Below are 115,343 nucleotides of genomic sequence, written 5' to 3'. Positions count from 1 at the left end.
GCAAATGCCCCCACCAGCGAGCGCAACCGGTTAGGGTTGTTCAGGCTGAATGAACGGTGTTGCAGCAACTCACGCACACGGGTCAGCACATCGGCTGCCGGGCTAGTAGCTTGTAACACAAACCATTTATCCATGACCAAACCATCCTGATGCCAGCGGTTATCAAACTGCGTCAGCAACTCATCACGCACCGGCAACTGCGCCTCAACCGCCGCCGACAGTGCCGCCAGAGAATCCGTCATGTTATCTGCCTGACGGAACTGCGCCTGCACCAGTTTATCCGCCTGCGCTGCATCGCTAAATGCCAGATAATGCAGGCAGACGTTGCGCAGCGCGCGTTTGCCCATATCCGCGTGCTCAATGCGATACTGGGGTGCCTGATTCGCGTGGTATACCGCCAGCCACTCATCCGCCATTTCTGTCGCCATCGTGCGCGTCATACTCTCGCGTACGGCAGCGATCGCCGTAGGATCGATGACGTCAAACAGCTCGGCAATCTCATTTTCACTTGGTAATGTCAGAATCTGAGAAGCCAGCATAGGATCCAGTATTTCATCCAACAGCACTCCACGGAAAGCATCGACCACATGCATCGGTACGGAAAGCGGTTGCTTCTGCTGATAGCGAGAAACGTTTAGACGGATGTAGTTAGCCAACAGGCTCTGTGCCGCATCCCAACGCGAGAACGCATTGCTCGCATGACGCATCAGGAACGTCAGCTGTTCATCGCTCCAGGCATAGTTCAGTTTTACCGGCGCGGAAAATTCACGTAATAAAGAAGGAATCGGGCGGCAAGGCACCTGATCGAAAATGAACGTCTGCTCGGATTCACTCACATTAAGCACCGACGCCAGCAGTTGACCGTCTTTCTGTAACGGAATGACCTGCCCTTGCGGATTGTAAAGTTCGATATCCAACGGGATGTGCAGCGGCAGTTTTGGTTGTTTGTCGGCACCGGGCGGCGTCATCTGGCTCACGCTCAGCAGATATTGTTGCGTCTGCGGATCGTAATCATCACGCACGGTCAACACCGGCGTGCCTGACTGGCTATACCAGCGGCGGAACTGCGTGAGATCGACACCGGAGGCGTCTTCCATTGCCTGCACAAAGTCATCACAGGTTGCCGCGCTGCCGTCATGACGCTCAAAGTAGAGTCGAATTCCCGCCTGGAACTTTTCCTCGCCTAATAAGGTATGCATCATGCGGATCACTTCCGATCCCTTTTCATAGACCGTCAGCGTGTAGAAATTATTCATCTCGATCACCTGATCGGGACGAATCGGATGAGACATCGGACTGGCATCTTCGGCAAACTGCGCACCGCGCATCACACGCACATTATCAATACGATTCACCGGACGCGATCCCAGATCGGAACTGAACTCCTGATCGCGGAACACCGTCAGCCCTTCTTTCAGGCTAAGCTGGAACCAGTCGCGGCAGGTGACGCGATTACCCGTCCAGTTGTGGAAATATTCGTGACCGATCACCGCTTCAATGTTCAGATAATCTTTATCTGTCGCGGTTTCTGCCTTAGCCAGTACATATTTAGAGTTGAATACGTTTAGCCCTTTATTTTCCATCGCCCCCATGTTGAAGAAATCAACGGCGACGATCATATAAATGTCGAGATCGTATTCCAGACCAAAGCGCTCTTCGTCCCACTTCATCGCATTCTTCAGCGACGTCATCGCCCAACCAGCACGATCGAGGTTGCCACGGTCAACATACAACTCCAGCGCAACATCACGGCCAGGACGCGTCGTAAAGCGATCCTGAAGAATATCAAAATCGCCGGCAACCAGCGCGAACAGATAAGCCGGTTTCGGAAAGGGATCCTGCCACTCGATCCAGTGGCGTCCACCTTCCAGTTCCCCTTGAGCCACACGGTTGCCGTTAGAGAGTAAATAAGGATAGCGTGCTTTATCCGCCGTGATGCGTGTGGTGAATTTTGCCAGCACATCCGGTCGATCAAGATAGTAGGTAATGTGGCGGAAACCTTCGGCCTCACACTGTGTACACAGGGCTTCACCGGATTGATATAACCCTTCCAGCGCGCTATTGGCGGCGGGATTGATTTCCGTTTCGATGCTGAGCGTGAAACGCGCAGGGAGTTGCGTCAGGATCAGGCCATCGTCCTGTTGCTGATAATGTGTCCACGGCTGCCCATCAACGCTCAGCCCGATCAGAACCAGCCCTTCGCCATCCAGCTTCAACGGCGCGCCAGCATCCCCTTGCAACACCACCTGACTCACGGCTTTTACGCGCGTTTTCTCGGCATGGAGATCGAAATCCAGTGCAATATCGGTAATGGTATAATCCGGCGCACGGTAGTCATGGCGATATTTTATTTGCGGCTGTTGATTCATATAAAGTTTCCACCTCGTCATAAGCATCGAAGATCAAGTCTAAGCCTGTTATCTTAATGTTACCACGACAAAATAATGAGGATAATCATCGTACCGTGGTTCGCGCCCGCACGTCTCGCTATGTTGTCGTAATGTAATAAACGGATAATCAAGGTATACTGGCCGGACATTGCTGATTGTCCCGATGGTGGATATGCATCTTACGAGGATGCTGTAACGCATTATGACTTTGCACACTTCCCCGATTCTACACGCATTGCTGGATACCGACGCCTACAAGCTGCACATGCAACAGGCAGTGTATCATCACTATTATGATGTTGACGTTGCCGCTGAATTTCGCTGCCGCGGTGATGAGTTACTAGGCGTTTACGCCAACGAAATAGCCCATCAGGTCGATCTGATGCGCTTCTTGTCATTAAGTGACGACGAGTTCACCTATCTTTCTTCTCTGCCATTCTTTAAGCCAGATTATCTGCACTGGCTGCGGAGCTTTCGTTTCAATCCGCAGCAGGTTTCGATCAAGAATAATGCTGGCAAGTTGGATATCCGTATCACCGGACCGTGGCGTGAAGTGATTTTGTGGGAAGTTCCCCTACTGGCGGTGATCAGTGAAGTCGTGCATCGGCATCGCTCGCCCGACGTCACAACCGAGCAGGCTCTCGCCCAACTGTCGGCCTCACTGGAGAGTTTTCGCCAAAACAGTACGGATGTGGATCTCAGCCGCTTCAAGCTGATGGATTTCGGCACACGTCGGCGCTTCTCTCATGATGTACAGCAGACGATTGTGACGGCACTGCAAGCTGATTTCCCTTACCTCATCGGCACCAGCAATTACGATCTGGCACGCCGTTTGGGCATCACACCGGTCGGTACGCAAGCGCACGAGTGGTTTCAGGCCCATCAGCAAATCAGTCCAACGCTGGCCAACAGCCAGCGCGCCGCGCTGCAAATGTGGCTGCATGAATATCCCTCGCATTTAGGCATCGCATTGACAGACTGCATCACCATGGATGCCTTCCTGCGCGATTTTGATTTACCGTTCGCCGAAGCCTATCAGGGGCTGCGTCACGATTCCGGCGATCCGGTCGATTGGGGAGAGAAAGCCATTGCACATTATCAGCGCCTGAATATCGATCCGATGAGCAAAACGCTGATCTTCTCCGATAACCTGAATTTGGATAAAGCGCTGACGCTGTACCGTCATTTCGGGCAACGCGTGAATTTGGTGTTTGGTATCGGCACGCGCTTGACGTGTGATATTCCCGGCGTGAAACCGCTGAATATCGTCATAAAACTGGTGGAATGCAACGGCAAGCCGGTGGCAAAGCTTTCCGATAGCCCGGGTAAAACCATCTGCCAGGATCAGAACTTCGTGTGTGAGTTACGTAAAGCGTTTGACTTACCCCGTGTTAAAAAGGCCAGTTGAAACGTTCCCCTATCCCCCAAATAATTCGAGTTTTAGGACAAAACATTAACGTTTTGAATAATGCGAAGTGTTAGCCCTTTAGAGCGATGCTCAGCGATGAGCATCATAACGCGGCAAGAGAAGGACATATTCGTCGGGAACGAATTTGACCAGCCAACGGCTGGCCTTCAGTGAGAGACAGGATGTCTCTCATTTCATCCCGATGAGCTTACTCAAGTAAGTGATTCGGGTGAGTGACAAATCTGCCAGAGGCAGGTTTGAACGCTGCTTGCAGCGGCCCCAACGGGGCGAGGTCCACGTAAGTGGACCGAGTATTGCAGTCAACACACATGCAACTTGAAGTATGACGGGTATTGACCAACTTTGCAGCACACTCACCAGCATGAGCGAAAACTTCGCGCCATTCCGATGATTTCTGCTTGTGTCCTGTTGCATCGCAAGTAACATAGAAAAGGGCTCGGATTGGGCCATTTGGCGTTTTAACCACGATATATTTCTTAAACACGATTAATTAAAGAGAGAATTTTATGAGCGTAGTGCCTGTAGTCGATGTACTGCAAGGCCGTGTTGCCGTTGACAGCGAAGTCATCGTGCGCGGCTGGGTACGTACCCGGAGAGATTCTAAAGCCGGTATCTCCTTTATCGCCGTTTATGACGGCTCCTGCTTTAATCCATTACAGGCTGTCGTTAATAATAATCTCTCCAATTATCAGGATGACGTACTGCACCTGACCACTGGCTGCTCCGTAGAAATCACCGGTAACGTCGTCGCCTCTCCAGGAGAAGGCCAGAGCTTCGAACTGCAAGCAACCAACGTCAACGTCGTCGGCTGGGTTGACGATCCCGATACCTATCCAATGGCGGCGAAACGTCATAGTATCGAATATCTGCGTGAAGTAGCGCACTTGCGTCCACGCACGAACTTGATCGGTGCCGTTGCGCGCGTTCGCCATACACTGGCGCAGGCCATTCACCGTTTCTTCCACGAGAATGGTTACTTCTGGGTGTCTACCCCGCTAATTACCGCATCCGATACCGAAGGCGCGGGTGAAATGTTCCGCGTTTCCACCCTCGATCTGGAAAATCTGCCGCGTACCGAACAGGGTAAAGTGGATTTCAGCGAGGATTTTTTCGGCAAAGAAGCCTTCCTGACCGTATCTGGCCAGTTGAATGGCGAAACTTACGCCTGTGCGCTGTCCAATGTCTATACCTTTGGACCAACGTTCCGCGCGGAAAACTCCAACACCAGTCGCCATCTGGCCGAGTTTTGGATGATCGAACCGGAAGTCGCTTTCGCCACGCTGGATGACGTCGCGGGTCTGGCTGAAAACCTGCTGAAATATGTTTTTCAGGCCGTGCTAAACGAGCGTGCCGATGACATGGCGTTTTTTGCCGAGCGCGTCGATAAAGAAGCCATCACCCGACTGGAAAAATTCGTCAGCTCCGATTTTGCACAGGTGGATTACACCGATGCCGTCGAGATCTTGCAGAACTGCGGGAAGCAGTTCGAGAACCCGGTTTACTGGGGTGTTGACCTCTCCTCCGAACATGAACGTTATCTGGCGGAGCAACACTTCAAAGCACCCGTTGTCGTTAAAAACTACCCGAAAGACATCAAAGCCTTCTATATGCGTATGAATGACGACGGTAAAACCGTTGCCGCCATGGATGTTCTGGCGCCGGGAATCGGTGAAATCATCGGTGGCTCTCAGCGTGAGGAGCGTCTGGTGCAGTTGGATAGCCGTCTGGAAGAGATGGGACTGAATAAAGAAGACTACTGGTGGTATCGTGATTTACGTCGTTACGGCACTATTCCTCATTCCGGTTTCGGTTTAGGATTTGAACGACTGATTGCCTATGTTACCGGTGTACAGAATGTGCGCGACGTGATTCCTTTCCCACGTACACCGAGAAATGCGAGTTTCTAAATAAAAATTTAATATAAGTAAAACAAATATGTAGAAAAGAAGAGTCGGGTTTTCCGGCTCTTTTTTTTAATTTTTGTCATGTCTCACAAAGTTCCCTGAATTTTACATTTGGAAATGAATTTTTTCTGTTTGTTACTCGATTGCGAAGTCTGTAGCATCTTTAGAGTGGATTAACTAGCGAGCGAATGGAAAACTGCGTTCAGACACAGGAAGACACCAAACTTTCAGGAATAGTTCCGTAAAGAATTATTTATGGCAGTGGCAGGTATCTAAATAACACCAATGAGGGTAATAATGATGAAACGCAACATTCTTGCAGTAGTAATCCCAGCTCTGTTAGTCGCTGGCGCAGCCAACGCTGCTGAAGTTTATAACAAAGACGGCAACAAGCTGGATCTGACTGGACGCGTACATGCTGGTTATACTTTTAATAATCAAGAAGTAGACAACTCAGATAATACTTATGCACGTTTTGGCTTCAAAGGTGAGACACAAATCACTAGCGATCTTACCGGTTATGGTCGTTTTGAGTATCAGTTCGATGGTAGCAGCGCCGAAGACTCTTTAAGCACTTCCGATAACAAAACCCGCTACGCGTTTGCTGGTCTGAAATTTGGTGATTTTGGTTCTTTTGACTACGGTCGTAACCTGGGTGTAGCTTATGACGGTCTGTCATACACTGACGTACTGCCAGAAAATGGTGGCGACAGCAGCATTACTGATACCCTGACTGGACGTATCGGTAACGCAGCGACCTACCGTACTACTAACCTGTTTGGCTTAGTTGATAATCTGGGCTTCGGTTTGCAATACGTTGCTAAAGATGATGGTTCTTCTTCGCGTATTGATCGCAACCACGGCGATGCATGGGCAACCTCTCTGTCTTATGACACTGATATCGGCGTTGGTGTTATTGCTTCTTATGGTTCTTATGAGCGTACTGGCCCGCAGCAAACTGCAACCGTTGGTGCTGGTGGTGACCGTGCAGACGTATGGTCAACTGGTGTGAAATATGACGCGAACAATGTTTATCTGGCAGCAATTTATGGCGAAGCCAGCAATTTCTATAGAATCAATGGTAGCAATGGTATCGCTGATAAGAGCACAATTTTTGAAGTCGTTGCTCAATATAACTTCGACTTTGGTTTGACTCCTACTCTGGCTTACGTTTCCCGTAAAGACAAAGTAGACACCGCTGGTGCTACCAACACTGGCCGTAATGATTACGCAGTGAAATACGCAAGTGTTGGTGCGACTTACGCCTTCAACAAAAACTTCTCTGCTTACACTGAATACGATATCAACCTGATCGATAAAGACAATGCGTACGGCATCGCTAACAACGATACCGTAAACGTCGGTGTCATTTACCAGTTCTAAGTTGGCATCACATAACGTAACGAGTTAATCGTTCGTATGCCTGAAAAGACAGGGCTTCTGCCCTGTCTTTTTTTATCTCAGCCGGTTAATACTCCCCTTACAAGCCGCAGTAAGTAGCTTTCGAACATGCTTCTCACGTTTTCGTTTCTGCTCTCCCCCCCGCAGCACCAATTATGCTTACCTGACCAGTCTTTTATTTTGTCTCTCTCCTCCTCGCTGTTATTTCCCTTTCTTTTTAACATCAACGGTTGGCAAAGCCTTTGACTGACGGTACTCTGAGAATTCTTATTTCATCTCATGTATGGAACATTCTGGCAATGTTTGAAAATATCTCTGCCGCACCAGCCGATCCTATTCTCGGGCTGACCGATCTTTTCCGCGCCGATGATCGCGCGAATAAAATCAATCTAGGTATTGGTGTCTATAAAGATGAAACCGGCAAGACTCCGGTTCTAATCAGCGTAAAAAAAGCAGAACAGTATCTGCTGGAAAATGAAACCACCAAAAACTATCTGGGCATTGACGGTCTGCCAGCATTCGGTCAGTGCACGCAGGAGCTATTGTTTGGCAAGCAGAACGCTATCATTGCCGACAAACGTGCCCGTACGGCGCAAACCCCAGGCGGAACCGGTGCGCTGCGTGTAGCGGCTGATTTCATTGCCAATCAGACGTCTGCAAAGCGCATTTGGATCAGCAATCCGACCTGGCCAAATCACAACAACGTGTTCTCAGCCGTCGGTTTGGAAGTCTGCCAATATGATTACTACGATGCCGCTAACCATGCACTGGATTTCGATGGCCTGCTGAACAGCCTGAAGGCTGCACAGGCGGGTGATGTGGTACTGTTCCACGGCTGCTGTCATAACCCAACTGGCATCGATCCTACTGCTGAACAGTGGGCTACATTGGCAGAACTGTCAGTAGCAAAAGGCTGGTTGCCCTTGTTTGACTTCGCCTATCAGGGCTTTGCTCGTGGACTCGAAGAAGATGCAGAAGGTCTGCGACTCTTCGCCGCGAAGCACAATGAACTGATCGTATGCAGTTCGTACTCTAAAAACTTCGGTTTGTACAATGAGCGCGTTGGTGCCTGTACGCTGGTAGCCGCGGATGCTGCAACAGCAGACAAAGCATTCAGCCAGGTGAAAGCCGCTATTCGCGCAAACTACTCTAACCCACCGTCACACGGCGCGACCGTTGTTGCGACCATTCTGGGCAACGACGCATTGAAAGCCATTTGGGAACAGGAACTGACGGCGATGCGTGAACGTATTCAACGTATGCGTCAGTTGTTCGTGAATACCTTGCAGGAAAAAGGCGCACAGCAGGATTTCTCTTTCATCATCAACCAGAATGGGATGTTCTCATTCAGCGGCTTGACCAAAGAGCAGGTTCTGCGTCTGCGTGACGAATTCGGCGTTTACGCGGTGAATTCTGGCCGTATCAACGTTGCGGGAATGACCCCGGAAAATATGGCTCCGCTCTGCGAAGCGATTGTTGCCGTACTCTGATCGTTCTGCGATCAAAAAAGCCGACACACCGTGTCGGCTTTTTTGTTTCATCCGTTTACCGATAAAACAGGCGGTTGATTACCAAATCGCGGCATCTTCACGCAGGAAAGGATTCGTTTTACGCTCATGTCCTAATGTCGACATCGGGCCGTGTCCTGGAATAAACGTCACATCGTCACCCAGCGGCAGCAGCTTATTCTTGATGGACGCAATCAGCGCCTGATGGTTACCCTGTGGGAAATCGCTACGCCCCACGCCGCCGTTGAAAATAACATCGCCCACCTGTGCCAGCCGTGATTCCGCATCAAAGAAAACAATATGGCCGGGAGTATGACCAGGGCAATGAAAAACCGCCAGCGTTGTCTCCCCCACTGTCACTTCATCGCCTTCCTGTAGCCAGCGCGATGGCGTAAGCGGCGCACACTCTTCCAAGCCAAACATCCGGCTTTGTGCCGGTAATCCTTCCAGCCAGAATGCATCTTCAATCTGTGGGCCAACAATCGCTACCTGATAATGCTCAGCCAATTCCGCCGCCGCGCCAACATGATCCAAGTGGCCGTGCGTTAACAGAATCTGCTTAACCGAAAACCCTGCATCCGCAACGGCGCGTTTGATTTTTTCAGCCTCTCCACCGGGATCGACAATGGCAGCCTCATTGGTTTTTTCACACCATAGCAACGTGCAGTTCTGGCTAAATGCCGTCACTGGAACAATTTGATATTTCATATCACTCCATGTTGAATACACTGAGCGGCTCGTCTGGATTAACGAACCGTATCAGAAAAAGTGTAGCGCTGCTGTAGCAGGTTACCAGGTGCGGACCGGACCGGTGTCGATGTGAACAAAACCACTGCGTGGGTAGTAGCCAACTCCACCCGCACGCATCTTTATCGCCGCTTTACGAATGTTGGCCAGTTGAACGCCTTCAATGTGGAAATCCATCGCCTGGCCTTTCGTGTGATAGCTCTGCTTTGCCACACCTCTGCTATGCGCACGTAATTCATTATTCGTATCTATCGCACGATAACCAGAAATCAGCTGTACAGGCTTGTTGGTGCCCAACATAACCTGTAAACGATAAAGTTGGTCGAAAAGTTGGGGGTCAATCGTTTTGACTTTATTCGCACGGTAGTCGCGGAAAAAGTGATTCAGGCGGGAGAGTTCTGATTTGTTATACCGTTTACCATCAAAGAATTCCGTTTTCAGCCGTTCTCCGGTATTCAGATTATCCAACGTCAAAATTCGTGGTCGGGGGGTAGATAACGTTGCAAATGCCTGACCGGGAAGCAGTGCGATACCCAACGCGGCACCACCTAGTGCAAGCCACTTACGGCGATGATTGTCAATGTGATCCATAGAGAGCAAGTACCCTGGCTAAAAAACGGTATTAAAGGGAGGCATAAAACGTACCGCCTTGAACCTTAACTGCCAGAGAAAAGTGAGTCAACCCGCTATGCTCACAGGTTTGCGGGAGATCGCATCGCTCCCCCGCAAAACGATAAAATACTGGTACGACTAATGTCCGTATTTTCAATGCTTACTGAAGCAATAACCCCGCTCTGGAGAGCACTTTCGTCCCAGCTCGGGCGGTATCATCATAATTGTAAATATCTGTGCGGAACTGCGGTCTGCCATCTTCACCCACCCACGCCGTCAGATAATAGAGATTGACCGGAATCCGGTGTTTCATTGAAACAAAGGTAGTATTTCCCTGATCAAGCGTAGAAGAAATTCGACTGTTATTCCATCCCGCGTCCTGTAGCAGCATGCTAGCCAGTTCCGATGCCTTATTAACTCGCACACATCCGGAGCTCAGCGCCCGGATATCGCGCTGGAACAGATTATGATTAGGCGTGTCGTGCAAATAAATCGCCTCTGAGTTCGGCATATTGAATTTATAACGCCCCAGCGAGTTATTCGCACCAGATGCCTGACGCAAGCGATAAGGGAAGCGCTCTGCCGACACCATCTGCCAATCGATCATCGAAGGGTCGATCACTTCAGCATCCTGACTCCAGTCGGATAACACCGTGTAGCCATGGCGCTGTAGATAACCGGGATCGCGAACCACTTTAGGGATGATATCCTGTCGCGTCAGCGTCGTCGGGACATTCCACGGCGGATTGACTACCACATTATACAGCAAGCTGCTCATCAACGGCGTCTTACGCTTAGGCTGCCCCACAATAACGCGCGACGATAAACGCTCAGCACCATCCTGATAATAGATCAGCGAATAATTTGGGATGTTCACCATAATGCCGGTGTGCACATTATCCGGCAGCAGGCGCAGACGCTGAATATTCAGCGCTAGCAGCGTTGCGCGCATTTGCGGGGAAACATTGAGCCAATCGCGCGTACGCTTACCAATGACGCCGTCGTCTTCCAGACCTTGCCAATGCTGGAAGCGTTTCACCGCTTCAACCAGCTCTCCGGTATAGAGATCATCGCTATAGGCCAGAGCCTGCCCAGTCGCTACCGTCGTCGCTGCGGCATTTTCGTTAAACAGCGTAATACTCTCCGTTGACGATAGCATACCGGTACGTTGCAGAATTTCACGCAGTATAGCCAGCTCTCGGCTCTGTTGCTCTGGACGAAGAGATTCTGTCATATTCAGACTCGGCCACGGACGATTGTCCGTCAGCATCGTCTTCAGCGCCTCATGCATTTTGGCGTACTGCGAATGCTGCGGTGCCAGCGAAACGACATAGGCGGCGCTGGTGCCGGATTTCACGGCCTGTTGCCATTGAGAAACGATATTGATTGCTGGCGATTGCAAACGATAAGGCACACTGCTGTACAACCAATCATTGCCGTTGCGCTCTACTCCAGAGACGAACTGCAAATAACCCAGCATCGCATCGGATAAAACAACATCTCGCGCAAACCCGGTCAATTGCGGATCGGTCAGCCAGGTCACCCACGAGGTGAACTGCGGTTGTACACCTGCGATCGCCACTTCGGCAAGCTGCTGCTGAAACTGTTGCACCGCGCGGTTATCCGCCCACATCGGTTGCATCTGATGTTGGGTATAAAGCAATGATAGGTCAGAGAGATAATGTAACGTCATACCGTGCGGCAGCGTTGACAGAAGCCCTGCACGGCTATTTTCTACAGACACCACGCCTGAGCTTCGCGCTAAGCCGGATACCACCGTCGGAGATGTCGCCAGCACCGAAAACGAAAGAGATAGGCTTCCGACCCAAATACAACCCACGTGCAACAGCAGCCTGACTATTTTTCGTTTATGTAACAACAACATCCATTTATCCCCTGTACTTATTAATCACTATGCTTTTACGACAATCCACGACGTTAAACATGGAAATAACAAACCAAATTCGCTCGCATACGGTCACACTGGCGTAAGCTCATTTCTTCGTTTTCCATTGTAGAAAACGATAAATAATGAGATATGATCGTTGTTTATATAGCGCCCGCTATTCACGGTCAAAACGGTACAATATACAACCGCAAATCCTTCTATACTCTAAATAATTCGAGTTTCAGGCAGGCGGCAAGTGAGGGAATCCCGATGAGCTTACTCAGGTAAGCGATTCGGGTGACTGAACGTAGCCAACGCACATGCAACTTGAAGTATGACGAGTATACGGCCTGCACTCGTTTTACCGTCAGTATATAAAGAGAAAAATATTTTTGCTTCTTCTTCCGGCTATTATCTCGCGAGTTTGATGAACCTATTCTATTCACCGTCAGCATTCTCTTTACGTAACTTTTTACGAAAAAAATAAAACCGCTTAAAAGCGGCTTTATCATTATAGAGGAAAAGTGCTGCAACGTTGGCAACGATAATATTTATCGCGCCCCCCTACGAAGCTTGCTCTTGTGTCTCAGGCGCTTCCGCTCCGAAACCACGTAGCCCGACCACATGGACGTGCTCGTTGTTTTGGTAGACCTTACGCACTAGCTTATACGTCGTCCCTTTTTCGGGGCTGATGTTTTCCGGTGCCGCGATGACTAACTGCATCTCCAGACGATCGCACAGCTCGAATAGCGTGGCGATCGATTTGGCATCGAGACGTGCCGCCTCATCGAGGAAGAGCAAACGGCATGGAATAATATCTTTGCCACGCAGGCGCTTTGACTCTTCTTCCCAGCTCTGTACCACCATGACCAGAATTGACATCCCGGTACCAATCGCTTCCCCGGTAGACAGTGCCCCACTTTCCGCTCTCAGCCACCCATCAGCGCCCCGGTTCACCTCAACTTCCATTTCAAGGTAGTTTCGGTAGTCCAGCAGCTCTTCACCGATCGTTTGCCGCGTACGCTGTCCCATATCAATTTCAGGATTCAGGCGCTGATACAGTTTTGCCAACGCTTCCGAGAAGGTCAGGCGGTTGCTGTTAAACAGATCCTGATGCATGTCCTGCTGCTCGGATAATACATTAAGCAGCGTAGTATGCGTTTCGCGCACGTTGACGTTCAGACGAACGCTCTTCACCTGACCAAACGCTACCGCTTGCAGTCCCTGGTTCAGCATTCGAATGCGGTTCTGCTCACGCTGGATCGTTTTACGAATGATGTTGGCCACGCTGCGTGAGCTGATTGCCAGCATTTGTTCACGCGCCGTCAACTCTTCAGTCAGACGATTAAGCTCAATTTCCATCTGCTCAATCGCTTCTACCGGGTCATCGGTGCGGATAATATCCTGACGGATACGCTCGCGCAGATGCTGGTAAACAGCAATGTAGAACTGAATCTTGCGCTCTGGCCGTTTAGGATCTTCTGAAAGCCGCAGCACATCGCGCAGATGTTCGTTATCCGCCACCGCCAGACGCAGCGCCCCCAGCGCCTTATCCGACATGGAACGCAGTTCATCGCCTTCTATATAGGCCAGCTCGCGACGGTGCAGACGACGTTCAACGCCGTTATCTTTCACCAAACGCATAACCGCACACCAACCCGCTTTCGCCGTGACAACCTGCTCGCGCATCTGGTGATAATCACGCTCCAGCTTGCGCAATTTCTTCTGCAAACTGTCCATTTCGGCTTCACAGAACGTAATCTGTTTTTCCAACTGGTTACGCCGTGAACGGTTGGTGCTTAATGCCACATGCAACTCATCACGGCGCTGGCGGGCACGCTCTTCGGCATCGGAATCCGCACGTACGCCGATATCCAGAAGCTCTTGCGTCAACTCCTTCAGCATATCCTGTTTGGCATCGTAAGAACTTTTCAGCGACGCCTGAACCTGACTGTACTGCGTCAACTGTGCCTGATGCTGGCGAAGTTGTTCGCGCGCTTTTGCCCGTTCCGCCTCAGCCATTTCCAGACGATGACGCAGTTTGTCATTCAAGCCGGTATTTTCACCCAGCATGCCGGCAGAATCGGCATAGCTGAAGTGCGCACGGCGCTGCACCACTTCGGTCAACGCAAACGCCTGCTGTTTTGCCTGCCGCTGTGCGTTCTGAGCCTGAGCATAATCTTCCTGCAACTGCTCATGCTGCTGCGGGTCGCTTTGCAAGACTGAAACCAGCGGTTCCAGCTTAACCAGCGTCGCACCATGCTGTTGAATGAAACGGGCAGACTCTTCGGTTTCATCCAGCTCGGCACGAATCTCTTCCACGCGATCCTGCAATGTCTCGTCGCAAAGCAGGCCCATACGCGGAATCAGCTTATTCAGCTGTACGCTGGCCTCTTTCGCTTGTTCATATTGTTGGCGCTGCTGCTGGTTCTCGCCGTCAAAGTTGGCAATCGCACGATCCAGCTCGCCGCGGCGGGAACTGAGCGTGCGAATTTCCGCTTCGGGATCTTCATCAAAAACGACAGCCAGATGCGTACCGATAAAGCGGCTGAAAGACTGGTGCAAGCGCTGCGTTTTCTGCACGTCAAACGACAGCGTCGCATACTGTTCGGCCAACGCTTCTCGCTCATCACGCAGGCTTTCCAGACGCATTTCCCGCGCGGCGCGGCCAAACAGCGGCACGTCAGGGAAGCGAGAATAACGCCACTGGCGCTCCGCGACTTTCACCACTACCGCACGTTCCAGTTCTTCAACGGCAAACACGCTGTCATCAAACGACTGCGGATCACCCTCGATCAGATACAGATCTTCCGGGCAATCTTCCAGGCCGGCAAGCTGTTCACGCACCAGCGAAAGATCGGCGACGACAATCGCATGGCGGGATGGGCCATAAAGCGCCGAGAAGTACGGCGCGTCGTCTAGTGTGACATCATCATAAATTTCAGACAGCAGCACGCCGCCAAAGCGTTCCGCCAGCGCGTTCAAGCGCGGATCTTCTGAACCACCTGGCTGGCTTAGTCGCTCAATTTGTGCTTCGATCTGCCGCTTGCGGGCAGCAATGTCGTCACGCTCAACCGTGGTTTCACGCTCGCGCTCAAGCAACTGCTGCATGAACTCCGTCACCTGACGGCTATCTTCAAACGTTTCGCCGCTTTGTTCGCTCAGTTGCGTCAGCATTTCCTGTGCCGCCAGCCAGACTGGCGCACGCACTGTCAGTTTCTGAATACGCTGCTGGATTTGCTCCAGTTCCTGACGCAACGCCATGCGACGCTCACCCGCTTCCGCCACGAGTGATGACAGGGTTTCGATGCGGGCATCAAGCTCTTGCTGGAGCGACTCCAACTCTTCCGGTTGATACTCCTGACCGTTACGTTTGCTGAAATCTTGCAATAGCCGCTCAGCATCCTGCTGCTCACGCAGCCGTTGTTCCAGCTCAGACAGGCGCATCCGCAGCGGTTGTACCCGCTCCGCCTGATAGCGTTGCGAAGAGCTGTCGCGCAGCAAGTCGCGCGCGACTTGCCAAGCTTCGTTGCGATTAACGGCACCGGCAATCTTACTCACCAACTGATAGGCTTGCTCAAACTGGCCGTGCGCCGCATCGGCCACGCTCAGTTTTTGCTCCAGCATCAACAAAATTTCTGTCGTTTCCTGCTCTTTCGCCTGATAGCTATCCAGCCATTTGTCCGCGTTATCTGCCGTTAAATCCGGCAGTTGACACAGCGTGCGGGCGCGTTCCAACGCCTGCTGTGCCTGCTGATACTGAATGGCACGAGTTTGCTGTACGTCCAGCGCCTGCTGATAATCGGCAAGCTGGCTTTTCAGTTCATCCACTTCCAGTTCGGCAGCATCAGCACGCTCTTCGTTTTCCGCCTGCTGCTCCCGCGCTTCTTCCACCACCTCGTTCTGTTCTTCGAGGCGATAGCTCAATTCTTCCAGATCGGCGTTATAACGCTCGATTTTCTCCTGTTGGCGCATCGCGGTCTGCACCAGATTCAGATGGTCGCTGGCCGCCTGATAATCCGTTTCCAGATCGCCTTCAGCGCCGCTCTGTTCCGCTAACTCCCGCGCCATTTCCACATGACGATACTGCTCGCTCGACAGTTGCTTACGGCTGGAGAACAGATCGCGACGCAATTCCAGCGCCCCATCCAGATGAATGCGACGCTCATTGGCGTGCCGCATGTAGTCAGCGGCAACATAGGACGTCGCTTCAGAGATCAGGTGTTTAAACAGATTGCGATCGGACTGGGTCACGCGAATCGCTTCCAGCGTCATGCGGTTTTCACGCAACGCCGCTTCCATATCCTGAAACGCTTTGCGCACACCGCTGTTTTCCGGCAGCAAATAGTCACGCAGCGAGCGAGTAATGGCGCTGGAGATACCGCCATACAGCGAGGCTTCGATCAGGCGATAGAACTTGCTGCGATCGGAAGCAGAACGCAAGCGACGCGGCACGACGCCTAAATCAAACATCAGCGAGTGGTAGTCGGTAATGGAGTTAAATTGCTTGAACTGAACGCCTTCCATCTCTTCGACGCGTTCTTTCAGTTCCTGCAAATTAAGCACTCGCGCCTGACGATCGCCGACCCCTTGCGTCAAAATTTGCGTCGGCTGTACGGCTGTCGGTAATCCCTGAATGGTAAAAGGCTTAATATCGACTTTACGGTCGCGCCCTGCAACCTGCTGAAGACGCACGCCAACCAGCACGCGCTGATGGCGCGAGTTAACAACATCCAGCGTGGAATAGCAGACACCAGCACGTAATTTACCGTGCAGACCTTTATCGCGAGAACCACTGGTGGCACCAGCTTCCGTCGTGTTTCTAAAATGCAGCAACGTCAGGTCAGGGATCAGCGCCGTAATAAAGGCCGCCATCGTGGTGGATTTTCCTGCGCCATTACCGCCAGATAACGTCGTCACCAGTTCATCCAGATCGAAGGTGCGAGCGAAAAAGCCGTTCCAGTTGACCAGCGTTAGTGAGCGAAATTTACCGCGTTCAATCATTCCTGTTCATCCTCAACACTTATTCATCCTCGCCCGTTTCCGGCGTGGTCTCATCGGTGCGATCATTGTCATCACTGTCATCTTTCAGCGACAAACTACCCTCAACAGGCATCGCTTCACCATCGCGAATCATGCGTAGCTGTGCTTCACGTGCATCATCGCCGCTACGCACATCGGCCCCGAAGCGGAACACCGATTCGGTAATTCTGAATTTGCTACCGTCATTGCCCATAAAGTAGATCATACCTAGCCGGCGCAAGCGATTCAGCGACGTTCTGACTTTTTCCTGTAGCTTCTGGCGATCCAAATCGGAACCGGTAGAGCGCTGGTTAACCAGCTTCAACAACTTGCTTTCATCTGCCAGACTCAGCAGTTCTTCATACAGCTCCTGCTGGCTGAAAATGCCTTCATGAGCCAAACGCTCCGGGCTTAGATAGAGATAACAGAGAATTTTCCCTACCATCATATCCAGCTCAGACAGCACCGAGCGAGAGATTAGCGTGGTGGAGCGCGGACGCAGATAGAAAAAGCCTTCCGGCGCGCGAATCAACTCCACGTTGTAGCGGCTGTAGAATTCCTCCAGCACTTCCTGGAAATCCATCAGAAATACGTGGTTCTCCAGTTCTTCAATGCCAATATGACGCCCGGCGCGCAATTGGCTGTCCAACGCAGGAAAGAGGTTATTCGACAGCGCGGTTGCCAGCTTCACTGGCATAAATTGTTCAATATTTGTCGATGACATGGGCCTGCACCTTAGCTCCGTAATCATTGATTGCCCGCCACAATGCGGGTAATCCGGTGAAATCTGCTTCGGCTACGCCCAGGCGTACTGCCTGGTCGACCACGATTCGGGCAACATCAAAATGCCGCGAGCGAGGATGCTGCGCGAGGTATTCCCGCATCACTTCCCCCAAGTCCAGCGGAATCTGTTGCGCTTTATATTTATGCAGCGCCTGCTCGACCAGCGCGATCAGTTGTTCGCGCATTTCACTAAACTCTTCGTATTCCAGCTCCGGCGGCAGTTCACCGGTCACTTCTTCACTACGCAGCGTCAGTTCTTCGTCACGCATATCCAGCAGACGATCCGCGTTGGCGAACGTCAGCGCCCAGGGGCTATCGAAATAGCGCTGCACAGACTGACGCAGGCGCTGAGCAAAGACACGGTTTTTATCCATATCTATCGCGGTACGGATAAACTTATGTACGTGGCGGTCGTAACCAATCCACAGATCTATCGTCTGCTGTCCCCAACTCACAATACGATCGAGTTTGTTTTGCAGGTCAAACACCAGTTTGTCGACAAATTCCAGATTATGCGCATTATTCATAATCGCATCCTGAATGCTCAACAGACTCGCCTGCAACTTGTCGCCTGCGGCTTCCAGCGTATCCTGCAATTCACGCAGCGTAGACGACGTTTCCGTCAGCAGTTGTTCACAACTGCTTATCGCTGCCCGCCAGTCCTGGTTTAATAGCGCCGCGATATCGTCTTTCACGCCCTGCTGTTGCTCATCCATCACGCGCTGTGACAGATCGATGCTGTCAAAAATTTCAGCTACGGAATATTTCAGCGGCGCAAACACATTGCGATGCCAGTGAAACTCATCGCCGCCTTCTTCCGCTGCATCGGCTGCACGACTCAACTCCTGCGCCACAATAGAGAGTTGCATGGAAAGCCGCAGCGTCGAAAACTCACGCTGCCGGATATAATAATCGGTAATGCCGATCCCAAGGGGCGTCAGACGATAAATCGCATTACCTTCCACCTGTTCGCTGGTAAAGCGGTTAAGCAACCGCTGGCGCACCAGATCGTTAATCGCGTTATTGGCGCGGAGGGTAATGGTTTCGTTTGTCTGATCAAATCCCTGACTCACATGACGGAAGGCATCAATCAGCTCACCTTCACTCATTTCACCATCCATGCGTTCGCCGTTAAGCGTGGCGATCGCCATCAAAAACGCCAGACGTTCGGTGGGGAGAGAAATGGAGAAATCGTTTTTTCGTGCCCAGGCGACCAGTTCGGGTACAGTCTGGGAAAAATCACTCATAATGCATCCTTCAAATGGGGTTTATGCGCCATGACATGGATATAACGGCCCAAACTCACAAAAGGCTCTTGCCGACAATACCGCTGTTCGAGCTCAAGAATGTCGTCAAATTTATCAATTTGCTGCTGCTTATTCTGTAGATAGTCATGAAACACACGCACGCCAGTTTTTCCGCTAATGGTCAGCCCCATTTCATCAAGCCAGCCGTACACGGCTTGCGGATCCAGTGGGTGATCTGGCGATAGCGATCGCCGTTTGTTCTTCGGCATTCCGGCCTGAACATAATCAAAGTTGCCCAGCACCATGTTACGCATCAACAGCCCGTGATGGTTATAAAACATCAAAGACAGCGCGCCGCCCGGTGACAGGCAATCATACAATATTTTCAGCATTTGCTGCGGTTGCGCAACCCACTCCAGCACCGCGTGGAACAATATCAGATCGACGGGGCTTTCCATATATTGCGCGATATCCTGTGCGGCACACTGCACAAAACGCATATTATGGACGACGCCCTGCGCCGCTGCTGCGTTTTTGGCGCGCTGAATCATCTCATCGGAAACATCGCACAACAATACCTGATGTCCTAAAGCCGCCAGACGACACGCCATCTGCCCTTCACCGCCTCCCGCATCAAGGATGCGCAACGGCCGTGCCGGAAGTCGGGTCAAAAGATCGCGAAGATCCTGCCACAATACCGCCAGCCGAAGTCTCCCCTTCGTTGTGCCATAGATATTCTGAGCAAATTTTTCGGCGATATCGTTAAAATTGCGATCCTGCATCAGTCATTGTTCCGCATCATATAAACGGGGATCTCGTGCAGCACGTGTCTGCGCGATGCGATTTTTCCAGCCTGCCATTTTGGCACAGGCTGGCTTAGAATAAATGGCCTTACCGCATGATATCTTCCCGGATGCGGGTTTTTCACTCAAAAGGAATGCAATTTTATGCTTTTCACACTCAAAAAGTTCGTCGGTGGCCTGCTGCAGCCTCTGCCATTGCTCTTGCTTCTGATGGGTGTTGGCCTGCTGCTGCTCTGGTTTACCCAACAACAGCGTATGGGAAAAACGATAATAGTAACCAGTTGGCTGGCGCTTATCCTGCTCAGTCTGCAACCTATCGCTGACAGGTTGCTGCTACCACTGGAATCACACTACCCAACCTGGCGGCAAACGCCGCAGGCGAGCAAAACCAATTATATCGTCGTGCTAGGTGGGGGGTATACCTATAACGCGGAATGGGCACCCAGTTCCAATCTCATCAGCAACAGCCTCCCGCGCGTTACGGAAGGCATTCGCCTTTATCACGCCAACCCCGGCGCAAAATTGATTTTTACCGGCGCAGCAGCGCAGGGTAACCCTGTCAGCAGTGCGAAAACTGCGGCGCTGGTAGCAGAAAGCCTGGGTATTCCGCCACAGGATATCGTCATTCTGGATACGCCAAGGGATACAGAAGAAGAAGCGGAGGCAACCGCGAAGATTGTTGGCAATCGCCCTTTCTTGCTGGTGACCTCGGCCAACCACTTGCCGCGCGCTATACGATTCTTTCAGGCTCAGGGGCTTGCGCCAATTCCTGCTCCGGCAAATCAGATGGCGATCACGTCCGCACTCAACCCGTGGGAGAAAGTCTTTCCTTCCGCGTACTATTTATCGCACAGCGAACGCGCCTGGTATGAAACGCTCGGCCGCCTCTGGCAATGGCTGAAGGGAACCTCAGCGACACCGCACAACGCCGAGCGGCCGCAGACTCATTCCAGCCAAGGGGACAGCTCCCGCGAAGCCACGTCAAATAGCTGACGGTCTAATTGACCCGTATGGATATAGCGGGCCACCGCTTCCCAGATAGCATACAGCCAGCGCCGGTAGACAAAGGACTCCGCTACCGGTGCCTGTTTCAGGTAGTGATAAAGCAACTGCTCCGGCATGCCGGATTCACAAAGCCGGAAGAGTTCATACTCTCTGGGCGCCCATAGCATCATGCCCGGATTAATCATCGCCAATAGCTGATCGCTACGCGCATCCTTCAACATGCTGCGCAGCGAAAGATTACCGTGTACCAGCACACAGCCATCCTCAAAATCTTCAAACAGCATCGATAAACATTGGCGAGAACGATAAAGCACGCCTCGATTCTGCTGCGTCAGCTGCGGCGCATTGACATTGAGTAGCGTCGACCACAACACTTCCACACGTTGTTGATACCAACTCGCCCAGTCGTTGTCCTGCGTGCTATCGACAGAACCGACGCAACCATGGCTATCAATACGATGCCAGGCTAATACGCTTTCAATAATCTGATCCATCAGCAGCGTCCAGCGATGACCACTTCTTGGTGGTGCCTCCACCGACACGCCACGCAAGCGCTCAATCAGCAACAGTTCCCGATACGGTTGCTGCTGTGTCAACATCAGCCCGTAAACCGTTGGCAAACGAACATCACCTTCACGCGCCAGCATTGAGAGCTTGTAGGCCTCCTGCTGCGCCACCCCCTGGCACACATAGCTTTTAGCCAACAAAGGAATGGCGTTGCCTTCTTTATCATACAAGGCATACAGATCCGCATAGGGCTGTTCGCTTATGCACTCAAGCCGACTGAGGCTTTCCCCCAACACCGTGCTGAGCTCCGACTTCAACTGTTCCATAAACGGCTATACCTCCGTTGAGCCAAATGACTCCACTCACCATGATGCGGCGAGCAGAGGACAAATTCTTCAACGCAGATCAAATATAAGGAGGATCAATGACGGCAGGGAACACGCCCTGCCGACGTTATTACTGCACTATCCCCTGCGCGTCAGCAGAAGGTAGCGTGAGTGACAAGCGAATGTATTCACACTCCACCATCATTCGCGTTCAAAAGCACCCAGATCTGGCGCTGAACCTTTGTAAGGCAATTTGACATTCCCACCCTTATTGATCAGCGCACTACCTGACGCAAGGTGCAGGCTCTTCAGCACTGGCAAGCTGCCGTCAGCCTGACGCGGTGCATCCCAGCCGGTCATGGAAACGCTCTCGAAGTCAGAATCTGATACTGTAATTTTCAGATCCCATGAGTTATAGCGCATGTTCGCGCCATCGGAGAACGACAGGTCTTTACCACCATGAGATACGTTATTACGTAGGGTACCCAGTCCAATCGCTTTTCCGTTTGCATCAATACCGCGGATATTAAAGTTAGGGTTATTTTTATAGCCCGTGTTGTTAAAGAAATCGTTCGCTACCGGATGGTGGTTGGCATAAAAACCGGCTGCTTTATTTAAAAACGCAACTGAATTACGCACGGTATGCTTCACCGCATTTGCCACATAAACGCCACCATAACCACCGATTTTAAAACCATTACCATTACCTGCTGACAGCGACTGCGTCGTTCCCGGTAAATAGCCGTGTGACCAGGCCCAGGAGTTTTCAATCAGCACCGGAGAATAGGCATTAATTAAATCGAAGCCATCATCCGAATTTGACCACGCCCGGCAACCCCGGAAAATATTACCTGGCTGATTAGCCGGGATATGCGCACCAAATCCATCTCCACTTTGGCCTGCACCATTCGATGTCAACGGGTCGTAATTATGGTGAGAGTCGCTATTCAATACCAGATTATATCCCCCTCGCTGGATAAACAAACCCGTACCCATAATATGGTGGATATTTAACTGCTCGAATATATTATTACTGCCCCTGATCCACACCCCCCAGGATTCATGGTTAAGGTTATTACGCTGCGGAACACCGGTGATTTCCAACCCTTTCAGAGAGATCCAATCTGCAACAACATTGAAACCCTTGACGCGGCAATCATCCTGCATCTGGCTGAAATCAAAAACGGGCACTTCTCCACTGTACGCCCAATATTCAATGCGCTTACCTTCCGTGCCGCTTTTATTCAGCGTAATTGCGTTCACCACATCAGTACGCGTGGAACAGACGTTCAGTCCCTTGGTGAACACGTATTTACCGCCACGGATCCACAGGCGGTCGCCGGGAGTTAAGGTTTTCTGCGCACGATCGATTGTTTTCCAAGGCGAGTTTTTACTGCCGTTACTCGCGTCATTGCCGTTGGGTGCCATGTAATAAACTGCTGCGCTGCTACCCGCCGCAATCCCCATCAACATACCGCCGAGAAAAAATTTTGTGATATAACGTTTAGCATTCATATCATTACCGTCCTTAGTTGAAATAACAAAAACGCCATGCAAAAACATGGCGAATTGATAGTAGCATTTAAACATGAAAATAAAAGTTCAACTCGCTGTCCATCAATTCAGAATGGTAATAAATCATCTGCGGAATAAGCGGCGTAGCGCAATTTGAGAATTTTTAAGAATACTTATCTAAATAAGTGCCAAATAATTTAAAAAACAATATGCCGTATAAAGAAAAAACGTCATGGAGAAAATCTATTCCAGAAAAATAGATTCCCCCATGAAGTATTCATAGCAGCGGAGTGAAATAGATCCTACTGATGCGCCATGACGTGCCGCACACGGGCCAGATCTTCTGGCGTATCAACGCCCACGCTCGGCACCGCTTTCGCAACCGCAACGTGAATCTTCTCGCCGTACCACAGCACGCGCAACTGCTCCAGTAACTCGATTTGCTCCAGTTGGCTCGGAGCCCAACTAACATAACGGCGCACAAAACCCGCACGGTAGGCATAAATGCCGATATGACGCAGGAAATGATCGCCGATGGTTTCCTTAGACTGAGCAAAGCGCTCTCGGTCCCACGGGATCGTCGCACGGGAAAAATACAGCGCGTATCCCTCCGCGTCAGTCACCACTTTTACCGCGTTCGGATTGAATGCTTCTTCGCTGGTTTCAATCGGCACCGCCAGCGTTGCCATTCCCGCTTTGCTGGCTGCGAGGTTTTCTGCGACCTGACGAATGATAACGGAAGGGATGAGCGGTTCATCGCCCTGGACGTTAACAATGATGTCATCGTCGGTAAAACCATAGCGCTCGATGACCTCAGCCAGTCGCTCTGTACCGGAATGATGATCGGCACGGGTCAGGCAGACTTCACCACCCGCTCGCTGCACAGCCGTTTCAACATCGGGATGGTCGGTGGCGACAATAACGCGCTGCGCCCCCGATCTCAACGCGCGCTCCATCACATGAACGACCATCGGTTTGCCGTTGATGTCCGCCAGCGGCTTACCCGGCAATCGGCTTGACGCAAAACGCGCAGGAATGATCACGGTAAAGGTCATTGTGTTATCTCGTCAGCGCCGAGTTTACGCGCCTCGTTTTCCAGCAACACCGGGATACCATCACGAACCGGATAGGCCAAACCATCGACCTTGCATATCAGCTCCAGTTTCTCTTTATTAAAATACAGCCGACCATTACAAACAGGACAGGCAACAATCTCAAGTAAACGGTGATCCATGCTTCCTCCATCTTTGGCCGATCGATAACCGGCATGTTCTTTCTCTCTATGGCAGCGCTCTACTTTGGCGATACCTTCAAGAGATATCTAAAACCGTGGTACAGGCCGATTTACGTTCTGCTACCAGTATGCTGCTTAAGCACGTTTTCCAGTTTATCGAGCAACTGTATACCGTGAGGCTCGGCGAGCACGGCATCGACCGGCAGATACCACCAGTTACTCTGAGCGAACGTCTTACATTTCACCGCATCTTTTTCCGTCATCAGCAGCGGCTGTGTCGTACCCTGAGTCAGCGAGTCGAGCTGTTCTGGTTGGTACAATTGGTGGTCTGCAAAGGCAATTTCACGTGCAATGCTGACGCCAGCCTCACGCAGCGTAGCAAAAAAACGTGGGGGATGTCCGATGCCCGCCATCGCAACCACATCATGCAACTGACTCAGCGGTCGGGACTCACCAGACAGTAAGTTAACCGCCATACCTGCGGTTAATATCATACCTATCTCGTTTGTTCGCGGCGTACCGCCGTTAACAATGACAGCATCCACCGACGCCAGGCGGCTTTCTCTTTCCCGCATTGGCCCCGCAGGCAACCACCATCCGTTGCCAAAACGCCGCACGCCGTCAATCACAACCAGCTCAATATCTCTTTCCAGCGCATAGTGCTGTAATCCATCGTCGGTGATCACCACGTCTAGCGGGTACTGCGCCAATAACGCACTTACGGCGTCCCGGCGACGGGGAGCGACCGCAACGGGCGCACGGGTACGTTGAAAAATCAGCACCGGTTCATCACCTGCCAGCGTCGTCGTCATCGTTTCATCCAGCAGCAAAGGATAACGTTCAGCTTTCCCACCGTAACCGCGTGACACCACGCCAACGCGATAGCCTCTACGCTGTAGGTGCTCAACAAGCCAAATGACTACCGGAGTCTTCCCATTGCCACCTGCCGTCAGGTTTCCCACTACCACGACAGGAACGGGAGATCGCCAGCTTTTGCGCCATCCCAACCGATAGCTCTGGCGGATCAGAAACGTAATGAATCCGTATAACCACGAAAGCGGCAACAGCAGCCAATAAAGCCGCGATCGACCAGACCAGATACGCTCAATCATTCGCCAAACTGCATTCTGTGTAGCTGGGCATAGGCGCCGTTTGCCGCCAGTAGCACAGCATGATTACCACGCTCAATGATTCTGCCATCCTCAACCACCAGAATCTCATCCGCTTTTTCAATCGTGGAGAGACGGTGTGCAATCACCAAGGCAGTACGATCTTTTTGCAGTTCGTCTAATGCCGCCTGAATCGCACGTTCCGATTCCGTGTCCAGCGCCGAGGTGGCCTCATCCAATATCAGGATCGGGCTATCCCGCAGTAGCGCACGGGCAATTGCGATACGCTGCCGTTGTCCGCCGGAAAGCATCACGCCATTTTCACCAATGATCGTATCCAGACCATGTTCCATCTTATTGATGAAATCCATCGCGTACGCCATTTTCGCTGCACGCTCAATTTCCTCACGGCTATAGTGCTCATTGCGAGCATAGGCGATGTTGTTAGCTATCGTATCGTTGAATAAGTGAACATTTTGAGAAACCAGCGCAACCTGATTACGCAAGGAGGACAGGCGATACTCACGTAGGTCGTGACCATCGAGCAAAATCTCACCGGATTGAATGTCGTAAAAACGCGTGATTAAACTGGCAATCGTTGATTTACCTGAACCAGAACGGCCAACCAATGCTACCGTTTTACCCACAGGAATATGCAGATTGATATTCTTCAACGCCAGATTTTCTCTTCCTGGATAAGCGAAGTTTACCTGACGGAATTCGAGTTCACCTTTCGCACGTTCAAGCTCGAGTTTGCCCGTGTCACGTTCCTGCTCCATGTCCAGAATCGCAAACAGCGTCTGGCACGCAGCCATGCCGCGCTGGAACTGCGCGTTCACGTTGGTCAGTGATTTTAACGGACGCATCAGCGCAATCATGGATGAGAACACCACCGTGATCGTCCCCGCCGTTAGCGTATCCATCACGCTGGGGAAGCTGGCAGCATACAGCACAAATGCCAATGCCAGCGAAGCAATCAACTGGATAATAGGGTCGGAAATCGATGAAGCAGACACCATTTTCATGCCCTGCTGACGCATCCGATTGCTGACCTGATCAAAACGTTTAGTTTCTACTTCCTGACCGCCAAACATCAGCACTTCTTTGTGGCCTTTAAGCATTTGCTCCGTGCTGGTAGTCACATGCCCCATCGTATCCTGCATGTTTTTACTGATATTGCGAAAGCGTTTGGACACCATGCGCATGGCGATTGACACGATCGGTGCAATCACAATCAGAATGATGGACAGCTGCCAACTGTAATAGAACATCAGAATGAACAGACCGATAATTGAGGCCCCTTCTCTGACGACCGTAATCAACGCGCCGGATGACGAAGCAGCAACCTGTTCCGAATCATAGGTGATGCGAGAAAGCAGCGTGCCAGTTGACTGCTGATCGAAGAACGCTACCGGCATGCCCATAATGTGGGAGAACAGGCGGCGACGCATATTCATCACCACTTTGCCTGAAACCCAAGCGACGCAGTAGCTAGATACGAAACCTGACGCACCTCTTACAAGCATCAACCCAATGACAACCAAAGGCATCCACACCAAGACGGAACGTTCAGCTTTGCCGAATCCGTCATCCAGCAAAGGTTTAAGCAGTGAGAGCATCAATGTATCGCCGGCTGCGTTAATGATGAGTGCAATTGCAGCAACAGCCAGTCCAGCTTTAAACGGAGAGATCATCGGCCATAGGCGGCGAAAGGTCTGCCAGGTGGAGAGATCTTTATCATTCAGCATGTAGTCAACCTGAATCGGTAAGAAATAGCCGACTATTTTACTCATTATACCGTCCTACGCCAAACCACTGATGATACCAACGAGGCGATATGTGATCCCTGAATCGTAGAATATGCCATGAATCGCTGAAAAAACGTGCACTTAGCTGCCCAAGTGACGCGGTATCAACCCATGAATAACCATACTGTCGGTATCGTTCGACAATCTTTACTGAAGGCAGCCGCCATGGGTTATAGCGTGCCGCAGAGGCGATAACGAACTCGGCATTCACCGAACGAATGAAGGGAGGCGAGGAGGATGTCTTACTGCCATGATGAGGGATTTGTAACAAATTCGCACGCAGTGCACTACGCTCTAACCTAATCAACGCCCTTTCCGCATCCGACTCCAGATCGCCCGTTAATAAAACACGGTGTTTACCGTCATCAACACGGATAACACAGGAATCGTTATTTTCCGCTCGCTTAACAAGCGCTAACGGCCACAGCACGGTAAACGTGAGATCCTGCCAGCGCCAACGCTCACCGCGTAGGCAAGGGCGATGATTCATTGCGTTGGTCGTGCTATATACCGTGGCTTCAGGATAGGCCGCCTGTAGCGTCTCCAATCCCCCGATATGATCCATATGGCTGTGGCTCAGGATAATGCTTTCCACATCAACGCCTCGCCAGCGCAGATAAGGCAGAATTTCTCGCGTTGCCATATCGCCCCCTTCCCAGCGATTTCCCGTATCGTACAGCACCGCTTTTCCACGTTGCTCAATCACGATGGCCAGGCCATGGCCGACATCTAACATGTCCACACGCCAATCTGGCTCATCGCTCTTTATTCGGAAAGCCAATAAAACCAGAATCAGCACGCCGACGCTTGTCGGGTGGATCCGCCACCAGCGAAAACGCCATATGACAATCGCCCCCCATCCCGCGACGCTCCCTAGCAGCAGCGATGCATCAAGATATACCCAACCCGTTTGTAGATACATCAGCGGCGCGAACACCGCACGCAACGAAACATCCGCCAGCCACCAGAGCATTTCACTCAGCGGCGCGAATACCATTGTGCTCAATGCCAGCAAAATGAGCGGTGTGGTAACGAAGGACACCAAAGGCACTGCCCAAAGGTTCGCGGGCAGTGAGGTGATACTGAAACCGTGGAAAATATGAAGCTGTAAGGGCATCAATAGCAGCGTGATTCCCGTTTGCAGGTGGATCCAGCGTAGCCAGAACCATCGTCGGCGGATCTGTATCCGGTGAGGAAGGGGTGCCCACTGAAACCAGAAAATTAGCGACGCGACGGCAAGACACGATAGCCAAAAACTGTCTGACAGTACGCTCAATGGATCGCTGACCAAAATCAACGCGACACACCATAGCCAGACCTGCCAGGCGGAGCAGTTAACGCCCCACATTTTCAGGCAGAGCCATACGCTAAGCGCCAGAGCCGATCGCACCGCAGGAGGGTTTCCCCCTGCCAGCCAGACATATCCCCAGGCAACCACGACACTCGTGATCAATGGGAAACGATAACCAATCCACTGCACAGGAAAGCCATACTGCAACACCCGCGCCATTCCCCACCCAACCAGCCCCGCTAGCACGATATGGAGGCCGGAGATCGCCATCAGGTGCATCGTACCGGTATTCTGAAGAAGTGTCTTGAGCTCTGAGCTAACCGTTTTCATCTCGCCAAACGTCAGCGCCAGTAAAATAGAACGCCACGGCAACCCCTGTACCTGCTGTTCCGCCTGTGTGATCGTTCGCTGGCGGAAATCACAGCGGCTATCAGCGACCGTTGCCGCGAGCACTCGACCAGATAGCGGTTGCCGTTTGGCTATCGCCCAGCGCTGGCTATCAAAGCCACCTTCATTCAGTCGACTATGGATAGGTCGAAAACTGGCGGTTATCATCCAACGTTGGCCACCACACCAGTTTTCCATCGCCGGTGATAGGGTCAGTTGGGCATACAGCGGCGGGAAAATTCGCCGCTGATTTATCTCTTCCAGCCGAACCGTAATCCCGTCATCATCGTGTTCAGCGAACCGTATACTGCTTATTGTCACGACAGCATGAACCGAATTCTGCGTGAAACGCTCAACTTGTAGCAGCAGGGTTTGAGCATTCAAGGCTGCCCAACAGAAACTCACTGCAACAAGCGCGACCAACCGAACTTTTGTATGACAATAGGCACCCACTACCACACACGTAGATAGCCCGCCTCCCCACCACAGCAGTGTTTGTGCTGGGAGCTGCGGCAAAAAAAGCAGTGGCAGAATACCCAACACACTGGCCCACGCCAGACTATTTACCGACATCGTCCCTTGCCATGACACGGCCTTCCCTCTTTTCTTGTTGTTCGCTCGGGAATGTTGCAATCACTCAAGCTCATACGACAGAACGAAAAGCTCAGGAGGGAAAACGTCTCGCAAGAAAGTGACTACATTTCAAAGAATGACATTCGACGTGCGAGTTGGGTTCCAGTTTTCTGGGCGTTCGGCATTATCGTCAACGACGAAATCATTAACAGCCGCCACCGACGCTCAAACACGTGGATAAGTAAAAAGAAGCAGGGTTGTGGCATAAAAACCAAAAGAAAAAGGATCGCCGAAGCGATCCTTTTACAGTAGAACATCACACGTTAGGTTACTTAACTTCGCCCATCTCTTTCAGCTTTTTAGACAGCTCACGGCGTTCTTTCGACAGATCAGCATTCTTGATGATGTAGTCATCAACGCGATCTTCATAATCACTGCGCATATTGGCGATGATATTTTGCACGTCCTCAATAGACATACCAGGTTTCAGATATTCGCTCAGGTTGTCCAGCAGCAGAACACGCTTCTGGTTATCACGAATTTTCTTTTCGTTGTCGACGATTTCACGCTGAAGTTTATTTTTACGACGAAACATGCGCACGAATTCCAGCACATCCTGGAAACATGGCTTAGTGTCCTTATCCATCTTTTACCCTTACCTTGAGTCATACATAAATTCTTTATGCATTCACCATACAGGTTATACCCAGCGTCTTTCAAGCAGTGCTTACGCCCTTTGCGCAAACGCCCCGCCGATCGGATAATCTGTCATCAAACATACCCTAAATAATTCGAGTTGCGTGCAGGCGGCAACCGCGCGAATCCCCGGGAGCTTACGTAAGTAAGTGACTGGGGTGAGTAAGGGAAGCCAACGCACAGGCGGCTTGAAGTATGACAGGTATTTAGCGGTAATATACTGCGATACGCTGATCATGAATCTCTTCAATGGCCACTTCAGTATCGAAAATATCTTCCAGAACGTCGGACATCATGATGTCCTCCGGTTTTCCCGTGTAGATAATCTGCCCTTTGCGCATCGCAATAATGTAGTCTGAATAGGCAGAAGCAAAGTTGATATCGTGGATAACCAGCACGATGGTTTTGCCTAGCTCATCGGCCGCACGGCGAATCTGTTTCATCATCGCCACCGCATGTTTCATATCCAGATTATTCAGCGGTTCATCAAGCAGCACATATTCTGTGTCCTGACACAGCACCATCGCGACATAAGCACGCTGACGCTGGCCGCCGGAAAGCTCATCTAAAAACCGATCCTTCAATTCGGTCAGATTAAGGAACGCCAATGCGACGTTGATACGCTCACGATCGTCAGCGTTCAGCCGTCCTTTGGTATAAGGATAGCGGCCAAAACCCACCAATTCCGCCACCGTTAAACGGCTGGTGAACTGATTTTCCTGCCGCAGTACGGACAAACAGGTGGCAAGCTTATCGCTTGGCGTGGTCATCACATCCATGCCATTAACCTTTACCTGTCCGCGATCCGCCTCCAGTAAGCGACTGATGATGGACAGCAAGGTCGACTTCCCTGCGCCATTTGGGCCGATAATCGAGGTGACGCCACCACGAGGCACTGCCGCGGTGACATTATCTAATACCGTCACGTTATTATACGTTTTAGTTACATTGCCGATCTCAATCACACGGAAACCTTTTTCAGTAGCAATACAATAAACAGCGACCCACCGACAAATTCGATAACAACCGACAGCGCCCCAGACATATCCAGCAGATGCTCAAGCACCAATTGGCCGCCCACCAGTGAAATGACACCCAGCAGGAAAGCCGCAGGCAGCAATAAACGATGCTGGCTGGAACCAATCACTAAATAAGCAAGGTTCGCGACCATAAAGCCTAAAAAGGTGAGCGGGCCGACCAGCGCCGTCGAAATGGCAACCAGTACGGAAACCAGCAGCAGAATGATCGTGACGCTGCGCTTGTAGTCAATACCAAGACTAATCGCGTTATTACGTCCCAATGCCAGCACATCAAACCGAAAGCGCATGCGCCAGATCACCACAGCAACCACCAGCGTAATGCCAACCGACAACGCCAACAGTTCAGGTACAGTGCGAGTGAAAGTGGCGAACATCCGCCCTTGTAAAATGGCGAACTCACCGGGCGTCAGCAGACGCTGCATTAAACCTGCCATGCTGCGAAATAACGTGCCGCAGATAATCCCGACCAGCAAGACCAAATGCAGGTTATTGCGGCTACCGGTAAACAACCAGCGGTACAGCAGCGCAGAGAACAGAATAAGCAACAGCGTCTCAAGCACAAATTTGCCTTCAACGCCCAGCCCCGGAATACCGCTAATGCCGAAAACAAATACCAGAGAGGTCTGTATCAGGATAAACAGGGCTTCAAACCCCATAATCGACGGCGTCAATACCCGGTTATTCGTCACCGTTTGAAACAGTACCGTTGACGCACTGGCGGCAAACGCCACCAGCAGCATCGTTGTCAACATCAGTCCGCGGTGCGTTAAAATGTAGCGTAGATTGCTACCCAGATTAATGGTCATAAACAGCACGATCACTACGGAAGCCGCGCCAGCCAGCCACAGTAACCGTTGGACAGGCGATAACCCTGATCGTGTTTCACTGACCGCCCCGGTCAGCATCGTATTACGTTCATTGACTGACATGGCGTTTCTGGCTTAGCAATAAGAGAAGGAAAACGGCAGCGCCAATGACGCCAAGAATCACGCTAACCGGAATTTCGAAGGGGTATCGAATCACGCGGCTGATAATATCGCAGCACAAGACCAAGCCGCCGCCGAGCAGGCACACCCACGGAATCGTTTTACGCACATTGTCGCCCATCATCATACTGATCAGGTTCGGCACGATCAGTCCGATAAACGGCAGGCTACCGACCACCACAACCACCACGCCGCTGACGACAGCGATGATACACAACCCCATCAGCATTACCTGTCGATAGTTAAGGCCGACATTGACGGAAAATTCGCGCCCCATCCCTGCGACCGTGAAACGATCAGCGATCCAACAGGCCACCAGCGTTAATATGCCAACCAGCCAAAGCAGCTCATAGCGGCCTTGCAGGACACCGGAGAAATCACCCGATTCCCAGTTACCAAGCGCCTGTAACAGATCAAAATACATCGCGCCAAACGTGGTGATTGAGCTGATAACCGCGCCCAACATAATACCGACCAGCGGCACCACCAACGCAGATTTCAGCACAATCCGCTGTAGCAGCATCATGAAAAGGAAAGTGCCCGCCAACGCAAACAGGCTCGCCACCACCATCTTGGTAAAAATCGTCGCACCGGGCACGGCGATCATCACCACCAGTAAACCAAAACTGGCCGATTGCGTGGTCCCCGCCAGAGACGGCTCAACAAAACGGTTTTGCGTCAGCAACTGCATGATCAGACCAGCAACACTCATGGCACTGCCAGCCAGCAGCAGCGCCAGCGTACGGGGAACACGACTGATAAAGAAAATGTCGCGCATTTCTGGATCGTTCCAGACGGCCAGCATAGTCAATTGCCCTGCGCCAACAAACAGGCTGACAACGATCATGAAGGCCAGAAACAACAGACCCAGCGAATAGTAAAAAGACTTCATTTATCCTGCCGTAGTCTGCCGTTATTTCTTATCCAGTGCATCGCTGACGGTACTCACCAGATTTTTATAGCTTTGCAGCCCCCCGGCGATATAAAGCGATGCAGAATCCAGGTAGATCACGCGATTATTTTTCCACGCATTGGTTTTGTGAATCAGCGGGTTATCCAGGACCTGTTGGGCGGATTCCCCGCCAGCACGACCAATCGCACTGTCACGATCGAGGATAAACAGCCATTCGGGGTTCACGCTCAGCAAGAATTCTGAGGTAACCACGTTACCGTGGCGCCCGGATTCAGGAAACTCCGTTGCCGGTTTAAAACCCAGTTCATCAAACACAAAGCCAAAACGCGATTTGGGACCATAGGCAGACATTTTTCCACCACTGACCATCAGAACCAGAGCATTGCCTGCATTTTCCGTTTTAGCACGCGTTTGCGCGATCTGTTGTTTAAACTCATCAATCTGTTTTTTTGCTTCGTCTTCTTTGCCGAAGATGGTACCCAGTTGCTCGATACGCTGAATAAAGCTCGTCATAAACTGGTGTTCATCCACGTCCATCGAAATCGTCGGTGCAATACCGCTCAGTTTGTCGTAAGCATCACGTGTCCGGCCACCGGCAATAATCAGATCAGGCTTAGCGCTGCTCAGCGCTTCATAGGCAGGTTCAAACAGCGTACCGGCGTTCAGGTAAGCATCGCTGTTGTATTTTGATAAAAACGCAGGCAGCGGCGTACTGCTTTTCGGTACACCGGCAATACCTTCGGCTTGCAATGCGTCCAACGTATCCAGCGTAGCGGGATCAAACACAATCACTTTCTTCGGCGGTTGTGGAACCTGAGTCGTCCCCTGCGCGTGCTCAATGCTCACCGTGTGAGTTCCTTCTGAAGACGAGGCCTGCTGATCGCAGCCAGCCAGAACAAACATAGATGCCAATAGCGTCGCCTTCACTGCAAATGCTGCATTCAATCGCACCGCATTTAAACGCATAAGTGTGTTCTCCATTTCGCTGTTTGTTGCCGTATGCCCCCGCAAAGCGATCGACGAGGCAAGAAAGAATTTAATTATCATTCGCATTAGAACGAAAATTGTAACCGAATGGACACACTCATGCCTAGCGATTATGTCTCCCCCTCTCTTGATGTAAATCAGGGAAGTGATGCAAATCAGGAAAGCACCACAGAAAAGCCGATTCAATGGTATCCTTGCCACTTTCCAGTCTGTTTGCCTGACTTCAAGCTCAGCGCATACACGTAGCTAAAGCTAACTGCATATATGGCCGAGAAAACACAACCCACTTTTTTCATACACGACTACGAGACATTCGGTAAACATCCGGCACGCGATCGCCCCGCGCAATTTGCGGGTGTGCGTACCGATATGGATTTCAATATCATCGGTGAACCACGGGTCATTTATTGTCGTCCGGCCGATGACTACCTGCCAGAGCCGGAAGCGGTGATGATCACTGGCATTACGCCACAGATCGCGCTAGCAAAAGGCGTCAATGAGGCGGCGTTTGCTCGTCAAATCCACGACGCGTTCAGTGTGCCCGGCACCTGTATTATGGGTTATAACAACATACGCTTTGATGATGAAGTCAGCCGGAATATTTTCTACCGTAACTTCTACGATCCTTACGCTTACAGTTGGCAAAACGGCAATTCTCGCTGGGATTTACTGGATGCATTACGCGCCTGCTATGCCCTGAGGCCGGAAGGCATCGTCTGGCCCGAAAATGATGACGGCCTCCCCAGCTTCCGCCTTGAGCACCTGACGAAAGCAAACGGCATCTCCCATGAACAGGCGCATGATGCGATGTCTGACGTTTATGCCACCATTGCGATGACAAAACTGTTCAAGCAGGCGCAGCCCAAGCTGTTTGAGTATCTGTTCACGCTACGCAACAAAAATAAAATTTCCGCACTGATTGATATCCCGCAGATGAAGCCGCTCGTACACGTGTCTGGCATGTTTGGCGCAGCAAGGAGCAACACCAGTTGGGTGGTGCCGCTCGCCTGGCACCCGGACAACCGTAACGCGGTCATCATGTGCGATCTGGCTGGCGATATGACACCGCTGCTGGAGTTGGACAGCGAAGCATTGCGCACACGGTTATACACCCGTCGGGATGCGCTGGAGGCCGATCAAAGTGCGGTTCCACTCAAGCTGGTGCACATCAATAAGTGTCCGGTCTTAGCGCCTGCCAATACCTTACGACCAGAAGATGCGGAAAGATTGGGCATCGATCGTCAACGCTGTCTGGACAATCTGGCGCTGCTGCGCAACAACGCGAGCGTCAGGGAAAAAGTGGTGGAACTGTTTGCGGACGCGCCCGCTTTTGTCGCGTCTGATGATGTCGATTTACGCCTTTATGATGGCTTCTTTGGCGATGCCGATCGCATGGCGATGAAGATTATTCAGGAGACCGCCCCGCAGAATCTTCCCGCGTTGGATCTCACGTTTGCCGATAATCGTCTGGAACCGCTGTTTTTCCGCTATCGCGCCCGCAATTTCCCCGGCACGCTGGACGACCGCGAGCAGCAACGGTGGTTGCAACATCGGCGTGTGGTATTTACGCCAGAACGCTTGCAGGACTATCTGTCAGAACTCAGCAATTTGTATCAGTTGCATGAAAACGATAAAGAGAAGATGGCACAGCTAAAAGCGCTGTACGCCTATGCGCAGGAACTGGTGGGATAAAGCATCAATGGGATAAGACATAAAAAAGCGGAGCACACCGGCTCCGCTTTTCTCTTTTATATGAGTGCTCAGTTTACTTACACGGGCTCTTCACTGCATTGCGGTACTGGCTGGCGGAAGCTGCGCGTCACAAACGCCAGATAGAGCAGCCCGATCGTTGCCCACACCAGACCCAGCGTCATTGAGCTGGCTTCCAGGTTCACCCACAGCGCCCCTACCGTCAACGCCCCCAACACGGGCAGCACGAGGAAGTTAATGGTATCTTTCACGGTACGGTTTCGGCGTTCACGAATATAGAACTGTGAAATAACCGACAGGTTCACAAACGTAAACGCCACCAGCGCACCGAAGTTAATCAGCGCCGTTGCCGTCACCAGATCGAACGACACCGCAGACAGCGCAATCACGCCAACCAGCAGGACGTTCAGCGCTGGCGTGCGCCATTTCGGGTGGATATAACCGAAGAAGCGCTCAGGGAACACGCCATCGCGCCCCATCACATACATCAGACGAGAAACACCCGCGTGAGCAGCCATACCGGATGCCAGCACGGTAACGCAGGAGAAGACCAGAATAATGGACTGGAAGAATTTACCCGCGACGTACAGCATGATTTCTGGCTGAGAGGCATCCGGCTCTTTAAAGCGAGAAATATCCGGGAAGTACAGTTGCAGGAAGTACGACACGGCAACAAAAATCACGCCGCCGATCAGCGCCGTCAGGAAGATGGCTTTTGGAATCACCCGACCGGCGTCTTGTGTTTCTTCCGACAGAGAACTGATGCCGTCAAAACCCAGAAACGAGAAACAGAGAATGGTGGCTCCAGTAATCATCGGCACCACGTGCGCGTTCTCAGACCAGAACGGACGCGTGCTGGTCAGCGTACCTGCCCCTTCGCCCAGATAGACACCGTGAATCACCAGCCCCAGGAACACCGCCATGATAGCGACCTGTACCACTACGATAATGGAGTTCAGGTTAGCAACCAGATTGATGCCACGCAGGTTAAACAGCGTCATCAGCCCAACCAGAACCGCGACAAAAATCCATGACGGCACGCCGGGGAAGATCGCTTCCAGATAGATTTTCGCCAACAGGATGTTAATCATCGGCATGAACAGATAGTCCAGCAACGATGACCAGCCGACCATAAACCCAACGTGCGGGCTAATCGCTTTCTGCGCATAGGTATAAGCCGATCCCGCAGACGGGAAACGTTTTACCAATTTGCCATAGCTCAGCGCCGTGAACAAAATCGCGACCAGTGCAAACGCATAGGCGGTCGCCACATGGCCATCTGTCAGGCCAGATACGATACCGAAGGTATCAAAAATGGTCATCGGCTGCATATACGCCAGCCCCATCATCACGACAGGCCAGAGTGTGAGCGTTCTTTTTAACTGAGCACGTTTTGCGCCAGCATTAGGCAGTTGAACATCAAGCGACATGGCGCGCACCTCCGTTCATCACGGCAGAAGCATACGCACTGGAAACAAATGAAGGGATACAGGGTTCGCCTGAATCACGATGAGAAGAGGTGGCTGTAACAGCACCAGAGATAACTTGCGACTGCGTCGCGCCATAACCAATACCTTTGCAGCCCAAACCGGCGGGCACCGGTGCGAAACTTACTGATTGCCCCATCTTTCCTTTCCTCACTGTGCTCACAGGCACACACAAAATTATCTATCCGGATCGTTGTCCGGCCTCTTTGGTTGAAGACCCTATACCCAGCAAACCTGAGCGACAGAGAAGGCAATAAACCACACCAATACCTCTGTAACCTGAAGGTTGACGAGCATAAATGTAAAAAAATAACCGACGCTATTAGACGTCGGTTATTTGCAAGGCGCGTATTCTGCACCAGACGATCTCTTCTGACAAGGCTCTGAGAACGTTGGAAACAATTTATTTATCGCCGTTATACATCAAGCAGCCTGTGCGTTGGTTTTCTGCATGTAAAACAGTCATGTTTTGCTCTGCAGCTTGAAATATTTCGGGTAAGTACGTTAATGCTTATTATTAAAAACGTTGCTGCTATGTGTGAAGACAAAAAATGTGTGAAGCCCAAACAAAAAATTGTGCTTAAAAATTACAACTCCTGGAACCGCTTTTTCTTTTCGTTTTGTAATCTTTCCAGCTCAAAAATCACCTGCTGAAGATCCCGCTCTTGTGCCGCACTCAGTGACGGGAACTTGAAACTCAGACGCTGCGTGAGTTTCACTTCACCTTTATTATCGACAATCTTCACCATTGCCTGACCGACGAACTGCAAATCGACACAGAAGAAACCGTGGTCATCAAGATCCATCTCCACGCTCTTGATAATGTCGCCTTCGGTCAACAGCCCCGTGGTGTCACGGTCGGTATACAGACTCAAGCCCCCCAAGGAGAGATCTTTAATCGTAAACAGGAAAACACTGTCATCCGGCAATTCACCACGGCACGTCAACGGCGGCCACAGCGGCGTATTAATGCGGAAATAGGTTCTGCGTTGGATAAGGTAAAGCAACTCAGGAATCTGCGCGCTGAAGGCTGGCAGCCCGTCGTAACTCACTGTTTTCGCGATTTCGGCATTAAATTCGACTTTTGCGCCAGCAGGTTCGGCGACGAAAGACAGCGATCCCGCATATAGCGCCCGGTTATTTTCACGCTCAACACCGCCTAAATCGAAAACAAACAGGTTGTTGTCGGGGACAACGTCAAGAATTTTACTGATGAACTGACCATGAGAATGATGAACCATCAAAGACGTATCATTCTTCTTTAATTCGCGTAGCGTTGCACAGATAGCCAGTTTGTTGCGCTTAACAAACTGCTCTTTCAAATTTTCATTCACCGCTTTCATCCCCACCATTTTTACATGGATTATGTGCCAATGGCTTATATTGATGCCAGCCTCTCCGTTATCTTTCAAGTCCCATGTGTGCCACCACGATGCCATCGTACTGGCTGCATATTGAAAACGATCGGAGTGCCTGAAATCATACGATATAAGTTGATGCAAACGATATCGATAGTTTGCTCAACTACTTTAGCGGAATAAATAATAGAAAAAAAGTGAGCAGAAGTGACCAAATAATGGCGTTTTTCTATACCACACCGCCAGGAAACTATTCTTCTGCTCTGATGTATGAATACCGTTGCGCTATTCGGCAGGATAGTGATACAGCAACCAGGTTAACGCCAGTAAATCAGCACTGCCACCAGGGCTAAGGTTTCTGGCAATCAGCGCGTTATCCATCGCTATCAGCGCCTGACGATCTAACGGGCCAGCCAGTAACCTCTGCGCATAATCTTGCACAAACGCTAATCCTTCCATTCCGCCACGCGAAACGACATTGGTATCGGGATTATGAGCCATCAATACCAGCAGCGTGCGTAACAACGCGGTGTCGTCATCAGCTCCAGCGGCAATAGCCTGCTGTAAAGCAGGCAAGGCGTACTGACATACGGTATTGAAACCGCTGGCGGCTTCTCCTCTCGCTCCCGTCAGTCCATGACGTAGATAGAGGTGTTCACCTGCCGTTGACGCGCCAGAACACGCGGCCAACTCAGTCCGCACCAGATCGTGACACATGGCGGCAACACTTTCGCACAGACTGCGCTGCGTCACACGCTCTCCCCGCCCTGTCAACCAGCCCGCCGCGGTGCACAACAAGCCAAACGCGAAAATCCCCCCCTTATGGGTATTCACACCTTTTGTCGCTGATAGCATCGTCTGTTCGCAGGCGATGCCAATAGGTCGAACCTCAGACAATAGTTGTGCTAGCGGTATGCCCGCGTGCTGATAACCTGCCTCAGTGAAACGGCGAAACCAGGGCGAAATCGCCTGAATGCTGGTCTGAAACAGCGCCACATCCATATCACGATGAGACCCATTATTCGCGCGATCCACCAGTCCAGGCTTCGGCGTCAACATCACTTCCATCGTCAATGCCTGCGCGACCCGCCGAGCGATATCCGGTAACGGAGCTCGCTCCCGATACTGGCGGGTTACCGAACGGGAGACCGCAGCCGACAGGATACCGTCAGGCGGGTGTAAAGTAGGCATTGACCATTTCCTCAATGTGCTCAAGCAGTTCAGGCAACGAATGACGACGCGAACGACTACAGGCATGTGCCATTTGATCGCATAATAAGCAGGTGCGCCCGCGGTGCGCCAACATCGACCGGCCAATCGATCCCTCTACCGGGCTGAAAATGTCGAAATCCCACAGCCGTCCCAGCTCATGGCTATCTTCCAGTGCAATGGTCGCCGCTTTCACCGACAGCGCATCTTTGGCGATCGCCCACAGCCCTTCTGCCCCGGTTGTCAGCCAGAATGTCTGCTGCTCCAGCACCGTCCAGCCCCGTGTCTGGCACAGCGAGGTAAACGCCTTGATGGCTTCAGCCATCACCTGCCGATAGCTTTCACTCTCTTTTATCGGCCCCGGCGTGACCAGCGTCAGGGATACCAGCGTCGCACCGTGCCGGGCAAGCCACTCTTGCTGGCGAACTGCGCGGCGCTCCTTCGCCGCGAGTAAGGTTTCCAGCGAAATGGAAACAGCATTTGTCATCATCGATTCCCTCATGCGTTCACGCTTATTCGTCGGCTTCTTTCACCTGACGAACAACGTCAATCACGCTGCCATCGCGATAGCGAATCACGCCAACGATGCGATCGTGAAATTCGATAGCGCGTTGTTCGCCAACCAACTCAATCGCACGCTGGTAAAGCGCCTCAATCGTCGTCACCGTTAGCCCCGCTTGTTTCAGGCGTTCAGCAACCTCAGGACGCGCCGGGTTTACGGCAATGCCGTGATCGGTCACCAATACGTCAATGCTTTCTCCCGGCGTAACGCGTGTCGTCACCTGGCGCACCACAGTCGGGATACGGCTACGAATCAGCGGCGCCACGACGATGGTCAAGTTTGCGGCCGTCGCGACATCACAGTGTCCGCCGGACGCGCCGCGCATCACCCCATCGGAGCCAGTGATCACGTTGACATTGAAATCGGTGTCAATTTCCAGCGCGCTGAGGATCACCATGTCCAGTTGATCGCAGCAGGCCGCTTTAGAGCTTGGGTTGGCGTATACGTTAGTGGAAATCTCGACGTGATTCGGATTCTTCGCCAATGACGCGGCGGCATTCGCATCGAAACACTGGGTATCGATCAGTTTTTCGATCAGCCCTTTTTCGTGCAAATCGACAATACCGCCAGTGATACCACCGAGGGCAAAGCGCGCCACAATATTCTGCTGACGCATTCTGTCTTCAAGGAAACGCGTACAGGCCGTCGAGGCCGCACCAGAACCGGTCTGAATAGAGAAGCCGTTTTTGAAATAGCCGGCATGTTCAATGACGTCTGCCGCTGAACGGGCAATCAGTAGCTCACGCGGATTGCTGGTGACGCGCGCCGCACCGACGCTGATTTTGGCCGGATCGCCGACTTCATCAACCTGAACGATATAGTCCACCTGATCCTGCACGATGCTAGCTGGCATATTGGGGAACGGCACCAGACTTTCAGTCAGCAGTACCACTTTACGGGCAAATTGTGCGTCTACCATCGCATAGCCCAGCGAACCACAGCTGGATTTCCCAACGGTGCCGTTGGCGTTACCAAATTCATCACTGCACGGTACCCCCAGAAAAGCGACATCGATATTCAGTTCGCCGCTTTGCAGCAAATGAACGCGACCGCCGTGAGAATGGATCTGTACCGGCTCTTTCATGAGCCCGTGAGAAATGGCATCAGCCAGCTTGCCGCGCATCCCGGAGGTATAAATCCGGCTAACCACGCCAGCTTTAATGTGGTCGATGAGCGCGGCGTTACAGCTCATCAGCGAGCTGGAAGCTAGCGTCAGATCGCGAAAACCCATACGAGCCAGCGTATCAACCACCCGATTAATAACTTTATCGCCTTCGCGGAAATGGTGGTGGAAAGAGATCGTCATCCCGTTTTTCAGGCCGCTGTGACGAACTGCCTCTTCCAGATCGGTACACAGTTTGCGCTCATGCTTTTGAGCGACATCATTCAGCCACGGCGTATTTTGATTGGCGTTGACGAAGGGTTGCAGATGACGTTTTTCCGGGTACTGCTTTTGCAGTGCTTCAATAAAATGACTCATTGTCTAATCCTGTGATTCCTGAGAGCGGCAATTGCGGTGTAAACACGCAACGGCTATTTGCGAACGCCGGAGGCCTGAGCACGTTCCAGCACCCTTCTGGCGTGGTCGATAATCGGCCCGTCGATCATTTTTCCGTTCAGGGAAATAACGCCCAGACCGGCACGCTCACCCTCTTCGGCGGCTTTGATCACCAGATGGGAATAGTCCACTTCATCCTGTGTCGGGGCATAAGCGTTGTGTAACAGCTCAATCTGACGCGGGTTAATCAGAGATTTCCCGTTAAAGCCCAGTTTGCGGATCAGTTCGACCTCTTTCAGGAAGCCCGTATCGTCATTGACGTTGGGATAAACCACGTCGAAAGCGTCGATTCCGGCAGCGCGAGCCGCGTGCAACACCGCACAACGGGCATAAAACAGCTCTGTGCCATCACCGCGTTCCGTTTGCATATCCATCACATAGTCAAACGCTGCCAGCGCAATCCCAATCATACGCTCGGAAGAGCGGGCAATCGCGACGGCGTTAATCACGCCCACCGCAGACTCAATCGCCGCCATGATGCGCGTGGAGCCAACTTCACGACCGCAGGCTTTTTCGATACGAACCAGATGGCGTTCCAGTTCATCCACATCGTCGGTGGAATCAGTCTTTGGCAGGCGAATCACATCGGCTCCGCCGCGCACGGCCGCTTCAAGATCCAGCAGGCCAAACGGCGTACTTAATTGGTTGATGCGCACGACGGTTTCAATGTCTCGGTACATAGGATGTTGGAGCGCATGGAAAACCAGCAGACGCGCAGTGTCTTTTTCCCGCAGAGAAACCGCGTCTTCCAGGTCGAACATAATGGAGTCAGGCTTATAGATAAACGCATTGGACAGCATGGCGGCATTGGCACCGGGGAGGAATAACATACTGCGGCGAAGTTTATTCATTATAATTTCTCCCATTCAATCTGCTGTCCGTCTGTCGCGCGCAGTACCGCGCTTTGCACGCGCGCACGGATGACACAATCCAGTGCGCCTTTGTCATCCACAATAATCGTCCCTTCTTCTACGCCCAGATCCTTCAGTGTGTCATTCACCACCTGTTTGATTTGGTGACCGAACTGTTTCATTACTTCGCTGTTGATGACCACGGTGAGTTTCCCGTCTGCCGGAGCCACTTTGACCAGCAAATCGCTGGATTCAAAGGTGCCCGCCAGAGACTCCTTAACAATCTTCATAGACTTATCCTGATTAATTTTAGTTACGCGTATTCGGGTTCGTAGTAGTGCTGTAAATGCTCAAAGGTTGAGGTCGGCACGATGTCCTGAATACGGCTGTACTGCCGAAGTTTGAGTAATTTCCTGACTTCCGAGGCGGAAATGGCCAATCCTGAGGATTGCCGTTTACGTTCAATTTCAATCACGTTTAGCGCAGGGGCAGACACCGTTTGGTCTTTCTCCAGCCAGTAGTGCATGTCCTGGTTGTACTGATTCGTCACCGGACAAAAAGGTTCGGTGCCAACGAAACGTTGGGTAATCCCGAGGGCTGGCGCGATATATTTCCTGAAAATGATTAAGTCCAGCGCAGCATGGGCACGCGTTATCAGCGTCTCTTCCTTCAGGAAATAGCCGGGAAACGTCGCTTTAGAGATCATGTAGTGCGAACCCGCATGCACCGTCAGATTGCGGATGTGCTCCACGCCGCGCTGCACCATCTCCAGACGTTCGCTAAACGGGAAAAAGGACACGTCTTCCCGCACCACAAATACGTGCAGCCAATCGCACGACTGCGCCGCATGTTCTGCCAGATAGCGGTGCCCCAGCGTGAAGGGATTCGCGTTCATGACAATCGCACCGATTTTTCTATCCGTCCGCGTAGCGAGCGATTCAGTATGCGCAAAAGCGGCCAGAGACTGGCAATACTGCTGAATACCAATCGGCGTGTTTTCCATCAGCACCGCGCTGTTCTGATAGCAGGCTAGCGGGTAGAAACCACATCCACGGAAAATGTCGACATTTTCCGGCCGGGTATAGAGAAACAGGTGAAAATGCCCGCGCTGCGCCGCCTGCTGCATTACTTCATTCACCACTTGCACGCCCAGATTGAGGTGTCTGAATTCAGGGTCAACCGCCACGCACTTAATCGTGTTGGAGGCCAGTCCTGCGCAGGCAATCAGCTGCCCGCCTAGTTTGCCAACCACCACGATGTCAATATCGTCATCCATGCCGAGCTGGCAATGTGCAAGGAATTGGCGTACCGCGTTCCTCTCCTGCTCCCGAAGGCGCACATCCAGCGTGTCAAAAAAGACAGAATCATTGGCATACATCACGGTTCTTCCTGCAACTCGAATTATTTAGGGCGATCATTGCAGGCTGCCGGTTTTAATGCCGACAGCCAGGTACTTACACTCGCACTCAGTGCGCGACGGCTTCCGCCGTGGTCGGAACCGATTTCAACGGCACCACCGCATCCACTATCGTGTTGCGCAAATGGCCAATGTTCTCGATTTCCACTTCAATGCAGTCACCCGCGTTCATAAACAGCGGTGGATTGCGTTTTTTCCCCACGCCGCCCGGTGAACCAGTAATGATCACATCACCCGCGCTCAGTTCAGTAAAGGTGCTAATGTATTCAATCAATTCCGCCACTTTGTGGATCATGCTGCTGGTGTTGTCGTCCTGCACCATGCGACCATTCAGATACGTGCGGATCGCCAGCACATGCGGATCGGGAATTTCATCCGTGGTGGTCAGATAAGGACCAAACGCGCCGGTTTTCTGCCAGTTTTTACCCGCAGTAAACCAACTGTGCTGCCAGTCACGCGCCGAGCCGTCCATGTAGCAGCTGTAGCCCGCGACATGGGAAAGCGCGACATCCTGAGCAATATTCTGTCCGCCTTTACCGATAATGACCGCCAGTTCGCCTTCATAATCGAACTCGCTGGAATAATGCGGTTTGATAACAGGCGTCGCGTGTCCGGTTTGTGAATCAGCAAAGCGCACAAATAACGTTGGCGCGGGATTCAGTTCATTAAACTCCTGACGCTTAGCGGCATAATTCATTCCCACGCACAGGATTTTCCCTGGCGCAGTAATAACCGGTAAGAACGTCACATCTGCGACCGAAATATCCGGTGTACTCATACTGAATTCATGCGCAACCTGTAATGCATTCTGCGCCAGTAATGCTTTCAGATCGGGGTAACGGTGGCCAATTTTACTACCGAGATCGATCAACCCCGTTGGCGTATAAATGCCGTAACTGTCCTTACCGTTATAACGATAGCTTGCAAGTTTCATAATATTTCCTGTGCAAAATAAACCCACGCGTAATGCCGGTTTTTATTTCGTTAACTCAACATATTTTTTCAACGTAATACTTATGTAGCTCAGCTTCTTTTTATTTTCTGAATGACATCAGACTAAAAAGTTGGCGAGCACCAGCAGTGAAACCGAAACGTTAATGGCACCGCCGATACGTGTAGCAATCTGGGCGAATGGCATCAGCACCATACGGTTACCTGCCGTCAAAATCGCGACGTCACCAGTACCGCCCTGTCCGCTCTGGCAGCAGGAGATAATCGCCACATCAATCGGGTGCATACCGATCTTTTTCCCTACGAAAAAGCCTGTCGCGACCAGCGTCACCACGGTGGAAATAATCACCAGCAGGTTTTGAATCGTAAAAGCGTTCACCAGTTCCTGCCACGGCGTAATCGCCACGCCAACGGCAAACAGAATCGGGTACGTTACAGAGGTCTGGAAGAACTTATAAACCACCTGAGAACCTTCCAGCATTTTCGGTGAAACGCCGTGAACCAGTTTCACCAGCACCGCCGCAAATAGCATGCCAACCGGTGCAGGCAGGCCAATCACTTTGTGACCGAGCATACCGACCATATACAGCAGGATGGCCAACAGCGCGCCAGAGGCAATGGTCGTGACGTCCGCTTTACCGCTAAAGGCAGAAGCCGGTGTACCGCTTTCGCCGCCCAGATTATTGCCTTTATTCGGCATCAGCTCACCTTCACCGGTCAGATGAGGATAGCGTTTACCTACCTGATTCAACACACCAGCAAGGATGATAGCAGTCAGGCTACCCAGCATCACGATAGGCAAGACGCGTCCCAGAGCAACACCTTGATCCATATGTAGAATCGTGGCATAGCCGATAGACAGCGGGATCGCCCCTTCCCCCACACCGCCCGCCATAATCGGCAGAATCAGGAAGAAGAAGATTTGGAACGGATCCAGACCGAGCGCAATGCCCACGCCCATCCCCACCAGCATTCCGGCGATTTCCCCGCACAGCATAGGGAAAAAAATGCGCAGGAAGCCCTGAATCAGCGTCTGCCGATTCATACTCATGATGCTGCCGACAATGATGCAGCAGATGTAGAGATACAGAATGTTGGTGCTTTTGTAGAACTTGGTCGTGGATTCAACGACAACATCCGGCAGCAGGCCATAATGCACCATCGCCGAAGGAATGAAGGTCGCACAGATTGCCGCGGCCCCCATCTTGCCGATAATGGGCAGACGCTTGCCAAATTCACCACAGGCAAACCCGAAGAATGCCAGCGTCGCCACCATCACGACGATGTCGCTCGGCAACTTGCCGTTCAGACAGTCGATGCCGATTAATACCCCCGCCAGCAAAAAGAGTGGCACAGGAATAATACCTACTTTATAGGTATCCAGAATGTGCCACCATTTTTCCTTTAATGAGACCTTCCCAGCCGCCTCATTATTTACAACAATATATGAATCATCAGTCGTACTCATAACTCACTCCCCGTTTTATTTTGTCCGCGCATCATAGGGGCCATGAACATATTATTATGTGATTCTCTTCAAATTAAAAAATGAGTTTTAAAGATGTTTATGGTTTTTATGGTTTATATTCGGAAATTGTTTATTACGCAGTCGGTTAGATGATTTTGCGCTCACAATGAATTTTAAGGTTTTTATGGTGTTTATGGTTTTTATTTCCTAAAAATGATTATGTTGATAAAAAGTGATTAAGTTGTTTATTAAAGAAAACAGAGTCGTTTAATTTTTTTATTTATTTTTACCGCCATAGTGGTAGCAATCTATTTAAACGTGTTATTGCTCACAAGTTTTTTCCTCTCCGTCCATTCTTATTCGCATTCGTGATAAATTCATCGGCTATTTTCGTTCATCAGCAGGCTGCCACACATCATGAGATTGAGACTTTCCTTTCATATCAAATTATTTATCTATTTGATCGTCTTCTTCTCTTTGTTACTTCTGATGACGGGTCTTTATTATTACCACGATATCGATAAACAGCTGTATTCCGAGTTGGGGACACGGGCCCAGGTGCAAGCCAGAGAGATCGCCATCATTCCGTCCCTGATTGAGTCCGTGAAGAATAAAGATATCAGACAGATAGACATGCTCGTTCAGCAACTGAAGCTGCGCAGCGACGCCAGCTATATCGTGATCGGAGACAATCAGGCACGTCACCTGTTTCATTCTGAAGATGGCGATCTCGTCGGCACACAGATGGTGGGCGGCGATAACGTCGAGGTGTTAGCAGGCAAAAGCATTATCACGGTGCGCCGGGGCGGTATTGGCATTTCGCTACGCAGCAAAGCGCCAATCATGGCGGACGGTCAGGTTATTGGTATTGTCTCCGTTGGCTATCTGAAAACCCATATCGATAACCTGACATTCAGTAAACTGGCGCATATCCTGCTGGTGATTTTGGCGATGTTTGTTGCGCTATTTATCTTTTCCTGGTGGTTCTCGCGTAATCTGAAGAAACAGATGTTTGGCCTCGAACCTCTTGAGATTCGTATGCTGGTCAGGCAGCAGAAGGCGCTGCTCGAATCCATCTACGAAGGCGTGATCGCCATCGATAAGCAGCACCGCATTGCAGCGATTAACCATGCCGCTAAAGAGATCCTCGGACTAGACGAACCGTCCTATCTATTGCGCGGCAAGCCGATTGATACCGTGATTAAACCCGTGCCTTTTTTCTCCGGCGAGGCCATGTGGAATAGCGACACCCACGATGAGATCTGTCGCTTTAATCACGCCACCGTGATTGCCAGCCGGGTGCGAATTATGTTGGAAGACGAGCTTCAGGGCTGGGTCATTAGCTTCCGCAGCAAAAACGATATCCATACGCTTAGCATGCAGCTCAGTCAGGTAAAGCGTTACGCGAACAGCCTGCGTATTCTACGCCATGAGCAATTGAACTGGACGGCGACACTGGCCGGGCTACTACACCTAAAACGCTATGACGAAGCGATAAAATATATTGAAGCACAGTCGGAAAGCGCGCAGGTAGTGCTGGATTTTGTGTCCCGCCGCTTTTGTTCACCCGCGCTATGTGGGCTGCTGCTGGGTAAGTACGCGACGGCACGGGAAAAAGGCATTGAGATTGTTTTCGATCCACGCTGCCAGCTCACTCATATTCCGTCCGCGTTAAGCGAGACGGAACTCATGTCCATCATTGGTAATTTGCTGGATAACGCGATGGAAGCCACATTAGCCACTACTGCACCACATTATCCTGTCGAGGTGTATATCTATGACAGCGAACAAGAACTGGTTATTGAAGTCGCCGATCAGGGAACGGGTATCGACCCGGCGATTGCCGATAGCCTGTTTGAAATGGGGGTGACTAGCAAAACACAGGGCGATCACGGGCTGGGGCTGCATCTGGTGGCGAGCTACGTTAACCAGGCGCAGGGAATTATCGAAGTCTCGGCCAATCAGCCGAATGGCAGCGTATTTTCCCTATTTATACCGATATCCTCCAAATAATTTAAGCGGCCACAGGGTGCACAACGCACGCGCCGCTTGAGGTATAACGGGTACCAGACCTTCTTTTATGCTTCAGATACTAACAGGGATTCATACCATGCAGCACACTGACCATTTCGATGTCTTAATCGTTGAAGATGAAAGTAAGCTGGCAACTATTCATGCTGAATTTATTGAAAAACATTTCAATCTGCGTGTCGTCGGGATTGCCGCGACGCTTTTTGAAGCCAAAAAGCTCATTCAGCAACACCGGCCGCGCCTGATCCTGCTTGATAACTATTTGCCCGACGGCGAAGGGGTTTCGCTGATTGAAAGCCAACTGCTCAAAGGAATGGACTGCTCCGTCATTTTTATCACCGCCGCCAGCGATATGAATACCTGCGCTCAGGCGATTCGCTGCGGTGCCTTTGACTACATTATCAAGCCGCTCTCCTACCCACGGCTGCGTTCTTCACTGGAGCGATTTATTCAATTCGTGAAAACCCAGCACACGTACAAGATAGTCGATCAACAGAACGTCGATATTCTCTATCAGTTGCAATCGTCCGGCGCCCCCTCATCATCCACAAAAGGTATTGAGGAAAACACGCTGGGGCTGATCAAGCAGATTTTTGCCAGCGATGGCGGTGAGACACTGTATTCTGTCGATGATATCGTCGAAAAAACCGGACTGAGTAAAACGACGGCGCGTCGCTATCTGGAGTTTTGCGTTGAAAACCAGTTCCTCGATATCGAAATGCGTTACGGAAAGATTGGCCATCCACGTCGGTTATATCGTACAAAGCACTCCCACTAGGCCGCCGTAGGGGATCGCGTAGTCAAAAACGACTGCCCGTCTGTAATAACAATAAAGTTTAAGGGTATGCACTCTCATTCATTCAGCGGCATTGTTAGGGGATTAGGATACTGATAATCAAACCCAAGTTCATGGCAGATACGCAGCCCATCAACAATTCGGCCCTGATCGCTCTCAGTTACGGGGGCAAACTGCGGTGGAGACACGTGCAACCTGCGCGCCTGTTCGGGATAAAAATCCTGTCTGGCCGGGTGTTCTGGCGCACACAGGTTATAGATATGTCCACCGTTTGGTAGCTTAAGCAGCAACAGAATAGCCGCCAGCACATCTTCCTGGTGCACCAGATTCACACCGTGGTTGCCACGCGGCAGATTGGTTTTACCGGCAAGAAACCGTCCGGGATGACGATCGCCGCCGACCAGCCCAGCCAAACGCAGGATATCCACGGAACTATCGGGCAAGTGCTGTAACCACCGTTCAAGGGATGCCAGCGTCTTCCCAGCCACTGTGGTCGGCTGTAGCGGCGAGCTTTCTCTTACTGTACCGCTACCATCACCATAGACTGAAGTTGAACTGGTGAAGATAATGCGTGGAACATGAAACACGCGCGCCATATTCACCAACTGCTGTACCGCTTGTGCATACCCTTCTCCCCCCTCTGCCGTTCGGCTGGCGGGCAGCGTCATGACCAATACGTCAGCCTGTTGTAGTATAGCGTCAAGCTCGTCAGCATCGCATTCCAGTTCCGGCGTCAGCGCTAACTGATAGCATTCAATCCCACTCATACGCGCCGCTTCGACGCCATCCTGCGTGGTTTTCGTTCCCGTTACGTGGTAACCGTGTCCATTCAACGCTAGAGCCAGAGGCATACCCAGCCAGCCCAATCCAACAATCGCTACTTTTTTCATCAGCCGTTCTCCCCAGCAAGGAGCCTGTAATTAACCCTACGCTATCCTTACAGAGTAAACGGCTTTAACGCGCATCGCTACGGAGTCTGCCCGATTTCAGTTAGTCTTTCTGTCTATAAATCGCAAATATCCCATGCAATTATGCTGGCGCATTCCCCAACCCAAACGAACTTCCCACATCTGCTAAAAAAATGTTGCACAACAACCCGAACATGGTTTAGGTTATTCGACAGATAAACGTTATTGACTTCATAAAAGACAAAGACAACAAAGAGACAACTTATGACACGCGTTCTGTTTAACCACCATCATCACCATCATCCTGATTAGTCTTTCGGGCAGTTGGTGCTGGAAGACATTCGGATCTTCCAGTGGCACAGAACACAAAGAGAGCCCTCGGAAGATCACCTTCCGAGGGTTTTTTTATGCTCGCTATATTTCTAGAAATTTAAATTTGACAGGTTAATGAGGTTTCCATGCTGGATAAAACACGTTTACGGATAGCAATGCAGAAGTCAGGCCGCCTGAGCGACGATTCACGCGAACTGCTGGCACGCTGCGGGATCAAAATCAACTTACAGCAACAGCGTCTGATTGCGTTCGCAGAAAATATGCCGATTGATATTCTGCGCGTGCGCGATGACGATATCCCCGGCCTGGTGATGGATGGCGTAGTCGATCTGGGCATCATCGGCGAAAACGTACTGGAAGAAGAGTTGTTAAACCGTCGCGCACAGGGCGAAGATCCGCGTTACTTCACGCTGCGCCGTCTGGACTTTGGCGGCTGCCGCCTGTCGCTGGCAATGCCGCTGGACGAAATCTATACCGGTCCTGAATGTCTGCAAAACAAACGTATCGCCACCTCTTATCCTCACCTGCTCAAACAGTATCTCGACAGACAATCTGTCAGCTTCAAATCCTGTCTGCTTAACGGTTCCGTCGAAGTTGCGCCACGAGCCGGTCTGGCCGATGCCATCTGCGATCTGGTATCGACCGGCGCTACGCTCGAAGCCAATGGCCTGCGCGAAGTGGAAGTGATTTATCGCTCAAAAGCCTGCCTGATTCAGCGCGACGGCGAGATGCCCGCAGAGAAACAACAGTTGATCGACAAACTGTTGACCCGTATGCAAGGCGTGATTCAGGCGCGTGAATCAAAATACATCATGCTGCACGCGCCGAGTGAACGTCTGGAAGAAGTCATTTCCCTGCTGCCCGGCGCTGAGCGTCCGACCATTCTGCCACTGGCTGGCGATCAGAGCCGCGTTGCCATGCACATGGTCAGTAGCGAAACGCTGTTCTGGGAAACCATGGAAAAACTGAAATCGTTGGGTGCCAGCTCCATTCTGGTTCTGCCTATTGAAAAAATGATGGAGTAATGACGATGGCTGATAACACCAACAGCACTGGCAGTTTCAGCACGCTCGTCGACTGGCAGCGCTGTTCAGCAGAAGAGCAGCGTCAGTTACTGACTCGACCGGCCATATCCGCGTCAGACCGCATTACCGCCATCGTGAGCGACATTCTGACAAACGTAAAAAGTCGCGGTGATAACGCCTTACGCGACTACAGCGCCCAGTTTGATAAGGTTCAGGTGAATGCGATTCGCATCACCGATGCCGAAATCGCCGCTGCCGCGGCGCGTCTGGGTGATGACGTCAAACAGGCGATGGCGATCGCCGTGCGTAATATCGAAACATTCCACAACGCGCAAAAACTGCCAACTGTCGATATCGAAACGCAGCCGGGCGTGCGTTGCCAGCAACTCACCCGCCCTATCGCGACGGTCGGTCTGTATATTCCCGGCGGCTCCGCCCCGCTGCCGTCAACCGTACTGATGCTGGGAACGCCTTCACGTATCGCTGGCTGCGGTCGCGTCGTGCTGTGCTCGCCGCCGCCGATTGCCGATGAAATTCTGTATGCCGCCCAACTGTGCGGCATTAACGAAGTCTTTCAACTCGGTGGCGCGCAAGCGATTGCTGCGATGGCGTTTGGCACCGAGAGCGTGCCGAAAGTGGACAAAATTTTTGGCCCCGGCAACGCGTATGTCACGGAAGCCAAACGTCAGGTAAGTCAGCTGCTTGATGGCGCAGCCATTGATATGCCTGCTGGCCCCTCCGAGGTTCTGGTGATCGCCGACAGTGGTGCAACACCCGCGTTTGTCGCGTCCGATCTGTTGTCTCAGGCAGAGCATGGCCCCGATTCGCAGGTCATCCTGCTCACGCCCGACGCAAAAATGGCCAAAGCTGTGGCGGATGCCGTTGAAGAACAGCTAACACAACTGTCTCGCGCAGACATCGCGCGTCAGGCGCTTGCCAGCAGCCGCGTCATCGTCGCACGTGATTTAGCGCAGTGCGTTGAAATCAGCAATCAATACGGCCCGGAGCACCTAATCATCCAGACGCGCGACGCCGAATCACTGGTTGATAGCATCACCAGCGCGGGTTCCGTGTTTCTGGGCGACTGGTCACCGGAATCCGCCGGCGACTACGCTTCCGGCACCAACCATGTTCTGCCGACTTATGGCTATACCTCAACCTATTCGAGTCTGGGGTTGGCCGATTTTCAGAAGCGCATGACCGTACAGCAGCTTACGCCGCAAGGGTTGCTGCAACTGGCACCGACGATAGAAACATTGGCACAGGCCGAACAACTGACTGCCCACAAAAACGCCGTTACCCTGCGTGTTGCAGCACTGAAGGAGCAAGCATGAGCAGCATTGAAAAACTGGCACGCGCTAACGTCCGCGCGTTAATCCCTTACCAGTCAGCCCGTCGTCTGGGCGGCAACGGAGATGTCTGGCTGAACGCCAATGAATATCCTGAGGCACCAGAGTATCAGTTAACGCGACAAACGCTGAACCGCTACCCGGAATGTCAGCCAGTGCTCGTCATCAACCGTTACGCCGAGTATGCTGGTGTACAACCTGAGCAGGTTCTGGTTAGCCGCGGTGCCGACGAAGGGATTGAATTACTGATCCGCGCATTCTGCGAGCCGGGGAAAGACGCCATCCTGTTCTGCCCACCGACTTACGGTATGTACGCCGTTAGCGCCGAAACATTTGGCGTAGAACGCCGTACGGTAGAGAGCAAATCAGACTGGCAGTTAGATCTTGATGCGATTGAAGCACAATTAGACGGCACCAAGGTTATTTACGTTTGCAGCCCGAATAACCCGACCGGCAACTTAATTGCACGGGAAGATTTACGCCAGTTGCTCATGCTGGCACAAGGGAAAGCGCTGGTTGTTATCGATGAGGCGTACATTGAATTCTGTCCGCAAGCGACCACCTCGGTCTGGCTGGACGAATTCCCCCATTTGGTGATTCTGCGTACCTTGTCCAAAGCCTTTTCACTCGCCGGATTGCGCTGTGGTTTTACGCTGGCAAACCCTGAAGTGATTCAGCTTCTGTTGAAAGTCATTGCACCTTACCCGTTGTCTACTCCCGTAGCGGATATTGCGGCACAAGCGCTAAGCCGTGAAGGCGTAGCCAAAATGAAAGCGAATGTTGAGGAGATTACGTCCGCTCGCCGCTGGCTGAGCGATGCCTTAAAAGACATTCCCTGTATTGAAAAAGTCTTCCCCAGCGAGAGTAACTATTTGCTGGTACGCTTTACCGCCTCCCCTTCTGTATTTAAAACGCTGTGGGATCAGGGCATTATTCTGCGCGATCAAAATAAGCAACCAAGTCTTGCAGGCTGTTTGCGTATTACGATCGGCAACCGCTACGAATGTGAACGCGTTGTTGCTGCATTACAATCATTGCCGAGCATCAACGCTTAATTTTAAGGAGCTCACGTGGGCCAGAAATACCTCTTTATCGACCGTGACGGAACATTGATTGCTGAACCGCCTGAGGATTTTCAGGTTGACCGTCTGGATAAACTGGCGCTGGAACCAGATGTCATTCCCTCACTGCTGGCGCTGCAAAAGGCCGGTTATACGCTGGTAATGATCACGAATCAGGATGGGCTGGGAACCGATAGTTTTCCGCAGGAGACCTTCGATCCACCGCACAACCTGATGATGCAGATTCTGACATCGCAGGGCATCCAGTTTGAGCAAGTGCTGATCTGTCCACATTTACCGGCGGATAACTGCACCTGCCGCAAACCCAGAACGGAGCTGGTAACCAGTTATTTGAATAATGGCCTAATGGACGTGGCGCATAGCTACGTCATTGGCGACCGCCAGACCGATATCCAACTGGCACAAAATATGGGCATTACCGGCCTGCTCTACCAGCGCGGCGGCCTGAACTGGCAAGCGATTACCAATCAGTTAACCAAGCGTAACCGCCATGCCCACGTTAACCGCGTCACGCGCGAAACCGCGATCGATGTGAACGTCTGGCTGGATCAAGAAGGTGGCAGCAAAATCAATACTGGTGTCGGCTTCTTCGATCACATGTTGGATCAAATCGCCACCCACGGCGGCTTCCGCATGAATATTGAAGTGAAAGGCGATCTGTACATTGACGATCATCACACGGTGGAAGATACCGGTCTAGCGCTGGGCGAGGCGCTGAATAAAGCACTGGGCGACAAACGCGGTATCGGTCGTTTTGGCTTTGTTCTGCCAATGGATGAGTGCCTGGCGCGCTGCGCGCTGGATATTTCCGGTCGTCCGCACCTGGAATATAAAGCCGAATTCAGCTACCAACGCGTAGGCGATCTGAGCACAGAAATGGTCGAGCACTTCTTCCGTTCGCTGTCTTATTCCATGGCCTGCACGCTGCACCTGAAAACCAAAGGACGTAACGATCACCACCGAGTGGAAAGCCTGTTTAAAGTCTTCGGTCGCACGCTGCGTCAGGCAATCCGTGTAGAGGGTGATACGCTGCCAAGCTCAAAAGGAGTGCTCTGATGAAGGTCGTCATTCTTGATACCGGCTGCGCCAACCTCTCTTCGGTGACCTATGCCGTGCAGCGCCTGGGATATACGCCCGTTGTCAGCCGCGAGGCCGAGATTGTCCTGCAAGCGGACAAGCTGTTTCTGCCGGGCGTTGGCACCGCGCAGGCCGCGATGAATCAACTGGAAGAACGCGACCTGATTGCGTTGATCAAGGCCTGTACTCAGCCCGTTCTCGGTATTTGTCTCGGTATGCAGTTACTGGGTATACACAGCGACGAAAATGGTGGCATCCCTACGTTGGGGATTGTCGACGCCCCCGTGAAGAAGATGATTGACCACGGCTTACCTCTGCCGCATATGGGCTGGAATCAGCTGATTCCGAAGGCCGGACATCGTTTGTTCCGTGATATCGATGACTGTGCCTATTTCTATTTCGTCCACAGCTACGCCATGCCAGTCTGCGAAAATACGATTGCACAAGCCAACTACGGTGAAGCGTTCACTGCCGCGCTGGAAAAAGATAACTTCTTTGGCGTGCAGTTCCACCCTGAGCGTTCAGGTGCTGCGGGCGCACAGTTGCTGAAAAACTTTCTGGAGATGTAGAGCGTCATGATTATTCCCGCATTAGATCTGATTGATGGACAGGTTGTCCGTCTGCATCAGGGTGATTATGGCCAACAGCGCCAGTACGGCAGCAACCCGCTTCCCCGCTTGCAGGATTACCAACAGCAAGGGGCTGGCGTGCTGCATTTGGTCGATTTGACCGGTGCCAAAGATCCCTCTGCCCGCCAGATTCCGTTATTAACCACGCTATTAGCTGGCGTTAGCGTGCCGGTTCAGATCGGTGGTGGCATCCGCACCGAGCAGGACGTGGAAGCGTTATTAAAAGCCGGTGCCAGCCGTGTCGTTATTGGCTCCACGGCGGTTAAACAACCAGAACTCGTTCAGCAATGGTTCACCCGCTACGGAGCAGAAGCGCTGGTGCTGGCGCTGGATGTACGTATCGATGCCAACGGTACGAAGTTTGTCGCCATCAGTGGCTGGCAGGAAAACTCTGATGCCACGCTTGAGCAGGTCGTCGAACAATATCTGCCGTTCGGTCTGAAGCATGTTCTGTGCACCGATATTTCCCGTGATGGTACGCTGAGCGGCTCCAACGTCGAACTCTATCGTGAAATCAGCCAGTGCTACCCGCAGATCGCCTTTCAAGCATCCGGTGGCATTGGTAACCTGACAGATATCGCCAATCTGCGCGGCAGCGGTGTTCAGGGCGTTATCGTTGGACGTGCGCTGTTGGAAGGTAAATTTAACGTCGCGGAGGCTATTTCATGCTGGCAAAACGGATAATCCCCTGTCTGGACGTGCGTAACGGCCAGGTCGTCAAAGGTGTGCAGTTCCGCAATCACGAAATCATCGGTGACATCGTGCCGCTGGCGCAGCGCTACGCGCAGGAAGGCGCCGATGAGCTGGTTTTTTATGATATCACCGCCTCTTCCGACGGTCGTGTAGTCGATAAAAGTTGGGTGTCCCGCGTTGCTGAAGTCATTGATATTCCCTTTTGCGTGGCGGGCGGCATTAAAAGCGTCGAAGAAGCAGGCCAAATCCTCTCTTTCGGTGCGGATAAAATTTCCATCAATTCACCGGCGCTGGCCGACCCAGACTTGATTACTCGGCTGGCCGATCGCTATGGCGTACAGTGTATCGTCGTCGGAATTGATACCTGGCACGATGCCGCGACGGGGCGCTACCATGTTAATCAGTACACGGGCGATGAAGCGCGCACCAAGGTCACCACTTGGGAAACGCTGGACTGGGTAGAAGAAGTACAAAAGCGCGGCGCGGGTGAAATTGTGCTGAACATGATGAATCAGGACGGCGTGCGCAACGGCTATGATTTACACCAGCTAAATCTGGTGCGTGATGTCTGCACGGTTCCGCTTATCGCTTCCGGCGGCGCAGGCACCATGGAACATTTTCTGGATGCATTCCAAACCGCCCACGTTGATGGCGCGCTGGCAGCATCAGTGTTTCACAAGCAAATTATTAACATTGGCGAACTGAAACAATATCTTAAGCAACAGGGTGTGGAGATTCGAGTGTGTTAAGCGAAGAGTTCTTTCTAAACGACGAACAACGGAACCAACTCGATTGGGAAAAAACAGACGGCATGCTGCCGGTTGTCGTGCAACACGCGGTATCCGGTGAAGTGTTGATGCTGGGCTACATGAATCAGGATGCCTTACAAGCCACAGAAAAGAGCCGCAAAGTCACGTTTTTCTCGCGTACCAAGCAGCGATTGTGGACCAAAGGTGAATCTTCCGGTCATTTCCTGAATGTCGTCTCTATAACACCAGACTGCGATAACGATACGCTGCTGATCCTGGTTAATCCTGTTGGGCCAACCTGTCATCTAGGCACCAGCAGTTGCTTCTCGCCTGCTGCCAGCGACTGGACGTTCCTTTATCAGTTGGAGCAACTGCTGGCTGAACGTAAGCATGCTGACCCAGATAGTTCTTATACCGCACGCCTGTATGCCAGCGGCACCAAGCGTATCGCGCAGAAAGTGGGTGAGGAAGGACTGGAAACCGCACTCGCGGCAACGGTGCACGATCGCGAAGAGCTGACCAATGAAGCCGCAGATTTAATGTACCACCTGCTGGTGCTGTTGCAGGATCAGGATTTAGATCTGGCGACCATCATCAATCGCCTGAAAGCGCGTCACAATAAGTAAGCCTTTCCCCGCGTTATCCGCTGTCAATAACGCGGGGCTTTACCCTAGCTGCATCGCAGCGTTATACACCTGAATCCCCCCCTTTCCAACTTCTCAGAACCGGGATGCCCGCATATCTTTCACCGTATTACTCTTATTTGCTGAGTCATAGGTCAGCGGAATCTGCCAGAATAACAAAATCAGCACGTTTATCTACGACGAGCGAACCTACCCATTCGGAATGACACAGCCCGAGCAACGGTTTTAAGCGTGGAATCCGTTCCTGTACATTCAGTAGTGTCGAAGTGTCGAAGTGTCGAAGTGTCGAAGTGTCGAAGTGTCGAAGTGTCGAAGTGTCGAAGAGGAAAATAAAGCGATGGACATAAAAAAGCACCCGATAAAGGGTGCTTTTATAAGGCTGATATTTATGACTAACGATTAACCATAAATGTTAGCGCGGTCGCGGAGTTCCTTGCCCGGTTTAAAGTGAGGGACATACTTGCCTTCCAGCTCAACTTTGTCACCCGTCTTCGGATTACGACCTACACGCGGTGCACGGTAGTGAAGTGAGAAGCTGCCAAACCCACGGATTTCAATACGGTCGCCTTCGGCTAACGTAGAAGCCATTTGTTCAAGCATTTCTTTCACTGCATCCTCAACCACTTTGGCCGGGATATGAGATTGCTGTCCAGCAAGCCTTTCAATAAGTTCAGACTTGGTCATAGCTCCTCCAAATGCGTGGCTATCAATAACCAGGATAACTGACTACCGTTACAAGAATGAGCAACTTGCGTTGCTCATTCTACCGTTGTGATTACTCGCCTTTAGCTGCTTTGAACGCTTCTGCCATTGCGTTGGAGAAATTACTTTCTTCAGGCTTGTTGTTGACAGTTGCGATTGCATCTTTCTCGTCAGCTTCATCTTTCGCACGAACAGACAGGCTAACAACGCGGTTTTTACGATCAACACCGGTGTATTTCGCTTCAACGCTGTCGCCAACGTTCAGTACCAGTGTTGCGTCCTCAACGCGGTCACGAGACGCTTCTGAAGCACGCAGGTAACCTTCTACGCCGTCTGCTAATTCAACTGTAGCACCTTTGGCGTCAACTGCTGTAACTTTACCAGTAACAATAGCACCTTTCTTGTTAACAGACAGGTAGTTATTGAACGGATCTTCAGCCAGTTGTTTCACGCCCAGGGAGATACGCTCGCGCTCTGCGTCAACTTGCAGAACAACAGCGGCGATTTCATCACCTTTCTTGTATTCGCGAACGGCTTCTTCGCCAGCCACGTTCCAGGAGATGTCAGACAGGTGCACCAGACCATCGATGCCGCCGTCCAGACCGATGAAGATACCGAAGTCAGTGATAGACTTGATTTTACCTTCAACGCGGTCGCCCTTGTTGTGGGTTTCTGCGAACAGCTGCCATGGGTTAGATTTGCACTGTTTCAGGCCCAGAGAGATACGACGACGTTCTTCGTCGATATCCAGAACCATCACTTCCACTACGTCACCAACGTTAACAACTTTGGATGGGTGGATGTTTTTGTTGGTCCAATCCATTTCGGAAACGTGTACCAGACCTTCAACGCCTTCTTCGATTTCAACGAAGCAACCGTAGTCAGTCAGGTTAGTCACGCGGCCAGTCAGACGCGTGCTTTCTGGGTAACGTTTAGCGATAGCAACCCATGGATCTTCGCCCAGTTGTTTCAGGCCCAGAGATACACGAGTACGCTCGCGGTCAAACTTCAGCACCTTAACAGTGATTTCGTCGCCCACATTAACGATTTCGCTCGGATGTTTAACACGTTTCCAAGCCATGTCAGTGATATGCAGCAGGCCATCAACGCCGCCCAGATCAACGAATGCACCGTAGTCAGTAAGGTTCTTAACGATACCTTTAACTTCCATGCCTTCTTGCAGGTTTTCCAGCAGTTGATCGCGCTCAGCGCTGTTTTCAGATTCAATAACGGCACGGCGGGAAACAACAACGTTGTTGCGTTTCTGATCCAGCTTGATAACTTTGAACTCAAGCTCTTTGCCTTCCAGATGCAGCGTATCGCGAACCGGACGAACGTCTACCAGAGAACCTGGCAGGAACGCACGAATGCCGTTCAGCTCAACAGTGAAACCGCCTTTAACTTTACCGTTGATAATACCAGTAACCGTTGCAGCTTCTTCGTAGGCTTTTTCCAGCGTCAGCCATGCTTCATGACGTTTAGCTTTTTCGCGAGAAAGTAGCGTTTCACCGAAGCCATCTTCGATAGCGTCCAGAGCCACGTCAACTTCATCACCAACCTGAATTTCCAGTTCGCCTGATGCGTTCTTGAATTGCTCTACCGGAATGGCAGATTCAGATTTCAGACCGGCGTCAACCAGTACGACATCTTTGTCAATAGCAACAACAACACCACGTACGATGGAACCTGGACGGGTTTCGATTTCTTTCAGAGATTCTTCAAAGAGTTGAGCAAAAGATTCAGTCATGTTGATAATCTTAAGGGTTTCAATTTAACGTCCATCTGGCATCCTGCTCGATGGGGTTGTTTAACATGCCCCGCTGTGCATCCTTACAGCGAGGTAAAAATTCGGTTTTCTGTGATTACGCTAAAATTTCACGGGCATAAGCCAAGGCGCGCGCTATCACTTCATCGATTGTCATTTCCGTTGAATCCAGCACCAACGCATCGGCAGCGGGTACTAACGGCGCAACGGGACGGTTACGATCGCGTTCATCCCGTTCTTTTATCTCAGACAAAAGACGTTCAAAGTTAACACTAAAGCCTTTCCCCTGCAACTGTAGCATGCGACGTTGTGCGCGTTCTTCCGCGCTGGCATCCAGGAAAATCTTCACGGGCGCATCAGGAAAAACGACGGTCCCCATATCACGGCCATCAGCGATCAGCCCTGGAGCCTCACGGAAAGCGCGCTGCCGACGTAATAATGCTTCACGAACACGAGGAAACGCCGCGGCCTGAGAAGCCGTATTGCCCACCGCTTCGGTCCTAATTTCGTGGCTAACGTCTTCACCTTCCAGAATGACTTTTAACTGCCCGTCTTCTGCCACAAAGCGCACATCAAGATGAGAGGCCAGCGGAACCAGTGCGTCTTCCGAACTGATATCAACATGGTGGTGTAACGCCGCCAGAGCCAAAACACGATAGATAGCTCCCGAGTCCAGCAGATTCCATTGTAAAGCTTCAGCCAATGCCTTACACAAGGTACCTTTGCCTGCGCCGCTCGGTCCGTCAACCGTAATTACCGGTGCCATCACCGTCATTTCTCTCTCCTTAATACTGGGAAGTTCCGCTTATGCCGTTTTATGGCATTACGGAGCCTTATTATACGCATCAATACAAAGAAAGGTTACCCAAATGCCGGAATGGTGGGAAAAATAAGGCATTATCTGAACGCAGTGCGCAATTTCGGAAGAAAAACCGAGAGCCGTTTGAGAGAAACCGAGAGAGAAAAAAGGCACGGAGACCGTGCCTTAGAGAGGAATCAAGCCAGTTCGCTGAGGCGAGCCAACTGTTCGAAGTAGTCGGGGAAAGTTTTAGCGGTACATTTCGGGTCAAGAATGGTGACCGACGTATCCGACAGCGCGACCAGAGAGAAACACATCGCCATCCGGTGATCGTTGTACGTTCCGATTTCTGCCGCATTCAGCGTGGCTGGCGGTGTGATGCGAATATAGTCGTTACCCTCTTCCACTTCCGCGCCCACTTTACGCAATTCGGTCGCCATGGCTGCCAGACGATCGGTCTCTTTCACACGCCAGTTATAGATGTTACGCAGCGTGGTCGTCCCCCCCTGAGCGAAAAGCGCCGCGGTGGCAATAGTCATCGCGGCATCAGGAATGTGATTCATATCCATATCGATCGCATGCAGCTCTCCCCGCTCGCATTCGATATAGTCGTCCCCCCAACGTATGATCGCGCCCATCTTCTCCAGAACATCGGCGAAGCGAATATCTCCCTGCACGCTATGACGGCCTACACCGGCCACACGCACAACGCCGCCTTTAATCGCCGCCGCGGCCAGAAAATAAGAGGCTGATGACGCATCGCCTTCCACCAGATAATCACCCGGTGAGCGATATTGCTGATGCCCTGTGACAAAAAAGCGCTGATAATTCTCATTACGTACATCAATACCAAACGCTTTCATCATATTCAGTGTGATATCAATATACGGTTTAGAAACCAGTTCGCCCTGAATGCTGATTTGCGTATCCTGCGCGGCCATCGGCGCAGTCATCAGCAGCGCCGTCAGAAACTGGCTTGATACGCTGCCATCAACACTGATTTCGCCGCCCTGAAAACCACCGTACAGACGAAGCGGTGGGTAGTTTTCTTGCTCCAGATAATCAATTTTCGCCCCGCCCTGACGCAGTGCGTCGACCAGATGCCCGATGGGACGCTCTTTCATCCGCGGTTCGCCTGTCAGGACAATATCGCCATCCGTCAGGCACAGCGCAGCGGCCAGTGGGCGCATCGCCGTACCGGCGTTCCCTAAAAACAGCTCCAGCGGTTGCGTCGCCGTAAACGCCCCACCAAGCCCCGTAATCTCACAGACTGTCCGGTCAGATGACAGATGATATTCCACGCCTAGCGCGGTTAACGCGGTAAGCATATGGCGAACATCGTCACTGTCTAACAGGTTAGTCAGTCGCGTCTTTCCTTCAGACAAGGCGGCCAGCAACAGCGCACGGTTAGAGACGCTTTTTGATCCTGGAAGGTTAAGGGTACCGTTAATGAGCTTGATGGGTTGTAGGGTCAGGGATTCCTGCATGTGAAGCCTATTCTTTCAACGTGGACACAAAACCCCGGCAAGACCGGGGTTTATCAAAATGGATAGCGAGGTTGGTATTAATCAACCGTGGCGACGTGCAAAGTCAGCCATAAATTCAGTCAGTGTTTTCACACCTTCCAACGGCATAGCGTTGTAGATAGACGCACGCATGCCGCCCACTGCGCGATGGCCTTTCAGCGCATGCAAACCCGCAGCAACGGATTCTTCCAGGAAGACTTTATCCAACGCGGGATCCGCCAGCAAGAACGGTACGTTCATACGAGAACGGTTCGCTACCGCAACGTCATTACGATAGAAATCATTACCGTCGATCGTGCTATACAGCAGGTTGGCTTTCTCCTGATTGCGTTTTTCCATTTCAGCCAGACCGCCGTGCTCTTTCAGCCATTTGAAGACCATGCCGGACAGATACCAGGCAAAGGTCGGCGGCGTGTTGAACATGGAGTCATTGTCCGCCAGAACCTGATAGTTCAGAATCGATGGCAGCTCACGGCGTGCTTTACCCAGCAAATCGTCACGCACGATAACCAGCGTCAAACCCGCAGGTCCGATATTTTTCTGCGCACCAGCGTAGATCACGCCATAACGGCTGACATCAATACGACGAGATAAGATGCTGGAAGAATAGTCAGCGACCACAATTTTGTCGCCAAAATCCGGATCTTCTTCAATCGCAATACCGTCAATGGTTTCATTCGGGCAGTAATGTACAAATACCGCGTCATCAGACAATTGCCATTCACGCATCGGTTTAATGGCACGCAGGCCGTCTATACGCGTTTTCACGTCAATCACGTTAGGCGTGCAATACTTTTCTGCTTCATTGATTGCGCTTTGCGCCCAATATCCACCGTCAATATAGTCCGCGCTTGAATGCTCACCCAGAAGGTTTAGCGGCACTGCCGCAAATTGCGCGCGAGCACCACCGTGGCAGAAAAGCACTTTGTAGTTGGAGGGGATTTTCAGCAAATCACGCAGATCTTGTTCTGATTCAGCAGCAACCTGCATAAACTCTTTACTACGGTGGCTGATTTCCATGACCGAGGTACCCAGGCCATTCCAATTACACAATTCTTGTTCAGCACGACGCAGTACTTCAACCGGCAGCATTGCTGGACCAGCGCTAAAATTAAAAATTTGAGTCATTTCCCCTCACCACACTTAAAAAATAGCGGCAGTTTTATCACCGTTGTACAAATACCGCTGTTACAAGATAGTAGTTATAACGGAACTGCCGCCATAACCACACTACTTTTGCCCTTCTATCGGTTTTATCACTCGTCAATCGCGGCTGCAACGCTTATCGCACTTTCGTTATACAAAGCGAGAGGTTACGCCGTCTGTTCTTTTCCACGGCTGCCGATCTGTTATGAATAAATAGTGTCAGGACAGAAAAATCCGTATCATGCCGCTTCCGTTAATCTCGATAAGAGTGAACTCCATGACTCAAACGTTTATCCCAGGCAAAGACGCCGCACTGGAAGACTCCATCGCCCGTTTTCAACATCAGCTCCAGGACCTGGGGTTTAACATCGAAGAAGCGTCATGGCTGAACCCGGTGCCAAACGTCTGGTCTGTCCATATTCGAGACCGCGATTGCCCGCTCTGCTTTACTAACGGCAAAGGCGCCAGTAAGAAGGCGGCACTGGCTTCTGCGTTAGGCGAGTATTTCGAACGTCTGTCCACCAACTATTTCTTCGCTGATTTCTATCTCGGTAAAACCATCGCCAACGGTGATTTCGTTCATTACCCGAATGAAAAATGGTTCCCGATCCCGGCAGATGACACGCTGCCGGAAGGTATTCTGGATGCCCGCCTGCACAAATTTTACGATCCCGAACAGGAACTGAGCGCCAGCGATCTCATCGATCTGCAATCTGGCAATGCTGACAGAGGTATTTGCGCGCTGCCGTTTACTCGCCAGTCCGATCAGCAAACCGTTTATATTCCGATGAATATCATCGGTAACTTGTATGTTTCTAACGGGATGTCCGCTGGGAACACCGCCAACGAAGCCCGCGTTCAGGGACTGTCTGAAGTGTTCGAACGCAGCATCAAAAACCGCATCATTGCCGAGTCCATCAGCCTGCCGGAAATCCCGCAAGCGGTGCTAAACCGCTACCCTGGCGTGGTCGAAGCAATTGCGACGCTGGAAAAAGAAGGCTTCCCGATTTTCTCTTACGATGCCTCACTGGGCGGAAAATACCCGGTTATCTGCGTAGTCTTGTTTAACCCTGCTAACGGCACCTGCTTTGCCTCCTTCGGCGCACACCCTGATTTCGGTGTAGCACTGGAGCGTACCGTCACCGAACTGCTGCAAGGTCGCGGTCTGAAAGATCTGGATGTCTTCACCCCACCAACGTTTGATGATGAAGAAGTGGCCGAGCACGCCAACCTGGAAACCCATTTTATCGATTCCAGCGGTCTGATCTCCTGGGATATGTTCAAGAAAGACGCGGATTATGAATTTGCCGACTGGAGCTTTAAAGGGTCGACGGAAGAAGAATTCGCTACGCTAATGGCGATCTTCAAACAGGAAGATAAAGAAGTTTACATTGCCGACTATGAGCATCTGTCTGTTTATGCCTGCCGCATCATCGTGCCGGGAATGTCAGACATCTACCCTGCTGACGATCTGTTATTGGCCAATAACAGCATGGGTGCTCACCTGCGTGACACGCTACTGACGCTGCCTGACAGCAAATGGGAGAAAGAAGACTATCTGGCTCTGTTACAACAGTTGGATGACGAAGGGTTGGATGACTTCACCCGCGTACGCGAACTGCTCGGCATTGCTACCGGTAAAGATAATGGCTGGTTTACTCTGCGCGTTGGCGAATTGAAAGCGATGTTGGCACTGGCCGGCGGCGATCTGGATCAAGCGCTAAGCTGGACAGAGTGGACGCAGGACTTCAACGACTCCGTCTTTACGGCGCAGCGCAGCAATTATTACCGTTGCCTTCAGACCCTGCTGTTACTGGCGCAGGAGCCTGAGCGCGACCCAGCAGAATATTACGACGCCTTTACCAAAATGTACGGCAGTGAAACGGTTGATGCCGCCAGTGCCGCCGTGGCTGGCGAAGCTTGCTTCTACGGCTTGTTTGCCGTGGATGATACCTTTACCACGTTACCTGCTCACCAGTCACTGCTGGCGGCCTATGAAAAACTGCAGCAGGCCAAACGTCGTTACTGGCAAGCAAAATAATGTCTGACGGAGGCAGTCCGCGCGGCTTATCTTGATGAATACGCGCTATGGCAAATAGCAATCTGCCTCTGGTTATCCCGAATAGCCCTTTATCTTAAAGGGCTATTTTATTATCTACAGAGCAATATTTATTATTCGTAATGCATAATCAGAATATTGTTATTGAATGGTGAATTTTTAATTAAATTACGTAGACAAGGTGGTACTGAAATTCTACAAAACATGATTTTTATTAACGCAAAATTGCTAGGTTTAACGCATCTCATTCAACTCTTTTTGCAAAATTTAAAATATTTTTTTATTATAAATTTCAATAAATTAAGTGTTAAATCATCGCTTTTAACCCCCTGCATCACTCTGTTAATTTCTTGCAATATGATCCACATCAAATTTTACCGTATACTGCTTTGTTAGTATCTCAATGCTAATAATTTTTAAGAGAGAGTTAGTGTGAAAGCTGACAACCCCTTTACTCTATTACTCCCGGCCGCAATGGCAAAAGTTGCTGAAGACGCAGGAGTTTATAAAGCTACCAAACAACCTTGTACGACGTTTTATTTGGCGATAACCGCGGGTGTATTTATTTCGATCGCCTTCGTCTTTTATATTACCGCCACCACAGGAACCTCAACGATTCCTTTCGGTATCGCGAAACTGATCGGTGGTATCTGTTTCTCCCTTGGTCTCATGTTGGTTGTCGTCTGCGGTGCGGACTTATTCACCTCAACCGTTCTCATCGTGATTGCCAAGGCCAGTGGACGTATTACCTGGAAGCAACTAGCCTATAATTGGGCAAATGTCTATGTCGGCAACCTGATTGGTGCCCTCTTCTTCGTTGGGCTTATCTGGTTCTCGGGAGAGCACATGGTCGCAAACGGTGCGTGGGGTCTCAACGTCCTGCAAACGGCTGAACACAAACTTGAACACACATTTGTTGAAGCGCTGTGTCTGGGGATTCTGGCTAATCTAATGGTTTGTCTCGCCGTGTGGATGAGCTACTCAGGCCGTACACTTACCGACAAAATGTTTGCCATGATCCTGCCTGTCGCCATGTTTGTTGCCAGTGGCTTTGAGCACAGTATCGCTAACATGTTCATGATTCCTATGGGCATCGTTATCAAAAATTTTGCGGCCCCAGAATTCTGGAACACTATCGGAATGGTGCCCTCTCAATTTGAACATTTAACCGTTAGCCACTTCATTACCGATAACCTGATTCCCGTCACGCTGGGGAACATCATCGGCGGTGGTGTTCTGGTCGGTTTAACATATTGGGTAATTTATTTGCGCGGTGGAGACAAGCACCACTGAGGTGCAATCGGCCGCAACGTCGGGTTTTAAGAAATCCATATCAAAGGTAGGTGTAAAATGACCGAGCTGAATGAAAAATTGGCCGATGCATGGCAAGGCTTTAGCAAAGGTGAATGGCAGGATAACGTCAACGTTCGTGACTTTATCCAGAAAAACTACACACCGTATGAAGGTGATGAGTCTTTCCTGGCTGGCGCAACCAAAGCGACTTCTGCGCTGTGGGACAGCGTCATGGAAGGCATCAAACAGGAAAACCGCACTCACGCTCCTGTTGATTTTGATACCAATGTTGCTGCAACTATCACGTCTCACGACGCGGGATACATCAACAAAGCTCTGGAAAAAATCGTTGGTCTTCAGACTGACGCACCATTGAAACGTGCTCTGATTCCTTTCGGCGGCATTAAAATGGTTGAAGGTTCATGCAAAGTTTACGGTCGTGAACTGGATCCTCAACTGAAAAAAATCTTCACTGAATACCGCAAAACGCACAATCAGGGCGTGTTCGATGTTTACACCCCAGATATCCTGCGTTGCCGTAAATCTGGCGTTCTGACAGGCCTGCCAGATGCCTATGGTCGTGGCCGTATCATCGGTGACTACCGTCGCGTTGCGCTGTACGGTATCGACTTCCTGATGAAAGATAAGTTTGCTCAGTTCACTTCTCTGCAAACCAAACTGGAAAACGGCGAAGATCTGGAAGCAACAATCCGTCTACGTGAAGAAATTGCCGATCAACACCACGCGCTGAGCCAAATTAAAGAAATGGCTGCTAAATATGGCTGCGATATTTCTGGCCCGGCAACAACCGCTCAGGAAGCGGTTCAGTGGACTTACTTCGGCTACCTGGCTGCGGTGAAATCACAGAATGGTGCGGCCATGTCCTTTGGACGTGTTTCAACCTTCCTGGATATCTACATTGAGCGCGATCTAAAAGCAGGCAAAATCACCGAAGAAGAAGCCCAGGAAATGATTGACCATCTGGTCATGAAACTGCGTATGGTGCGTTTCCTGCGTACCCCTGAGTACGATGAACTGTTCTCTGGTGACCCGATCTGGGCGACCGAGTCTCTGGCTGGTATGGGTCTGGATGGTCGTACGCTGGTAAGTAAAACCAGCTTCCGTTTCCTGAACACCCTGTACACCATGGGGCCGTCTCCAGAGCCAAACATGACCATCCTGTGGTCTGAAAAACTGCCACAGAATTTCAAAAACTATGCGGCTAAAGTCTCCATCGATACCTCTTCTCTGCAATACGAGAATGACGATCTGATGCGTCCTGACTTCAACAACGATGACTACGCGATTGCTTGTTGCGTCAGCCCAATGATCGTTGGTAAGCAAATGCAGTTCTTCGGCGCCCGTGCAAACCTGGCAAAAACCATGTTATACGCTATCAACGGCGGCGTGGATGAAAAACTGAAAATGCAGGTTGGCCCGAAATCAGAACCGATCAAAGGCGACGTACTGAACTTCGACGAAGTGATGGATCGTATGGATCACTTCATGGACTGGTTGGCTAAGCAGTATGTCACCGCGTTGAACATCATTCACTACATGCATGACAAATACAGCTACGAAGCATCGCTGATGGCACTGCATGACCGTGACGTGTTCCGTACTATGGCGTGTGGTATCGCGGGTCTGTCTGTTGCTGCTGACTCCCTGTCTGCCATCAAATATGCCAAAGTGAAACCGGTTCGTGATGAAGACGGCCTGGCTATCGACTTTGATATCGAAGGCGAATATCCGCAATTCGGTAACAACGACGCTCGTGTAGATGAACTGGCTTGTGATCTGGTAGAACGTTTCATGAAGAAAATTCAGAAACTGAATACCTATCGTGGCGCAACCCCGACTCAGTCTGTTCTGACCATCACCTCTAACGTGGTATATGGTAAGAAAACGGGTAACACACCAGACGGTCGCCGCGCAGGTGCTCCATTTGGACCAGGTGCAAACCCAATGCACGGTCGTGACCAGAAAGGTGCTGTTGCCTCTCTGACTTCTGTTGCCAAACTGCCGTTTGCTTACGCGAAAGATGGTATTTCTTATACCTTCTCCATCGTCCCTAACGCGTTAGGTAAAGATGACAATGTGCGTAAAGCTAACCTTGCCGGCCTGATGGATGGTTATTTCCATCACGAAGCTAGCATCGAAGGCGGCCAGCACTTGAACGTCAACGTCATGAACCGTGAAATGCTGCTTGATGCGATGGAAAACCCGGAGAAATATCCACAGTTGACTATCCGTGTATCTGGCTACGCAGTGCGTTTCAACTCACTGACGAAAGAACAACAACAAGACGTCATCACCCGTACGTTCACTCAGTCAATGTAATTTCCATGACTGTCTGAAAAGGCGTAAAATAAAGGCTCCACGTCAGTGGGGCCTTTTTCTCACCCTCGCTTGTCGTCCAGACTGTTAGCCTGTTTTGCCAGCCCGCTATATTGCCCTCACCCTGTGGATGGCTAGCAAAACAGATTCGACGCAGCATCTGTCACACGGTGTTCTTCTGTCAGCCGCCCTGTCAGTGATACCTGCTTTCTCATGACTGCGCTCATAAAGACCGCTATTGTTCGGTCAACTTTGGAGAAAACCTCGCAATGTCAGTAATCGGTCGCATCCACTCCTTTGAATCCTGTGGCACCGTCGATGGCCCAGGTATCCGTTTCATCATCTTTTTCCAGGGCTGTCTGATGCGCTGCCTGTATTGCCATAACCGAGATACCTGGGACACACACGGCGGCAAGGAAGTGACGGTGGAAGAACTTATGAAAGAAGTTGTGACCTACCGCCACTTTATGAATGCGTCCGGCGGCGGCGTAACCGCATCCGGCGGCGAGGCCATTCTTCAAGCCGAGTTTGTACGCGACTGGTTCCGCGCCTGCAAGGCGGAGGGCATTAGCACCTGTCTGGATACCAATGGATTTGTGCGCCGTTATGACCCCGTTATTGACGAACTATTGGACGTCAGCGATTTAGTGATGCTCGATCTAAAACAAATGAATGACGACATACACCAGAATTTAGTTGGCGTATCGAACCATCGTACTCTGGATTTCGCTCGCTATCTGGCAAAGCGTAACCAGCGTACCTGGATACGTTATGTGGTCGTCCCCGGCTGGTCTGATGACGATGCATCTGCACACAAGCTGGGCGAATTTACCAAAGATATGACGAACATCGAGAAGATTGAGCTTCTTCCCTATCATGAACTTGGCAAACACAAGTGGATCGCCATGGGTGAAGAGTACAAATTGGACGGTGTTAAACCGCCGAAGGCCGATACCATGGATCGTATTAAATCAATCCTTGAAAGCTACGGTCACAAGGTCATGTACTAACCTCTGACATTTTTTGAAAAAATAGCGCGCTTATGGTGCGCTATTTTCATGGTAGCGAAGAGATATCCTTACGTCGTCAAGTGCTGTGCTAAGCCAGATTCCCTGCTGCCTTGATTTTCACCTGTACCGCATTCCCTGGCAAATAAGCCAAAGGAATTTCCTGATAGTCGATGATTTCAACGCTGCCCGGCATCGCTCCCGTCTCTTCAGCCAGACAAACGGTTTGCTGTTGCAGTTCGCTTTTTATCTTTTCACGATCGTTATCCGGCATTTTAACCACGCGCTCAATCTGTGCGCCAACCTTCCCTAACGCCACACCAACCGCATTTGCCGCATCAAAATTCTGCGGACGCATGACCTGACTGATACCAGATAAAACATCAGGCAGCAAAATACTGCCGCCACCAACCAGCACGGCGGGAATAGCCGCACTCGACGATTTGATCCGATCGATAGCACTTTCCACTTTATCAATCATCTGACGATAAGCCTGCTGGCAAAATACGTTATCCAGCTCAGGTAACGGGCGAGAAAGATCGGATGTCCATCGCTCGCGATGGAGTTGCAGCATGATATCACTGAGCGTTAGCGTCTCCCCACCAAAGCTGACGCCCTGTTCAAGAAGGCGATAGCCGACGCTGTCAGGTCCAAGGGTGAGTTTTCCATCCTGAGACTGTCGCACGCAGGTTCCACCACCAATGCCGATAGAGATAATATCCGGCATTCTGAAATTCGTCCGTACATCGCCCACCTCAACGGCGATGGCCGATTCTCGTGGGAAACCATTCACCAACACACCAATATCTGTCGTTGTGCCGCCGACATCAATAATCAGCGCATTATCCAATCCCGACAGGTGACACGCCCCACGAATCGAGTTTGTTGGTCCGCAGGCCATCGTCAGAATGGGATATTGCTTCACCATACTTTCGGACATCAATGTGCCATCGTTTTGCCCAAAGAACGGTATAGCCTTAATACCATGTCGGATTAGCGCTTGCGTAAAGCCGTTAACAAAGCGGTTAGCGGTGCTTTGTAACGACGCATTCAGGATGGTTGCGTTCTCCCTTTCCAGTAGTCCCGTGCTACCAACCCGGTGGGATAACGACAGAGAAACTCCAGGTAATGCTGCATTTACCCATTGGGCAACCTGCAACTCCTGCTCGTTATTGACGGGAGAAAATACGCCACAAATCGCCATACTATCCACATGACCGCGCATCTTGTCACAAACCGCCAGGACTTCATCCCGCAGTACGGGATAAATCTCGCGGCCATCAAATTCATAGCCACCATGAATTTGGTAGAAATGCTCACCTAATGTCCTTTGCCACTCGTCATCCCAACCAAATAGCGGCGGAACGCTATCGCTACTTGGCAGACTCAGACGCAATAATCCAACACGATCCAGCCCCTTCCGTTCAACAATCGCATTGGTACATTGCGTGGTGCCCAACATCGCATAGCGAATATGTTGCGGCTCGATACCTGACTGTGCCAGGACGTCTGCAATAACCCGTTCGATGCCGCTATAAATATCCAGGCTGGTAGGAAATTTGGCCGTCGCAATACAGCGCAGATTTGCATCTAAAATTGCTGCATCCGTGTTGGTGCCGCCGACATCAATCCCGAGTCGGTAATCATTTTTATGTAACATCGGGAAAGCCTCAGCGATTTGCAAGCTGTTCTATCGGCACATACTGCACCGGATAACCGAAATATTCCGGCCCCGCAACGTCAATCCCTTTTGGCGTTCGCCACTTGTCATTACACGGATAGGCGATAACATCGACTCGCTGCCCATAACGTAAATGTTCCGTAATAATCGGACGTCCGGTTTCACTGTCTACGATGGAGATTAAATCAGGCACAACAGCCAGCAGATTATCCTGCGTAGGATCTGCCACCTGTGACGAGCGATAAGCGAGCAATAGCTCATTCTGGAAAAGCACTGTAAACGACTCACCCTTATCGTTCCCCATACCATCCAACACCACCTTGCCCCGGGCAAGCCCTCCTATGGTACGGCGGTCGACATCAACAACCTTGCCAGATGCAATGATGTGACCATCAAGTATGGCAAGTAAGGATTGCACCGGATGACTTCCTGACTGGTGAGCCAGACGCAGTGTCTTTCCAATATCCTGCGCCAGCGTGAGCGTACCTTTGATTGCGCTACGCTTAAGTTGACTACCGCGCAATGGGTAATCACACATGGCACATGCAGCGCCCATTTGTTCCGCAATGACCCTTGCCAAACGCTCAGACCACATACCATCAATAGGATTTAAGGTAACCGTATTTCCCTTTTCATCAGCTAACGTATTGGGCGCCGAAGGTAAACCATCAAGAAAAAAAGTCACCATCTGTGCTTCGGGAAAAGCCCTCCCCATCGCGTCACAATCGACGATAGGTACACCTTTTGCAGCCGCAACGACAAACGGTATAAGCGAATTCATACCACCGACTTCGATTGGAAACGTTGCTGTGATAGATCGCTCAAGCGCCTTTTCCATCGCGTCAAATGCCCGAACGAACTGGCCCGCTGACATAATTTTTTCAACAACTACCGTCGTTGCGCCAATCATGCTGCAAGGCACAAACATATCATCATCTTTAATTTCATCTAAATCGAATATAGTCACTTCAGACGCATTTTTTAATGCGTGTTTTGCCATCAAAGAGCCTACATACGGATCACCGCCGCCTCCTGTACCAAGAACAGCGGCCCCTAGTGCTATATCATCGATTATTTGTGCATTGATAGAACGAGACATACTTCTACCCAAGATCTCATGTTATCTGCGTAACACGTTTAATCTGCCAATTTAGGGAGAAATTTATGTATGCCGATATAAACCGCCATACTCACCATGACGCCATCCAAGGCAGAGATCGAGCTTATCGTAAATAAATCAAAAAAATCTGGGGAGGTTAATAGGCTCACAATACTACCGAGAGACCAAGATATAGCCGCCACCACATTCAAGAATGAAGCTTCTGATACACTTTCCTGCAAACGTGAAGATTTAATAAAATAATATTCGACGAGATAAACACCCGCAATAGGGGAAATCAGGACACCAAGCAGTGACAAGAATTGAGTAAAATTATTAATCATACCGTTGTAAGCTAACAGCAACCCGGCAATCGCCATTAGTACAGCCAATACCGGTCGAGATAACGCTCGAATAACAACGGATAGGCTCAGCGATGCAGAAACAAGGTTGGTACTATTTGTTGTCCATTGGGCAAAAATAAGTACCACAATAGCAGACATACCCAAACCAATACTGAAAAATACCTCAACTAAATCTTCTGTACCGACCAGATGAGTTAGAATAAGTGCCACAACTATCGTTGAGCTATTACCCAAAAAGAACCCTAATCCTGCACCGAGAAGCGCATCTTTACGCGTTTTTGCATAGCGGGCAATATCCGGTGACATCACAGCAGAGACTATCCAGATAGAAACGACATAAGAGATAGCGCTTCCCATACTAATTGGAGCTTTAATTATTGGAAGAGGTAATTCAGGGTGGGTATTTGCTGCTAAAACCAGACCCGTAATTATCAATATCAACATGAGTGGAACACTGAATACACTCAGTTTACCTAATGCCCTGACACCCCAGATAGCTGTAGATGCCATCAGCACCATACCGAAAACTAAAATAAGAAAACGACCTGGTTCAAATTGATAATGGAGGAGTGCCTTTTGGAGCATCACACCAAAAAAATCGAGTTGAAAAGCAAACCAACCAATCAATGATACGGCAGAGAAAATACCGATGATCTTTCCACCAAGACGCCCAAAGACAGAAATACTTAGTAGCGTTGTTGATAGCCCACAGCCATAACCGACGTTAGCACATAATGCTGCCAACACACCTAAAAAGGCAGAACCAATAAGTGTAGCGCTAACTGCCTGGGAAAAAGGCAATCCACCGCTTAAGAAAGCACCAAGAAATAGACCTGAGATGTCAATTCCCATTGCCAACCAAATTAAAGTAATAACATACCAGCTTTTTCTGGCTTCAGCCGGTACAGGTTCGTATTCGTAATCATAGATTTGCCGTTCCTGTTGTTGTTTTTCAGGTACAGCTTTCCCTTGAGACATATTCCCTCCATTAAATAAGCAGCAAATAATTATTGTATCGTTGTGATATTTTATAGAGGTTGCCTGATGGCGTATAGAGCAATGGTGTCGTCAGCAAGCTAACAACACCATTGTGCTTATGAGAGACCCTGATGTGACGCATAAAACCACACATTTTGTGGCAACCACATCAACGATGTGGCGTAAAGACAAGATAAATGGGTTTCATATCGATTAATACAGATATATTTTGATGTTAACATTCAGATATGTAATGTATGCGAAGGAAATGCTATGCGCTTAGATAAACTGGAGATCCGCTGGTTAAAGCTTTTTTGCAAAATTGTTGAAAAACAAGGAATTACCAATGCTCAAACTGCAACAGGCTTAAGCCAACCCGTCCTAAGCCACTACCTCTCTCGTCTTGAAGATACACTAGGGCTAGTCCTGTGCGAACGTGGACGTGGGGGATTTGCCCTAACAACCGAAGGGGAAGTGGTCTATCAGGAGGCTAAATCTGTCATCGCTACGTTGGACGATTTTGCTAATCGATTAGCAAATATAAAACATCAGCTTATTGGAAAAGCTCGGATTGGTTGTCTGGATAATACCGTTACTCACCCAGAAAAAGTTATTTCTAATGCTATTCGCAAACTGTACGAACAAAGCCCTGATGTCGCAGTCGAACTGGAGATTGGTGACTATACACCATTAATGGAACGTTTGAAAAATGGTCACCTTGATATTATTCTGAGCGTTTTACCAGATGATGTTCCAGTAGATATCCATTTCCAGCCTGTTTTCGTTGAAAACAGCCATTTCTATTGCGCTTCTGAACACGGAGAACGAATAGCAAGAGAGTGGCGCGATGGCACACTTAACCCTAACAGACTGCTAATCGGTGGGCATGCACTGCATGAAATTAGTAAACAGTTAGGGCCTGTTGCAAAAAAAGGTTTGCAAAACACAGCATGGAACGTAGAGGCAAGTTTACTGCTATTGCTGGCAGGAACACATATTGGTTTTCTCCCAGATCACTACGCCGCGCCTTGGGTTGAAAAAGGAAAACTCACCGCAATTGCACCAGATCGTTTAAAGCTAACCAGCATATTTTATCTGGTGCGAAACGCAAAACAGCGCCTTAGCCCAGTAGCCGAAGCGCTGTGGAATAACATGGTAGAAGCGGGACAAAGCTCACTGGCCAGCCTAGATGTCGCTAGCTCATGCTGTAGCTAATGGTGTTGGATGGTGATCGGCTTTTCTGAGCAACATCGTCAGGTAAATCATTGCAATAACAGCGATCAATACAAACAGCAAGCGATCGGAGTAGCTCTGCATCAATACCGCAGCAACGCTTGGCCCGCAAAGACTGCCAAGCGTGTAGCTGAGGAGCAAGGCCTGATTCATCGCCACCAATTCATCAGGGCGCACTTTTTCACATGCCCACGACATGGCAACGGGATATAGCGTAAACCCTGCACATCCCAGAAGCAACAGCGACGGCGCCATGGCATAGTGACTAATGCTTAACATGGCAATACAGCCAATAATAACAACAAAGACTAATACGCGTAGAACCAACAAACGACCATATCGATCGGCCATACGTCCAATAGGCCATTGACCGATAATCCCTGAGCTGATCAGCAGTGCCATCCAATATCCAACCTGCGCGTCATTCATTCCCTGATGAGAGAGATACAGTGGCATCAGACCATACAGCGACCCTAAAATTGCGCCGGAAATAATACAGCCGTGTACGCCTAAACGGGCACTGCGATACGTCAGCATTTTCAACATACTGACCGACTTTTCTTGCTGTTCTGGTGGCGTGGGAAGACGAGTAAACAGCAAAGGTAATATTGCTAAAATAACCAGTGTGACCATCCACGGCAGGAGGCTCAACAACGCTGTCAGCAATATGCCAAGTAGAAGTTGTCCAATCACGCTACCGAGGTAATAGGCAATCATATAAGCAGCCAGCAGTTGCCCTCGTTGTGTCGGCGTTCCGCTACATAACAAGGCGCTTTCAACCACAACCCAGATTAACGCACAGCCGATCCCGGCAATAAAACGCCAGAACAACCAACTGCCAATATCCGCAGAAATACCGAGACAAGCAATCGCGACGCCAAATACTAAAGCGGCAAAATAATAGCTGCGATTAAATCCATAAAGTTTGATTAATTTACCGGCTAATAGCGTTCCAACCAGATTGCCGCCGAAATAGGATGAGCCAACGAGGCCAACCTGCCAGACGGGAAGAGATTGATAACTCAGCCAAAGTGGTACCAGAGTATTTAATACCGCGATACAAACTGTCAGCAGCAAGAGTCCGCAGAGCAATAGCAGCACTGGGCGGGAATAAGCAGACATAGCGAAGTGGATAACCAAACAACTGGAGAAAAGTGAGCGCATCATGCCACTGCGTTTGTAAAAGTCAATCCGGGCAAAAAGTGCTAAAAGTCCTTTCTCAAGTTATGGATTGAAAGAATTCATCAACGCACACAGAGAAACCTTTACACATGAAAACAGAAGCAATTCATTTCACTGATTTTAAATCATTTTTATCTTTAAAATTCAGTCACGCAGATTGTTTAAGGTAGAGAAACTATTTTTACGATGAAAAAATATTACCGAACGCCAGGCATAAAAAAGCGCCCTTAAACGGACGCTTTATCCAGATAGCTGGCAATTAGCCAATAAATTCCAGCCCGCCCATATACGGACGCAGCACTTCAGGAATTTCAATACGGCCATCGGCCTGCTGGTAGTTTTCCAGAACAGCCACCAGTGTACGACCAACTGCCAGACCAGAACCGTTCAACGTGTGAACCAGACGGGCCTTCTTGTCGGACTTGCTGCGGCAGCGAGCCTGCATACGACGCGCCTGGAAATCCCACATGTTTGAGCAAGAAGAGATTTCACGGTACGTATCCTGCGCTGGCAGCCAGACTTCCAGATCGTAAGTTTTGGTGGAGCCAAAGCCCATATCACCTGTGCACAACAAGACCTTACGATACGGTAATTTGAGCAGTTGCAGCACCGTTTCGGCGTGAGTCGTCAATTCTTCCAGCGCCTGCATAGAATCTTCAGGACGGACGATTTGTACCAGCTCTACTTTGTCAAACTGATGCATACGAATCAACCCACGCGTATCGCGACCATAGGAACCTGCTTCAGAACGGAAACACGGCGTGTGAGCGGTCATCTTCAACGGCAAGGATTCTTCATCAAGAATCTCGTCACGCACCAGATTGGTCAACGGAACTTCAGCCGTCGGAATCAGTGCATAGTTGCTGCTTTCTGCTTCTTCGCTCAACGGTCTGGTATGGAACAGATCTTCGCCAAATTTTGGCAACTGACCGGTACCGTATAATGTGGCGTGGTTGACCAGATAAGGCACATAGGCTTCCTGATAGCCATGCTGTTGCGTATGCAAATCTAGCATGAACTGGGTAAGCGCACGATGCAGACGGGCAATTTGTCCTTTCATCACGACAAAACGCGCACCGGTTAATTTCACCGCAGCGGCAAAATCCAGTCCGGCAGCCATCTCTCCGAGTTCAACATGATCGCGCACCGGGAAATCATACTTACGCGGCTCACCCCAGCGAACCACTTCCTGGTTCTCTGAGTCATCCTTGCCAAGCGGCACGGCATCGTCAGGCAGGTTTGGGATCGTTAGCGCCATATCGCGAATTTCATTCTGCAGCTGATCCAACTCGGCTTTCGCGACATCCAGTTTTTCGCCTAATATGTTGACTTCACGACGCAAAGGCTCGATATCTTCACCGCGTGCTTTCGCTGCACCAATCTCTTTCGAACGGGAGTTACGCTCTGCCTGCAGGTTCTCGGTTTCTACCTGCAATACTTTACGACGTTCTTCCTGCTTACGCAGGGTCTCAACATCCAGCTTAAAGCCTCTGCGAGCCAGTAACTTTTCGGCGACTGCGTCTAGCTCATTACGCAGTAAATTGGGATCGAGCATGCTAATCCTGTGCTTATGATTATCAAATGAAATAGTGGCGTACACGGCGCGCTACGCGGCCGGTTTCAGAAAATACCTCAATAACCTTACCGCAACGCTTAGTTCAACGGTAGCGTTTTGTCGGGCTATTTTGATCCTGAGCGGCAAGCCAGGCGAGCTTTTCACCAATTTTGCCTTCAAGACCGCGCGAAGTCGGCGTGTAATAGTGCGTATCCGCCATTTCCGGCGGAAAATAGATCTCGCCGGCCGCATAGGCATTAGGTTCATTGTGTGCGTACCGATACTCTGCCCCGAGCCCCATTTCTTTCATCAACCGGGTCGGCGCGTTGCGCAAATGTTCGGGAACATCATAGTCTGGCTTCTCGCGCGCATCCTGCATCGCCGCTTTGAACGCACTATATACAGCGTTACTTTTGGGGGCGCAGGCTAGATAAACTATCGCCTGAGCGATGGCGCGCTCCCCTTCTGCCGGGCCAACGCGAGTGAAGCAATCCCAGGCGGAGATAGCCACCTGCATCGCACGCGGATCGGCGTTGCCGACATCTTCCGACGCGATCGCTAACAATCGTCGAGCCACATACAGCGGATCGCCACCGGCAGTGATAATTCTGGCGTACCAATAAAGCGCCGCATCCGGCGCAGAACCTCTTACCGATTTATGCAGCGCCGAAATCAGGTCGTAATAGCGGTCACCTTTGTTATCAAAGCGGGCGCTACGTTCGCCAGCGATTTCGTTGAGGAGCGCCGGCGTCAGGACACGCATGCCCTGCGCGTCAATTTCCACCATATCCGCCATCATTTCCAGGCTATTCAGCGCACGTCTGGCATCACCGTTGACCAATTCGGCCAGCATTCGCGCGGTTTCAGCTGGCAGGACAATATTCTGTCCGCCGTATCCTCGCTCGCTGTCGCTCATTGCCTGCTGCAAGACCTGCTCAATATCTTCCGCCGTCAGCGCTTTTAGCAAATAGACGCGGGCGCGCGACAACAATGCGGAATTGAGTTCGAAAGAAGGATTTTCCGTTGTCGCACCAATAAAGGTGATCGTTCCATCTTCAATATGTGGCAGAAATGCATCCTGCTGACTTTTGTTGAAACGATGGACCTCATCGACAAACAAAATAGTGCGACGCCCCGCATTGCGATTTTGTCGGGCACGCTCAATCGCTTCACGAATTTCTTTAATACCGGACGTCACGGCAGAAATGCGTTCTACATCAGCCTGCCCGTAATGCCCAATCAATTCTGCCAGCGTGGTTTTTCCCGTGCCTGGCGGCCCCCAAAGAATCATCGAATGCAGTTGCCCTGCTTCAATGGCTCGTGGCAAAGGCTTACCAGCGCCTAATAAGTGCTGTTGGCCAATATACTGCGCCAACGTCGCAGGCCGCATACGTGCGGCCAGAGGTTGGCATTCATTGTGGGAAAAATCAAGGGACAGGTTGCTCACACTGGCCTCACTGACGCTGGTCATCCAACGTGACGCCTTTCGGCGGTATGAACGTGAATTGCGCAGCATCAACAGCGGTATTTTGCTGGTTCTTCAGCACATAAGTGCTCCGCTGCCCATCCTGTTCCGTCGCGGTAAACTGCTTGATAATGCCGTTTGTCGTCACATTAATCGCGAACTGTTTCAGATTACCGTTCGCGGATTTCGGCGTAAGCTCAAAATCATCGCCTTTCTGACGCACATCGTATTTATTCCAGTCACTCGCATCGTTACGCGTAATCAGAATGAACGGCGTATTTCCTGTTGCATCTTTCAGCCAGGTTGCCGTCACTTGCTCAACAAACGGATTGTAGAACCACAATGTTTTTCCGTCAGAAACAAGAGTACTTTCATCCGGTGATGTGGTTTTCCAGTTAAATAAGTTAGGGCGCTTCAACCACAGTTCGCCTTCCCCTTCCTGCACGGCTGCGCCGTCGGCGCTGGTGACTTTCTGGCTAAAATTTGCATGGAAACTGTTTACTTTATTGAGACGACCCTGCAAATCTTTTGCTGCGTTCGCATAGACAGCGGTTGAGGTCATACTTGCAATCAGGCAACTGATAACTAACCACTTTTTCATACGCATAATCCTTTGAATTTCTTGATATAACAACCTTCACATAGTGAGGCCAGATGCTTTGCAAGGCATCAATGTGACTTGTGGCTCGGTGTTACTTGTCGAACTACGTTATTGTAGGTCTATGTTATCTGAACCCACTCGGGCGGCGATAGGTGAATTATCTGCTTATCACGGCTTTTACGCTTCTTTGCATAAAGGCTGCACGCGCAGCCTTTAGAGTGGAGTGAAGTCAATCAATACAACGCGATTATTCCATGGATGGCGGCGCCAATACCTCGCGGTTGCCATTGTGCCCAGGGGAGCTGACGATGCCCTGCGCTTCCATTTGTTCAACGATTCGCGCGGCGCGGTTATAGCCAATTCGGAACTGGCGCTGTACACCGGAAATGGATGCACGGCGCTTATCGACGACAAACTCTACCGCCTGATCGAACAGAGGATCGAGCTCTTCATCACCATCAAGACCGAGGCTTGCACCTTCAGCATCATCGCCACCGCTGACAATATTGTCGATATATTGAGGACGGCCACGCGCTTTCCAGTCCTGAACGACGGCGTGAACCTCCTCGTCGCGGACAAAAGCGCCATGCACACGGACAGGTATCGAGGAGTTCGGAGCCATATACAGCATATCCCCCATCCCCAAGAGCGACTCTGCACCGCCTTGATCGAGGATAGTCCGTGAGTCGATCTTGCTGGACACAGTAAACGCGATACGCGTCGGAATATTCGCTTTGATCAATCCGGTGATGACATCAACGGAAGGACGCTGCGTCGCCAGAACGAGATGAATCCCCGCTGCACGCGCTTTTTGCGCCAGTCTGGCAATCAATTCTTCAACTTTCTTACCCACCGCCATCATCAGGTCCGCAAATTCATCGACCATCACCACAATATACGGCAGTTTTTCCAGTACTGGCGGCGTCATATCCATACTGTCACCCGGCTTCCAGAACGGATCGGGGATCGGGCGTCCCATTGCATTTGCTGTCATCACCCGTTCGTTGTATCCCGCCAGATTACGCACGCCAAGCGCAGACATCAGCTTATAGCGACGTTCCATTTCACCGACGCACCAGCGCAACGCATTTGCCGCATCCTTCATATCGGTCACGACTTCCGTCAGCAAATGCGGAATACCTTCGTACACCGAGAGTTCCAGCATTTTCGGGTCGATCATGATGAAGCGCACGTCTTCCGGCGTGGCTTTATACAACATACTGATGATCATGGCATTGACGCCGACCGATTTACCCGATCCCGTCGTACCCGCAACCAGCAGGTGCGGCATTTTCGCCAGATCGGCAACGACCGGTTCGCCTGCAATATCTTTGCCCAACACAATCGACAGCGGCGACGGGTTATCGCGGAATTTGTCGCAGTCCAATACTTCACGCAGATAAACCGTCTGACGATGCGCATTCGGCAGTTCCAGACCGACATACGGTTTACCCGGAATGACCTCAACAATACGCACCGCGACAACGGACAGAGAACGTGCCAAATCGCGCGACAGATTCGAGATCCGCGCCGCTTTAACACCCGGCGCCAGATCCAATTCAAACCGTGTGATCACCGGGCCTGGCGAATGATCGACCACATCGGCTTTTACCCGGAAATCAGCCAGACGCGCTTCGATCAGTCGCGCCGTCTGTTCCAACGCGAAATTATCAACAGGCGCTTCGCTGGCCGTCGGCGGAGTCAACAAATCCAACGTTGGCAGCGGCGTAGTCGGCTTCTGTAGCGGTTGTTCATTGCGCATCAGGAATGGATGAATCAGGCCATCCATTGCCGGATGACGCGCAGGTGCCGCCGGACTGTCCTGCTGCGTAACCTCTGCAGGAACTGACGTCGCTTGCACTGGCTGATCAAACGTCAACGGGCTGCACTCATCATCATCCTCACCGGCATGCATAGGAAGATCGGATTCGGCACGATAAGACGGCTGCGTATATGTAGGTTTACTGAACGTAGGCGGCTCAGGCTCACGATTATTCTCCGCGCTAAACGGCGAGAATGAAAAATCGTTATGCGCTACCACAGGAGCTGGTTGGACGGGCTCACTGACCGCAGGCGGTACTGTCGGAGCGGGGATTTCTTCATCGCGCTGCAATGCATCAGCATCATAACGGGATTGCTGCTGTGCAGCGAAATCTCTGGCTAACTGCGCTTGCAAAAGCGCGTCTTCATTCTCTTCCTGTAACGGATATTCATCACCGTAACGCTGGCGCTGCTGATTCAGGTACTCCTGCTGTAGCGCGGCTTCCTGACGAGCGATATCATCAGGTGTTTCTTCCTGATAGATGTCGCTCGTCAATTCCGTTTTCGCACTCTCATTCTGCGCCTGTAGCCTTGCTTGCTCTTCAGCCAGCCGCTGCGACGGCAATTTGATTCCGTATGACGCCAATTCGCGTCGAGTAGGAATGCGTACCGGATTAGGGCGCGGTAGTTCCGGCCCCACGCCGCGTTTAATCTGCGGATTATCATCACCATCGGCGCTAAACGCAGGCATAAAGGTGTTATTCTCGTTGAAATGCGTATCACGTGAAGGCTGTGTCGGTTCCGCAAAAGGCTGAACTACCGGTGCCGTTACGGTACTATTTCCGTAAGGCGTATACGCGCTGCTATGAAGTTCAGGCGACGTCGCGATCTCAGTCATCGCTGCAGGCGTTTCAGGAATTTCAAACGAATAGAGCGGTGGATTCAGCGACGATGCCTTATCAATCGTTGATGGAGCAACAGATGGCACAATACCAGACGATGCGTCAGGTAACGCCGAATCTGACGCGGTCAGTTCAGGGAATGTTGATCCTGCCGCTGGCGTTTCTGCTGAGAAGGTCGGTGTTATTGCAGCCATAGTGTTTTCGGCTGAAGATGATGACGTATCTATCTTATTATCTTCCGCCGTATCGTTTACGACATCAGCCATAGAAGGGGCAGAAAACAGTACATCATCGTCATCGCGCGGCTGCATTATTGCCTCCCCCGACGCTTCATCGTGGCGTAGGTTAAGCACATCGCGTTCATCTTCTTCACGATCGTTTTCTTCACTGCACTCTTCATCGCGACGTGAACGGTTTGACATAAATGTCAGACAGCCCAACACGCCTGCACCAATTTTTTCAGCAATCGTTAGCCATGACCAACCGGTAAACAACGTTAACCCTGCGCCCCACACGCACAGCAGAATCAGCGTCGCGCCCATGCTGTTGAAACGCGGAATCATTGAGCTGCTCAATAGGCTTCCCAAGACACCACCAGAAGCAAAATAGTAGAGATCGTCAATATTCAACGCAGCCAGACCACAAGAGGTCAGAATCAGCGCCAATGTCCCAATCAGACGAAGTGAAAAGGTAAAGTAGTCAATAGACTGGTGGTTATCACGCTGACGGAAAGCAGCCCAACACAGGGATAACATAATCGGCGGAATGGCATAGGCCAACACACCAAAAATAAAGAACAGCGTATCCGCCAGCCATGCACCTGCTACCCCACCCAAGTTGTGAATAGGCTCATGCCATGCAGTCTGTGACCAACTGGGATCGGAGGGGCTGAAACTGAGTAGTGCGACACTGAGATAAACCGCAAAAAGTGCCACAACGATTAAAATCGCTTCAAGCAAACGACGTGTTCCACTGAGCTTTTTCAGGGTAACGTCTTTATCTTCTGTATATTCCTGGCTCAAGAGTCTCTCCAGGGGCCTGTAAGGTTTATGACAAAGCGCCGAGAAAACCCGGCGCTGGGACTGTATAAATTCACAGGAGTGTAGCTGAATTTATCGGGTTTTGCACCCACACGTTTATCGCGTCTTAATGACCAGACGGTTACTTTGTTTCACTTCTTCCATCACCACGTAAGTACGGGTGTCGTTTACGCCCGGCAAACGTAGCAGCGTTTCGCCCAGGAGCTTACGGTAAGCGGACATATCCGGCACGCGCGTTTTCAACAGGTAGTCAAAATCACCAGAAACCAGGTGGCACTCCTGAATCTCTTCCAGCTTCTGCACAGCAGCATTGAACTGCTCAAACACATCAGGCGCGCCACGATTTAGTGTAATTTCAACAAAAACCAGCAGTGACGCATCCAGATAATGCGGGTTTAGCAACGCTGTATAGCCATTAATGAAACCCTGTCTTTCCAGACGACGCACACGCTCCAGACAAGGTGTTGGCGACAACCCAACACGTTTGGATAGCTCGACATTGGAAATACGTCCATCTTTTTGCAATTCGTTCAGGATGTTACGATCAATACGATCGAGATCTTTTCCTGGCCGTTTTTTAGTGTCTACCATTATTATGGTCTCTCTTCACTTTTCCCTGCACCCGCTTTACCCCGATAGACCTCATGTATCAGAGCTACCCTTAAAGAAGACACGCTGCCTATTTTGTATATCAACAGTCATTAACTTCTCGTTCTCGTCCCACGTAATGTTCACCTGCGAAGAAGACCCTCACGTCATATCCGTGGCCCAAAGGCCTACCAGGCAAAAACGAATAAAAGCCGAGCTTTTAACTGTTCACATACAAAAAATTTCCTCTTACCCAGATGTTTTCGCAAATGCACAGCCGATTGTCAAAGCAAAACAACGAAAATCAGAAGAAACTGCCAGATTGGATAGGCAAGGACCATTCGCCGAGGTGACTTCAATCATTTTACTTATGAATGTGGCTGATTTTTCAGCTGTTTGTCATAATCATCGTCATTAACGATTAAACAAATAGCTAGCAACTTTTCTGCATACTTTTTTTACTCATGTAATTTCCTTACAATCATTCTTATTGTCCGTGGCAGAGACTGTTCATAATAAGTCAGCGTGTTTGTCGTAGAGACCGTTCATATGAACATTATCCGCCATCATGAAATGAGGAAAGCATGGGTACCGTTAAACACCACAAGTTGTTGATTCTGGGCTCAGGCCCGGCTGGCTATACTGCCGCAGTTTATGCTGCGCGGGCGAATTTACAGCCAGTATTGATCACTGGTATGGAAAAAGGCGGTCAGTTGACGACCACGACCGAAGTAGAAAACTGGCCGGGCGACGCCGATGAGTTAACTGGCCCGCTGTTAATGGAACGCATGCACGCACATGCGACCAAATTCAATACCGAAGTGATCTTCGATCATATTGGACATGTTGATTTGCAGAACCGTCCCTTCCGTTTATTTGGTGATAGCGACGAATACACCTGTGACGCACTGATCATCGCCACGGGTGCATCGGCTCGCTACCTTGGTCTGCCATCTGAAGAGGCATTTAAAGGCAAGGGCGTTTCCGCCTGCGCAACCTGTGACGGATTCTTCTATCGTAAGCAAAAAGTCGCCGTAGTTGGCGGCGGAAATACCGCCGTTGAAGAAGCACTGTATCTGTCTAACATCGCTTCGGAAGTGCACTTAATCCACCGCCGCGAGGCATTCCGCTCAGAGAAGATTCTGATCGACCGTCTGATGGATAAAGTCAAAAACGGCAACATTATCCTGCATACCAACCGTACGTTGGATGAAGTGCTTGGCGATGACATGGGTGTGACCGGTGTTCGTATCCGCGATACGCAAAGCGATGCAGCGGAAGAGCTGGAACTGTCTGGCGTGTTTATCGCTATCGGTCACAGTCCGAACACCGCCGTGTTCGGTGGTCAGTTGGAACTGGAAAATGGTTATATTAAGGTGCAATCCGGAATTCACGGCAACGCGACACAGACCAGCATCCCTGGTGTTTTTGCCGCAGGTGACGTCATGGACCACATTTACCGTCAGGCCATTACCTCCGCAGGTACCGGCTGTATGGCGGCACTCGATGCAGAGCGTTACCTGGACGGATTGACCGTTAACAAGTAATCCACTGTTGATTACGGAGCGGAGACAGCCGTTCCGTTTTCTTCCCTCTAACTTACCTCACGCAACACAAAAATTGATCGTCCCCCCATTTCCCCTCTCCTTTTCGTTTGCAGCACGCCCCCGTCGCGGTAACATGGCTCATTCTGCCTGATAGAAGATAATTTTGTTAACTAACAGTTGCATGAGAGTTGTTTTCTGTTAAATCCATTTCTGCAATATAACGAACTGGTGCCTGATGAAAAAAACCAGACAGCAAGAACTGACCGCCTGGCTGAAACAGCAGAGTAAGCTGGCGCAACGTTGGCTACGGATTTCACTGCTGCTTGGATTCCTGAGCGGCACGTTAATCGTGGCACAAGCCTGGCTATTAGCTACGCTGCTTCATGCCTTGATCATCGAGCATGCCCCTCGAGAATCCCTGCTCCCCCCTTTTTTTCTGCTTATCGCCACTTTTATTCTGCGTGCGTTCAACAGTGTGTTACGCGAACGTGTCGGTTTTCTGTGCGGACAAGCAGTACGACAGCAAATTCGTAAGCTGGTACTGGACCGATTGCAACAGCTTGGCCCTGCCTGGGTAAAAGGTAAACCGGCCGGCAGTTGGACAACGATGATCCTTGAGCAGATAGATGATATGCAAGATTATTACGCCCGCTACCTGCCGCAAATGTATCTTGCCGCACTGATTCCTATGCTTATCTTAATCACGATTTTTCCGCTGAACTGGGCCGCAGGTTTGATCCTGTTTCTGACCGCTCCGCTTATCCCGCTTTTTATGGCGCTGGTCGGCATGGGCGCAGCGGATGCTAACCGACGCAACTTTCTGGCGCTGGCACGCCTGAGCGGACATTTCCTCGATCGCCTTCGTGGGATGGAGACGCTACGTCTGTTTCATCGTGGCAAAGCTGAAACCGAACAAATCCGCCATGCTTCCGAGGATTTTCGCAGTCGCACGATGGAAGTACTGCGCATGGCGTTTCTCTCCTCAGGCGTACTAGAATTTTTCGCTTCCATTTCAATCGCCGTTGTCGCCGTCTATTTCGGTTTCTCTTATCTCGGAGAACTGGATTTCGGTCACTACGGAATGGGGGTGACACTCTTCGCCGGTTTTCTTGTGCTGATTCTGGCACCGGAATTTTTTCAACCTTTACGCGATCTGGGTACGTTCTATCATGCCAAAGCTCAGGCTATCGGCGCAGCAGAATCGCTGGTGACTTTTTTATCCGAGGAAGGTGAAACGGTAGGCTTTGGCACCCACACCTTCAGCAGCGATACTGCCATTGCTATTCGGGCCGAAGATCTGGTTGTCCTCGCGCCGAATGGCACGCCACTGACCCAACCGTTGACGTTCGATATTCGCGCAGGCGAACGTATCGCGTTGGTCGGTCTCAGCGGCGCAGGAAAAAGCTCACTGCTTAATATGCTGCTAGGGTTCCTGCCCTATCGCGGGTCATTGACCGTCAACGGTCAGGCACTAAACACGCTGACGCCTGAATCATGGCGCAAGCAATTAAGCTGGGTTGGGCAAAACCCTCATTTACCTGAACAGACGCTGCGCAGCAATATTCTGCTGAGTAACCCACAGGCCAGTATTGTGGAATTACAGCAGGCGATTGAGCGTGCCTATGTACAAGAGTTTTTACCTCAGCTACCGCAGGGGCTGGAAACCACAATCGGTGACAGCGCGGCGCGCTTATCTGTTGGGCAGGCACAGCGCGTCGCCGTTGCCCGCGCGCTTATTCATCCTTGCAACTTATTGCTGCTGGATGAACCATCAGCCAGTCTGGATGCCCATAGCGAAGAGCTGGTTATGACGGCGTTGAATAAAGCCGCACGCCACCAGACCACGTTGCTAGTCACGCACCAGCTCAACGATATCACCGAATATGATGCGATTTGGGTAATGGACGGTGGTCGGTTAGTCCAACAAGGGGATTATCAAACACTCCGCGCCGAAGCAGGCCCCTTTGCGACGTTGCTGGCACAACGACAGGAGGCGCTGTAATGGCTCAGAGAAAAACGATGCAGGTATTAAAACCGTTTCTGGGACTCTATCGCCAACACATCTGGCGCTTAAGTCTGGGCATTGCGCTGGCTATTGCTACACTACTTGCCAGTATTAGCCTACTCGCCCTATCCGGCTGGTTTCTTGCGGGAGCCGCACTGGCAGGACTTGTCGGGCTGCTCACCTTTAACTATATGCTGCCCGCTGCCGGCGTGCGGGGTGCGGCTATCGCACGTACGGCGGGGCGTTATGGAGAAAGAGTCGTCAGTCATGATGCCACTTTCCGCGTTCTGCTGCGCTTACGTGTTTTCACCTTTTCACGTATTTTGCCGCTCTCTCCGGGTGGGCTGGCGCAATTTCGTCAGGCTGAGCTGCTCAACCGACTTGTGGCGGACGTGGATACGCTCGACCACCTCTATCTTCGCGTGATTTCCCCCATCGTCAGCGCATTCGCGGTCATTCTTATCGTCTGTTACGGTCTGAGCTTCATTGACGCCTCATTGGCGTTAACGCTTGGTGCCATCATGCTGGTGCTGCTGCTGTGTCTGCCAGTTTTGTTTTATCGGGCAGGAAACGGCATCGGGCAGGAGTTGACCGCATTGCGGGCACAATACCGCCTTCAACTAACCACTTGGCTGCAAGGTCAGGCGGAGCTAACCGTCTTCGGCGCACTCGATCGCGTCCGTCAACAGTTGGCACTGGTGGAAATTAACTGGCTGCGTCGTCAACGCCAGCAAGCCAATCTTACCGGCCTGTCTCAGGCGCTGATGATTCTGTGCAGCGGGCTGACCGTTACCCTGATTCTGTGGCTGGCGGCGGATGGCGTTGGCGGTAATCCACAGCCCGGCGCATTGATTGCCCTGTTCGTGTTTGCCTCGCTTGCCGCTTTCGAGGCATTGGCCCCCGTAACGGCGGCTTTCCAGCATATGGGACAAGTGATTGCCTCCGCCGCGCGGGTCGATCAAATCATTCGCCAGCCCGTTGACATCACATTTCCTGATCATGGACCAGACATTTCACGCGAAGCCTCAGTTGAACTCTCACATGTCAGGTTCACGTACCCCGGTCAGCCACAGCCCGTGTTACAGAATATCGCCCTTTCCATTAAGCCGGGCGAGCATTTGGCGCTGCTGGGCCGTACCGGGTGCGGGAAATCGACGCTATTACAGCTGCTAACCCGGGCATGGAATTGTGAATGCGGGGATATTACGCTGAATGGCCACTCTCTTGCCGATTGGCGGGAAGCCGATCTCCGCGCAATGATGTGTGTGGTACCACAGCGCGTGCATATTTTTAGCGCAACGCTGCGTGACAACCTCCTACTGGCCGCACCCACTACGCAGGACGAAAAACTGGCCGAGGTATTGCGGCAGGTCGGTTTGGAAAAGCTGCTGGAAAATGAAGGGCTGAATGCCTGGCTGGGAGAAGGCGGTCGCCAGCTCTCCGGTGGTGAACAACGCCGTATCGCTTTAGCACGTGCCTTATTACACGACGCGCCGCTGGTTCTGCTGGATGAACCCACCGAAGGGTTGGATGCGGAGACGGAAAAACGTATTCTGCAATTGCTCCGCCAGCACTGTGCCGATAAGACGCTGATCGTCATCACTCACCGGCTATACGGTCTAGAATCAATGGATCGCATCTGTATTCTGGACGACGGCAAGGTGATCGAACAGGGTAGCCATCAGGCACTAATGGCGCAAAAAGGTCGTTATTGGCAATTCCGCCAACACGTTTAAGGCAAACTCAGTTGAAATACAACGTTTGAAAAACATGCGTCTATATCAGCTATCATCCCAATCGCTTCAGTTTCCTGACCCGAATCATGCACTGGATGACCCCAACGGCCTGCTGGCCGTTGGCGGCGATCTCTCCGTTGCCCGGTTAAAAGCGGCTTACCGACAGGGTATTTTCCCCTGGTTTTCCCCCGGTGAGCCTATCTTATGGTGGTCTCCGAATCCGCGCGCAGTGCTGTTTCCTGATGAGTTCCATGTCAGTCGCAGTATGAAAAAATTTCTGAAGCGCCATACGTTTCACGCGACGCTAAATCAGGCATTTGATGATGTCATTCACGCCTGTGCGCAGGAGCACCAGGATGGCACCTGGATTACGCCGGACATTATCTCAGCCTATCGTCAGTTTCATCAGGTTGGGAAAGCACATTCCGTCGAAGTGTGGCAGAAGGACAAACTGGTTGGTGGGTTATATGGGATTGAGCAAGGAAGATTATTTTGCGGTGAATCGATGTTCAGCCGCACGGATAATGCGTCAAAATACGCACTGCTGGCGTTTCAACAACATTTTATCCGCCACGGTGGCCATTTGATTGATTGTCAGGTATTAAACGCCCATACCGCGTCGCTGGGCGTGAGTGAAATCCCCCGAGATCGCTTCCTGCAACAGCTTTATCAGTGGCAGGATCTCGCCGTCGATGACGGCTGCTGGTTACCACAACCGCTCGCCGAACCAATACTGTGACTGAGAAAACCGAGTAAATAACCTCCCAAACGTGAACGCTTCTTTACATAATGCCGGTTTTTCGGCATTATCTTGCGGTTAAAAAATAAAGGTAGTTAGACCTAGAGGATTCGATGGCCAAAGAAGACAATATTGAAATGCAAGGCACCGTGCTTGATACGCTGCCCAACACCATGTTCCGCGTTGAATTGGAAAACGGGCACGTGGTTACCGCTCATATCTCCGGTAAAATGCGTAAAAACTATATCCGCATCCTGACGGGTGACAAAGTCACTGTAGAATTAACCCCGTACGACCTGAGTAAAGGCCGCATTGTCTTCCGCAGCCGTTAACCGGTTGACTCATCGCTGAAAACAGCGACATATGAGGATATGACTCCCTCCCCAGCCCTTCCCTCCATGGCAAGGGCTTTTGTTTTTGGAGAACGACTCGTAAAGGGATGTAAAAAAGGATGCCCCAGCATCCTTTTTAGATAACAACATACGGTATTGATTAATTAACGCTTTCCGCCTTACGCTTCTGCGCGCTCTTAAAGCCGTACGTCAGCTGTTGCATTTCTTTATCCAATTTCACCGTGACAGAACCTCCATCCACCAGCGAACCAAACAACAGCTCGTTGGCTAGCGGTTTCTTGAGGCTTTCCTGCATCACACGAGCCATCGGTCGGGCCCCCATGGCTTTATCGTAGCCTTTTTCTGCTAGCCAGTTACGTGCTTCATCACTGACTTCCAACGATACGCCTTTCGCATCCAGTTGTGCCTGGAGTTCCACGATAAATTTATCGACAACCTGCTGAATGACGTCGGCAGACAGATGGTTGAACCAGATAATGCCATCCAGACGGTTACGGAACTCCGGCGTAAACACCTTCTTGATCTCTTCCATCGCATCGCTACTGTTGTCCTGATGGATGATACCGATGGATTTACGCTGTGTTTCCCGCACACCTGCGTTGGTCGTCATGACGACAATGACATTACGGAAGTCCGCTTTGCGGCCATTGTTGTCCGTCAGCGTACCGTTATCCATCACCTGCAACAGCAAGTTGAAGACGTCTGGATGCGCTTTTTCGATTTCATCCAGCAGTAGTACCGCATGAGGATGCTTAATCACGGCATCCGTCAACAAACCGCCTTGATCGTAGCCTACGTATCCCGGAGGCGCGCCAATCAAGCGACTAACCGTATGGCGTTCCATATACTCGGACATATCAAAGCGCAGCAGTTCAATATCTAGTGCTTTTGCCAGTTGTAACGTTACTTCCGTCTTACCGACACCGGTAGGGCCCGCGAACAGGAAAGAACCAACTGGTTTACGCTCCTGACCCAGCCCTGCGCGACTCATCTTGATAGACTCAGACAGCGCTTCGATAGCTTTGTCCTGCCCGAATACCAGCATTTTCAGGCGGTCGCTGAGGTTCTTCAGCACATCGCGATCGCTGGCGGAAACCGTTTTTTCGGGAATACGCGCAATACGGGCGACAACCGATTCGATGTCACTCACATTGACCGTTTTCTTGCGCTTGCTGACCGGAACCAGACGACTGCGAGCACCCACTTCATCGATCACATCAATTGCTTTATCCGGCAGATGACGGTCATTGATATATTTCACCGCCAACTCTACCGCTGCGCGAATCGCTTTCGACGTATAGCGGACATCATGGTGAGCCTCATACTTCGGCTTCAGGCCATTAATGATCTGTATGGTTTCTTCCACGCTGGGTTCAGTGATATCGATTTTTTGGAAACGACGCGCCAGCGCCCGATCCTTTTCAAAAATATTGCTGAACTCTTGATAAGTGGTTGAACCGATAACACGAATCTTGCCGCTGGAAAGCAGCGGTTTAATCAGATTAGCGGCATCAACCTGACCACCGGACGCGGCGCCAGCGCCGATAATCGTGTGAATTTCATCAATGAACAGAATGCTGTTTTTATCCTGCTCGAGTTGCTTCAGCAGCGCCTTGAAGCGTTTTTCAAAGTCACCGCGATATTTCGTGCCTGCTAACAGCGCACCGATGTCCAGCGAGTACAGCGTGCACTCTGCCATAACGTCCGGTACATCACCCTGCACAATACGCCAGGCCAACCCTTCAGCAATCGCGGTTTTACCGACGCCAGATTCGCCGACCAGCAGCGGGTTATTTTTACGACGGCGGCACAAGACCTGAATGGTACGCTCCAGTTCTTTGTCCCGGCCAATGAGCGGATCGATACCGCCAACGCGGGCCAGTTGATTCAGATTGGTGGTGAAGTTTTCCATACGATCTTCCCCTCCTGCCTGTTCTTCATTGACGGGATTTTCAGGGTTCGGCACCTGATCGGTTTCTTCTTTACGCGTGCCGTGAGAAATAAAGTTCACCACATCCAGACGGCTGACGTCATGCTTGCGCAGCAGGTAGGCGGCCTGAGATTCCTGTTCGCTAAAAATCGCGACTAGAACGTTGGCGCCGGACACTTCGCTGCGGCCGGAGGACTGCACATGGAAGACGGCGCGTTGGAGGACGCGTTGGAAGCTGAGCGTTGGCTGAGTTTCTCGCTCGTCGTCACTCTGCGGTAATGTTGGTGTGGTCTGCTCAATGAACGCTTCAAGTTCCTGGCGCAGCGCGGCTAAATCTACCGTGCAAGCTTCCAGTGCTTCACGGGCGGCTGGATTACTGAGCAGTGCTAACAGCAGGTGCTCCACGGTCATAAACTCGTGTCGGTGCTCACGCGCTCTGGCGAAAGCCATGTTGAGACTGAGTTCCAGTTCTTGATTGAGCATAGGCACCTCTCCCAATAAATCGCCTGACTTCAGGCTTTTTCCAGCGTACAGAGCAGCGGGTGCTCGTTTTCTCTGGCATAACGATTGACTTGTACGACCTTGGTCTCAGCCACTTCAGCACTGAATACGCCACAAATCGCTTTCCCCTGATAATGCACGGTTAACATAAGCTGCGTGGCACGTTCAATATCATAAGAAAAGAACTTTTGCAGAACGTCAATAACAAATTCCATCGGGGTGTAATCATCATTATTCAACACCACGTTATACATGGACGGCGGCTGCAATTTTTCTTTCTGTTTATCGGCGGTCAGGTTCTCAGACTGTGACCACGTACTGTTGTTTCCCATTCTCTATCCACATCATGTAACGAATATCGCGCCCCGCGACATTGGTCTGTTATTCCCAATAGATTCGAGAAGCAGGAAATGAGGCCTGCGACTTGAAAGATGACGGGTATCTCTTAATGCGGCTCACTTAAGTATAGGATTAGGGGAAACACGGTGTGAGGCTCCCGCAGGGATGCCTCACACCGTGGTAGTCCCGGTATCTCGATTCTTAAACGATCGACATTACGGGTATCTCTGTATTTACAGTATCACGTCTACTTTTTATTTTACCACCTGAGGGATTAAATGGTTCCTGGAAAGTAAAATTCAAGGCCTGTCACCGATATCTTGAGTACGCAACGGGATAGTAGGTTCATCAATAGCGTTATCTGCATCAAATTTTGACAAACTCCCTCAACACCACGCGGTGGATCGCTTGACGCCGGGATCGATTTCACTAAAGTGTACGGATGAATTGATGAGGTTTTAATCAATTCGTATTCGTAGTAACCAAATAACCACACCTTACTAAAAAGAATACTCTTGCGAAGGATGTCAATGCATGGAGACAGGTACTGTTAAATGGTTCAATAATGCCAAAGGGTTTGGTTTTATCTGTCCAGAAGGGGGGGGTGACGATATTTTCGCGCACTACTCAACCATTCAAATGGATGGCTACCGGACTCTGAAAGCCGGACAGGTTGTCAGGTTTGATGTTCATCAAGGGCCGAAAGGCAATCATGCCAGCCTGATCGTCCCGCAAATCATCGAGGCCGCATCTTGACCCCTTCTACACCCTACACGTTTACTCAGAACACCTACGCTAAACCGTAAAATGACTATAATGCGACAAATGCCGTTCACGACACTGAGCGGCATTTTTTATCGTGAAACTAATCTGCACGCCCGCGAGCCAGCCACAGTACGCGGGAAAACATGCTGCGAATCAGCGGTGGAATGGCATCGTTTCCCATCGCCGCGGCTTCCATCGCTACTTCAATCGCCAGATCGGGTTTGGATGAACGATGGATTGCTTTGATGATGATTTTATGCATCGATAGCGGCACCTTCTCCGGCAACTGTGCGGTGCGGTGGTAAACGTGGCTGAACCCTTCACGATACATATAGTGCTCCATGTCCGATGCGGGCAAGACGGTCAGATGATCTCGTTCATTCTCGTCCTGAACGGTTAACATACTTTTCGCCGTTGCGGCATACTTTTTCCCTGCGTCGTCGCCATCGACCAGCACATGCCATTCAATCCCCATACGCCGTGCGAACCTCAGTAATGGCCGAATTCCGGACTGGGCAAACTCAATCACCTTCACCCCTTCCGCTTCAAAATGATGCCCGCATTGGCGTGCCAGTTCATTTAGCATCCAGACTTCCGTTTCCCCTTCCACCAGCAACCAGCAGCGCGCGAAGAGCGAAGCAGGCCGATTCATGCGAATATGAAACGCAATGCGCCGGCTGTCTTCCGCACTCATGCCTTGACGCCCAATGCGGTATGTCGCAACCCGTGAAGATTCCCGCACCAGGCGGCACACCTGCTCCATCGGTACCAGCGACAGCAGCTCTCCCGAATTCGTTGTCGTGACTTTCTGGAGCGGCAACTGCACAAGAAGCCCCCAGGCAACGGATAGCATAATCGGGTGCAGGCGGGTTTCGGGGTCTTCAATCAGCAAAAGCGGACGGGCATGCGGATCCAGCGTCACCGCTCCTTTCGCCTGCAACAGCGTAGAAAACAACTCCAGCAGAATAATGCGGCGACTGCGGCTATTCGGGTCAGCAATCAGGCGGTTGATGTTGTCCAGCGATCGCCACGATTTACCGTTGTGCGCTCGCGCATGCCGATAGTGACGCCGATCGTTACCCGTGGCGTTTTGCTCGGAAAAATAGTGCTCCAGCAGTTGCCGCATCGCCACTAAGCCATGACGCAACTCTTTATCCGTCAGCTTCTGCGGATTTTGCGCCAGCTCGCGCATCAGTTGTTCAAACTGCTGCGCCAGCTTTTCATTGCTGTTATCTAACGTCGCCGCCAGCGTCCCGGAACGCAGGCGCCGCATAAAACGCGCATCGCGCAGCCGCAGCACCGGATGCAGACGGATAATCTCTCTGGCCAGTTCGTCAATATTTTCCAGCGATATCGGGTGCCCGTCTGCATCCAGAAAGCCACGCCAGGTGAAGACCGACTGGCTTTCGTCCACTTCACCTTCCAGACGATAAAAAATGCGGTATAGCGACGCCTCGCCTTCCACCCAAACAGGGCTTAGCGAGCGGTAACGCGGGGATAAATGGTGGCCAGGTGCGGTTTCACAAAAAGTGAAAATAATCTGAAGATGCTTTTCCCGGCTATTTTCATCCCCCGGCGTGAAGTGAAAATCCTGCATATCAAAATGATAAAGCGGCAACGTCGGTGCCAACAGCAGGGAGAGCGCATCTAGCAGGCTTGATTTCCCCCAGGCGTTCTCACCAATCAACACATTACTTTCGTCCAGCATCAGCGACAGACGATTGATTCCCCGAAACCCCAGGATTTCAATACTTTCCAGATGCATCCTTCTCTCCTGTAGCGGCTGCCTGCGGTTTTCTGCTGTTATCGCGTGTAGTGTAGATCATCTGGCTACCTCGCACGTTATTCATTCCGTCAGGAGGTTCTATTTTACTCATTAGGCGCATTTTATCCTGTGCCGCTCCTCAGTGATTGAGAATGATTTTCATTGCCTATCATCAAAATTGCGCTAAATCAAACTTACCTAAAGTTGCATTAAAAAAGCCTTTTTACCTGCCTTGGCTGACACTATGCTCAAAACAAGCATTTTAAATGCAACTTAAAAAGGAAATCATTATGTTTTGTGTGCAATGTGAACAAACAATTCGTACCCCTGTTGGAAACGGCTGCTCTTACGCGCAGGGCATGTGCGGCAAAACCGCAGAAACCTCCGATCTGCAAGACCTGCTGGTTGCTGTGCTGCAAGGGCTTTCTGCCTGGGCGCTGAAAGCGCGCGAGCTGGGTATCATCGATCATGATATCGACAACTTTGCGCCACGCGCCTTCTTCTCGACGTTGACCAACGTTAACTTCGATTCCCAACGCATTATTGGCTACGCACAGGAGGCCATTACACTGCGTGAGTCTCTGGCTGTTCGCTGCCGTCTGCACGATGCCACCGCGACCGTGGATCACCCAATGGCAGCCCTGCAACTGGCCGGTAACGATATTACGACGTTACTGCAACAGGCGGTGGATTTTGCGCTGGACAGCGATAAAGCTCTCGTCGGCGATGATGTTCACGGCTTGCGTATGCTCAACCTTTATGGTCTGAAAGGCGCAGCGGCTTATATGGAGCACGCCCACGTTCTTGGTCAGTATGACGAGGCGATCTATGCCGAATATCATGCGTTCATGGCATGGCTGGGCACACAACCATCCGATGTTGATACCCTGCTGAACAACGCGATGGGCATCGGTAAAATGAACTTCAACGTCATGGCGATCCTCGACCGTGGCGAAACCGACGCTTACGGTAACCCACAGCCAACCGCCGTTAACGTCCGTCCGATTGCGGGTAAAGCCATTCTGATTTCCGGCCATGACCTGAAAGACCTGCGCATGCTGTTGGAGCAAACCAAAGGTACGGGCGTCAATATTTATACCCATGGTGAGATGCTGCCTGCACATGGTTACCCTGAGTTGAAAAAATTCAAACATCTGGCGGGCAACTACGGCAGCGGCTGGCAGAATCAGCAGACCGAATTCGCCAAGTTCCCAGGCGCGATCGTCATGACCTCTAACTGCATTATCGATCCAAATGTCGGTAACTATGGTGACCGTATCTGGACGCGCAGTATCGTTGGCTGGCCGGGCGTGAACCATCTGGAAGGCGACGATTTCAGCCCGGTCATCGAACAGGCACAGCGTCTGGCAGGTTTCCCATACAGTGAGATCGAGCACATAATCACCGTTGGCTTTGGTCGTGAAACCCTGCTGAGCGCGGCTGATACCGTGATCGATTTGGTTGCACAGAAAAAATTGCGCCATGTCTTTCTGGTTGGTGGCTGTGACGGCAGCCGTGAGGAACGTAGCTACTTCACTGATTTCACGCTAAACGTTCCACAAGACTGCCTGATCATGACGCTGGCCTGCGGGAAGTACCGTTTCAACAAACTGGACTTCGGTACATTGGAAGGTCTGCCACGTCTGCTGGATGTCGGTCAGTGTAACGACGCCTACTCCGCCATTATTCTGGCAGTGAAGTTGGCAGAAAAACTGGGCTGTGGCGTGAACGACCTGCCGCTGAGTCTGGTGCTGTCCTGGTTTGAACAGAAAGCGATCGTCATCCTGCTCACCCTGCTGTCCCTTGGCGTGAAGAACATCTACACCGGGCCAACCTCACCGGGATTCCTGACGGACAACCTGCTTGCCATTCTGAATGAGAAATTTGGTATGCGGGCAATCACTACCGTTGAACAGGATATGAACACCATTCTGGCTGCGTGATGTATTAAGACGGACGACGTATCGACGGTCATAACATGACGTCCCGGCGGCGCACTTCCGGATGCGCCGCAAATCCGTTTCTTTTGGAGAGTAACAATGACAATGCCGACACCGCTTTGTTCTAACCGCATGCAAGTGCATTCGATTACCCAGGAAACGCCTGATGTCTGGACAATCTCACTGGTTAATCATGATTTTTATCCGTATCAGCCGGGTCAGTATGCGTTAGTCAGCATTGCTAACAGCGCGGAGACGCTACGTGCTTATACGATCTCGTCTTCACCGGGACTTAGCCGCTTTATTACCCTCACAGTAAGAAGGCTGGACGGCGGTATCGGTTCCCGCTGGCTGACCCAAACGCTGAAAGTCGGTGATTATCTGTGGTTGTCCGATGCGCAAGGCGAATTTACCTGTGCCAATGCAGTCAGCGATCGCTACCTGATGGTGGCGGCAGGCTGCGGTGTCACGCCAATTATGTCGATGTGTCGTTGGCTGCTGGCAAACAAGCCACAAACCGATATTTACGTCATTTTCAACATGCGTAATCCCCAGCAGGTGATCTTCGCCAACGAATGGCGCGATCTGGTACAGCGTTATCCACAGCAACTGCATCTGACGCTGATGGCAGAGTTTGACGCCACGCCCGGTTTTCTCGCCGGACGTATCAGCCAAGATTTGCTCGTCGAACGCGTGCCGGACATCACGAATCGTACCGTGATGACCTGTGGCCCCGCCCCATACATGAAACAGATTGAAACCCTGAGTCAGCAGCTTGGCGTTGCCCCATCCCGCATCTTCAAAGAGCAGTTCCGACCAACGGATGAGGTGCCGGATGAAGACGCCGATCGGCTTACGCTCACCATCAGTCGTCCGCTGAAAAACCTGCGCGTCCCGGTGGGCATCAGCCTGTTGGCCGCACTGGAAGCCAATAGGGTACCGGTTCTTGCCGCCTGCCGTGCGGGCGTGTGCGGGAGCTGTAAAACCCGTGTGCTCTCCGGTGATTACACCACGACCAGTACGATGACCCTGACACCTGCCGAGATCGAGCAAGGCTACGTTTTAGCCTGTAGCTGCCAGCTACAGGGCGACACGGTTTTAGCCTGATTTTCCTTCGTTTGCTCCCCCTGAGCCTGATCGCGCAGGCTCAGGGGGGGATTGCAAATGACACCTTGTTATCACAGACTTTTTGCCGTTTTCCCACCACGAATTATTTAGGATATAGTAAGCCATGGTTATCTTTTGCTGTGGAGCCGTTGCCGCATGACATCCCCCTCTGCCCCGATCCTGATTCTGGGCGCAACTGGCTACATTGGCCGCCATTTAACCGAACGATTGAGCAAACAGGGCAACCGAGTCATCGCAGCCGGTCGTCATACCGCATCCCTCGCCTCACGAAATTGGCCGGGCGTTGACTGCCAACAGGTTGACCTCGCGAAACCAGAAAGCCTACCTGATGACCTGTGGGGCGCGGAAATACTCTATTATCTGGTGCACAGCATGGGCGACGGCGCGGACTTCGTGGCAAGGGAGCGGATGGCGGCCATGAATCTGTTGCTGGCACTGGCCTCCAGCCGCGTAAAACAGATTATCTATCTGGGGTCGCTTCAGGCGAAGGATGACACCTCACCGCATATGCAGGCGCGCCAGATGACCGGTGATATCCTGCGCAGCAGCGGTATTCCCGTCACGGAGCTGCGTGCGGGAATTATTATCGGCGCAGGTTCGGCGGCATTCGAAATCATGCGTGATATGATCTATAACCTGCCGGTGCTGACACCGCCGCGCTGGGTACGTTCTAAATCATCGCCCATTGCGCTGGAAAATCTGCTGGTTTATCTGATCGATATCGCGCAGCACCCCGCGCCAGAAAACCGCATCATGGACGCCGCCGGTCCTGAATACATCAGTTACCAGACAATGTTCGAGCGTTTCATTCAGATCAGCGGCAAGCGCAGAGTGCTGATCCCCGTTCCGATGCCGACACATCTGGTATCCGTCTGGTTCTTGCATCTGGTGACCTCGGTTCCCCCCTCCATCGCCCGCGCCCTGATTCAGGGGCTAAAACATGACTTACAGGCCGATGGCCGCGAACTCCAGGCCTTGATTCCACAAACGTTGATTAGCTTTGATGACGCCGTGCGCCTCACGCTACAAAGCGAAATGGAAAGCGTGCAGCAGGCCGATTGGGGTGATGACACTGAGGTTCGCGCACGCTGGAAACCGAATTACGGCTTTTATCCTAAACAGGCGGGCCATTCGATAGACACGACCGCCTCCAGTCAGGCGCTCTGGCAGGTCATCCAGCAGGTCGGTGGCAAGGAAGGCTATTTTTATGCGAATACGTTGTGGAACATTCGCGCCCGACTGGACGATCTTTGCGGCAACGGCGTCACATATGGACGCCCCGAGCGCCCGACGCTGGAAGTGGGCGACAAGATTGACGGCTGGAAGGTTATCTCGATCAAGCCACAGCGTCAGTTGGTATTGCTATTTGGTATGAAAGCACCAGGACTGGGCAAACTCACGTTCACCATCACGGACAAAGGTGCCTATCGAACGGTGGATGTCCGCGCCCGCTGGCACCCTTCCGGATTCAACGGGCTGGTTTACTGGTTTTTGATGATGCCCGCTCATCTGTTCATCTTCCGTGGCATGGCGGCGCGGATTGCGAAACTGGCAGAGAGGGAAGCGATTTAGCGGCTGCCGTATTTCTCCAGCAGCGCGTCAACAATCGCTTCACTCTGCGCATCTGGATGACCTTGATAGTTCTCAGGGCGGAAATGCATCTGAAAAGCGGCAATCACCTTCCGCTTCTCACGCGCTGTCATGGTGTCCTGTACCGAATAGCCATAGCGCGCCAGCTTTTCCAACAGAACGGTTTCATCCACCGATTGCATCGGCAGTCGGCCGTTCAAATAGAACGCCACTCGATGTGCATCTGGCCAGGCACCCACTCCCGCCTGTGCCAGCGCCTGCCAGGGGAATAGCGGTCCGGGATCTTGTTTCCGCTGTGGGGCGATATCGCTGTGTGCAACGACATTCTGCGGGGCAATCTGGTAGCGAGCGACAATATCACGTGCAAGTGCCGTCACAAGCTGAATCTGCGAGGCAGTGAACGGCTCCCACGTATAGCCCGTTAGCGTACGCTGATAGCCCGCGTTTTCGATCTCAATACCAATCGAGGAATTATTCAACCGACTAAATCCGCGCCAGCTACTGGCTCCGGCATGCCAGGCTGCCTGAGACTCAGGCACCAGTTGCCAGGCAAGCGGCTTGCCTCGTTGCAAAGGCGGATGTGCTGGAATGAGATAATGCGCACTGACGTGCTCATCCGTCAGAATATTCAGCGAGGTGGCAAAATCTTCCGCCGTGTAATGAATCACCAGAAAGCGGATACGGGATTCCTGTGCCCGCGACTGCAATGCGGTCTCCAGCACATAATTATTCTGTTCCTGTAACGAGGAAGCCGATTGGCAACCCACCAACAGCCCCAACGCTATGCAGACCATCCATTTCAACATCGTTATTCCACTCTATACGCTTTTCCACACCGTCTCTTTGCCAACTTGCTATATACTCTAAATCATTCAAGTTTCAGGCAGGCGGTAGGAGAAGGAGCCCCGATGAGCTTACTCAAGTAAGTGATTCGGGTGACAGAACGTAGCCACCGCACATGCAACTTGAAGTATAACGAGTATAGGCCACTAGCGACGAACTTTTACCGCAGTACCGCTGACGGTGACCATCAGCATACTGCCATCCTTCCCGACGGTTTCATAGTCAAGATCGATGCCTACCACGGCATTTGCCCCTAACTCTTCGGCTTGCTCCTGTAACTCCTTGAAGGCAATCTGCCGTGCCTTACGCAACTCTTTTTCGTAAGCGCCGGAGCGGCCGCCGACGACATCACGAATACTGGCAAAAAAGTCACGGAAGATATTCGCCCCCAGAATGGCCTCACCAGTCACGACGCCACAATATTCAGTAATAGTGAAGCCTTCCAAAGTAGGCGTAGTGGATAATTGCATGTTATCTCCTTTCATTGCGGTTGACTGTCAATGTACAGCCCTACAGGTATCTGCGCTGAGAAAGCAGGCGAGCACGCCGTAAGTCGCTACTTTGTGCTATTATTTAACCAACAAATCGCTTATTGGCAAATTTTAACCCACGGTGATTGCATAACTATTTAGCCAACGTTAACATTCGCCGCATCAATGTCTATTCAATTCTTACGCATGAGTATTCAACTAAACGGCATTAACTGTTTCTACGGCACATACCAGGCGCTATTTGATATCACTCTTGATTGCCCAGTGGGTGAAACGCTGGTGCTTCTTGGCCCCAGCGGTGCGGGAAAAAGCTCGCTGATACGCGTTCTTAATCTGTTGGAAATGCCACGCTCTGGCAAGCTTTCCATCGCCGGTAATCAGTTTGATTTTCAGCGCACGCCATCCGACAGCGCGATCCGTGAGTTGCGTCAGAATGTCGGGATGGTGTTCCAGCAATACAATTTATGGCCGCATCTGACCGTGGCGCAGAACCTGATTGAAGCGCCCTGCCGCGTGCTGGGACTGAGTAAAGAAGAAGCTAAAGCGCGGGCCAACAAACTGCTAACGCGTCTGCGTCTCAATGACTTTGCCGATCGCTTTCCCCTTCATCTTTCCGGCGGACAACAGCAGCGCGTTGCGATTGCGCGTGCGCTGATGATGGAACCTCAGGTGCTGTTATTTGATGAACCCACTGCCGCACTCGACCCAGAAATTACCGCTCAGGTCGTCAACATCATCCGTGAATTGGCGCAAACCGGCATCACGCAGGTGATTGTGACCCACGAAGTTGAATTTGCTCGTAAAACGGCCAGCCGGGTAGTGTATATGGAAAACGGCCGCATCGTTGAACAGGGGGATGCGACGCACTTTACCCAGCCGCAGACGCCTGAATTCGCTGGTTATTTGTCACATTGATTACTATCAGGAAAATGATAATGAAAAAATTGATTGTTGCAGCCTTATTCGCAGTGGGCGCCGCCTCTGCTAACGCCGCGGATACCATCCGTTTCGCGACCGAAGCCTCCTACCCTCCGTTTGAATTTGTCGATGCCAATAACCAAATCCAGGGTTTTGATATCGATCTGGCCAATGCACTGTGCAAAGAAATGCAGGCCAACTGCACGTTCAACAATCAGGCGTTCGATAGCCTGATCCCCGGGTTGAAATTCCGTCGTTTCGAAGCCGTCATCGCGGGAATGGATATTACCCCAGAGCGTCAGCAGCAGGTGTCATTCACCCAGCCTTACTATGACAACTCCGCGCAGTTTATTGCCCAGAAAGGGAAAGTTGCCGATATCACCGCACTGATGGGCAAACGCGTTGGCGTACAGAATGGTACCACCCATCAGAAATACCTGATGGAAAAGCATAGCGATATCAAAACCGTGCCTTACGACAGCTACCAGAATGCCGTGCTGGACTTGAAAAATGGTCGTCTGGATGCCGTATTCGGTGATACCGCCGTCGTTAACGAATGGCTGAAACAAAACGATACATTGAGTACCGTGGGCCAGAAGGTGACGGATAAAGGTTACTTCGGTATCGGTCTAGGCATCGCCGTGCGTCAGAACAACGATGATCTGCTGAAAAAATTCGACGATGCGCTCAACAAAATCAAGCAGGATGGCACTTACGAGACCATCTACAAAAAATGGTTCCAGCAGTAATCTGACGCTCAATGATTGAATTTCAACCTCTTGCAAGCGCCGCCGGGATGACCGTGGGCCTTGCCGTTTGTGCACTGGTGCTCGGTCTCGTGCTGGCGATGCTGTTTGCCGTTTGGGAAACGGTTCGCTGGAAGGCCGTTGGCTGGATGGGAACGGCTGTTGTCACGCTGCTGCGCGGCCTGCCAGAAATCCTGGTCGTGCTATTTATCTATTTTGGATCGTCCCAACTGCTGATGCTGCTGGCGGATGGTTTTACCCTGAATCTCTTTATTGTGCAGATTCCGGTAAAACTGGATATCGGCATGTTTGAGATCAGCCCCTTCCTGTGTGGTGTGATTGCGCTGGCGCTATTGTATGCCGCTTACGCGTCACAAACGCTACGCGGCGCGCTGAAAGCCGTGCCGCAAGGGCAATGGGAATCGGGTCAGGCGCTCGGGCTCAGTAAATCGGCGATTTTTTTCCGTCTGATCATGCCGCAGATGTGGCGTCACGCCCTGCCGGGATTAGGTAATCAATGGCTGGTCTTGTTGAAAGATACCGCACTGGTCTCGCTCATCAGCGTTAACGATTTGATGCTGCAAACCAAAAGTATTGCGACACGAACGCAGGAGCCTTTTACCTGGTACGTTGTTGCCGCGGCAATTTACTTGATTATCACGCTGTTAAGTCAGTATGTGCTGAAACGCATTGAACTGCGCACTACGCGTTTTGAGCGGAGACCTTCCTGATGCTCGCTTATTTACCTGAGCTATTAAAAGGCCTGCATACCAGCCTGACCTTAACGGCCGTCTCCATCGTCGTGGCGCTGGTGTTATCACTGTTGCTGACCGTCGTGCTGACGCTCAAGCTCCCTGTCGTGTCGATGTTGGCGAAAGGCTACATTACGCTGTTTACTGGCACGCCGCTGCTGGTGCAAATCTTCCTGATTTATTACGGTCCAGGGCAATTTACCGCTATCCAGCAAATTCCGTGGCTGTGGAACCTGCTGTCACAGCCGTGGTTGTGTGCAATGGTTGCCTTGGCGCTCAATAGCGCAGCCTATACCACGCAGTTGTTCTATGGCGCGGTAAAAGCGATTCCTACCGGACAGTGGCAATCCTGTGCGGCGCTGGGAATGAACCAGAAGCAGACATTACGTATTCTACTGCCATTCGCGTTTAAGCGCGCGCTGTCTTCTTATTCAAATGAAGTGGTGCTGGTGTTTAAGAGTACATCGCTGGCTTACACCATTACGCTGATGGAAGTTATGGGCTATAGCCAACTGGTGTACGGTCGGACATATGATGTGATGGTATTTGGCGCAGCCGGGATTATCTATCTGTGCATCAATGGGTTACTGACATTGTTGATGCGCTGGGTTGAGCGCCGTTCGCTGGTATTCGAACGTCGTAACTGATCCTGTCACATCGTACTGATTCACCTAAAAGGAGGCTTTGTTAGTCTGCTTCAGACTGCTGACACCCCTTATTTTCCGTGGGGTTCTGTTTTATAAGCGACCAGAGGTCGCGATCGCGATATTTTTGCCTTCAAGCCCATAACCGCGTTTAGAGTCATCATCCGCTTTCTTATTGCGCCTTATCTGGCTGCCTTCAAGTAACAGCGGTATCGATTTTACACACCAGATGGTCTTCAGGGACCAGTTCTTCAAGGATAACCCTTTCTGCTGTAGGGCGGGTTCTCTAAGCATAACGGTCAGTCCGTTTTTGGCCACTGACCTTATTAGGTCAAAGTCTGAGCAACGGCATTAATGCCGTTGCTTTATCTTTCATGCCAACGTGAAGTTAGCTTTTGATATGAGGGGAAGGAAGTTTCTGGTAAGACTCAACCCATGCAGCATACGTTTCTGGTTTTTGCCACACATGGTAGTGTAAGCGCGATATCGTAACGGGATCGCTAAGCAGTGCCAAACGTTGGTTATTGTTCACCTCTTCCGGCTTACGGCTCAAAGCATCACGCACATTCTTCTCACGCACGTCTTCAATCGCCCGACTGAAACGGTGGCGCGCCGTCGCCATTGCACTGGCAAGGGCATTAATTGACGGATCAAAGACAGCCTGCATAAATCCACTATCAAGCCTACGCTGATGGTTCAGTCGGCAATATTCATCCGTAGCGACCAGTTCACGCGGCGGATTGAACTCTTCTGGAATCATCAACAGCTTGGCACGTTTACAGCTCAGCCCCAATGACGCGCGGCTTGAATAAACCGAAACAAACGGCGACAAAATCAACGAGAAGACTATCGGAGCCAGCCACCACAGGAAGCGCAGATCCAACCATGCCATACCAATCGCCCAGACCAGCCCCAGAATCAACTGGGAACCGTGGCGCACAAACGCCTCGCTCCACGGAGTTGCATCGTCGTCACGCTGTGGAGAATTCCACTGTACCGACCAGCCGAGAAACGCACTGACAACAAACACCGTGTGAAACAGCATACGAACCGGCGCCAGCAGAACCGAGAACAGCATTTCCAGCAACAGCGAAATAAATACCCGGAAAGCACCGCCGTATTCTTTTGCACCTTTCGCACACACCAGAATTACGCTCAACAGTTTTGGCAAGAACAGCAAGACCAATGTCGTCGAGAACAATGCGATAGCCAGTTCCGGCCGCCACTGTGGCCAGACGGGGAATAGCTGACGGGGCTGCAAGAAGTACTGAGGTTCCATGAGGGTATGTACAACCTGCAACGCCGTAGAGAGCATCAGGAACATAAACCACAGCGGTGCCGACAGATACGACATCACGCCAGTAAGGAAAACGGCACGGTGAACCGGATGCATACCTTTAACCAGGAACAACCGAAAGTTCATCAGGTTACCATGGCACCAGCGGCGGTCACGTTTCAACTCATCCAGCAAGTTAGGCGGCAACTCTTCATAACTTCCCGGCAGGTCATAGGCAATCCACACGCCCCACCCGGCACGACGCATCAGCGCGGCTTCAACGAAGTCGTGAGAAAGAATGGCACCAGCGAACGACCCTTCCCCCGGCAGCGGTGCTAAAGCACAGTGCTCGATGAACGGTTTAACGCGGATAATCGCGTTATGCCCCCAGTAATGCGATTCTCCCAGTTGCCAGAAATGCAGGCCAGCGGTAAACAGTGGGCCGTAAACACGCGTTGCAAACTGTTGGCAGCGCGCATACAGCGTATCCATACCTGACGCTTTCGGTGAGGATTGGATAATACCGGCGTTCGGGTTGGCTTCCATCAGTCGGACCAGAGACGTCAAACATTCGCCACTCATGACGCTATCAGCATCCAGAATCACCATGTAGCTATACTGGTTGCCCCAACGGCGACAGAAGTCATCGATATTGCCGCTCTTACGTTTGACGCGACGACGACGGCGACGATAGAAAATACGCCCTGTTCCCCCCACATCACGGCACAGTTCCATCCAGGCTTTTTGCTCTGCCACACAGATATCGGGATCGTTACTGTCACTCAGGACGTAGATATCAAAATGCTCAAGATTGCCCGTCGCTTCAACCGATTCATACGTCGCACGTAATCCCGCAAACACACGTTCTACGTCTTCATTACAAATCGGCATGATTAGCGCTGTGCGATGCTCAGGATTCAGCGCTTCGTCCCCCACTGTCGTGGAAGAGATACTGTATTTATCTCGACCAATCAGCAGTTGCAGGAACCCCATCAGTGCGGTCCAAAACCCAGCCGACACCCAGCAGAACAGCACCGCAAACAGGACAAGTATGCCGCTTTGCAGCACATAAGGAAGCAACTGCATCAGCGAGCGCGTCCACGGTTGACCCGCCATTTCAAACGGATCGATGAGCGCCCATCCCTGATAAGGCAGGATGGTTTTCATGTACCAGGTTGCGATCGCCGTCTGGAACAACGTTAACACCAGTAGAATATAGCGACGGATTGTGCCAACCAGACGCCAGCGGTTCTCGGAAATTCTCTCTTCCGGGCTGTAATGATGCCGAGGTGGTACGGCACGTCCAAGCAGGCTTTCCCACCACCGAACCAATGGATTCGTCCGCCAGACGTCAGGGAACATAGAAGCGCGGGTAACGACGGGCATTGCTTTTAATGCCGTCCGTCCTTCTCTGTCAGTGCCGAGTTGCTTACCATTATCCAGACCATCTGCCCAAGCCATTTCAAGACGTACCTGCACAGAATGTAGCGCAGCATCGTCTTCAGCCTGAACATTAACCTGATGACCTTCAGGCTGGCTATTTTCAGATAAGACCTGATGCAAAACGGCCTGATCGTTCCAGGCCGCTTGCGGTAATTTTTCGCGAAGAACCTCTGCCTGCTCGGCAGGCAGAGGAAGTTTCTCAATATAATTGAGAGAAGAAGTTGACTTATTCATTAGCAGGCAGCTGATTGCTCCAGGTTTCAGTCAATGTCGTCTCGCCATTAACCAACGCAGCTCTCATTTCAGTCGGCTGTTTCACATCTTTCACACGCAAACGCAGCGTCAGACGCCAGCCATGAGTAACCGGGTTATAGCGAACATTATTTTCTACAATCTCGCCGTTGTCGCCAATACTGACCTGAGAAGCTACCGGAGTACTCTCATCCAGCTCTTTTAAATTCGGTCCAACAAAATCGACAATATACGCGATCGTACCGTCGGGCTGGCGGATCAGGTTAGATTGTTTAACATCGCCGGCAGAGCGGCGAGTTTGTTGAACATAGGCAATGTTCGGGGAATGCAGTTGATCTTCGTCGCGCGTAAAGTGCAGACGATATTTAATATCCAACGGTTTGCCCGTTTCAGGCAATACATCAGGCGTCCAGAAGGCAACGATGTTGTCGTTGGTTTCATCCGCAGTAGGGATTTCAACCAGCTCGACTTTTCCTTTGCCCCACTCGCCTTTCGGCTCAACCCAGCCGCTTGGACGTAGATCGTAACGATCATCAAGATCTTCATAAGCAGCGAAATCGCGACCGCGTTGCAGCAGACCAAATCCTTTCGGGTTTTCTACCGAATAGGTACTCACGGACAGGTGTTTCGGATTATTCAGCGGACGCCAGATCCATTCACCATTGCCAGCATGAATTGACAGACCGTTAGAGTCGTTCAGCGCCGGACGGTAGTTCAGCGTCAGTGACGGCTGGTTTGGCCCAAACAGATACATACTGGTCAGCGGAGCGATACCCAGTTTGCCCACTTTGTCACGCATGAACACTTTAGCCTGGACATCTACGACACTGTCACGACCGGGATAGACGGTAAAACGGTAAGCCCCCGTCGCACGCTGAGAATCCAGCAGCGCATAAATCACCAGATGTTTATCATTCGGTTTTGGACGTTCAATCCAGAACTCACGGAAGCGAGGGAATTCTTCACCGGAAGGTAAAGCGGTATCGATAGCCAAACCACGAGCAGACAAACCATAAATCTGACCTTTGCCTACCACGCGGAAATAACTAGCACCCAGCATACTGACGATTTCATCGTTCTTATCTGCTTTATTGACTGGATAGAGAACTTTAAAACCGGCAAAGCCGAGATTTTTAACCGTTTCAGGATCGTGGTTGACGGAACCAAAATCAAAATACTCAGGCGAGTATTTAATTTCATCAACCGTTGTTGCCGTAACTTCATTTATTTTCACCGGGGTATCGAAATACATCCCCTGATGGTAAAACTGGAGTTTGAATGGGGTCTGTACATTATTCCAGTATGACTTATCGTTATTGAAACGAATTTGCTGATAGTCCGCAAATTTCATATCACGGAATTGCGCAGGAAGATTACTTTTCGGCGCTTCAAAACCTTTTCCAGCCAGCTTTTCAGCCTGCTGTGCCACATCGTCAATAGAGAATGCCCACGCTGGCATCGCGCTTACAGACAGCATAACGGCGGCGGACAGCCAGCGAAGGCTGGCAACCCGCTGTTTAAACCCAAATTTATTATCCAGCACAGCTCCCCCTGTTCGTGTGCTTCAATCAACTAAAATCCATATTAATGGATAAGTTAGCTTTCCGACAACTTGATAAAGATATTGTTCATCATAATAGGTCAGCGTTTAAACAACGAGGACGCTAAAGCATGATAAACCGGGTTGTAAAAGTGGAAAACACCCACGGACTATAGCGAATATCGACCAGTGCGTGCGTAGGATTATTCCGTTTACGCTCGTGTACGCCCGTGCAATTTTCTGGCCTGCCATCGTTCAACACAGGAACGAATATCGGTATCGTTTCACATATTGCCTGAAGTCTATCGGTATAAACATTTGTGTAACAATGCAGGGGCAAGTAAAGTACACTCACTGACTGAACCCGGTATTATTGAATTAAGACTGCTATGCTTTTGTCCGCGCTACGACGGCGAAGTTTCCCAGCCTGGGGCGGCATCTTCGCTATTTTGACCATCTTCGTTGCACCAGTGATTTCACAAACACTCGTGCTTCACGAGCATGACCATCGTTTTCATGAACAGGGTCATCATGAAGATGGGCACCCTGACAAGAGTGCAACAGCTCCCGCCAGCCACAGCGGCAATATAGCGGAACAACCGCATACCGGGCACCACGCTACGCCATCACACCATTCTCCCTCATCGTCGTCCATGATGATGGATCATGCCGCTTGTGGTTACTGCGTGCTCTTTTCGTATACGCCAGCGCTATTCGCCACAGGTTCTCCCTGTCCCCTATTGACCTCGTATTTATCTGAAGCGCGGGTTATTCATTTTATTTCCCGTATTATCCTTCCCGAACGTTACGCTTCCCCAGTGGTGCGTGCCCCGCCTTTCTGAATCACGCATCATCATGCTCATGTGCATTTATAACGCATCGCGCTATACCTTTTCAGGTGTGGCGTTTGATCATTTTTTGCTAAATGATTTCAGAGGGTTTTATGTCACACCCTAATCAGGCATCCGCTAATGCCGCCGTCTCCGGTACGCGCCCAGCCGGAGAAACCGCGTCAGATCAACACGCGGTAGACAACGTATCGCCACGTGCCGCTATCGTAGACCTGTTCATCCGACTGCATTTCTATATCGGCATTTTTGTTGGTCCTTTTATTTTCGTCGCAGCCCTGACAGGAACGTTGTATGTCCTGACGCCGCAGATTGAAAATCGGCTATATTCACACCAGCTTTTCACCGAAAGTCAGGGCACACCGCATTCGCTGGCTGAGCAAGTCCGTGCTGCACAGGCAGTGCTCGGTCATCACCAGGATGCAAAATTAGTGGCGATACGTCCTGCGCCTGCCACTGGAGAAACCACTCGCCTTATGTTTGCCCTGCCGGAATTGGGGCCATCGGAAAGTCGCGCCGTTTTTATTGATCCCGTTTCGCTGGAAAACCGCGGCAGTGAGATTGTTTATGGAACCAGCGGCATTCTGCCATTTCGTACCTGGCTTGATTATCTGCACCGCGGGTTGTTGCTAGGCGATATCGGGCGTAATTACAGCGAACTGGCAGCATCCTGGCTGTGGATTGCGGCACTGGGCGGCGGCGTCATTTGGTGGTCAACCCGACATCTGTCGTCAGCAGCCAAACGACGGAAATTGAAACATAGCCAGGCGATGGCAGCAAAGACACAGCGCCTGCGTCACTGGCACGCCACGATGGGGCTAAGTCTTGTGCTTGGTTTGCTCTTTTTCTCCGCGACGGGGTTAACCTGGTCACAGTGGGCAGGAAGCAACATTTCTGTCGCCCGTACCGCGCTAGGATGGCAGACTCCATCGGTGAAAACCCAGTTGTCTGCACCGATGTCTCATCAAACTATAATGCACGATCACGATATGGCGATGGATGAGCACGCGGAACACCATGCGTCAATGCCGATGGGGAATGTCGACGTCTCTTCACCCGCGTTATTTGATGAGGTGCTGGCTGCCGCGCGTAGTGTTGGGATCGATGCCAATAAAATCGAAATCCGCCCCGCCACTCAACTGCACCGCGCCTGGACCGTCACTGAGATCGACCGCGCCTGGCCAACGCAGGTGGATGCCGTGTCGGTAAATCCGGATACGCTGGAGATTGTGGACAAAACCGATTTCAACACCTTTCCGCTGGCCGCCAAGCTCACTCGCTGGGGTGTGGATGCGCACATGGGTGTGTTATTCGGTTTGCCAAATCAGCTCATCCTCGCAGTGTTTGGACTTGGGCTCTGTGCGATGATCGTGTGGGGCTATCGGATGTGGTGGATACGTCGCCCGAAATCTCGTCATGGTGCGAATCCGGTCAACACGCTGATGGCGGCATTGTTAGTGGTTCCTGTCTTTTACCGCCTACTCATTGGGCTCATTACGGTGCTGTTAGCTGTGAGTTTGCCCGTCATGGGGATCAGCCTGCTTATTTTCCTGCTGATTGACACGGCTCGGTGGTATAGCCATCCAAAGCAAGGCATCGTCAAAAGTTGATATCCCCTCAGCTATCACCCTTGCATAGCCATAAAAAAACCGCCATTGTGTAACACCGTTTGTGCAATATAATGGCGGTCAATCAGCAATACAGGTTAACGGCTGACGCTAGAACGTCGTCCAGTCCGCCAACTCATCTTTGGCAGCGGTTTTTTCTGCACGGTTATTTTTAGGTGCAGCCAGCGCTGGCGTTTCTGTTTTTCTATTTAACGCCGCACTTTTGTACGATGAACCGAGATTGAATACGCTGACGGTGCGCGCAAGACTATTTGCCTGATCCTGCAAAGAGAGCGCCGCGGCGGCGGATTCTTCAACCAGCGCCGCGTTATGTTGGGTTGTCGTATCAATCTGCCCAACGGCCAGGTTGATTTGATTTATGCCATCACTTTGCTCACGGCTAGCCTGCGCAATTTCGCTGATAATTCCCGTTACGCCCTGCACATTCGTCACCAGTGAGTTCATCGTGACGCCGGTTTCTTCTACCAACCCCATGCCATCCTGCACTTTCTTGAACGAATCATTGATAAGCTCTTTGATTTCTTTTGCCGCCGTAGCGCTTCGCTGAGCCAGTGCGCGAACCTCACTGGCAACAACGGCAAATCCCCTGCCCTGTTCACCGGCACGCGCCGCTTCAACGGCCGCATTCAGCGCCAGAATGTTAGTTTGGAATGCAATGCCATCAATCACACCGATAATTTCCGCCATACGCAGTGACGAATCACGAATGCCGCGCATTTCCTGCGTTACGGTTTCCATCATAGCACCGCTTTTCTTCACGGTTTCAGACGCGTTGGCCGCAAGATCTGTCGCCTGCGTCGTATTATCGGCGGTATTTCTAATCGTCGACGTCAACTGTTCCATTGATGACGCTGTTTCTTCCAGTGAGCTTGCCTGCTCTTCCGTTCTGGCAGACAAGTCCTGATTCCCCGCTGCAATTTGCGATGCGGCGCTGGAGATCGTTTCTGCACCATCACGCACCTGGCTGACAATCTCTCGTAGGCGGCTGTTCATATTGCGCAAGGCGGATAACAGTTGACCGGTTTCATCTTTACGCTCGGTATAAATCTCAGAGGTCAGATCTCCCTTCGCGACATTTTCGGCAACACCCAGCGCCTCCTGTAACGGCTGGGTTACGCTGCGGGTTATTAATGAGGCAATAATCAATCCAGCCAGCGCACTAATAATAACGATAGTAGCGAGAACCATCAGCGCATTTTTATAGCTCTCTCCCACCGCTTTCGCTGAGGATGACATCTTATCATCCTGTATACTGATGAATTCGTTGACCTTGCTCGTGTATTTTGCCTGAGTAACACGCGTGACGTTAAAGTATTCTTCGGCAGCGGCTTCCGTGTTCCCTGCCGTGATCAGTGAAGAGAGTTTGTTCGCTGAGTTAAGGAAATCGCGTCGAATGTCGCCAATATCACGCAGTACCGCAACAGATTTATCGTCATCGACGGACTGCTTCAGATACTCCATGAGTTCAGATATTTTCCCTGAACGTTCTTTGTTCAGCACCAACTGTTTGTTGATTTCACTTTCTGATTTAAGTAATAGCAACAGCTGCTGATTATTGAGGTAACCATTCAGCTCATCAATCAACTTATTACTCTTGACGGTGAGTGGATAATCTTGCGAAACAATCTCATCCATCTTTTCGTGAAAGTCACTTAATTTTAAAATGGCAACACTGCCAATGAACACAAGCATTAATACCAGAAAAGAAAACCCCGCCCCTAATCGATATCCTATACGCCAGTTGGATAAACTCATTAACATCTCCTTAATTAACTTTCTCTACCTGTATAAAAAACATGTAATTAAAAAATCAATATTTATTCAATAAATACAGATAGCTCCAATACTCTTTTTCATAACAAAAAATACACATCTCTGGACAGATCATTCATATGCCCAGGTAAGAAACATAAACAATATGTAGGTGGACATGCTCCTCAAACCATATTCATGGTGGCTGGGAGAATTGGTCTAACTAGATACAGCAAGCGATACCAGACCTCTGCACATATTGGCAGTCGAAAAAACATCATCCTTTACACCCCATCTTTCACCGCATTTTCCCGTACCATGACCCGACGTTTTACATTCCCATATCGCGTAAAACCCAGGAGCATTACCATCACTCAAATTAGGGTTTACTAGCAGCGACAAGGAACAAATACACAGCAGAACCAATTTTCCTGACGCAAAGTCGGTATCGGCCTTTTGTAGATAATCTTTATATTTTCTAACTTATGGCATTAATATCTACCAAATCGATCATTTATTTATAATCTACCTATTTATAAGATAAGTTATTTTTTAGATGAAATAAATAAGGTGTCCAGGATGTAACAATAAACCAGAAAATAAAATAATTTGTTACATTTTTAAATAAATACTTTTTTTGTTTATATTATATCGAGAATGAGAAGTAGAAATAGAGAGGATGAGATGAGTGGCGTGCTTCCGGTCGCTTTCCGCGTTCGATACAAACGGTGTGCCGTGAGACTGTAATTTAAATTGTGTAATTGCCTGTTTTTGATATGTTCACTCCAAC

At 51.1% G+C, this 115,343-nt stretch carries 92 protein-coding genes and 1 other annotated feature (1 of these 93 running past the window's edge); of the genes, 37 read left to right on the top strand and 55 right to left on the bottom strand.

Annotated elements, in window-relative coordinates; all coding sequences use genetic code 11:
• Nucleotides 1–2,369, bottom strand: partial view of an aminopeptidase N gene (gene pepN / locus ACKQAD_RS07325; protein ID WP_409159538.1) — the 5' portion only. It extends 247 nt beyond the left edge of the window; 2,369 of the gene's 2,616 nt are visible here — the first part of the coding sequence; the start codon lies at nucleotides 2,367–2,369; its stop codon lies beyond the left edge, outside the window.
• A 223-nt stretch (nucleotides 2,370–2,592) separates the two neighbouring features.
• Between pepN and pncB the strand changes: the two genes are divergently transcribed.
• The 4 genes from pncB (at nucleotide 2,593) to ACKQAD_RS07305 (ending at nucleotide 8,614) form a co-directional block, all read left to right on the top strand.
• Entirely contained in the window at nucleotides 2,593–3,798 is a 1,206-nt protein-coding gene (pncB, locus tag ACKQAD_RS07320) for a nicotinate phosphoribosyltransferase (RefSeq protein ID WP_409159537.1), read from the top strand.
• A gap of 527 nt (nucleotides 3,799–4,325) precedes the next feature.
• Entirely contained in the window at nucleotides 4,326–5,726 is a 1,401-nt protein-coding gene (gene asnS / locus ACKQAD_RS07315; RefSeq protein WP_409159536.1) for an asparagine--tRNA ligase, read from the top strand.
• A 294-nt stretch (nucleotides 5,727–6,020) separates the two neighbouring features.
• Complete coding sequence (locus tag ACKQAD_RS07310) at nucleotides 6,021–7,106, top strand: porin (RefSeq protein ID WP_409159535.1); 1,086 nt, start codon at nucleotides 6,021–6,023, stop codon at nucleotides 7,104–7,106.
• Between the two features lie 317 nt (nucleotides 7,107–7,423).
• Nucleotides 7,424–8,614 (top strand): amino acid aminotransferase, encoded by a 1,191-nt coding sequence (locus ACKQAD_RS07305; RefSeq protein ID WP_409159534.1) that lies wholly within the window; start codon nucleotides 7,424–7,426, stop codon nucleotides 8,612–8,614.
• A 78-nt stretch (nucleotides 8,615–8,692) separates the two neighbouring features.
• On the opposite strand, the gene ACKQAD_RS07300 is transcribed toward ACKQAD_RS07305, so the two are convergent.
• The 7 genes from ACKQAD_RS07300 to cmoM form a co-directional block, all read right to left on the bottom strand.
• Complete coding sequence (locus tag ACKQAD_RS07300; RefSeq protein ID WP_409159533.1) at nucleotides 8,693–9,340, bottom strand: MBL fold metallo-hydrolase; 648 nt, start codon at nucleotides 9,338–9,340, stop codon at nucleotides 8,693–8,695.
• A gap of 81 nt (nucleotides 9,341–9,421) precedes the next feature.
• Nucleotides 9,422–9,970: a peptidoglycan L,D-endopeptidase MepK gene (gene mepK / locus ACKQAD_RS07295; RefSeq protein WP_409159532.1), complete on the bottom strand. Its 549-nt coding sequence runs from the start codon at nucleotides 9,968–9,970 to the stop codon at nucleotides 9,422–9,424.
• A 181-nt stretch (nucleotides 9,971–10,151) separates the two neighbouring features.
• Nucleotides 10,152–11,876, bottom strand: a complete 1,725-nt coding sequence (gene ldtD, locus ACKQAD_RS07290; protein WP_409159531.1) for a L,D-transpeptidase — start codon at nucleotides 11,874–11,876, stop codon at nucleotides 10,152–10,154.
• Nucleotides 11,877–12,443: 567 nt separating this feature from the next.
• The gene (mukB, locus tag ACKQAD_RS07285; RefSeq protein WP_409159530.1) at nucleotides 12,444–16,883 is read right to left on the bottom strand and encodes a chromosome partition protein MukB; all 4,440 of its coding nucleotides are present in this window, start codon (nucleotides 16,881–16,883) and stop codon (nucleotides 12,444–12,446) included.
• A 19-nt stretch (nucleotides 16,884–16,902) separates the two neighbouring features.
• Nucleotides 16,903–17,625 carry a chromosome partition protein MukE gene (gene mukE / locus ACKQAD_RS07280; protein ID WP_409159529.1) on the bottom strand — a complete coding sequence of 241 codons (723 nt, stop codon included), beginning with the start codon at nucleotides 17,623–17,625 and terminating at the stop codon, nucleotides 16,903–16,905.
• Entirely contained in the window at nucleotides 17,606–18,931 is a 1,326-nt protein-coding gene (gene mukF / locus ACKQAD_RS07275; protein ID WP_409159528.1) for a chromosome partition protein MukF, read from the bottom strand. The genes mukE and mukF overlap by 20 nt, the downstream gene beginning before the upstream one ends.
• The gene (cmoM, locus tag ACKQAD_RS07270) at nucleotides 18,928–19,713 is read right to left on the bottom strand and encodes a tRNA uridine 5-oxyacetic acid(34) methyltransferase CmoM (RefSeq protein WP_409159527.1); all 786 of its coding nucleotides are present in this window, start codon (nucleotides 19,711–19,713) and stop codon (nucleotides 18,928–18,930) included. Before cmoM ends, mukF begins: the two co-directional genes overlap by 4 nt.
• A 165-nt stretch (nucleotides 19,714–19,878) precedes the next feature.
• Here cmoM and elyC point away from each other — a divergent pair, with 165 nt between their 5' ends.
• Nucleotides 19,879–20,727 (top strand): envelope biogenesis factor ElyC, encoded by an 849-nt coding sequence (elyC, locus tag ACKQAD_RS07265; RefSeq protein WP_409159526.1) that lies wholly within the window; start codon nucleotides 19,879–19,881, stop codon nucleotides 20,725–20,727.
• Here the strand turns inward: elyC and ACKQAD_RS07260 are convergent.
• The 12 genes from ACKQAD_RS07260 to ACKQAD_RS07205 all read right to left on the bottom strand — a co-directional run bounded on the left by ACKQAD_RS07260 (nucleotide 20,679) and on the right by ACKQAD_RS07205 (nucleotide 34,069).
• Nucleotides 20,679–21,572: a YcbJ family phosphotransferase gene (locus ACKQAD_RS07260; RefSeq protein WP_409159525.1), complete on the bottom strand. Its 894-nt coding sequence runs from the start codon at nucleotides 21,570–21,572 to the stop codon at nucleotides 20,679–20,681. The two genes, elyC and ACKQAD_RS07260, sit on opposite strands and share 49 nt — an antisense overlap.
• Before the next feature lie 201 nt (nucleotides 21,573–21,773).
• Nucleotides 21,774–23,087, bottom strand: coding sequence for a pectate lyase PelN (pelN, locus tag ACKQAD_RS07255; RefSeq protein ID WP_409159524.1), 1,314 nt, complete (start codon nucleotides 23,085–23,087; stop codon nucleotides 21,774–21,776).
• A 302-nt stretch (nucleotides 23,088–23,389) separates the two neighbouring features.
• Nucleotides 23,390–24,142 (bottom strand): 3-deoxy-manno-octulosonate cytidylyltransferase, encoded by a 753-nt coding sequence (gene kdsB, locus ACKQAD_RS07250; protein WP_409159523.1) that lies wholly within the window; start codon nucleotides 24,140–24,142, stop codon nucleotides 23,390–23,392.
• Nucleotides 24,139–24,321, bottom strand: a complete 183-nt coding sequence (locus ACKQAD_RS07245; RefSeq protein ID WP_005967647.1) for a Trm112 family protein — start codon at nucleotides 24,319–24,321, stop codon at nucleotides 24,139–24,141. Before ACKQAD_RS07245 ends, kdsB begins: the two co-directional genes overlap by 4 nt.
• Before the next feature lie 110 nt (nucleotides 24,322–24,431).
• Complete coding sequence (lpxK, locus tag ACKQAD_RS07240) at nucleotides 24,432–25,433, bottom strand: tetraacyldisaccharide 4'-kinase (protein ID WP_409159522.1); 1,002 nt, start codon at nucleotides 25,431–25,433, stop codon at nucleotides 24,432–24,434.
• The gene (msbA, locus tag ACKQAD_RS07235; protein WP_409159582.1) at nucleotides 25,430–27,178 is read right to left on the bottom strand and encodes a lipid A ABC transporter ATP-binding protein/permease MsbA; all 1,749 of its coding nucleotides are present in this window, start codon (nucleotides 27,176–27,178) and stop codon (nucleotides 25,430–25,432) included. Before msbA ends, lpxK begins: the two co-directional genes overlap by 4 nt.
• 37 nt (nucleotides 27,179–27,215) lie before the next feature.
• Nucleotides 27,216–29,489 (bottom strand): ComEC family protein, encoded by a 2,274-nt coding sequence (locus tag ACKQAD_RS07230; RefSeq protein ID WP_409159581.1) that lies wholly within the window; start codon nucleotides 29,487–29,489, stop codon nucleotides 27,216–27,218.
• A gap of 328 nt (nucleotides 29,490–29,817) precedes the next feature.
• Nucleotides 29,818–30,135, bottom strand: a complete 318-nt coding sequence (gene tmaR / locus ACKQAD_RS07225) for a PTS system regulator TmaR (protein ID WP_409159521.1) — start codon at nucleotides 30,133–30,135, stop codon at nucleotides 29,818–29,820.
• Between the two features lie 256 nt (nucleotides 30,136–30,391).
• Nucleotides 30,392–31,150: an iron ABC transporter ATP-binding protein gene (locus ACKQAD_RS07220; protein ID WP_409159520.1), complete on the bottom strand. Its 759-nt coding sequence runs from the start codon at nucleotides 31,148–31,150 to the stop codon at nucleotides 30,392–30,394.
• Complete coding sequence (locus ACKQAD_RS07215) at nucleotides 31,147–32,154, bottom strand: iron chelate uptake ABC transporter family permease subunit (protein WP_409159519.1); 1,008 nt, start codon at nucleotides 32,152–32,154, stop codon at nucleotides 31,147–31,149. The genes ACKQAD_RS07220 and ACKQAD_RS07215 overlap by 4 nt, the downstream gene beginning before the upstream one ends.
• Complete coding sequence (locus ACKQAD_RS07210; RefSeq protein ID WP_409159518.1) at nucleotides 32,141–33,103, bottom strand: ABC transporter permease; 963 nt, start codon at nucleotides 33,101–33,103, stop codon at nucleotides 32,141–32,143. The genes ACKQAD_RS07215 and ACKQAD_RS07210 overlap by 14 nt, the downstream gene beginning before the upstream one ends.
• Before the next feature lie 21 nt (nucleotides 33,104–33,124).
• Complete coding sequence (locus ACKQAD_RS07205) at nucleotides 33,125–34,069, bottom strand: siderophore ABC transporter substrate-binding protein (protein ID WP_409159580.1); 945 nt, start codon at nucleotides 34,067–34,069, stop codon at nucleotides 33,125–33,127.
• Nucleotides 34,070–34,375: 306 nt separating this feature from the next.
• On the opposite strand from ACKQAD_RS07205, the gene sbcB reads away from it, so the two are divergent.
• Nucleotides 34,376–35,803, top strand: coding sequence for an exodeoxyribonuclease I (sbcB, locus tag ACKQAD_RS07200; RefSeq protein ID WP_409159517.1), 1,428 nt, complete (start codon nucleotides 34,376–34,378; stop codon nucleotides 35,801–35,803).
• Nucleotides 35,804–35,880: 77 nt separating this feature from the next.
• Here the strand turns inward: sbcB and ACKQAD_RS07195 are convergent, their stop codons facing one another.
• The 11 genes from ACKQAD_RS07195 to ACKQAD_RS07145 form a co-directional block, all read right to left on the bottom strand.
• Nucleotides 35,881–37,251 carry an APC family permease gene (locus ACKQAD_RS07195; RefSeq protein WP_409159516.1) on the bottom strand — a complete coding sequence of 457 codons (1,371 nt, stop codon included), beginning with the start codon at nucleotides 37,249–37,251 and terminating at the stop codon, nucleotides 35,881–35,883.
• Complete coding sequence (locus tag ACKQAD_RS07190; RefSeq protein WP_409159515.1) at nucleotides 37,241–37,447, bottom strand: hypothetical protein; 207 nt, start codon at nucleotides 37,445–37,447, stop codon at nucleotides 37,241–37,243. Before ACKQAD_RS07190 ends, ACKQAD_RS07195 begins: the two co-directional genes overlap by 11 nt.
• Nucleotides 37,448–37,895: 448 nt before the next feature.
• Complete coding sequence (locus ACKQAD_RS07185) at nucleotides 37,896–38,651, bottom strand: flagellar brake protein (protein WP_409159514.1); 756 nt, start codon at nucleotides 38,649–38,651, stop codon at nucleotides 37,896–37,898.
• A gap of 300 nt (nucleotides 38,652–38,951) precedes the next feature.
• The gene (gene citG / locus ACKQAD_RS07180) at nucleotides 38,952–39,857 is read right to left on the bottom strand and encodes a triphosphoribosyl-dephospho-CoA synthase CitG (RefSeq protein WP_409159513.1); all 906 of its coding nucleotides are present in this window, start codon (nucleotides 39,855–39,857) and stop codon (nucleotides 38,952–38,954) included.
• A complete protein-coding gene (gene citX, locus ACKQAD_RS07175) occupies nucleotides 39,835–40,362 on the bottom strand; it encodes a citrate lyase holo-[acyl-carrier protein] synthase (protein ID WP_409159579.1) in 528 nt (175 codons plus the stop codon). Before citX ends, citG begins: the two co-directional genes overlap by 23 nt.
• 25 nt (nucleotides 40,363–40,387) lie before the next feature.
• Nucleotides 40,388–41,917 carry a citrate lyase subunit alpha gene (gene citF, locus ACKQAD_RS07170; RefSeq protein WP_409159512.1) on the bottom strand — a complete coding sequence of 510 codons (1,530 nt, stop codon included), beginning with the start codon at nucleotides 41,915–41,917 and terminating at the stop codon, nucleotides 40,388–40,390.
• Nucleotides 41,918–41,970: 53 nt separating this feature from the next.
• Nucleotides 41,971–42,846, bottom strand: coding sequence for a citrate (pro-3S)-lyase subunit beta (citE, locus tag ACKQAD_RS07165; RefSeq protein ID WP_409159511.1), 876 nt, complete (start codon nucleotides 42,844–42,846; stop codon nucleotides 41,971–41,973).
• A complete protein-coding gene (gene citD / locus ACKQAD_RS07160; protein WP_409159510.1) occupies nucleotides 42,846–43,136 on the bottom strand; it encodes a citrate lyase acyl carrier protein in 291 nt (96 codons plus the stop codon). The genes citE and citD overlap by 1 nt, the downstream gene beginning before the upstream one ends.
• Before the next feature lie 23 nt (nucleotides 43,137–43,159).
• Nucleotides 43,160–44,224: a [citrate (pro-3S)-lyase] ligase gene (gene citC / locus ACKQAD_RS07155; RefSeq protein WP_409159578.1), complete on the bottom strand. Its 1,065-nt coding sequence runs from the start codon at nucleotides 44,222–44,224 to the stop codon at nucleotides 43,160–43,162.
• 88 nt (nucleotides 44,225–44,312) lie between these two features.
• Nucleotides 44,313–45,197 (bottom strand): fumarylacetoacetate hydrolase family protein, encoded by an 885-nt coding sequence (locus tag ACKQAD_RS07150; protein ID WP_409159509.1) that lies wholly within the window; start codon nucleotides 45,195–45,197, stop codon nucleotides 44,313–44,315.
• 117 nt (nucleotides 45,198–45,314) lie between these two features.
• Entirely contained in the window at nucleotides 45,315–46,682 is a 1,368-nt protein-coding gene (locus ACKQAD_RS07145; RefSeq protein WP_409159508.1) for a 2-hydroxycarboxylate transporter family protein, read from the bottom strand.
• 417 nt (nucleotides 46,683–47,099) lie between these two features.
• Between ACKQAD_RS07145 and ACKQAD_RS07140 the strand changes: the two genes are divergently transcribed.
• Together ACKQAD_RS07140 and ACKQAD_RS07135 are read left to right on the top strand one after the other, a co-directional pair.
• Complete coding sequence (locus ACKQAD_RS07140) at nucleotides 47,100–48,695, top strand: ATP-binding protein (RefSeq protein WP_409159507.1); 1,596 nt, start codon at nucleotides 47,100–47,102, stop codon at nucleotides 48,693–48,695.
• A gap of 97 nt (nucleotides 48,696–48,792) precedes the next feature.
• The gene (locus ACKQAD_RS07135; protein ID WP_409159506.1) at nucleotides 48,793–49,491 is read left to right on the top strand and encodes a response regulator; all 699 of its coding nucleotides are present in this window, start codon (nucleotides 48,793–48,795) and stop codon (nucleotides 49,489–49,491) included.
• Between the two features lie 74 nt (nucleotides 49,492–49,565).
• Here the strand turns inward: ACKQAD_RS07135 and ACKQAD_RS07130 are convergent, their stop codons facing one another.
• The gene (locus ACKQAD_RS07130; RefSeq protein WP_409159505.1) at nucleotides 49,566–50,399 is read right to left on the bottom strand and encodes an SDR family oxidoreductase; all 834 of its coding nucleotides are present in this window, start codon (nucleotides 50,397–50,399) and stop codon (nucleotides 49,566–49,568) included.
• Nucleotides 50,400–50,681: 282 nt separating this feature from the next.
• On the opposite strand from ACKQAD_RS07130, the gene hisL reads away from it, so the two are divergent.
• The 9 genes from hisL to hisIE all read left to right on the top strand — a co-directional run bounded on the left by hisL (nucleotide 50,682) and on the right by hisIE (nucleotide 57,980).
• A complete protein-coding gene (gene hisL / locus ACKQAD_RS07125; RefSeq protein ID WP_106389040.1) occupies nucleotides 50,682–50,729 on the top strand; it encodes a his operon leader peptide in 48 nt (15 codons plus the stop codon).
• Nucleotides 50,705–50,826 (top strand) — a sequence feature (His leader region). (Overlaps the previous gene by 25 nt.)
• A 49-nt stretch (nucleotides 50,827–50,875) precedes the next feature.
• Nucleotides 50,876–51,775 (top strand): ATP phosphoribosyltransferase, encoded by a 900-nt coding sequence (gene hisG / locus ACKQAD_RS07120; protein WP_409159504.1) that lies wholly within the window; start codon nucleotides 50,876–50,878, stop codon nucleotides 51,773–51,775.
• A gap of 5 nt (nucleotides 51,776–51,780) precedes the next feature.
• Complete coding sequence (gene hisD, locus ACKQAD_RS07115; protein ID WP_409159503.1) at nucleotides 51,781–53,109, top strand: histidinol dehydrogenase; 1,329 nt, start codon at nucleotides 51,781–51,783, stop codon at nucleotides 53,107–53,109.
• Nucleotides 53,106–54,179 carry a histidinol-phosphate transaminase gene (gene hisC, locus ACKQAD_RS07110; protein WP_409159502.1) on the top strand — a complete coding sequence of 358 codons (1,074 nt, stop codon included), beginning with the start codon at nucleotides 53,106–53,108 and terminating at the stop codon, nucleotides 54,177–54,179. Before hisD ends, hisC begins: the two co-directional genes overlap by 4 nt.
• A gap of 15 nt (nucleotides 54,180–54,194) precedes the next feature.
• The gene (gene hisB, locus ACKQAD_RS07105; protein WP_409159501.1) at nucleotides 54,195–55,262 is read left to right on the top strand and encodes a bifunctional histidinol-phosphatase/imidazoleglycerol-phosphate dehydratase HisB; all 1,068 of its coding nucleotides are present in this window, start codon (nucleotides 54,195–54,197) and stop codon (nucleotides 55,260–55,262) included.
• Nucleotides 55,262–55,852 (top strand): imidazole glycerol phosphate synthase subunit HisH, encoded by a 591-nt coding sequence (hisH, locus tag ACKQAD_RS07100; RefSeq protein ID WP_409159500.1) that lies wholly within the window; start codon nucleotides 55,262–55,264, stop codon nucleotides 55,850–55,852. The genes hisB and hisH overlap by 1 nt, the downstream gene beginning before the upstream one ends.
• 6 nt (nucleotides 55,853–55,858) lie before the next feature.
• A complete protein-coding gene (gene hisA / locus ACKQAD_RS07095) occupies nucleotides 55,859–56,596 on the top strand; it encodes a 1-(5-phosphoribosyl)-5-[(5-phosphoribosylamino)methylideneamino]imidazole-4-carboxamide isomerase (RefSeq protein ID WP_409159499.1) in 738 nt (245 codons plus the stop codon).
• The gene (hisF, locus tag ACKQAD_RS07090; RefSeq protein WP_409159498.1) at nucleotides 56,578–57,354 is read left to right on the top strand and encodes an imidazole glycerol phosphate synthase subunit HisF; all 777 of its coding nucleotides are present in this window, start codon (nucleotides 56,578–56,580) and stop codon (nucleotides 57,352–57,354) included. The genes hisA and hisF overlap by 19 nt, the downstream gene beginning before the upstream one ends.
• Nucleotides 57,348–57,980, top strand: coding sequence for a bifunctional phosphoribosyl-AMP cyclohydrolase/phosphoribosyl-ATP diphosphatase HisIE (gene hisIE, locus ACKQAD_RS07085; RefSeq protein WP_409159497.1), 633 nt, complete (start codon nucleotides 57,348–57,350; stop codon nucleotides 57,978–57,980). Before hisF ends, hisIE begins: the two co-directional genes overlap by 7 nt.
• A gap of 417 nt (nucleotides 57,981–58,397) precedes the next feature.
• Here the strand turns inward: hisIE and ihfB are convergent, their stop codons facing one another.
• The 5 genes from ihfB to serC form a co-directional block, all read right to left on the bottom strand.
• Complete coding sequence (ihfB, locus tag ACKQAD_RS07080; RefSeq protein ID WP_005967571.1) at nucleotides 58,398–58,682, bottom strand: integration host factor subunit beta; 285 nt, start codon at nucleotides 58,680–58,682, stop codon at nucleotides 58,398–58,400.
• Between the two features lie 91 nt (nucleotides 58,683–58,773).
• Nucleotides 58,774–60,447: a 30S ribosomal protein S1 gene (gene rpsA, locus ACKQAD_RS07075; RefSeq protein ID WP_180741250.1), complete on the bottom strand. Its 1,674-nt coding sequence runs from the start codon at nucleotides 60,445–60,447 to the stop codon at nucleotides 58,774–58,776.
• A gap of 115 nt (nucleotides 60,448–60,562) precedes the next feature.
• Nucleotides 60,563–61,240 (bottom strand): (d)CMP kinase, encoded by a 678-nt coding sequence (gene cmk / locus ACKQAD_RS07070; protein ID WP_409159496.1) that lies wholly within the window; start codon nucleotides 61,238–61,240, stop codon nucleotides 60,563–60,565.
• 221 nt (nucleotides 61,241–61,461) lie between these two features.
• A complete protein-coding gene (aroA, locus tag ACKQAD_RS07065) occupies nucleotides 61,462–62,751 on the bottom strand; it encodes a 3-phosphoshikimate 1-carboxyvinyltransferase (RefSeq protein ID WP_409159495.1) in 1,290 nt (429 codons plus the stop codon).
• Nucleotides 62,752–62,832: 81 nt separating this feature from the next.
• Nucleotides 62,833–63,918, bottom strand: coding sequence for a 3-phosphoserine/phosphohydroxythreonine transaminase (gene serC, locus ACKQAD_RS07060; RefSeq protein ID WP_409159494.1), 1,086 nt, complete (start codon nucleotides 63,916–63,918; stop codon nucleotides 62,833–62,835).
• 295 nt (nucleotides 63,919–64,213) lie between these two features.
• On the opposite strand from serC, the gene ycaO reads away from it, so the two are divergent.
• The 4 genes from ycaO to pflA all read left to right on the top strand — a co-directional run bounded on the left by ycaO (nucleotide 64,214) and on the right by pflA (nucleotide 70,635).
• Complete coding sequence (ycaO, locus tag ACKQAD_RS07055) at nucleotides 64,214–65,977, top strand: 30S ribosomal protein S12 methylthiotransferase accessory factor YcaO (protein ID WP_409159493.1); 1,764 nt, start codon at nucleotides 64,214–64,216, stop codon at nucleotides 65,975–65,977.
• A gap of 450 nt (nucleotides 65,978–66,427) precedes the next feature.
• Entirely contained in the window at nucleotides 66,428–67,288 is an 861-nt protein-coding gene (gene focA, locus ACKQAD_RS07050; protein ID WP_409159492.1) for a formate transporter FocA, read from the top strand.
• 57 nt (nucleotides 67,289–67,345) lie between these two features.
• Nucleotides 67,346–69,628, top strand: a complete 2,283-nt coding sequence (pflB, locus tag ACKQAD_RS07045; protein ID WP_409159491.1) for a formate C-acetyltransferase — start codon at nucleotides 67,346–67,348, stop codon at nucleotides 69,626–69,628.
• Between the two features lie 266 nt (nucleotides 69,629–69,894).
• Nucleotides 69,895–70,635, top strand: a complete 741-nt coding sequence (pflA, locus tag ACKQAD_RS07040; protein ID WP_319847461.1) for a pyruvate formate lyase 1-activating protein — start codon at nucleotides 69,895–69,897, stop codon at nucleotides 70,633–70,635.
• An 88-nt stretch (nucleotides 70,636–70,723) separates the two neighbouring features.
• Here the strand turns inward: pflA and ACKQAD_RS07035 are convergent, their stop codons facing one another.
• From ACKQAD_RS07035 to ACKQAD_RS07025, 3 genes are read right to left on the bottom strand one after another with little or no spacing between them, the layout of a single operon-like run.
• The gene (locus tag ACKQAD_RS07035; protein WP_409159490.1) at nucleotides 70,724–72,292 is read right to left on the bottom strand and encodes a hydantoinase/oxoprolinase N-terminal domain-containing protein; all 1,569 of its coding nucleotides are present in this window, start codon (nucleotides 72,290–72,292) and stop codon (nucleotides 70,724–70,726) included.
• Nucleotides 72,293–72,302: 10 nt separating this feature from the next.
• Complete coding sequence (locus ACKQAD_RS07030; RefSeq protein ID WP_409159489.1) at nucleotides 72,303–73,412, bottom strand: S-methyl thiohydantoin desulfurase family protein; 1,110 nt, start codon at nucleotides 73,410–73,412, stop codon at nucleotides 72,303–72,305.
• 38 nt (nucleotides 73,413–73,450) lie between these two features.
• Nucleotides 73,451–74,755 carry a cytosine permease gene (locus ACKQAD_RS07025; RefSeq protein WP_409159488.1) on the bottom strand — a complete coding sequence of 435 codons (1,305 nt, stop codon included), beginning with the start codon at nucleotides 74,753–74,755 and terminating at the stop codon, nucleotides 73,451–73,453.
• Nucleotides 74,756–75,028: 273 nt separating this feature from the next.
• Between ACKQAD_RS07025 and ACKQAD_RS07020 the strand changes: the two genes are divergently transcribed.
• Nucleotides 75,029–75,970: a LysR family transcriptional regulator gene (locus ACKQAD_RS07020; protein WP_409159487.1), complete on the top strand. Its 942-nt coding sequence runs from the start codon at nucleotides 75,029–75,031 to the stop codon at nucleotides 75,968–75,970.
• Here the strand turns inward: ACKQAD_RS07020 and ACKQAD_RS07015 are convergent.
• The 6 genes from ACKQAD_RS07015 to lrp all read right to left on the bottom strand — a co-directional run bounded on the left by ACKQAD_RS07015 (nucleotide 75,956) and on the right by lrp (nucleotide 85,085).
• A complete protein-coding gene (locus tag ACKQAD_RS07015) occupies nucleotides 75,956–77,110 on the bottom strand; it encodes an MFS transporter (protein ID WP_409159577.1) in 1,155 nt (384 codons plus the stop codon). The genes ACKQAD_RS07020 and ACKQAD_RS07015 overlap by 15 nt on opposite strands.
• A 319-nt stretch (nucleotides 77,111–77,429) precedes the next feature.
• On the bottom strand, nucleotides 77,430–78,725 hold the full coding sequence (serS, locus tag ACKQAD_RS07010; RefSeq protein ID WP_409159486.1) for a serine--tRNA ligase: 1,296 nt from the start codon (nucleotides 78,723–78,725) through the stop codon (nucleotides 77,430–77,432).
• Between the two features lie 103 nt (nucleotides 78,726–78,828).
• Entirely contained in the window at nucleotides 78,829–80,172 is a 1,344-nt protein-coding gene (locus ACKQAD_RS07005; RefSeq protein ID WP_409159576.1) for a replication-associated recombination protein A, read from the bottom strand.
• 7 nt (nucleotides 80,173–80,179) lie between these two features.
• Nucleotides 80,180–80,791, bottom strand: a complete 612-nt coding sequence (gene lolA / locus ACKQAD_RS07000; protein ID WP_409159485.1) for an outer membrane lipoprotein periplasmic chaperone LolA — start codon at nucleotides 80,789–80,791, stop codon at nucleotides 80,180–80,182.
• Nucleotides 80,792–81,038: 247 nt separating this feature from the next.
• Entirely contained in the window at nucleotides 81,039–84,476 is a 3,438-nt protein-coding gene (locus ACKQAD_RS06995; RefSeq protein ID WP_498044228.1) for a DNA translocase FtsK 4TM domain-containing protein, read from the bottom strand.
• A 114-nt stretch (nucleotides 84,477–84,590) separates the two neighbouring features.
• Nucleotides 84,591–85,085, bottom strand: coding sequence for a leucine-responsive transcriptional regulator Lrp (gene lrp / locus ACKQAD_RS06985; protein WP_010277211.1), 495 nt, complete (start codon nucleotides 85,083–85,085; stop codon nucleotides 84,591–84,593).
• Between the two features lie 581 nt (nucleotides 85,086–85,666).
• Between lrp and trxB the strand changes: the two genes are divergently transcribed.
• From trxB to infA, 5 genes are all read left to right on the top strand, one after another.
• Nucleotides 85,667–86,629, top strand: coding sequence for a thioredoxin-disulfide reductase (trxB, locus tag ACKQAD_RS06980; protein WP_409159484.1), 963 nt, complete (start codon nucleotides 85,667–85,669; stop codon nucleotides 86,627–86,629).
• Between the two features lie 235 nt (nucleotides 86,630–86,864).
• Nucleotides 86,865–88,631 carry a heme ABC transporter permease/ATP-binding protein CydD gene (cydD, locus tag ACKQAD_RS06975; protein ID WP_409159483.1) on the top strand — a complete coding sequence of 589 codons (1,767 nt, stop codon included), beginning with the start codon at nucleotides 86,865–86,867 and terminating at the stop codon, nucleotides 88,629–88,631.
• Nucleotides 88,631–90,370: a heme ABC transporter ATP-binding protein/permease CydC gene (gene cydC, locus ACKQAD_RS06970; RefSeq protein WP_409159482.1), complete on the top strand. Its 1,740-nt coding sequence runs from the start codon at nucleotides 88,631–88,633 to the stop codon at nucleotides 90,368–90,370. The genes cydD and cydC overlap by 1 nt, the downstream gene beginning before the upstream one ends.
• Nucleotides 90,371–90,404: 34 nt before the next feature.
• A complete protein-coding gene (gene aat / locus ACKQAD_RS06965) occupies nucleotides 90,405–91,109 on the top strand; it encodes a leucyl/phenylalanyl-tRNA--protein transferase (protein ID WP_409159481.1) in 705 nt (234 codons plus the stop codon).
• 113 nt (nucleotides 91,110–91,222) lie between these two features.
• Nucleotides 91,223–91,441: a translation initiation factor IF-1 gene (infA, locus tag ACKQAD_RS06960; RefSeq protein ID WP_002211347.1), complete on the top strand. Its 219-nt coding sequence runs from the start codon at nucleotides 91,223–91,225 to the stop codon at nucleotides 91,439–91,441.
• Nucleotides 91,442–91,601: 160 nt separating this feature from the next.
• Here the strand turns inward: infA and clpA are convergent, their stop codons facing one another.
• Both clpA and clpS read right to left on the bottom strand, forming a co-directional pair.
• Nucleotides 91,602–93,875: an ATP-dependent Clp protease ATP-binding subunit ClpA gene (clpA, locus tag ACKQAD_RS06955; protein ID WP_409159480.1), complete on the bottom strand. Its 2,274-nt coding sequence runs from the start codon at nucleotides 93,873–93,875 to the stop codon at nucleotides 91,602–91,604.
• A gap of 29 nt (nucleotides 93,876–93,904) precedes the next feature.
• On the bottom strand, nucleotides 93,905–94,225 hold the full coding sequence (gene clpS, locus ACKQAD_RS06950) for an ATP-dependent Clp protease adapter ClpS (protein ID WP_005967385.1): 321 nt from the start codon (nucleotides 94,223–94,225) through the stop codon (nucleotides 93,905–93,907).
• 541 nt (nucleotides 94,226–94,766) lie between these two features.
• Between clpS and cspD the strand changes: the two genes are divergently transcribed.
• On the top strand, nucleotides 94,767–94,988 hold the full coding sequence (gene cspD, locus ACKQAD_RS06945; RefSeq protein WP_409159479.1) for a cold shock-like protein CspD: 222 nt from the start codon (nucleotides 94,767–94,769) through the stop codon (nucleotides 94,986–94,988).
• Nucleotides 94,989–95,097: 109 nt separating this feature from the next.
• Here the strand turns inward: cspD and ACKQAD_RS06940 are convergent, their stop codons facing one another.
• On the bottom strand, nucleotides 95,098–96,762 hold the full coding sequence (locus ACKQAD_RS06940) for an ATP-dependent endonuclease (protein WP_409159478.1): 1,665 nt from the start codon (nucleotides 96,760–96,762) through the stop codon (nucleotides 95,098–95,100).
• A 290-nt stretch (nucleotides 96,763–97,052) separates the two neighbouring features.
• On the opposite strand from ACKQAD_RS06940, the gene hcp reads away from it, so the two are divergent.
• From hcp to ACKQAD_RS06925, 3 genes are all read left to right on the top strand, one after another.
• Nucleotides 97,053–98,705: a hydroxylamine reductase gene (gene hcp, locus ACKQAD_RS06935; RefSeq protein ID WP_409159477.1), complete on the top strand. Its 1,653-nt coding sequence runs from the start codon at nucleotides 97,053–97,055 to the stop codon at nucleotides 98,703–98,705.
• A 96-nt stretch (nucleotides 98,706–98,801) separates the two neighbouring features.
• Nucleotides 98,802–99,809 carry an NADH oxidoreductase gene (gene hcr, locus ACKQAD_RS06930; RefSeq protein ID WP_409159476.1) on the top strand — a complete coding sequence of 336 codons (1,008 nt, stop codon included), beginning with the start codon at nucleotides 98,802–98,804 and terminating at the stop codon, nucleotides 99,807–99,809.
• Nucleotides 99,810–99,965: 156 nt separating this feature from the next.
• On the top strand, nucleotides 99,966–101,402 hold the full coding sequence (locus tag ACKQAD_RS06925) for a DUF2867 domain-containing protein (RefSeq protein ID WP_409159475.1): 1,437 nt from the start codon (nucleotides 99,966–99,968) through the stop codon (nucleotides 101,400–101,402).
• On the opposite strand, the gene ACKQAD_RS06920 is transcribed toward ACKQAD_RS06925, so the two are convergent.
• Complete coding sequence (locus ACKQAD_RS06920; protein ID WP_409159474.1) at nucleotides 101,399–102,226, bottom strand: N-acetylmuramoyl-L-alanine amidase; 828 nt, start codon at nucleotides 102,224–102,226, stop codon at nucleotides 101,399–101,401. The two genes, ACKQAD_RS06925 and ACKQAD_RS06920, sit on opposite strands and share 4 nt — an antisense overlap.
• A gap of 183 nt (nucleotides 102,227–102,409) precedes the next feature.
• Complete coding sequence (locus ACKQAD_RS06915) at nucleotides 102,410–102,733, bottom strand: heavy metal-binding domain-containing protein (RefSeq protein ID WP_409159473.1); 324 nt, start codon at nucleotides 102,731–102,733, stop codon at nucleotides 102,410–102,412.
• Between the two features lie 207 nt (nucleotides 102,734–102,940).
• Between ACKQAD_RS06915 and artP the strand changes: the two genes are divergently transcribed.
• Genes artP through artM form a run of 4 tightly spaced genes read left to right on the top strand, consistent with a single transcriptional unit; the run spans nucleotide 102,941 to nucleotide 105,817 of the window.
• Nucleotides 102,941–103,669, top strand: coding sequence for an arginine ABC transporter ATP-binding protein ArtP (artP, locus tag ACKQAD_RS06910; protein WP_409159472.1), 729 nt, complete (start codon nucleotides 102,941–102,943; stop codon nucleotides 103,667–103,669).
• 20 nt (nucleotides 103,670–103,689) lie between these two features.
• Nucleotides 103,690–104,421 (top strand): arginine ABC transporter substrate-binding protein, encoded by a 732-nt coding sequence (gene artJ / locus ACKQAD_RS06905; RefSeq protein WP_409159471.1) that lies wholly within the window; start codon nucleotides 103,690–103,692, stop codon nucleotides 104,419–104,421.
• Between the two features lie 11 nt (nucleotides 104,422–104,432).
• On the top strand, nucleotides 104,433–105,149 hold the full coding sequence (gene artQ, locus ACKQAD_RS06900) for an arginine ABC transporter permease ArtQ (RefSeq protein ID WP_409159470.1): 717 nt from the start codon (nucleotides 104,433–104,435) through the stop codon (nucleotides 105,147–105,149).
• Complete coding sequence (gene artM / locus ACKQAD_RS06895; RefSeq protein ID WP_409159469.1) at nucleotides 105,149–105,817, top strand: arginine ABC transporter permease ArtM; 669 nt, start codon at nucleotides 105,149–105,151, stop codon at nucleotides 105,815–105,817. Before artQ ends, artM begins: the two co-directional genes overlap by 1 nt.
• Before the next feature lie 90 nt (nucleotides 105,818–105,907).
• Here artM and ACKQAD_RS06890 read toward each other — a convergent pair whose 3' ends face one another.
• The 3 genes from ACKQAD_RS06890 to ACKQAD_RS06880 all read right to left on the bottom strand — a co-directional run bounded on the left by ACKQAD_RS06890 (nucleotide 105,908) and on the right by ACKQAD_RS06880 (nucleotide 110,262).
• Nucleotides 105,908–106,108, bottom strand: a complete 201-nt coding sequence (locus tag ACKQAD_RS06890; RefSeq protein ID WP_409159468.1) for a hypothetical protein — start codon at nucleotides 106,106–106,108, stop codon at nucleotides 105,908–105,910.
• Nucleotides 106,109–106,202: 94 nt separating this feature from the next.
• A complete protein-coding gene (gene mdoH / locus ACKQAD_RS06885; RefSeq protein WP_409159466.1) occupies nucleotides 106,203–108,767 on the bottom strand; it encodes a glucans biosynthesis glucosyltransferase MdoH in 2,565 nt (854 codons plus the stop codon).
• Complete coding sequence (locus tag ACKQAD_RS06880; RefSeq protein WP_409159575.1) at nucleotides 108,760–110,262, bottom strand: glucan biosynthesis protein G; 1,503 nt, start codon at nucleotides 110,260–110,262, stop codon at nucleotides 108,760–108,762. Before ACKQAD_RS06880 ends, mdoH begins: the two co-directional genes overlap by 8 nt.
• A 452-nt stretch (nucleotides 110,263–110,714) precedes the next feature.
• On the opposite strand from ACKQAD_RS06880, the gene ACKQAD_RS06875 reads away from it, so the two are divergent.
• Nucleotides 110,715–111,167, top strand: coding sequence for a DUF2946 domain-containing protein (locus ACKQAD_RS06875; protein WP_409159465.1), 453 nt, complete (start codon nucleotides 110,715–110,717; stop codon nucleotides 111,165–111,167).
• Nucleotides 111,168–111,268: 101 nt separating this feature from the next.
• Nucleotides 111,269–112,783, top strand: a complete 1,515-nt coding sequence (locus ACKQAD_RS06870) for a PepSY-associated TM helix domain-containing protein (protein ID WP_409159464.1) — start codon at nucleotides 111,269–111,271, stop codon at nucleotides 112,781–112,783.
• A gap of 108 nt (nucleotides 112,784–112,891) precedes the next feature.
• Here ACKQAD_RS06870 and ACKQAD_RS06865 read toward each other — a convergent pair whose 3' ends face one another.
• Nucleotides 112,892–114,556: a methyl-accepting chemotaxis protein gene (locus ACKQAD_RS06865; RefSeq protein WP_409159463.1), complete on the bottom strand. Its 1,665-nt coding sequence runs from the start codon at nucleotides 114,554–114,556 to the stop codon at nucleotides 112,892–112,894.
• Between the last annotated feature and the right edge of the window lie 787 nt (nucleotides 114,557–115,343).

This window comes from Pectobacterium artocarpous, assembly GCF_046159765.1.
Taxonomy (GTDB): Bacteria; Pseudomonadota; Gammaproteobacteria; order Enterobacterales; family Enterobacteriaceae; genus Pectobacterium.
The sequence above is the reverse complement of the archived record's forward strand: the minus strand, read 5'-3'. Positions and strand labels throughout refer to the sequence as shown.

Excerpts from the sequence above, each read along its gene's own strand:
- pncB (WP_409159537.1), top strand. The coding sequence starts at position 2,593 with ATGACTTTGCACACTTCCCCGATTCTACACGCATTGCTGGATACCGAC.
- asnS (WP_409159536.1), top strand. The coding sequence starts at position 4,326 with ATGAGCGTAGTGCCTGTAGTCGATGTACTGCAAGGCCGTGTTGCCGTT.
- ACKQAD_RS07310 (WP_409159535.1), top strand. The coding sequence starts at position 6,021 with ATGATGAAACGCAACATTCTTGCAGTAGTAATCCCAGCTCTGTTAGTC.
- ACKQAD_RS07305 (WP_409159534.1), top strand. The coding sequence starts at position 7,424 with ATGTTTGAAAATATCTCTGCCGCACCAGCCGATCCTATTCTCGGGCTG.
- ACKQAD_RS07300 (WP_409159533.1), bottom strand. The coding sequence starts at position 9,340 with ATGAAATATCAAATTGTTCCAGTGACGGCATTTAGCCAGAACTGCACG.
- mepK (WP_409159532.1), bottom strand. The coding sequence starts at position 9,970 with ATGGATCACATTGACAATCATCGCCGTAAGTGGCTTGCACTAGGTGGT.
- ldtD (WP_409159531.1), bottom strand. The coding sequence starts at position 11,876 with ATGTTGTTGTTACATAAACGAAAAATAGTCAGGCTGCTGTTGCACGTG.
- mukB (WP_409159530.1), bottom strand. The coding sequence starts at position 16,883 with ATGATTGAACGCGGTAAATTTCGCTCACTAACGCTGGTCAACTGGAAC.
- mukE (WP_409159529.1), bottom strand. The coding sequence starts at position 17,625 with ATGTCATCGACAAATATTGAACAATTTATGCCAGTGAAGCTGGCAACC.
- mukF (WP_409159528.1), bottom strand. The coding sequence starts at position 18,931 with ATGAGTGATTTTTCCCAGACTGTACCCGAACTGGTCGCCTGGGCACGA.
- cmoM (WP_409159527.1), bottom strand. The coding sequence starts at position 19,713 with ATGCAGGATCGCAATTTTAACGATATCGCCGAAAAATTTGCTCAGAAT.
- elyC (WP_409159526.1), top strand. The coding sequence starts at position 19,879 with ATGCTTTTCACACTCAAAAAGTTCGTCGGTGGCCTGCTGCAGCCTCTG.
- ACKQAD_RS07260 (WP_409159525.1), bottom strand. The coding sequence starts at position 21,572 with ATGGAACAGTTGAAGTCGGAGCTCAGCACGGTGTTGGGGGAAAGCCTC.
- pelN (WP_409159524.1), bottom strand. The coding sequence starts at position 23,087 with ATGAATGCTAAACGTTATATCACAAAATTTTTTCTCGGCGGTATGTTG.
- kdsB (WP_409159523.1), bottom strand. The coding sequence starts at position 24,142 with ATGACCTTTACCGTGATCATTCCTGCGCGTTTTGCGTCAAGCCGATTG.
- ACKQAD_RS07245 (WP_005967647.1), bottom strand. The coding sequence starts at position 24,321 with ATGGATCACCGTTTACTTGAGATTGTTGCCTGTCCTGTTTGTAATGGT.
- lpxK (WP_409159522.1), bottom strand. The coding sequence starts at position 25,433 with ATGATTGAGCGTATCTGGTCTGGTCGATCGCGGCTTTATTGGCTGCTG.
- msbA (WP_409159582.1), bottom strand. The coding sequence starts at position 27,178 with ATGCTGAATGATAAAGATCTCTCCACCTGGCAGACCTTTCGCCGCCTA.
- ACKQAD_RS07230 (WP_409159581.1), bottom strand. The coding sequence starts at position 29,489 with ATGTCGGTAAATAGTCTGGCGTGGGCCAGTGTGTTGGGTATTCTGCCA.
- tmaR (WP_409159521.1), bottom strand. The coding sequence starts at position 30,135 with ATGGATAAGGACACTAAGCCATGTTTCCAGGATGTGCTGGAATTCGTG.
- ACKQAD_RS07215 (WP_409159519.1), bottom strand. The coding sequence starts at position 32,154 with ATGTCAGTCAATGAACGTAATACGATGCTGACCGGGGCGGTCAGTGAA.
- ACKQAD_RS07210 (WP_409159518.1), bottom strand. The coding sequence starts at position 33,103 with ATGAAGTCTTTTTACTATTCGCTGGGTCTGTTGTTTCTGGCCTTCATG.
- sbcB (WP_409159517.1), top strand. The coding sequence starts at position 34,376 with ATGGCCGAGAAAACACAACCCACTTTTTTCATACACGACTACGAGACA.
- ACKQAD_RS07195 (WP_409159516.1), bottom strand. The coding sequence starts at position 37,251 with ATGTCGCTTGATGTTCAACTGCCTAATGCTGGCGCAAAACGTGCTCAG.
- ACKQAD_RS07190 (WP_409159515.1), bottom strand. The coding sequence starts at position 37,447 with ATGGGGCAATCAGTAAGTTTCGCACCGGTGCCCGCCGGTTTGGGCTGC.
- ACKQAD_RS07185 (WP_409159514.1), bottom strand. The coding sequence starts at position 38,651 with ATGAAAGCGGTGAATGAAAATTTGAAAGAGCAGTTTGTTAAGCGCAAC.
- citG (WP_409159513.1), bottom strand. The coding sequence starts at position 39,857 with ATGCCTACTTTACACCCGCCTGACGGTATCCTGTCGGCTGCGGTCTCC.
- citX (WP_409159579.1), bottom strand. The coding sequence starts at position 40,362 with ATGACAAATGCTGTTTCCATTTCGCTGGAAACCTTACTCGCGGCGAAG.
- citF (WP_409159512.1), bottom strand. The coding sequence starts at position 41,917 with ATGAGTCATTTTATTGAAGCACTGCAAAAGCAGTACCCGGAAAAACGT.
- citE (WP_409159511.1), bottom strand. The coding sequence starts at position 42,846 with ATGAATAAACTTCGCCGCAGTATGTTATTCCTCCCCGGTGCCAATGCC.
- citD (WP_409159510.1), bottom strand. The coding sequence starts at position 43,136 with ATGAAGATTGTTAAGGAGTCTCTGGCGGGCACCTTTGAATCCAGCGAT.
- citC (WP_409159578.1), bottom strand. The coding sequence starts at position 44,224 with ATGTATGCCAATGATTCTGTCTTTTTTGACACGCTGGATGTGCGCCTT.
- ACKQAD_RS07150 (WP_409159509.1), bottom strand. The coding sequence starts at position 45,197 with ATGAAACTTGCAAGCTATCGTTATAACGGTAAGGACAGTTACGGCATT.
- ACKQAD_RS07145 (WP_409159508.1), bottom strand. The coding sequence starts at position 46,682 with ATGAGTACGACTGATGATTCATATATTGTTGTAAATAATGAGGCGGCT.
- ACKQAD_RS07140 (WP_409159507.1), top strand. The coding sequence starts at position 47,100 with ATGAGATTGAGACTTTCCTTTCATATCAAATTATTTATCTATTTGATC.
- ACKQAD_RS07135 (WP_409159506.1), top strand. The coding sequence starts at position 48,793 with ATGCAGCACACTGACCATTTCGATGTCTTAATCGTTGAAGATGAAAGT.
- ACKQAD_RS07130 (WP_409159505.1), bottom strand. The coding sequence starts at position 50,399 with ATGAAAAAAGTAGCGATTGTTGGATTGGGCTGGCTGGGTATGCCTCTG.
- hisG (WP_409159504.1), top strand. The coding sequence starts at position 50,876 with ATGCTGGATAAAACACGTTTACGGATAGCAATGCAGAAGTCAGGCCGC.
- hisD (WP_409159503.1), top strand. The coding sequence starts at position 51,781 with ATGGCTGATAACACCAACAGCACTGGCAGTTTCAGCACGCTCGTCGAC.
- hisC (WP_409159502.1), top strand. The coding sequence starts at position 53,106 with ATGAGCAGCATTGAAAAACTGGCACGCGCTAACGTCCGCGCGTTAATC.
- hisH (WP_409159500.1), top strand. The coding sequence starts at position 55,262 with ATGAAGGTCGTCATTCTTGATACCGGCTGCGCCAACCTCTCTTCGGTG.
- hisA (WP_409159499.1), top strand. The coding sequence starts at position 55,859 with ATGATTATTCCCGCATTAGATCTGATTGATGGACAGGTTGTCCGTCTG.
- hisF (WP_409159498.1), top strand. The coding sequence starts at position 56,578 with ATGCTGGCAAAACGGATAATCCCCTGTCTGGACGTGCGTAACGGCCAG.
- ihfB (WP_005967571.1), bottom strand. The coding sequence starts at position 58,682 with ATGACCAAGTCTGAACTTATTGAAAGGCTTGCTGGACAGCAATCTCAT.
- rpsA (WP_180741250.1), bottom strand. The coding sequence starts at position 60,447 with ATGACTGAATCTTTTGCTCAACTCTTTGAAGAATCTCTGAAAGAAATC.
- cmk (WP_409159496.1), bottom strand. The coding sequence starts at position 61,240 with ATGACGGTGATGGCACCGGTAATTACGGTTGACGGACCGAGCGGCGCA.
- aroA (WP_409159495.1), bottom strand. The coding sequence starts at position 62,751 with ATGCAGGAATCCCTGACCCTACAACCCATCAAGCTCATTAACGGTACC.
- serC (WP_409159494.1), bottom strand. The coding sequence starts at position 63,918 with ATGACTCAAATTTTTAATTTTAGCGCTGGTCCAGCAATGCTGCCGGTT.
- ycaO (WP_409159493.1), top strand. The coding sequence starts at position 64,214 with ATGACTCAAACGTTTATCCCAGGCAAAGACGCCGCACTGGAAGACTCC.
- pflB (WP_409159491.1), top strand. The coding sequence starts at position 67,346 with ATGACCGAGCTGAATGAAAAATTGGCCGATGCATGGCAAGGCTTTAGC.
- pflA (WP_319847461.1), top strand. The coding sequence starts at position 69,895 with ATGTCAGTAATCGGTCGCATCCACTCCTTTGAATCCTGTGGCACCGTC.
- ACKQAD_RS07035 (WP_409159490.1), bottom strand. The coding sequence starts at position 72,292 with ATGTTACATAAAAATGATTACCGACTCGGGATTGATGTCGGCGGCACC.
- ACKQAD_RS07030 (WP_409159489.1), bottom strand. The coding sequence starts at position 73,412 with ATGTCTCGTTCTATCAATGCACAAATAATCGATGATATAGCACTAGGG.
- ACKQAD_RS07025 (WP_409159488.1), bottom strand. The coding sequence starts at position 74,755 with ATGTCTCAAGGGAAAGCTGTACCTGAAAAACAACAACAGGAACGGCAA.
- ACKQAD_RS07020 (WP_409159487.1), top strand. The coding sequence starts at position 75,029 with ATGCGCTTAGATAAACTGGAGATCCGCTGGTTAAAGCTTTTTTGCAAA.
- ACKQAD_RS07015 (WP_409159577.1), bottom strand. The coding sequence starts at position 77,110 with ATGTCTGCTTATTCCCGCCCAGTGCTGCTATTGCTCTGCGGACTCTTG.
- serS (WP_409159486.1), bottom strand. The coding sequence starts at position 78,725 with ATGCTCGATCCCAATTTACTGCGTAATGAGCTAGACGCAGTCGCCGAA.
- lolA (WP_409159485.1), bottom strand. The coding sequence starts at position 80,791 with ATGAAAAAGTGGTTAGTTATCAGTTGCCTGATTGCAAGTATGACCTCA.
- lrp (WP_010277211.1), bottom strand. The coding sequence starts at position 85,085 with ATGGTAGACACTAAAAAACGGCCAGGAAAAGATCTCGATCGTATTGAT.
- trxB (WP_409159484.1), top strand. The coding sequence starts at position 85,667 with ATGGGTACCGTTAAACACCACAAGTTGTTGATTCTGGGCTCAGGCCCG.
- cydD (WP_409159483.1), top strand. The coding sequence starts at position 86,865 with ATGAAAAAAACCAGACAGCAAGAACTGACCGCCTGGCTGAAACAGCAG.
- cydC (WP_409159482.1), top strand. The coding sequence starts at position 88,631 with ATGGCTCAGAGAAAAACGATGCAGGTATTAAAACCGTTTCTGGGACTC.
- aat (WP_409159481.1), top strand. The coding sequence starts at position 90,405 with ATGCGTCTATATCAGCTATCATCCCAATCGCTTCAGTTTCCTGACCCG.
- infA (WP_002211347.1), top strand. The coding sequence starts at position 91,223 with ATGGCCAAAGAAGACAATATTGAAATGCAAGGCACCGTGCTTGATACG.
- clpA (WP_409159480.1), bottom strand. The coding sequence starts at position 93,875 with ATGCTCAATCAAGAACTGGAACTCAGTCTCAACATGGCTTTCGCCAGA.
- clpS (WP_005967385.1), bottom strand. The coding sequence starts at position 94,225 with ATGGGAAACAACAGTACGTGGTCACAGTCTGAGAACCTGACCGCCGAT.
- cspD (WP_409159479.1), top strand. The coding sequence starts at position 94,767 with ATGGAGACAGGTACTGTTAAATGGTTCAATAATGCCAAAGGGTTTGGT.
- ACKQAD_RS06940 (WP_409159478.1), bottom strand. The coding sequence starts at position 96,762 with ATGCATCTGGAAAGTATTGAAATCCTGGGGTTTCGGGGAATCAATCGT.
- hcp (WP_409159477.1), top strand. The coding sequence starts at position 97,053 with ATGTTTTGTGTGCAATGTGAACAAACAATTCGTACCCCTGTTGGAAAC.
- hcr (WP_409159476.1), top strand. The coding sequence starts at position 98,802 with ATGACAATGCCGACACCGCTTTGTTCTAACCGCATGCAAGTGCATTCG.
- ACKQAD_RS06925 (WP_409159475.1), top strand. The coding sequence starts at position 99,966 with ATGACATCCCCCTCTGCCCCGATCCTGATTCTGGGCGCAACTGGCTAC.
- ACKQAD_RS06920 (WP_409159474.1), bottom strand. The coding sequence starts at position 102,226 with ATGTTGAAATGGATGGTCTGCATAGCGTTGGGGCTGTTGGTGGGTTGC.
- ACKQAD_RS06915 (WP_409159473.1), bottom strand. The coding sequence starts at position 102,733 with ATGCAATTATCCACTACGCCTACTTTGGAAGGCTTCACTATTACTGAA.
- artP (WP_409159472.1), top strand. The coding sequence starts at position 102,941 with ATGAGTATTCAACTAAACGGCATTAACTGTTTCTACGGCACATACCAG.
- artJ (WP_409159471.1), top strand. The coding sequence starts at position 103,690 with ATGAAAAAATTGATTGTTGCAGCCTTATTCGCAGTGGGCGCCGCCTCT.
- artQ (WP_409159470.1), top strand. The coding sequence starts at position 104,433 with ATGATTGAATTTCAACCTCTTGCAAGCGCCGCCGGGATGACCGTGGGC.
- artM (WP_409159469.1), top strand. The coding sequence starts at position 105,149 with ATGCTCGCTTATTTACCTGAGCTATTAAAAGGCCTGCATACCAGCCTG.
- ACKQAD_RS06890 (WP_409159468.1), bottom strand. The coding sequence starts at position 106,108 with ATGCTTAGAGAACCCGCCCTACAGCAGAAAGGGTTATCCTTGAAGAAC.
- mdoH (WP_409159466.1), bottom strand. The coding sequence starts at position 108,767 with ATGAATAAGTCAACTTCTTCTCTCAATTATATTGAGAAACTTCCTCTG.
- ACKQAD_RS06880 (WP_409159575.1), bottom strand. The coding sequence starts at position 110,262 with ATGCTGTCTGTAAGCGCGATGCCAGCGTGGGCATTCTCTATTGACGAT.
- ACKQAD_RS06875 (WP_409159465.1), top strand. The coding sequence starts at position 110,715 with ATGCTTTTGTCCGCGCTACGACGGCGAAGTTTCCCAGCCTGGGGCGGC.
- ACKQAD_RS06870 (WP_409159464.1), top strand. The coding sequence starts at position 111,269 with ATGTCACACCCTAATCAGGCATCCGCTAATGCCGCCGTCTCCGGTACG.
- ACKQAD_RS06865 (WP_409159463.1), bottom strand. The coding sequence starts at position 114,556 with ATGAGTTTATCCAACTGGCGTATAGGATATCGATTAGGGGCGGGGTTT.